Raw genomic sequence first — 88,385 nt, 5'->3', positions numbered from 1 at the left:
AACTTGATAATCACTACACTCATACCGTTGTAAAGGCTGGTAGGAGTGGTCAGAGATTGCTTGCGTCCACTTTGTGGTTCCCAGAAGACGGGCACCCCGCATCCTCCTTCGGGAGGAGCGGAACAATTGAATACACGCACGGCGTGTAACCCAGATTTGACCATGTGCCTTCGGGTGCGTGTGTCGCCAGGGTTACGGCGGCCATAGCGAGAGGGAAACGCCCGGTCACATTCCGAACCCGGAAGCTAAGACTCTCAGCGCCGATGGTACTGCAGGGGGGACCCTGTGGGAGAGTAGGACACCGCCGGACACCATTCACGATGGCCACCCAGAGATGGGTGGCCATCGCTGTTTAACCGGTCGGTCTCTCCTCGAAGAGGACCAGGGTTCGAGAAGGACCAAGGCCGGCCGAAGCGACGATGACCGTCGTCGCCCGACTCCGGAACGAGGAGCAGCGATGCGTCAGGACGACCCGAGGCCGGAGACCCGACCGAGCCGCTCGAGCGGCGATTCCAGCGTTACGGAGGAGACAGGTCTGTCCGACGAGCTTCTCTGGATCGAGCAGACACCGCTGAGCGAGAGGGGAGCCGGGTACCTCCAGCTGCAGGAGCGGTTGCGCATCCGCCTCGAGAACGCGGATCACGACCGATGACCGACGACTCCCGTCTCGACTCGGCTCTGGCCGCGCGGGGAATCGCCCGCTCCCGCACCCATGCGGCTCGGATGATCGCCGACGGGCTGGTGACAGTGGACGGCGCCCCTGCGCTGAAGCCCTCGATCCGAGTGCACGACGATCAGGACATCGCCGTCGCCGGACTCGACCACTACGTCAGCCGGGCGGCCCACAAGCTGCTCGCTGCCCTCGACACCTTCGTGACGGTGCGAGTCGCGGGCCGGAACGCTCTCGACGTCGGTGCGTCGACGGGCGGGTTCTCGCAGGTCCTGCTCGAGCGCGGCGCCGCGTCGGTGATCGCGCTCGACGTCGGGCACGCTCAGCTCGCCCCGAGGATCCGGTCCGACGATCGCGTTCACGTGGTGGAGGGGTTCAACGCGCGGGACCTCACCGCCGCCCGGCTCGCCGAGGCGGCCAAGACGGAGATCGTCCCGGACCTGGTCGTGTCCGACGTCTCCTTCATCTCCCTGCGGATGGTGCTGCCGCCGGTCGCCGCCTCCGTGGATCCGCTCGCCGACTTCGTGGTGCTGGTGAAGCCGCAGTTCGAAGTCGGCCGCCTGGGAGTGCGGGAGGGGATCGTCCGGGATCCGGAGCTGCGTCGCGAGGCGCTCTCGGACGTCCTCTGGTCGGCGTGGGACCTGGGGCTCGGCGTCGTCGGGCTGGCCGAGTCGCCACTCCCGGGTGGCGCTGGGAATCGCGAGTATCTGGCGCACCTCCACCGCGACCACGGAACGATTCCGACAGAATGGAGGGACGCGGTCACCGCGCTCACCACCGGATGACGCGATCGTGTCCGCCGCTGTCGATTGACCAGAAGGACACACCCTCGATGCAGTCCCCTCGAGACGAGCGCAACATCCTCGTCGTCGCCCATACCGGACGGACGGACTCCCTCGATGCGGCGGTCCTCGTCGTCGAGCGCCTCCGGAACTCCGGTGCCCACCCTGTCCTCTGCGCCGACGACAAGGGCGACATCGTCGCGGTCGCTCCTGGTCTGAGCGATGTCGCCGTGCTCGGGTCCGACGTGCCGCTCGAGTCCATCGAGCTGGTGTTCGTGCTCGGCGGGGACGGGACCATCCTCCGGGCGGCGGAGATCGTCCGATCCGGGACGGCCCCGCTGCTCGGCGTGAACCTCGGTCACGTCGGGTTCCTCGCCGAGAGCGAGCGGGACGATCTCGACGACGCCGTCGCGCGTGCGCTCGACGGCGACTACGCGGTCGAGGAGCGGATGACCCTGCAGGTGCGCGTGAAGATCGACGAGGCCGTCGTCTACGAGACCTGGGCCCTCAACGAGGCCACCGTCGAGAAGGGCAGCCGCGAGCGCATGCTCGAGGTCATGGTCGGTGTCGACGGACGTCCGCTGTCGAGCTTCGGCTGCGACGGCATCGTCGTGTCCACTCCGACGGGCTCCACCGCGTACGCCTTCTCCGGGGGCGGCCCCGTCGTGTGGCCGACCGTCGAGGCGATGCTCCTCGTCCCGCTCAGCGCCCACGCGCTCTTCGCGCGGCCCCTCGTCGTGGGCCCTTCGTCGAGCCTCGCCGTCGAGGTCAAGGAGAGGACCGACGGCGTCGGCGTCCTCTGGGCCGACGGCCGGCGCGCCTACGAGCTGCCGCCGGGAGCGCGCGTCGTCTACCGGCGCTCGCCCGTGCCCGTGCGCTTCGCGCGCCTGCACGACGCACCCTTCACCGATCGACTCGTGCACAAGTTCGGTCTCCCCATCCGCGGATGGCGGGGGTCGGCGGAGACGGAGTAAGGCCCGATGCTCGAAGAGCTGCAGATCCGCGACCTCGGAGTGATCGCCGAGGCGACGCTCCCGCTCGGACCGGGCTTCACCGCTGTGACCGGCGAGACCGGCGCCGGCAAGACGATGGTGGTCACGGCGCTCGGCCTCGTGCTGGGTGCGCGCTCGGACGCGTCCGCGGTGCGCTCGGGAGCGAAGCAGGCCTGGGTGTCGGGGCGCTGGCTGGTCCCCGAGGAGGGCCCGGTCGCCGAGCGCGTCCACGACGCAGGCGGAGATCTCGACGGCCCGGAGCTGCTGCTCGCCCGCTCGGTCTCGGCGGAGGGACGCGGCCGCGCCGTCGTCGGCGGCCGGAGCGCACCGGTCAGCGTGCTGAGCGAGCTCGCGGATCAGCTCGTCGTCGTGCACGGGCAGTCCGACCAGATCCGCCTCCGTTCCGCCGCCGCGCAGCGCGAGGCGCTCGACCGTTTCGGTGGCTCCGATCTCGCCGACGCCCTCCGCGACTACGCGAGCGCCTTCGAGCGGTGGCGGGCCAACCGGGAGGAGCTCGACTCCCTCACCGAGGCCCGGGAGACGCGCGCCCGCGAGGCCGAACGGCTCCGCTCCGCTCTCGCCGAGATCGAGGTGGTCGCTCCCCAGCGCGGTGAGGACGTCGAGCTCGCGGCGCAGTCCGCCCGGCTCGGGAGCATCGAGCAGCTGCGGCTCGCCGCCGGCGAGGCCCGTGAGGCGATCTCGTCCGAGGAGCTGGACGGGCGGGACGCGCTCGGGCTCCTCGAGACGGCGCGTCGCGTGCTGGAGCGGGCGGCCGAGCACGACGCCGCGCTGCAGCCGACGGTCCAGACGCTCGGCGAGGCGGCGGTGCTCCTCGTCGACGCCGCCGGCGGGCTCTCCTCGTACCTGGCGGAGCTCGACCTCGACGGCGCGCACGACCTGGAGCTGATCGAGAACCGGCGGGCGGAGCTGTCGCTGCTGGCCCGCACCTACGGACCGACGCTGGACGACGTGCTCGACCTGGTCGACTCCTCCGGACTGCGCCTTCTCGAGCTCGACGGCGACGACGAGCGGATCGCGGCGCTCGAGGCCGACACCGCGGCCGATGCGGACCTCGTCGACCGCCTCGCGACCCGCCTGACCGAGCTGCGGACCGCGGCGGCCGCCGAGCTGGGGGAGCGGGTCAGCGACGAGCTCACCGCGCTGGCCATGGCCGACGCGCGCCTGCACGTGAAGGTGACGGCTGCGGGGGAGCCGAGCGCCCACGGGCGCGACTCCGTCGAGATGCTGCTCCAGCCGCACACCGGGGCCGCACCCCGGCCCCTCGCCCGCGGCGCCTCGGGCGGCGAGCTCTCGCGGGTGATGCTCGCGATCGAGGTCGTGGTCGCCGCCAACGATCCCGTGCCGACGTTCGTCTTCGACGAGGTCGACGCGGGGGTCGGCGGAGCAGCGGCGATCGAGATCGGCCGGCGCCTCGCGCGGCTCGCCGAGACGTCTCAGGTGATCGTCGTGACCCACCTCGCGCAGGTCGCCGCGTTCGCGACGAACCACCTCCGCGTCGAGAAGGGCTCGGACGGCGCGGTGACCTCGAGCGCCGTGACGCAGCTCGACTCCGAGGAGCGGGTGTCCGAGATGGCGCGCCTGCTCTCGGGGCTCACCGACTCCGCCAACGCTCTCGCTCACGCACGGGAGCTCCTCGAATCGAGCCGGCGGGGCTGATCACGAGCGGCCCGGGACGACATCGATCCGTCCCGGGCGGTCCGCCGCCGCCGTTCTGCTGTTACGGTGGAACCCCGTGGTGGACTTTACGAACGCGGGCCTTTCCTCTTCTTCTCCCTCGGATCCCGAGGGCTCCTCCGGGTCCTCGACCCGGAACGCTTCGACGGCCGGGCAGGACGCCCCCTCGAAGATCACGAAGCACATCTTCGTCACCGGCGGTGTCGTCTCCTCGCTCGGCAAGGGCCTCACGGCCGCGAGCCTGGGCAACCTGCTGACCGCGCGCGGGCTGCGCGTCGTCATGCAGAAGCTCGATCCGTACCTCAACGTGGATCCGGGGACGATGAACCCGTTCCAGCACGGCGAGGTCTTCGTGACCGACGACGGGGCCGAGACCGACCTCGACATCGGCCACTACGAGCGCTTCCTCGACATCAACCTCAACCAGGCCGCGAACGTCACGACCGGTCAGATCTACTCGCGGGTCATCGCTCGCGAGCGCGCCGGCGAGTACCTCGGCGACACGGTCCAGGTCATCCCGCACATCACGGACGAGATCAAGCGCCGTATGCGCCTCCAGTCGGAGGACGACCCGCAGCCGGACGTCATCATCACCGAGATCGGCGGCACCGTCGGCGACATCGAGAGCCAGCCGTTCATCGAGTCGGCCCGGCAGGTCCGCCACGAGCTCGGCCGCCGCAACGTCTTCTTCGTGCACGTCTCGCTCGTGCCCTTCATGGGCGCCTCCGGCGAGCAGAAGACCAAGCCCACCCAGCACTCCGTCGCGGCGCTGCGCTCGATCGGCATCCAGCCGGACGCTCTGGTGCTGCGCAGCGACCGGCCCGTGTCGGAGTCGAACAAGCGCAAGATCGCGCTGATGTGCGACGTCGACGAGCAGGCCGTGGTCAACGCCAAGGACGTCGCATCGATCTACGAGATCCCGCAGATGCTCAACGAGCAGGGCCTCGACGCCTACATCATCGACCAGCTGGGGCTTCCGGCCGGCGAGGTCGTCTGGGACGGATGGTCGCGACTGCTCGAGGCCGTTCACGAGCCCAAGCACGAGGTCACCATCGGCCTGGTCGGGAAGTACATCGACCTGCCCGACGCCTACCTCTCGGTGACGGAGGCTCTGCGGGCCGGCGGATTCGCGCAGCAGACGAAGGTCGCGATCCGCTGGATCGCCTCCGACGGCCTCGAGGACCCGGAGGCGGCGGCCAAGGCGCTCTCGGAGCTCGACGGCATCTGCGTCCCCGGCGGCTTCGGGATCCGCGGCATCGAGGGCAAGCTCGGCGCGCTGCGCTTCGCGCGGGAGAACGGGATCCCGACGCTCGGGCTCTGCCTCGGCCTGCAGTGCATGGTCATCGAGTACGCCCGCAACGAGGCCGGCCTCGAGGGGGCCTCGTCGTCGGAGTTCGACCCGGAGACGGAGTTCCCCGTCATCGCGACGATGGCCGAGCAGGTCGAGATCCTCGCGTCCGGGGACATGGGCGGCACGATGCGCCTCGGCCTCTACACGGCCGAGCTCGCCGAGGGCTCGATCGTCGCCGAGGTGTACGGCGCTCCGGAGGCGGCCGAGCGCCACCGCCACCGCTACGAGGTCAACAACCGCTACCGCGACCGGATCGCCGAGGCGGGGCTCTGGTTCTCGGGCCTCTCGCCCGACGGCCACCTCGTGGAGTACGTCGAGCTGCCCCGCGAGAAGCACCCCTACTACGTGGGCACGCAGGCGCACCCGGAGCTCCGCTCGCGCCCGAACGCCGCGCACCCGCTCTTCCGCGGCCTCGTGACCGCCGCCCTCGAGCGCCAGGAGGCGTCGCGCCTCTTCCCGGCGTCGGAGGCGGGCGCCGATGAGTGAGCCGCTGTCCGACGAGCTCGTCGAGCCGGAGGTCCTGACCAGTGAGCGCGTCTTCGACGGGATGGTCTGGGGCGTCCGCGCCGAGACGTTCCGCTACGGAGGCGGCGAGCTGCGCCGGGAGTTCCTCGATCACACGGGAGCCGTCGCGGTGCTGGCGCTCGACGACGAGGACCGCGTCGCCCTGATCAAGCAGTACCGGCACCCGGTCCGCACCCGCGAGTGGGAGATCCCCGCCGGCCTGCTCGACGTGGAGGGCGAGGATCCTCTGGTCGCCGCTCAGCGGGAGCTGGGCGAGGAGACGGACCTGCAGGCCGAGCGCTGGGACCTGCTCTCGGAGTTCGCGACCTCGCCGGGCGGCAGCGACGAGGTCATCCGGATCTACCTGGCCCGCGGGCTCTCGTCCACCGGCTCCGCCTTCGACCGCGAGGCCGAGGAGGCCGACATGGAGCTGCGGTGGGTTCCGCTGGACGAGGCGGTCGAGGCGGTCCTCGCCCGCCGGGTGCAGAACCCCTCGCTGACGATCGCGGTGCTCGCGGCGCACGCGTTCCGCTCGCGCGACTGGGACGGGCTGGGCGACGCGTCCTCGCCGTGGACGCGTCACCCGCGGGTCCGCCACCCCCGGGGGTGAGCCCTCGCGCCTGCGCCGAGGCGTACCTCCGGCAGGCGAGCGTGGAGCGCGGGCTCTCGGCTCACACGCTCGCGGCGTACCGGCGCGACCTGGAGCTCTACCTCGGCTGGCTCGAGGAGCGCGGAAGCGCCGACCTGGCACAGCTCGGGCGAGTCGATGTGGGGGAGTTCTCCTCCTGGCTGGCCGCACGCCCGGAGCGGCCGCTCGCGGCGAGCTCGCGTGCACGGATCCTCTCGAGCGTCCGAGGGCTGCACCGCTTCGCCCTCGAGGAGGGGGTCGTCGCGGACGATGCGGCCCGGGACGTGGTGCCGCCGAAGATCCCGATGACGCTGCCGAAGGCGGTCACGGTGGAGCAGATGGCGGCGCTGCTCGACGCGGCGCGCGGCGAGGAGCTCGCGGACCTGCGGGACCGGGCGCTGCTGGAGCTGCTCTACGCGACGGGCGCGCGCATCTCGGAAGCGGTCGACCTGAACGTCGACGACATGGTCGACGCCGAGGTGGTGCGGCTGACGGGCAAGGGGTCGAAGCAGCGGATGGTGCCGCTCGGCCGCTTCGCCCGCGAGGCGGTGGACGAGTACCTCGTGCGCGCGCGGCCGGAGCTCTCGCGGAGGGGGCGCGCGACTCCGGCGCTCTTCCTGGGGGTCCGCGGGAGCCGACTGTCGCGGCAGAGCGCCTGGCTGGTCATCCGCGCCGTCGCCGAGAAGGCCGGCCTGGACCGGGAGATCTCGCCGCACACCTTCCGGCACTCCTTCGCGACCCACCTGCTCGCGGGCGGCGCCGACGTCCGAGTGGTGCAGGAGCTCCTCGGTCACGCCTCGGTGGCGACGACGCAGATCTACACGCTGGTGACGGCGGACACGCTCCGGGACGTGTACACGTCCGCGCACCCGCGAGCTCGGCGCTAGAGCCGCGGCCCCGTGCGGCGGGGCGCGGCGGCCGGGGAGCGGGGCGCCGGTACACTCGTCGGAGGCCGCGCGGGAGCGCACGCCGCCACGGAAGCGAGGACGACGCAGGTGACACGCAAGACGGACGACAAGGCCGAGCTCACCGGTCTCGAAGCCCCGACGCTCGGCCCGACCGGCCGCCCCCTGCGCGACTTCCCGCTGCCGGTGGAGCTCACCGGCCACGGCCCCGCCCGGATCATCTCCCTCTGCAATCAGAAGGGCGGCGTCGGCAAGACGACGACGACCATCAACCTGGGCGCGACCCTCGCCGAGTACGGCCGCCGCGTGCTGGCCATCGACTTCGACCCGCAGGGCGCCCTCTCGGCCGGCCTCGGCGTCACCACCTACGACGCCATCACGATCTACGACCTGCTCCTGGGCACCGTGAAGGACCCGGCCGAGGCGATCCGGAAGACCCGCGTGCCGGGCCTGGACGTCATCCCGGCCAACATCGACCTCTCCGCCGCCGAGGTCCACCTCGTCAACGAGGTCGCGCGCGAGCAGATCCTCGCCCGTGTGCTCCGCAAGGTGAGCGCGGACTACGACGTCGTCCTGATCGACTGCCAGCCCTCGCTGGGCCTGCTCACGGTCAACGCGCTCACCGCGAGCCACGGCGTGCTCATCCCGCTCGAGTGCGAGTTCTTCGCGCTGCGCGGCGTCGCCCTGCTGATCGAGACGATCGACAAGGTCCGCGACCGGCTCAACCCGGTGATCGAGCTCGACGGCATCCTGCCCACGATGTACGACTCGCGCACCCTGCACTCGCGAGAGGTGCTCGACCGCGTGGTCGACGCCTTCGGCGACAGCGTGCTCGAGACGGTGATCGGCCGGACGGTGAAGTTCCCGGACGCCAGCGTGTCCGGCGTCCCGATCACCCAGTTCGCGCCCGAGCACAACGCCGCGAAGGCGTATCGCAAGCTCGCCAGGGAGCTGATCTCGCGTGGCGCGGTCGCCTGAGGTCCTCCTCGAGGAGCGCTCCGCTCCCACCGGGTTCCACCTCGCGCTGACCAACTTCGAGGGTCCGTTCGACCTCCTGCTGAGCCTCATCGCGAAGCAGCAGGTCGACATCACCGAGATCGCGCTGAGCGCCGTGACGGACGAGTTCCTCTCGTACCTGCACGGGATCGACTCGCTCGAGGGGCTGGACCGCGCGTCGGAGTTCCTCGTCGTCGCCGCGACGCTCCTCGACCTGAAGATCGCCGGACTCCTGCCCCAGGGCGAGCTGGTGGACGCGGAGGACGCGGCGCTGCTGGAGGCGCGCGACCTGCTGTTCGCCCGGCTCCTGCAGTACCGGGCCTTCAAGCAGGTGTCGTCGTGGTTCGCCGAGAGGATCGCGATCGAGACCGTCCGTCACGTGCGCGACGTGCCTCTGGAGGAGGAGTACCGGTCCGCGAAGCCGGAGCTCGTCTGGACCCTGTCGCCCGCCGACTTCGCCGCCCTCGCGACCGTCGCCCTCGCTCCGCGCGAGCTGCCGACGGTGGGCCTGGACCATCTGCACGCCCCGCAGATCAGCATCCGGGAGCAGGCCGCCCACGTCGTGGCGATGCTGCGCGCCCGCGGGAGGGCCGGCTTCGGCGAGCTGATCGCGGACGCCGACGAGAAGGGCGTGATCGTCGCGCGCTTCCTGGCCGTGCTCGAGCTCTACCGGCACGCCGCGATCTCGTTCGACCAGCCGGAGCCGCTCGGCGAGCTCACGCTGCGCTGGGTCGCCGAGCAGTGGAGCGATGCGAGCCTCGCCGCGCTCGGAGCCGACTATGACTCCTGACGCCGGTCCCGGGACCGTCGCGTTCGAGATCGACCGGGCGATCGAGGCGATCCTGATGGTCGCGGACGAGCCGCAGCCGCTCGCCTCCCTCGCGACCGCGCTGTCGAGGCCGATCACCGTGGTCCGCCAGTCGATCGAGCGCCTGGTCGCCGACTACGACGGCGCCGACGGGGCGATCCGCCGGGGCTTCGAGCTGCGCGAGGTCGGTGCCGGCTGGCGGATCTACGTGCGCCGCGAATACGACCCGGTGGTCAAGGACTTCGTCCTGACGCAGAACCCGACGCGGCTCTCGCAGGCGGCGCTCGAGACGCTCGCCGTGATCGCCTACAAGCAGCCGGTCTCGCGCGGTCAAGTCGCGCAGATCCGCGCGGTCAACGTCGACTCCGTCGCGCGCACTCTCCTCGGCCGCGGCCTCATCGCGGAGGTCGGCCACGACCCCGAGACGGGCGCGGTCCTCTACGGCACCACCGAGCAGCTGCTCGTGCACCTCGGCCTCGCCTCGCTCGACGAGCTGCCGAAGATCTCCCCCCTACTGAGCGACGGAAGAGACGGATTCGATGAGCGCGCCTGACACCGGCCCCGACGGCGAACGACTGCAGAAGGTCCTCGCGGCAGCGGGAGTCGCCTCCCGACGAGTGGTCGAGGAGATGATCGTGGCGCGGCGGATCCGCGTCAACGGCGAGGTGGCGGACGAGCTCGGCCGCCGCATCGATCCGGCGACCGACCGGATCGAGGTCGACGGGGTCGCGGTGCAGCTGGACACCTCGCGCCGCTACGTGATGCTCAACAAGCCGATCGGCGTCGTCAGCTCGCTGGCGGACGAGAACGGCCGCACCGACCTCAGCCTCTACACGAAGAACTTCGAGGAGCGGCTGTTCAACGTCGGGCGCCTCGACGCCGAGACCTCGGGGCTGCTGGTGCTGACCAACGACGGCGAGCTCGCGCACGTCCTCGCGCACCCGTCGTTCGGAGTGACGAAGACCTACATCGCGAAGGTGCACGGGCAGGTCCTCCCGCAGACGATCGCGACGCTGACCTCCGGGATCGAGCTCGACGACGGACCGGTGGCCGCCGACAAGGCGCGGCTCCTCGGCCGGCCGGAGGGCCGCTCGAACGCCTCGCTCGTCGAGATCACCCTGCACTCCGGGCGCAACCGGGTCGTCCGCCGGATGATGGCGGCGGTCGGGCACCCGGTGATCGAGCTCGTCCGGCGCCAGTTCGGGCCGCTGCACCTGGGCACCCTGCGCTCGGGCGATCTGCGCGACCTGACCCGCGACGAGCTGGGCGCGCTGCTCACGATCGCACGCCAGGGCGGCGAGGCGGTCGCGGCCGCTCCCGCGGTCCCGTCGAAGAAGGCGAGCGCGGGCGCCCGACGGCCCCGGCCGGACAGCGGCGAGCGCGGCGCCCCTGCGGAGCGCGGCTCGGCCGGGCGCTCCTCGGACCGTGCCGGATCCTCCGGACGGTCCTCCGATCGCGGCGGCTCGGCGGGACGGTCCTCCGATCGCGGCGGCTCCTCCACAGGCGGCGGACGGAGCGAGGCTCCTCCGCGCCGGTCCGGTGCCGACAAGCAGCGCCGGACCGATCGCTAGGCTGTCGGAGTGAACGATCTCCTGCACCCCGCGCCGCCCGCGATGCGGACGACCGGGACGGTGCGGGTGGTCGGCTCCGGACTGCTCGGCGCCTCCATCGGCCTCGGCCTCGCCTCTCGCGGGATCGACGTCGTCCTCGACGACGCATCGCCCGCGAGCCTCTCCCTCGCCATCGACTACGGGGCCGGCCGCGCCGCCTCCGCCGACGACCGGCCCTCCGTCGTCGTCGTCTGCGTCCCGCCGGACGTCACCGCGAGCGTCGTCGAGCGCGAGCTCGCGGCACACCCCGGAGCGGTCGTCACCGATGTGGCGAGCGTCAAGACCCAGCCGCTGCGCGAGCTGCGCTCCCGCGGCGTCGACCTCGCCCGCTACATCGGCTCGCACCCGATGGCCGGCCGCGAGCGCGGCGGACCGGTCGCCGCGCGGGGAGACCTCTTCGTCGGCCGGCCCTGGGTGATCTGCCGCGACGGCGAGACCGCGCCCGACGCGCTCGCGCGGGTGGAGGGCCTCGCCCTCGACCTCGGCGGCACCATCGTCGAGATGGACCCGGAGGAGCACGACCTCTCGGTCGGCCTCGTGTCTCACGCCCCTCAGGTGATCTCGTCACTGCTCGGCCAGCGCCTCCTCGACGCCCCGAACGCGGCGCTCCGCCTCGCGGGCCAGGGCGTCCGCGACGTCTCGCGCCTGGCCGCCTCGGCTCCCGAGCTGTGGATGCAGATCCTCGCCGCGAACCGCGAGCACGTCGTCGCGGTGCTCGACGCCTTCCGCGACGACGTCGCCGCGGTCGCCGATGCGCTCCGCGACCTCGAGGCGCCCGGCTCGCGCCGCGTGCTCGCCGAGCACCTGGCCGCGGGCAACGCCGGAGTGGCGCGCCTGCCCGGCAAGCACGGCCAGGATCAGCGCTTCTCGACCCTGATCGTCCTCGTCGACGACTCGCCCGGAACCCTCGCGCGGCTCCTGGTGGAGATCGGCGAGGCGGGCGTCAACCTCGAGGACGTGCGCCTCGAGCACGCACAGGGACGCCGAGTGGGTCTCGCCGAGATCTCGGTGGTGCCCGAAGCGGTCGCGCCGCTGACCGAAGAACTGACCGCACGCGGCTGGAGGATCGCCGGATGAGCACCGAGCAGAACAGGCAGGAGGGCGGCTTGAACAGGATGACGCCCGCCCGCCGGGCCCAGCAGAGCATCCCGGAGGACGGGGGCGCGGCTCCCGAGCGCGAGGCGCGCTCCGAGGCCGCCGAGCAGGGCGACTTCGGCGAGGCCGTCGTAGTCGCCATCGACGGCCCGGCCGGCAGCGGCAAGTCCAGCGTGTCGAGGGCGGCCGCCCTCCGCCTCGACTTCGAGTTCCTCGACACGGGAGCCGCCTACCGCGCTCTCGCCTGGCACGGGCTCGACCGCGGCCTCGACTTCGAGGACCAGGACGCGATCGTCGACGCGCTCGACGGGTTCGACTACTCCATCGGCACCGATCCCGAGTCGTACTCGGTGTGGGTCGGTCCGACCGAGGTGACCGCCGCCATCCGCGAGCCCCGGGTGACGGCGCGCGTCTCGGCCGTGGCGAAGGTCCCCGAGGTCCGCCGGAGGATCACTCTCCTGTTCCGCAGGATCATCGGCGAGACGCGCCGGGAGGGCATCATCGTCGAGGGCCGGGACATCACGACGGTCGTCGCACCGACCGCTCCCGTTCGGATCCTGCTGACGGCGAGCGAAGAGGCTAGAATGGCGAGGCGTTCGCGCGAGGTCACCACGGAATCCGCCGAGGCGACGGGTCAGGCGCTGCGGTCGAGGGACCGCGCCGACTCGCAGGTGGTCGACTTCATGAACGCCGCAGAAGGAGTCACTCTTCTCGACTCCACTCATCTCGACTTCGAGCAGACCGTCGACGCGGTCGTCGCCGAGGTCCGAACTTCGAGAGCAAGGGCCGATCATGGCACAGGACACGCACGTCGGTGACGACGAGCTGAACTTCGGAGACGACGACCTCGTCGAGCGCCTCGGCGATCTCGACGAGCAGCTCGCCTCCTCACGCGCGCAGGCGCTCCGCAGCGGACTCGAGGACTACGACCTCGACGAGGAGGACCTCGACCTCCTCGAGTTCGCCGGGGAGGACTCGGACGAGGTCCGCTACCTCCCCGCCCTCCCGGTCGTGGCGATCGTGGGCCGCCCCAACGTCGGCAAGTCCGCGTTGGTGAACCGCATCCTCGGCCGCCGCGAGGCGGTCGTCGAGGACATCCCGGGCGTCACCCGCGACCGCGTGTCGTACAAGGCGGAGTGGATCGACCGGGCGTTCACCATCGTCGACACCGGCGGCTGGGAGCCCGACGCCCGCGGCATCGACGCCTCCGTCGCCATGCAGGCCGAGATCGCCATCGACCTCGCCGACGCCGTCATCTTCGTCGTCGACGCGAACGTCGGCGCGACCGCGACCGACGAGCACGTCGTGAAGCTGCTGCGCAAGACGAAGAAGCCGGTCTTCCTCGCCGCCAACAAGGTGGACGACGCCCGCCAGGAGCCGAACGCGGCCTCGCTCTGGTCGCTCGGCCTCGGCGAGCCCCGCCCCGTCTCGGCCGTCCACGGCCGCGGCGTCGCCGACCTGCTCGACGCGGTGCTCGAGAAGCTCCCGCTGGAGTCGGCCGTCGCCAAGCGCGAGGTCGGCGGACCGCGCCGCGTCGCGATCCTCGGCCGCCCGAACGTCGGCAAGTCCAGCCTGCTCAACAAGGCCGCGGGGGAGGAGCGGGTCGTCGTCAACGAGCTCGCCGGCACCACGCGCGACCCGGTCGACGAGCAGGTCGAGATCGCCGGCAAGGTGTGGCGCTTCGTCGACACCGCGGGCATCCGCCGCCGCGTGCACCTCCAGCAGGGCGCCGACTTCTACGCGTCGCTGCGCACCTCGACCGCGCTCGAGAAGGCCGAGGTCGCCGTCGTCGTCCTCGACGTCTCGCAGCCGATCTCGGAGCAGGACGTCCGCATCATCGACCTGGTGCTGGAGTCGGGCCGTGCGCTCGTGCTCGCGTTCAACAAGTGGGACCTCCTCGACGACGAGCGCCGCCGCTACCTCGAGCGCGAGATCGAGACCGACCTCGCCCACGTGGCCTGGGCGCCCCGCGTCAACATCTCGGCCCGCACCGGCCGCCACCTCGAGAAGCTCGTGCCGGCGCTCGAGCTCGCCCTCGAGTCGTGGGACACGCGCATCCCGACGGGCAAGTTCAACGCCTTCCTCGCCGAGCTCACCGCGGCGCACCCGCACCCCCTCCGCGGAGGGAAGCAGCCCCGCGTGCTCTTCGGCACGCAGGCCTCGTCGCGCCCGCCGACATTCGTGCTCTTCACGACCGGATTCCTCGACCCGGGCTACCGTCGCTACATCGCGCGCCGCCTGCGCGAGATCTACGGCTTCCAGGGGTCGCCGGTGAACGTCAACATGCGCGTCCGCGAGAAGCGCGCGCGCTGAGCGCAGCCGCACCCTGTCCGGCCCGTGGGAGATCCTCCTGCGGGCCGTTCGCGTTCCCGCGGTCCGGAAGCGGTCGGCCGGTCAGGAGTGGCCGCTCACTCCGGCGGGTCCCGGTCGTCAGCGACCACGGGATCCTGAGCCGTCGACGGCACGGGGACGTCGACCGCGGGACTTGACCCGTGGCGGGCCGCCGCGCCGGTGCACGCGCAGCCCTGAGGCGGAGCTCCGGTCAGTCGCCGGTGGCGAACGGCCACCACGGCGGCAGGAGCCGACGGTAGGCCGCGAGGTAGCTGTCGGGGTCGCGCGGCTCCGGGAGGCGGAGCCACTGCTCCATCAGACCGACGGAGCCCGCCGCGAGGTACGAGGCCGTCGCGTCCTCGAGGAAGCCGAGCGGTGCGTCCGCGGCCGGGACGTCGAGGATCCCCGTGTCGAGCGTCGCGGAGACGGCGGTGCGGAAGTGCCCTGCCAGCATCGCGCGGAGGCCCGAGTCCCCGCCGGGGGCGTCGAAGGCGCGGAGGTAGAGGTCGCGGTGGCCGTCCAGGTGGCCGAGGACGCGGGAGGTGCCCTCGCGGATGCTCGCGTCGGTCGCGGCACCGCTCTGGAGCTGCTGGAGGTAGCCCTCCCGGATCGCGTCGAGCTCGTCCTGCAGGGCGGCGCAGAGCAGCTCCGCGGCGGACGAGGCGTGGGCGTAGAAGGTGGAGCGGTTCACGCCCGCCAGATCGGTGATCTCGGAGACGGTGAGAGTGGCGACGTCGCGGCCGGTCGCGAGTTCGATGATCGCCCGGTGCAGGGCCACCTGTGATCGCTTCTGCCGCGCATCCACTGCTGACGCCTCCCGAGCTGCCGGCGGCGCGTCGACCCGTGCCGACGCGTTCCGCCCAACGAGTCTACGGGGCCCGCTCGTTTTCACTTCCGGCGTCGGCATCCGCTAAGGTAGTCGAGTTGCCCGGGCCTCGGCCCGGTCTGCCACGGGCTGTGGCGCAGCTTGGTAGCGCACTTGACTGGGGGTCAAGGGGTCGCAGGTTCAAATCCTGTCAGCCCGACGGAACGCCCAGGTGAGAGTACGTTTCTCACCTGGGTTTCGTCGTCTCCGTTGACCTTTTCGGGGAGCTTGATGGAATCGTCCGACCGCAGGTCTTGATGTCGGCCGACATGCTCCCCCTCGCCGCCGGTGCGACGAGCCGATGCCTGGCCGGGACCTGGAGCCCGCCGCGGCCGCGATCGCCGGCCTTCACCGAGGCCGCGGTGGCGTCGTTCGGGTGGACGGTTCGGGGCTCTGACGTTCGCGGTTCTCGTCTCCGACGAGGAACGCGTCGGCGCAAGCGGCAGCGTCGGTGAGGTGCCTGGTGTCGGCGTGGAGACAGCGGTGGGTGGTCTCGATCGATGTGCGGCCGAGGATGTCCTGGAGGACGTGGAGGGGGATGCCGGCCACGGCGAGCCAGGTTGCTCCGGTGTGCCGGAGGCCATGCCGGGTGAGGCTCGTCAGGCCGAGATCGGTGACGAGCTGATCCCCTGTCGTCGCGTCCCGCACGGAGGCGGTGGTCAGCACGCGATCGCGGGTCCGGTCAGTGATCGGTCCTCTGGCTCAGGGCCCGCGGTGAGGCGCTCGAGCGCAGGGGTGAGCGCTTGCAGGATCGGGACGTGCCGGATGTCTCGCCCCTGGGTCTGCTTGGTGACGAGGCCGCCTGCGCCAGGAGAGGTCTGGCGGCGGATCGTGACGAACCGTTGATCGCAGTGATGTCGCCGACGTGAAGCCCTGCGATCTCGGAGCCGCGTGCGGTGAGGAGCGCGCAGAGCATCGCGAGATCGGAACAGCTCTGATGTACCTCCCCACACCTCTCCGCCAGCGCCGTGAGCGTCGCGAGATCCTTGAGCGCGTGCACGCGCGGTGACCTGTGAACCCTGCCTTGAGCAGGAGGGCGACGTCGACGACCGGGAGCGTTTCCCCTGTCGAGGTGCTGGCGAGGAGCGCGGTCTCGGCAGCTGGGGGGGAAACGGGTCGCACGGGAGCCGATCGGGCGGTCGCCTTCATCCACGGACTCGGAGACGACCGTGATGCCGGGGCGCACCGGATCAGCAGGCTTCCGAGGCGCGGCGGTCGGCGTACCCGACCTCACCGCACTCGGCCCGGCCGCGGGGGAGTTCACTCTCGCGGACGCCCCCGCCGACGTCGTCGCGGCGTCCGCCTCGGCATCGAACGAGCGGACCTCTGCGGGGGGACTGCTCGGAGGTCTTCGGCTAGCGGTGGACCAGTTCCGAATCATGCGTGTGCAGACCGTGATGAGTGCCCTGAGGCCTTGCAGTGACGAAAACCGCAATGGCCATGCCAGCGTAAAGCAGGGTACTGACCAGCACCGTTCCGGTCGTGGTGAGCCAGAGCCGGAGCGCCAGATGGTCGTCACCATACGCCGCCACCGCGGAAACCGCCGTCAGCAGAGGGATTGCCCCAAGAAGGAGAGACACGAATGCGCGCCCCAGCGTCGCGTCTGAGAGCGCACGCGCTCCCACGCCGCCGAAGGAAGAACTGAGCAGGTAGACAGCCAGGGGAACGAGGAAAGCCAAACCCCAAAGAGGACTGCCCAAGACCATGGATATGCCGATGACCATTGCGGGTGCGCACACCAAGAGGTCGAGCAGAGCGTTGAGGCAGACTCCGACGATTCCAGCTTTGATGAGAGACAGGTCCGCCAGAAGAAGGTGTTGGTGATCGAGTTCTGTTGCGGCAGGTTGAGAAGGACCCGATACGGTGAGGACGAGGAGCGCGAGGAGAAGGCCGGTGCCTGCGGGAACGACGTCGCGCAGCAGAATCGGCACAAGGACGATGACGTTCATCACGAGGACCGTTCCGATGTACTGTGTCCGGCGGCGGCGTGCCTGGGCGAGGTGGCTGCAGAGGAGAGCTTGCAGGGGGGCATCAGGCCAGCGGGTCCAGGAGCTGAGCCCGGTTTTGTAACCGCGTCCCTGGAGGGAGGACGCCTGTCCGCCAGAGAGAACCTTCTGCAACTGGTTCGCCAGGATGCTCTCGTGAACTGCAGGCTCTACGAAGGCGTTCGCTCGTCCGATGACGATCGTCAGCACCGCGGCGGCAAGCACGAGAATGGCGCCGCTGACGCCGAGGCCGCTGTGTTCCGGCTCAAGGACTGCGCGGAACGGTGACGCCCCTGTTTCGGTCACGACGTCGACGAGCCACAGGTTTTCGCCGACTCCGACGAAGCGTGCCACGAAGGAACCGACCCAGACCAACGCCGCTGCAGCGAGTGTCGAGATGCCCGCCAGCCGCGCCCCCTTGAACCGGGACTGACCCAGGAGGTGAGAACCCAATGAGGCGGCACGGATCGCAAGGAGAACACTGAGTACGGCGAACCCGGAGATGGGGCTGAGTGCTGGCGGTTCGCCTCGGAGCGCCAAGGCGACTGCTGCTGATACCGTCGCGCCGATGAAGGCGCTCAGTGAGGCGCCGACGCCATGTACGAGAAGCACGACCCGAGGCCCGTGCCGGCTCTGCAATGCCCAGGAGACGTCCCCAGGCTGAAGCCGGAGGGGCGACCCTCGTCGAGCTGTCAAGGAAACAATGATCAAGCACAACCCGAAGACGAATCCTGCGACGTAGGGCTGGGCAGTGGATGGGTCGCTGGCGAGGTGATCGCCCTGCGTCACAAGGACCCAGATGTATCCGCCGGTTGCGACGACCACAAAGACGAGTGCCAGGGGGTTGAAGAGAAGAATTCGGAGCTCTCGTAGGCGCATGAGCACTTGCGCGAGCGCGAGCGCCGCGGCTGACGACTGGACTTCGACTCTCGGGCTATGCGGATTCATTGCGGATAGCTCCGACGATGGTGAGGTATGAGTCTTCGAGGGAGTCCCGTGAGGCGGAGTCATCGCTGAGGTCGGCGACATGGGCGATTTCTCCGCCATAGAGAATCAGAACTCGATCTGCGATCCGCGCGAGTTCCCCCAGCCCGTGCATGGAGATCAGGATGCCATGGCCGTCTTCGGACAAGTGCCGGATCTCCTCCCTCAGCTCCCTCGCCGAGACCGGGTCCAGTCCGTTGAACGGCTCATCGAGGAGAAGTACACGAGATCCCTTGCGGAGGGCGAGCACAAGGGCAAGCTTGCGACGCATGCCCTGGGAAAGCTCGTGCGGCAGCGCATCGTGCTTATCTCGCAGTCCGTAGCGTTCGAGCAGATCCAACGCGACCTCGGCACTACTGCGCGTACCGTTGAGGCGTTCGATGAGTCGGACGTGTTCGACGACGCTGAGGCCGGGGTAGAGATCCGGATCTTCGGGCATGAGGCTGAGGGCTCGGCGCGCCCCAGGGGAACCGATGGGGTGCCCAAGGACGGACGCGGTGCCTCTCGTCGGCGAGTAGAGGCCGGCGAGAGTGCGCATGAGCGTCGTCTTTCCAGCCCCGTTCGGCCCGATGAGGCCGACGACTTCTCCTTCGCCGATCTCGAAGGTCATGCTGTTCAAGATCTGCAGACGATCGACGTCCTTGCCCAGCCCGCGAACCTCCATCACGGGGGCACTGTTGTTCGTCTCAACCATCACCATGACCCAGCCATTCATGGAGTGTTTGGCCGGCTGATTCGACCATCTCGCCAACGGAGGCGAGTTCGCCACTGTCTACGAAGCTCCGGAGCACAGTCCGCACGTCGGGCGAACCGCCGGCTGCTGCGCGCTCGATCTCGCGCTGGAGCCGTGGTTCGACGTCCGGGCGGCGGGCGGGCAGAAGACGCTGCCGCAAAGAGGGCGGCTCAGGTTGCACCTGCCATCCTCGCCGCGCTCCGTACTCGATGACTGCACTACTGGCCGGAGTTCTTGCTGGTTCTGTTGCTGCGAGCGCGAAGGCTACGTGCTCCGGTGAGACAGCAACCCCGTGGCGCCGAGCAACGTGACCTGCGAACGCCATGACCCGGCGAAATTCCTTGATTCCGTTCATGATCAACCTCCTTTGCTTTCCGTGTGGGGCCTCGTGCGGCCGCCGAGAAGTCCGGCGACGGCTCGTACGAGTACTTCTAGGGGCCCGCGTATCCCGCAATGGTGCAGGACAGCACAGAGGCCACTCAATATCGCGAAAAGGACGCCAGCGATTCCCATGGCGGCACTCATCGAAAGTTGTCCGTATGCCCCGAAACCATACGCGACGAGCGTGCACAGGATGCTTGACCCGAGATAGATGGTCAGGGTGTATCGTCCCACTATTGCGAGGAACTGTGCACTCCGAAAACCGTTGAGGCGGGACTCGTTTCGTAACACCGCCACGTAGAGCGAAATCGCGAGCAGAGGTGGTGCAGAAACTTGGCAGCATGCAGCAACGGCGCTGGCTATGCCAGCCGCCTGAGGGCGAGCCACCTGGACGAAGACCTGGAACGCGTACGCCAACGTGGCGGCCACGAGGATCAGTCGGAGTGCGACGCCGACTCTGCGGCTGTGCAGCAGGTCGGCGGAACCTGAACGGAGGCGAGCGAGCCCGATACCGACGAGCAACAGACCCACCAACTGCGGGATGCCCACGAGTGCGAAGTCTTGGAAGTAGGACAGCCAATCGTCGAGTCGTTGCTCCTGGATCGCAAGCCAGTCCCGCGACGAATACGCGTATTCTGCCCTGATCGACAATGCGCGGTATCCCTTCTCGGTGAGATCTGCGGCCTCGTCGGGGCCTGATTGTGAGACTGCGATTCTGGCCAGCAGGTCGGCCATCGTGAGGATCAGGGGTAGGAACATGATGCTGAGGCCGACTGTGATCTGGGCCAGTGGCGGTCGTGCACGGAAGTAGAGTGCGATCATCCCAGCGGCGAGGTAGTAGAAGAGTATGTCGCCCCACCAGATGAGCAGTCCATGAATGAGTCCGATCGCGCCGATGATCAAGAGGCGACGTAGCGCGGTGTGGAACTGGGAAGGACTCTCGCCGGCGTGTGATAGACCGAGACCCATCGTGAGCACGAACATGCCCATTCCGCTCATCGGTGGGATAGCGAGAAACAATGCGGTGGCCAGATCGTTGAGGAAGACTCCGTGCATCAGATTTTCGCCGATGGCCATTTCGTACCTGATGGGCGTCAGAATGAGTGCCACATTGGTGAGCAGGAGGAGCAGAACTCCCAGCCCGCGAACACAATCGGGGCCGGGTAGCCGAGTGTCATTCGTGGAGGGCGTGCGTGCGGCCTGTCCGGTCATGCTCCCTCGCCTGACTCGCGCTGCTGTGCCAACTGGACGACGAGCTTGCGGATGGCGTGCTTGCTCACGCCCCGCTGCGCTGAGCCGCTCAGGTCGGTAGCGGCCCCGTGATGTTCTTCGGCGATCAGGTAGCCATCTGCGTGAAGCTGGTCCAACACTCTCTTCGCCGCCGGCTTTGCGGCCATTTCGCGGTTCAGCGTCGGGACGACACCGACGGGCCCTGAAAAGTTTGCAATGGCGAGGGTCAGGAGGTTGCCAGTGGCGCCAACTGCCAGCCCGCTGAGGGTGTTCAGTGTGGCTGGAGCGACGAGCGCCGCATCGCAGGCGGCCGGGATCGCTCGGTGCACAGGAAGCGTGTTCTCGATCGCCATGCTGTCGATGTAGACATCGCTTGCAAGAGCGGAGCTGACCAGCGTCGGCGCGATCATGCGAACCGCGGCGGGTGTCATGATCACGACGTACTCCTGAACGAGCGCACCTCTCATCTGGACGAACTCAGGCAGTACTGAAAGCAACGCTGAGGACCCGGTCAGCCCGAGGAGAAGTCGCCGAATGCTAGTTTCCACCGGAGTCCTCCGCCGGGAGGAGACGATACGGACGCTCGGGGACGAAGCCACCCGACCTGAACTCGTGAGCGACGACTCTCATGAGAATGTCGCGGTCCCACCCCGGTTGCGTTCGAAGAGCCCGCGCTACGCAGTGGGCACGTTCTTCGCCAGCACTGGTCCGAGCACGCCCTTCCATCCACGAAATCCCCGGCTGTTCTGCTCTGGCGAAAAGGGACGTCTCCACGTTCGGGTCGAGCCCGTTTCGGATCTCATCGGTGTTGACGGCTTCGAGAACGGCGTCACGTGCCTCATTGCCGACGTAGATGGTGAACGAATCGGGTCGAACGAGTTCCTTCCGATCTGTGAGCGCTTTTACAACGAAGCGGTCAGTGAGGCGCGGCAGCGCCTTGGACAGGTATCTGCCGACACGATTTGCGTGCTCATGGTGCACAGCGAGGTAGATTCGCGTACCAGTTTCTGCGGGCTCGTCCGCAGAAAGGAGCGCGCAGAACCCGGGAGTGAAACGGTCTCGAATAGCCGGCAGCCGTAGGCATCCGTCGGCCGTGATCTCCTCTTTCGCGACCAAGATGTGGAGGCCGCCGCGCTCGAACACGAGTGCATCAGGTCTCGGAGAAGGCGCCCGGCGCCACCCGTCCTCGACACGAAGCTGGTGGCCGAATATGTCCTTTGCTCGAAGGATACGACCGGCAGGGATCATCGGACCGGGTGCTTGATTGCGTCGCAGATGGAGCAGGTCGTACAAGTCGCTTGTGAGCCTGCTCTCATCTTCGCGATCGAGCCCGTTTTTCACCTGGGTCAGAACGTCGATGATTTTTCGATTCATCGAGGGACCCGCCAGTTGCTCCGGAGCCAGTTGTAGGACGCGTCCAGGTTGAGCGGCCTCAACATATGTGACGGGTTTCTGACGAATGTGCAGCCAGTGATGGTGAGGAGCCGTGCCAGGCGCGTTTCGGCGTAGAACTGGTGCGCCAGTGCTCCTGCCCGATGGAGAAGGTAGACGCCCGCGAACCCTGTGAGGCGGGCGAGGAATTCTTCATGCTCGATGAGCTCTAGCGATTCTGCGCGCGCGCCGGCCCGGTATCCCGCGATGATCGAGCGCGATTGAATGAAGGATTCCCGGAGTACGCGGTCGATGAATTGGCTTGCGCTCTCCTCGTCTTCCAGAGCCGTGGACACGGCTACGTGTTCGAGAACTGATCCGACAAGCGTTCCCAGATCGAAGAGCGGGTCGCCGATCCTGGACAGCTCGAAGTCGATGAGGTGGATCTCACCTTCGTCTCCCACCAGGATGTTGTCCAGGCGTGCGTCCCCGTGAATCAAGGTCGGCGTCGTTGGTGAGGCCAGTTCCGCGAGCCGAGATCCGATCAGGGGCTCGGACTGGAGAGCGCGGACGACCTGAAGTTGCCCGGACGATGCTTCGATGAGATCCACGGGCTGAAGAGGTTCGGCGCTGGGGACGAGCTCCTCGAAATCGCCGAGAAGTCGTTGGACCCATTCGGGCGCCTGCACACCTTTGGCGTGAATCCGAGCGAGCACCATGCCAAGCGACGCCCACGCCTGTTCATCTGTTCCGAGACGACCCCAGTTCTCTCTGGCAGACCCTCCTTGCAGGTAGTCCAGCAGCAGAACGTCGCCGTTCCGGTCGTGGAGGATGCAACGCGGTGCCAGGTCCGCAATCTCCAGCTCGTCGAGCAGGTGGTAGACGAGGCCTTCGTTCAAGAGTGCACCGTCCCCGGAGAGCGATCGTCTCGTGCCACGCTTGAGAAGTAGTTCGCGCCCGCTATCGGTTCGGACGCGAACTACTTCGTTGCGCTGGTCATGCAGAACCTCGACCGACAAACACGTGACCCCCTTGGAAGACAAATATGCGTTCCACTCGAATCGGGTGTTCTCGGTCAATTCTGCTCCTCGTTTCGCGGCGGGTCCGCCGTTGAGTGACTCAGCTGGGGGCGTGCGTGCTGGGGTACGTCAGCACTTCAGCAGCCACGTGGCGCACTTGAGGACCACCGTGGTGCGGATGACGATGCCGCCCATCTCGGGAGCGATGTAGTCGTCACCCAGCATCGCGCTGATGTGCGCCTCGAACGCGTCGACGTCTTCGATCAGCTCCTTGCCGTGCTCGGCGACAGCGACGTCGGCGGCGCGGCGGATGAAGTCGAGGTAGTCGCGCTGCTCCGGCGAGAGCGAGTCGCGGAACTCGTGGAACTTCACCGTGAACTCGGCGAGTCGGCTGCTCTCCGGGTCGCAGAGGACCTGGAGTTCGGCGTCGAGGTCGATGGTGCCCACAACTGCAGACATGAGTTCTCCTTCGCTGAGGTTCCGTGACACTACGTCACGGAACCCCAGGTTAGGTCCTCACTCGTCGGGCCGCAAGAGGTTCGCTCAGGAGCGTCGAAAAGGCTCGCGGTCAGTGGTGTGGCCAATCGAAGGGCTGATTGGTGCACCGCTGCATGGCGGAAGGCTGGTTCGCGGGCGCGTGTCATGTCGCGTTGGAAGATCCGCGTTCACGTCAAGGCGATGCAGGACGCGGCGAGGCCAGAGCTCGGGTGCTAGGCCTCGACGCGCTCGCCGGAGTCTCACTCACGGGGGCAACAGCCGTTGCGCAGTGACCGCACTCCCGCGTGCCGTCGTTCGCGCTCCTTGACCCTCGTGTGCCAAAGGCGGGATCGATGCGGGGGACGCGGCGCGGGTGTCTCCGACACGATGCGGCGGCGCGGTTGCGGCGCACAGGTGCGAGGTTCAGGCCACAAGGGGGCGTTCGCGTGGTCAACGCGTTCCGCGATAAGTGTCGGCAGCGAATTGGCGACCTTCTCATCTCCGAACCGTGACGATCAGAGGTTCCGCGGCCGGCTTACCGTACGTTTCGGCGGTTCGTTCGAGGATCGCCTTACTTGATGCCGAGGTAGCGGCACGCTGCTTGCACGGTTTCTTCCACCAGTTCTTCAGTGAGGTCGGAAGAGCTTGGAACGAGTGACCGGCTCATGAGGGGACCGAGGAGAAGGTCTGCAACTGTTTCGGGCTTCCACCCCACGGCTGCGATCTCTCCGCGGTCGACTGCGGCGTTCAGTACGCGCGTGACATTCTCGCGGCGAGGCTTCACAAATTCGTCACTCAGGTGCTTCCGAATATCGGGATAAGCCCGCGCGGCTTCCAAAATCCCCAGAAGGGCGTGCTTCATGAATGGCGAAGAGAACATCTCGTAATCGGCCCGTTGCAGAAGGTGCAGGTCGCTTTCAAGTGCCCCAGTATCTACACGGGCCCCGGTGCCGTACTTTTCGGCCATTATCTCAACGACCAGGTGCGGCAGGGAAGAGTATCTTCGGTAGAAGGCCGGCCGTGTGGTTCCCGCTCGGCTCGCGATAGCCTCCACGGTAAGGGCCGTGTATCCCTTCTCGGTAACTATGTGCTCGGCAGATTCTCGAAGGGCTGCCGTGATGTCAGTCGCGCGGGGACGGCCACCTTGGTTCTTCACGGGTACGAAGCTACCCTTTTCACCCACGCGATATGGCGTGTTCGGAGCAGTAGAGGGTATCTCAGTTCGAGAGGGTCTCAGCTTCGATCTCGTAGGACACGCACTGATACACGAGGAATCGTCGCGGCAATGATCGTCGGCGGCGTTCGTGAAGTGAGCGTTGTCTCCGTCGCGTTGAGAAACGGGGTTCGCGCACCACTGGAAGAACGCTTGCTGCTGGAGCCCGGCACCCGGCATGTCACCCCACCGGAATTCGGTCAGCGCCAGTTCGCGGACCAGCGGGAACATCATGGGGGAAGTGAGGTCTGCGGCAGATCGGCGGACGCTCGGCGGAGGCTCTTGTTCTCTTGCTCGAGCAACCGGATGCGGATGCGGGCTTCGCGCAGCTCGGTCGCGTCGGCCTGGGTCACACCGGGCTTGATACCGTTTTCGACGTCCGCGATCGTGAGTCACCGATGCAGACATGACGTCGAGACACCGAAGTCTGTCGCGATCCAGCTGATCGGGGCGCCGCCCCGACGTGCGACCGTGACGACGTCTCTACGATTCCAGAGAGTCAGATCCGCAGCTCCACACGCATGTCGTCGTCGCGGATCGGGTGCAGACCGTCCATGACGGGAAGTGGCGGACCCTTGATTCCCGGGCGATCTCTGCCGCGGTGACGGGGCTGTCGGAGCACTGAAGCGTGGTCCTTTCCGACGACGTCACCCGGGTTCTCGGGGTGAGGTGGGAGGTGGGGGGGAGTGGCGCGGGCAGGTCGACGGCGTGGGAGATCGCCGGCGTGCCGCAGGAACGGAGGGATGCCCGCACTCGCGATATCGAGCGGCTCGAGAATCGCCTGGTCGCCGGCTGCGTAGCCAAGCATGGGTGGCAGTCGGCACCGAGTCTGTTGTGGCAGTTCAGGCAACAAGCCCCCTTGGAGACTCGACCCCTGAAGAGCAGCACTCGCTGGTCAACCTCACCACCCAGTAGCGAGTTCGTGCGACCGAGCTCCTCGGGGAGAATGCTCCGAGGTGGGCCACAACGCTGCTCGAACGTCTTGCGGAGAGTGACTTCTGCGCGCGCGACTACTTGTTCGACGCGGACGCCAACATGTCTGCCGCGCAGTTCCGCGAAGCGTGGTCGACTGGCGAAGCACTAGGTAAGCTCGCCGCCGCCCTGTCGTTCGTGGACGTTCCCGCCCACGCGCACGATGGCGTCGTGTGTGGTCCGCTGGTGCTGAGGAACTGGTTGCGGACTGCTCCGCACGGATTGCGCTACCGGCAGACGCCACGCAGGTCCATGCCTACGCGGCTCACCCCAACGCTGCGTCAGGAATCGAGCTCCAAGGGATCAGCGGAGCCTACGCTGTTTCGAAGGCGGCCACCGTCAGCGACGCCCTCACGGCATTGTCACCTGCCGGGCGCTCGGCCAGCTCGTGGATCACTCGTCCGAGTTCACGAGCGAGTTCTTGAACATTGGGCCACTCCTCAGCGGGAATCGAGACGTGCGCATCAGTGAAAGCGAAGGTCGTTCTCTCACGGTAGAGGGGTGCTCGCGTCGTGAGTTGATGAGCAAGTGCCTGCATCAGGCCGAGGAAGCTCTCGTGGTCTGAGTCAGTGAGAGCCTCGCCGCTGTCGATCGACGAGACACGAAGCTCTCCTAGTCGCTCGCGCTCAAGCGGCGAGGCTACGCGCTCCGTTGCGAGCATTGACAGGATCACTGCGTCGACGGAACTCAGGTGCGCGACATTTGCGATGCCGTGACCATCGTCGGACCAGTGCGGCGGATACTTCACGTGCGCCACGGCCTCGTTGCCTGAGGGAGGATTCGAACGGACCGAGTGCAGCGAGTAGCGGACCGCGCGGTACCCGGCCCCGAAGTAGCGATTCGCAGCTGCGACCAGCATCGCCTCTAGCGTCGTCGGTTTAACGACGGGATCTGCGCACCCTTCGTTCCAGGCGTTATTTCTATACGTTACAGAGCAAACCGTATTTAGATGCGCGGGAGTCGCTACAACGCGACATGCGCTTGGTAGGATTCGCGAATGCCAACCAATAAGTCGGGACGTCCGTACACCCAGGGGGTCACAGAGGCGCTACTCCAGGCGGCGGAGCGCGTTATGGTCAACGATGGCTACTCAGCGTTGACAATCGACGCACTCGCCGCTGAAGTCGGCACAACGAGGCCCACCTTCTACCGCCGCTTTCCTAGCATCGCGCACCTGGCGCTCGCTGTCATCAAAAGCCGCTTCGGAACCGGTGCGCCGGTCGACACGGGCTCCCTCTACGATGACCTCCTTATCGTCCAGCGTGAAGAGATCGCGATGCTCGCAGCGCCCCTGCTTCGCAAGAACCTTGCGGGATTGCTCGACGCCACACGCGCCGACGAGGACTTGAGTGCGGCTTATGAAGCGGAATTTGTGCGACCACGCCGAGCGAACGTCGCGCGGATTATCGACGCAGCCGGCCGTCGAAACGAGATCGGCGTCGAGACGGTGGACATCGAGTATCTGTGCGACCTTCTGCTTGGACCGATTCTCTCCAGGGCGCTCTTGCCCGTGGGGGCGCCCCTCGACGATCGGCTTGCGCGTCAGACGGTGGAGACCGCGATCTTGACCCTCGCCGCGCGCGCTCCTGCTGGAGGCTGATTCCTCCGACGGGTCTTGAGTGGCGGGGAACCCTTCCCTGAGAGGGTCCAGCACGGCGCGCCATACGCCGAGCTGCATTACACGCTAGTGTGTAACCATGTTCACTGAAACCACCAGTTGTTCTGACGCAACCCGAGCAAAAGCTGAGGGAATGTCGGCGATCGACGACACCAGCCACCCCGTCGTACGTCGGGTAGCCGATGTGATGCGTAGCACTGCACCTCGCCCTCGAACTTTGATCGTGGATGATGAGGAGAATATTAGGCAAGCGATTGCTGCAGGCGTTCAGATCGACTCTCTGTATGCCACTCCTGGCGTCGAGCTAGGGGCGGAGTTCCAGACCGACGTGACGGCTGCGCCCCTCCACCTCGTCGAGGAGAACGTCATGAAGGGACTATTTAAGGCGGAGAAGCGCTCACGAGTGTTTGCTCTCGCGCGGGCGCCGAAGCCCGCGACATGGGATGATGTAGCCGCCCGAGGCGGAGACCTTATCGTTCTTGACGGTGTGCGTATCGCAGGTAATATCGGGGCGATTATTCGCTCAGCTTGCGCCTTTGACGCTGCTGGAATCATCCTCCTTGGCAGTGGACTATCAAACGTCTTCGATCGCCGCCTCATTCGCGCGAGTCGAGGTCTCGCTTTCTCAATCCCAATGATTATCGCCGACGGTTCGGAGCTTGCCGAGTTCCTCCGTGCCGAACACATACCGCTTGCGAGCCTCGCTGCAGACGGAGACGCGCCTCTCTGGAGCATCGGTGCGGCCGCCGAGCGAATCGCGCTCCTGATGGGATCCGAGCGTAGCGGCGCTTCGGCTGAGTTGGAGAATCTCGCTGATTGGCGCTGTTCAGTCCCGATGAGTCCCGGCATTGAATCTCTGAATGTATCGGTGGCGACGGGCATTGCGCTATATGAGCGGCGGCGGCTCGCCGCGTAATGGGGGCGTCCGTGCGTTGGCGCTTCACTCGCGGTGCCGAACGCCATTCTGGTACTCATTCACAATTCAAAGTGCTTTCATGACCATCGAAATCATGCTGACCGTCCAATGCAGCTTCCCGGGCAAAGTTGCCCGGCCCGAGATTAGCATCGAAGCCGGCTTCGACACTGCGGTTCTCTAGGGGAATTCCCGTGTTACTTCAGATCGGAGCCCGGCTGGATGGACGGCGAGCTCACTGTTGGCACAGCAGCCCCGTCTCGGTTCGTCTGATACCGTTCGTCGCCGTCCCATGGCTCGATCGAATGGCGGACAAGCCCGCAGAACTCCTCGGGCTTGTTACACCGCTGTTGACAGGCGACCGTGGCGGAGCCGCCGCAGCTTGGGATCTAGCGATGGCCGACTGGGCGCGCGGACACACCCCTCCTGTCGATGGTGAACCCGTGCCGCTGGAGGGGATCGAAGCGCTCGCCGAATTGATTCGAGGTCTCTCGCCTGCGTTTGGTAGTGCGCGAGCCTCCGATGTTGTCGAGTTGCTTCGCGCTCTTCGCGCCCTGTCAGCAGCGAACACGCTGTATCATGCTGCGATTCGAGGAAAGAATCGCAGCGCGGAGCGGAAGAAATGGATCAGCGCAGTGGCCGAGGAGCACGACGCGATCGGTCGAGTCGTTCCCCGACTAGTGGGAGTCCAGGGTCAGTAGTAATGGTTTCAACCGTGTACAGATCGTCGGAGCGACTACGCGGGCGAGTTCCGTAGCTCGCGAATGCCTCGCCCCGTCGAGGGCCAGTCCTGCCCCCAACGGTCGGGGGAAGGCGCGCATGCGCCTATGGCCGCCACGTGCTCGTCCGAGAAGTCTCGGCGACACGCAGGACGTTCAACTAGCCGGGACAAACCGAGACCAGAACCATGCGATGTATACAAGCCATGTCTTGGAATGACACAGTCCGAGGGGCGGAGATACCCGGAAAGTCAGGGATTCCGTCTGAACGGGATACCTAAGGGTCAAGGGGTCGCAGGTTCACATCCTGTCAGCCCGACGGAAAGCCCCGATGAGGTCACCGGTCGCCGTCAGGGCTTCCGTCGTTTCCGGGGGCGGCGAGGACCGTGGCGGCACGTTTCCTGGCCGTCGGCCGTGCCGGCGGCGTCCGGACTGAGAAGCCCGAGCGGCATGCACGGCGTCTCCCCGACCGCCCGCAAGGGCCGCGGCAGGCCGGCTCCCTAGGGTCGGTGGACGTGACCGACTTCGCTCCACTCGCCCGCTGGTGGCGCGAACCCTGGTGGGCGCGGCTCACCCTCCTGGCGATCCTGTGCGGATCGACGGTCCTCACAGGCTGGAACCTCGCCCGCGGCGGAGACGCCGTCTTCTACGAGGCGGCAGCGCGGTCGATGTCGGAGTCGTGGCACGCGCTGGCGTTCGGAGCCTTCGATCCCGCCGCGTCGGTGACGCTGGACAAGCTCGCGGGATTCGCGGTGCCGCAGGCGCTGAGCATCCGCCTGTTCGGGATGTCGACGTCGTCGATCGCGCTGCCGCAGCTGCTCGAGGGGCTCGTCACGGTCACGGCCTGCTCGGTCCTCGGACTGCGCTGGGGAGGGCGCGGGCTCGGGCTGGTCGCGGCGGCCGCGGCGGCGAGCACCCCGATCTTCGTGTCGATGTTCGGGCACCCGATGGAGGACGGGCTGCTGACGGCAGCGCTCGCCGTCGCGCTGGTGTGGTGGCAGCGCGCGGTGCTGACGGAGCGGTGGTGGCCGCTCGTGCTGGCCGGGGTGTTCATCGGAATCGGCTTCCAGGCGAAGATGATGCAGGCCTGGTTCGTCCTGCCCGCCCTCGTAGTGGCGACTCTCGGCGGGGTGCGCGGGTGGCGCCGAGCGCTCGCCTGGGCGGGCGGGCTCCTGGCCGTCGCGGTGGGCACCTCGGTGGCGTGGATGGTCGCGATCCAGGCGGTGCCGGCAGGAGACCGGCCCTACATCGACGGGTCGACGGGGAACGACGTCTTCGCGATGGTGTTCGGGTTCAACGGGCTCGACCGGCTGATCTCGGGAGCGGTGCCCGGCGCCGTCGTCGCTTCCGCCCACGGGGCGACGATGGGCGGAGCAGCGGGGTCTTCGCCGGCCAAGCTGCTGCTGGCACAGTACGCGACGCAGGTCGGCTGGCTGTATCCCGCGGCGCTCGCCGGGCTGGTGCTCGGCGCCGTGCGCTGGTGGCCGCGGCGGGGGAGGCGGGGAGGTGCCCGCGGTGCCTTCGCCCTCCTGGTCTGCCTCGCGGTGTGGCTGGTGACGGCGGCGGGCGTGCTCTCGGTGGCGACGGTGCCGCACACGGCGTACGTCGCGGCGATCGGCGTGCAGCTGGCGCTCCTCTCCGCGCTGGGCTGGGCGGAGGGGGTGCGGCTGCTCGGGTCGCCGCGGGTCGGCGCACGGCTGGTGCTGCCGCTCCTCCTGGTCGGGCAGACGGCGTGGAGCGCGGCGCTCGCCGTCGGCGGGCAGCTGCCGGCGGTACTGGGCCTGCCGTTCGCGGCGCTCGCCGGAGCAGGGCTGGTGGTGGTCGTGGTGGCGGCCGGGCGGAGGCGGCGGGGTGCGTCCGAGCGCGGCGTCGGGCGTCGCGGGATGTCGTCCGGTCGACGTCCCGTCGCCCTCGTCGCGGCCGTCGTGATCCTGGCCGGGCCGATCGCATTCAGTCTCCAGGTGCTCGACGCCTCCCTCGACGGTTCCGGCGGGGACGCACTCGTCGGCCTGCGCTTCCCGCAGCGGGCCGAGACCTCGGCGCCGTTCGCCGTCTCACCTCCGGACGCAGTCGGCGGCCACGACTCGATGACCGCCGACGAGGCCGCCCTGGTGGCCGCGGCCCGAGCCGCCGGGGGCGGCGTGGACGGAGCGCCGCTGTTCCTCACCGACTCCTGGGCCATCGCGGCGCCGATCATCACGACGACCGGCGCGAGCGTGCTCACCGACGGCGGCTACTCCGGCCAGGCGCGCGTCTTCACCGAGCAGGACATCACCCGGATGATCGCGGCGGGGCGCACGCACCTGGTGGTGCTGAAGAACTCGGCACCGCCGACGGAGTCGGTGCGGAAGGCCGTGGTGGCGGACGGGTGCACGCAGCTGCAGGAGTGGGGGCCGGCGGCGACGGAGTCGGGAGAGCACGCGTCCGCGGTGACGGGCTTCTCCCTGTGGCGGTGCGGGTGACGAAAGCGTCGTTCCCGCAGCATCCGGGGAAGGAGGACGAGCGGGAATCGCTGTCGGCGCATCGTTCCAGGGGTCATGCCAGGCCGAGAAGGTCGAGAGTCCAGGCGTGAGCGAGGATGTTCTCCTCCTCTGCCTCGTCGGGCGCAGTCCCGCTGAGGTGGCCTCCCGAGGTCGTGCGCAGCACCACGTGAGCGGGGTCCGGGCACCGTGATACCGCTCGGTAGCGGCGCGCGAACTCCGTGATCGCCGACGCGTCGACCCGGGCGTCGCGTCGGCCGGCTCGGATCCACGCCGGCGGGAGCGGTCGGCTCCCGGCCGCCATCGATGCGATCGTCGCGAGAGGCGACAGTCCCGCGGAGAGGATCTCGGCGGGTTCGCCGAATTCCGCCCGGTCGGTCGACGCGAGGGCCGCAGATCGATCATCGAGCGCAGTGACGGGATCGAGGAACGGGTGGACGAGGTGCAGCCCTCGGAGTGCTGCGGGCCGACGGAGGCAGACCGTCGCAGCGACCAGTGCTCCGGCGCTCGCCGCCGTGAGAAGGAGCCGGAGAGGGTCGATGCCGGGCAGATCCTGAAGCAGCGCCAGAGAGGCGAGGAGGTCCTCGATCGGAAGGTCGCGTCCGAGACCGGTCGCCTGCCGATGCCACTCCGGGCCGTTCTCCCCGCCCCCACGTACATGGCAGTAGGCGATCGCGGCTCCACGCGCGAGAAGGTCGTCCGTGAAGGGATCGAACGGTCCCTCGAGACTGATGCCGTAAGCGCCGTACACATGGACGACGACAGGACAGGCGTCCGCGCTCTCCGGCAGAACCAGGGTCAGCGGGATCCGTGTGCCGTCCCGGCTCGTCGCGGTGAGCGACAGGACTTCCGCCCGCCTCGCCGGTTCGGCGGACAACGCCTCGCCCGGCACCGGGTCGACGCGCTGGGGCCGATGGACGGGGGAGGAGACGAGCAGGACCGGGAGGCGGGTGATCGGATCGACGGCGGGGAGCAGAACACCTGCCGGTGGCGCCGTCCAGAGGGCGTCAGCTCCACCGGCGGGCGACCAGACCGCCATCCGGCCGGCCGACCGGCCGAGGACGAAGAGATCCTCCCTTGCCTCCTGCAGATGGCCGGCATGGAGAGCAGGAGGAACGGGAACGTTCAGCGGAGGAGTCGAACCGGTCAGTTGGAGGAGGCCGTGACGTCGATCCAGAAGGGCGAGCCCGCCCGTGAAGGTGGAGACGTCCGCGTCCTCCGTGTCGAGGTCGAGGCGGTCGCACGACGGCGGGCCGTCCGATTCAGCGGTCAGCACCCAGTACCTGGAGCCCAGCGGGCCTCGGGAGCCGAGGACGGCGGTCGTGTGGGCGACGCTGCGCAGATGGAGCCGCCTCGTCCGGTCGGGCTCCTCGAGGAGGACGTGCGTCGTCCGGCTGCTGTGCCACCAGACCGCCTGCCACGGCCGACCTGCCGCGTCTCGGCGGATCCAGAGGAATCCGTCCGAGAACGATCGGATGCGCGGCGAGACGGGACGCTCGTCATGGGCGACCTCGATCACTCCGCCACCGGCAGCGACGGCGATGCGGATCCGATGCTGCTCATCGCCTCCCCGATCACCCACGATCGCGAAGGCGGTGCCATCCGGTGCGAGGACCATCGACTCCCGTGGCGCGACATCGAGGGTGTGCCGGAAGGGGCGTCCGTCCGGGTCGCGGAGGAGCACGGACCGGGAGCGCGCCTGCTCTTCCGGCGCACTCGACGGCTGCATCGCAGCGAGACCCCTCAGAGATCCGGAGAGCGCAGGAACCCGAGGCGGCAGCGCGCCGTCCCCGGTGATCCCCTCAGGCGCCTTGCTCACGCAACCGCGCTCCAGGCGTCTGTCGCAGCCGTGCCCGCACGGGAACAACGAGGATCAGCGAGAGCGCCGCCCAGGAGCCGACGAGCCCGAGAACGGCGCTCTGGACGGGCCAGACCACCAGACCCTCGCCGAGGGCCGCGCGACTGACCAGCCAGCAGACCGCACCGGTCGCCGCGACCGGTGCGGCCGCTGCCGTCGACGCAGCGAGGGCCAGTGCGAAGCTCTCGGAGAGGAGGAGCCCGACGATCTGGTGGCGCCGCATCCCCGCCGCCTGGAGAAGGGCGATCTCGCGGTCGCGGTCCTGCGCGGAGAGCGCGATGACCGCGGCGCTGGTGGCGAGCATCGATACCGCCACGATCGCGACGATCGTCAGAACATCGGTGAGGTCGGCGCGGGTCCCGGGCTGGACCGCCGTCGTCATGGCTACGACCGACTCCACCGCGCACAGGAGGACTCCTATTCCTCCGAGACCCGCCGCGAGCGGCGCGATCGTGGCGGCGCTGACCCGCACCCGGGCCGTGGCTGCCCGGACGCCGAGCGCGGGGACGACGAGACCCGATCGAGCCAGGAGAGCGTGCAGTGCACGGAGGACGAGCCCGACCGCCTCCGGACAGAGGAGGTACACGGCCAGGAGGAGGCTTCCTCCTGCGTCGACGGCCAGGTTGAACATCGGAGCGGGTCCGGTCGCTCCGAGCTCTCGGGCGGAGCCGGACGCGGCGACGAGGCCGCAGGAGAGGAAGAGGAATACGAGGCCGCTGACGAGGCGCGCTGCGGTCGCACCGGTGTGGAGACGGCCGTCCTCGGACGCTCGGAGCGCAGCACTCGGCGGCGTCCGGGCGGCGCGGCGCGCGGGCAGTACTCCGCCGGCGAGCGTGGTGAGCGCTCCGAGCCCCACGGTGGCCACGGGGGCCCAGGGTGACAGCGTGAAGGCCGGAAGATCGACGACGGACGAGACCGCGCCGTTGAAGGCGGGAACAGCCCAGAACGCCAGCAGCGTCGAGAGCAGCGCCCCGAGGAGGGCACCGGTGAGACTCACGATGCCGATCACGAGCAGGGTCGCACCGAACACCTGCATCGGCGAGGCACCCAGAAGGAGCCAGAGCGCGTGCGTGCGACTCGTGGCCGTGACGCTCGCGCGGCCGACGACCGTCAGGGCGACGCACGCGACGAGTGCCACCACGGCGTAGATCGTGATCGAGAGGATCCGGAACTCCTGGAGACCGACGCCGGCGTCCGAGGCTGCGGCGGCGAACGAAGGGTCCCCGGTCCACGCGAACTGGTGGACGCACAACCCGACCAGGGTGGCGACCAGGGCGACCACGGCTGTCGCAGGTGACCACAGGCGCCAGTCGGCGGCGAACATGCGAACGACGTAGCGGGACACGACTCAGGACCTGGCCTCTTCGAGGATGCTCAGCAGCTCGTGGCTCGTCCGGCGGCCGGTCGTCCTCACTGTTCCCCCGTCGTGCATCACCACGACGGTGTCCGCCAGTGCCGCGGCTTCGAGATCATGCGTGACCATCACGACCATCCGGCCCTCGTCCGCCATGCTTCTCAGCGTCGACAGGACGATCTGCGAGCTGTGCGAGTCCAGGGCCCCGGTCGGCTCGTCTGCGAAGACGATGCTGGGCCGCCGTGCGAGGGCACGGCAGAGAGCGGTCCGCTGCTGCTCTCCGCCGGAGAGCGTCCGTGCAGGTGCATGACGCCGATCCCCCAGACCGAACGCCTCGACGAGCCCACGGATCCGGTCGTGCGGCACGGGTGACCGGTCGAGCCGGAAGGGGAGCGCGATGTTCTCCTCGACGTCGAGGAAGGGCACGAGGTTGTACTGCTGGAAGACGAAGCCGATCTCGGTGCGGAGCATGCGGGAGCGCTCGGCCGCCGACAGGCGGTACACGTCCCGGCCGTTCACTTCGACGGTGCCCGTCGTCGGTCGATCCAGTCCGCTGAGGCACATCAGGAGCGAGGTCTTGCCGGAGCCGGAGCTGCCGACGACAGCAGCGAGTCCGCCTCCTTCCAGATGGATGTCGCAGCCGCGCAGGACGGTCGTCGTCCGCCGACCCGCGGCGACGGTCTGCCCGACGGCACGCGCCTGGAGCATGGGGATCATGAGAGCGCCTCCTCAGGCGTGGTGAATGGCCTTCCCCCTCTCGGGACGCCCGCGATCCCCGATGGTGCGGGATCGCGGGCGTTCGCGGGCGACGGTCAGCAGTTGCCCCACGTGATCGAGCTGGGCCAGCCCGGGCACGGCGAGACGATGCTGAAGGTGCTGACGCGCGCAGCATCGTGTGCGTCGGTCTCGCCTTCGAGCGTCTGGAACTCAAGAATCCGGTTCATGGTGTTCACCTCCTCTCTTCCTGTCGGGCGGACTCGGTCAGAGTCCGAAGGGCAGGGCGGATCTCCCCGTCTCGAGCTCGTCGAGCGCCGCGATCACTCCGAGCGATCCGGTCAGATAGTCGGACGAGAGCCGGAGGTTCTGATTGCCTCGGAAGAAGACGCCGCTGTCATCGAGCACGGCATGGAGGCGCAGCGAACGGATGTGCGAACGGAGGACCTCGTCGAGTTCTGCGCTGGGCCGATGGCGTGTGCGGCGGTTCAAGTAGATGAGGAACCCGGACAGACCGTGGGCGAGCGAGGCTTGCGCGCACTGCTGATAGGTCGCGGCGGCATCGATGGCGGCGAGGGACTCCGCGAAGAGCTCGGCGCCTGTCACCCGCTGCAGCTCGAGGATCGCCAGACCCGGACCGGTCGACCCGATCCCGAGATAGGGGAGCGTTCTCCACCCCTCGTCGAACTCGAGGGTCCCGTTGCGGGTGATCGTGCATCGTGAGAGATCGGCGTCGATGGCTCGTGCAGCGAGCGAGACGGAGAAGTCGTCTCCGGTGGCTTCATGGAGCCGAGCGAACAGGATCGCGGCGGCGCACCATCCGTGGAGGAGGCCGACGGAAGCTCCCCGCGCATCCTCGTCGAGGAGTGCGGCGAGATGGTGGGCCGCCTCGGACGGATCTTCTCCTTCTGCGAGATCGGCGAGCCCTGCGCCGGCCCACCCCGACCAGAGGGTCGGACCAGAGGGGGTAGCCGCACGCGTGGACTGCAGGGCATCGAGTGTGCGCGTGAGTCCTGCCTCGCGTGCAGCGAACCGGATTCCCTCCCGCCCGCAGAGCCCGCGCGAGCGCACTCCGGCGACGCGACCGGCGAGCCAGCGATCAGCAGCCTCGAGATCCGCGTCTCCCGACCGCCCCAGAAAAGTGATGGCTCCCGCCGCGCCGTAGGGAAACCCCGCACGATGATCGGCGCTGTCGCGGGCGAGAAGAGGGATGTCTCCGGGAACGACAGGAGCGTCCTCCGCCCACTCGAGAACCGACGTGACACCTCGGACGATCAGATTCCGCAGCTGGTGGTCGGAGCAGGCGGCAAGACGATCGACGCGCTCGTCCACCGATCTCCGGCTCGAGGCGGGAAGAGCGTCGAGGGTGTGCGCCCTCACAGACCGCAGCACGGCGGACGGGACGGCGAGGTCGTCTGCGGCTGCTCGCAAGAGCTGCTCGATCTTCGCGACGTTGCCCTGGTCGGCGATCGTCGCCTGAGGGAAGAGGAGATCGAGTTCGAGGATCCCCAGCGACCACTCGTCGGCTCGCGTCCCCCTCAAGCCTTCCCGGGGCTCGTATCCGGGAGCTCCCTGGCCGGACCGCCACTCGGGATCCATCCTGTGCGCGAACTCGAAGTCGAGCAGGCACGGATGCGTTCCGTTCCGCATGATGACGTTCTTCGGGTGGATGTCCCCGAGAAGCCATCCGGCGCGGTGCACGGAGGAGAGCGCAGCGTCGAGGCGTGCGACGGTCGCGCTCAGCCACGAGGTGTACCCGTCGTCGACGAGAAGCCAGGGGGCCGGACGGAGCAGCGGAGTCCGAGTCATCCACTCGCGCTTCAGATCGTTCCCCTCCACGTGCTCCATGACCAGGTATCGGTGCTCCCAGGCGGTGAAGGAACCGTAGAAGACCGGTACGCAGCCCAGGTACTGCAGATCCACCAGCACCTCCTCCTCGTGGGCCAGACGTGTCACCGCGTCGACGCCGTCGCCGTCGAGCCCGGCATGTGGACGCGCCTCCTTGAGGACCACCACCGTCCCGATCGGGACGAACTCATCCGTCGTCGCTTCGGCGAGATAGACTCCGCCGCCGTTCGAGAAATGCAGGGCTGAGAGCATGTCGAAACCGAAGGCGACCTCTCCTTCTTCCTCTCCCTCGACCTCGACGGAGTCTGGAAGCGACGCCCAGGGAGGGGGCGTGTAGGCCGGTCGCCGGACGTCCTCGATCTCGTTCCCGTCCGGATCGATGAGTGTCGAGACGAAGCCCGTGTCGGTCTCGGACGGGAGGAAGGCCCCGTATCGGAAGTGGACCGGGCCGGACCGCCAGCGCCGATCGGAGAGTATGTAGGGACCTCTGCAGCCGGCCAGAAGGGCGTCGAGATCCTCCAATGCGCGGGCGAACTCGTCGTCCGAACCGGGGTACACCGTGATGAACTTCCCGGCTCCAGCCCGATCGGCGTACTTGCCGTTCTGCATCAGGAGGAGATCGGCGCTCGCGAGGTGCTTGAACGGCAAGCGGGAGCCGAAGCAGTGGCGAGAGGTCGCGTCGAGGATCGTCCGAGCATCGCCGAGAGTGGTCGAGAGGTGGATCTTCCACCCCTGCCTCGGCAAGGACGATCCGTCGGGTATCCAGTTCCGCCACGGGCGGGACTCCCTCGTCTGCCAGCCCTCGGGTGCGCGATGCGCGACATCGAAAACATCGCCCTCGACGGGGTCCTCGTCGCCGGCGAGGGCGTAGAACGGCATCCCCGGGCGGCAGTACTGGAGGTACTCGAGGTCGAGCGGCATCGCTTCCCCTTCCTCGGCGGCGTGACCCACCGAGCAGACGGCGCGGTGCTGACTCCGAGGCTACGAAGGGCTCCGGCCGAGCGCTTCCCACCGGGGTCATGGATGACAATGACCGGGGTCACAGCAGGGACATGACCGTGGTCACGGGTCTCGCTCTCGGTGCCCGGGCTACCATTGTCGACATGGGCTCATCTCCGGGGACGGACGCGGCTTCTTCCGTTCCGTCGGCGGGGGAGCCCGCGCGTGCCGGGCTCGGGTCCTCCTCCTCGTCGAGCGCAGTGGACAGGACGGTCGTCGCGCTCCAGGTGATCGCACTCTGCTGCCTCGTCATGGCGGGGAGCCTGGGAGTCGTCGACTCCGCTCAGAGGGGCGCCGGTCCACCGGTCGCGGCAGTCGCGTGGCTCGCGCTGGCACCCGTGGTCGCCGGGATCTGGGTCGTTCGGCCGCGCATGATGAGAGCGGGGCACGGGGCCGCCGTGACGGCGGTGTCCGTCGTCGCCGCGACGCCGGTCGTCGTCTTCGGCCGGCTCGATTTCACGATCCCGGTCCTCCTCCTCGTCGTGGCGTTCGCGGTGGTCGACGTCTCGCTCCGCGCAGGGGCGCACGCGATGATCTGGATCGCCTCCGTCGGACTGGCCCTCCACGTCGGGGGTGCCGTCGGCTCGGGGAGGACGCTCCTCTCCGGGGCTCTCGACGGTGTGCTCAACGTGGTGCCGGTGGCCGTGCTGATGTGCTTCGGGATCGCCCTGGGTCTCTCTCTTCGGGGATTCGAGAGCGAGCGATCCGCTGATCAGCGGGTGATCCGGCGCTTGCATCGCGCGTCCGCGACGGAGAGGGAGCTGCTGCTGTCGGACGAGCGTGCCCGGAGCGCTCGTGAGCTGCACGACGGCCTCGGGTACAAGCTGACCCTCGTCTCGATGAGTCTCGAGCTCGCCGATCGCCTGCGCCCCGCCGATGCCGAGCAGGCGTGGGCAGAGGTCCGCACGGCTCGATCCGCGTCGAGCGAGGCGCTCGCGGACATGCGGATGTGGGTGAGAGCGCTCAGCCCCGTCCGGAACCAGGGCGCCCGCGGGCTGGCCGCGCTGGAGCTGATCGCGGAATCCTTCCGCGGCACAGGGGTCACCGTCGATGTGGTCGGCGACACGGCCTCGGATCGTGTCCTCACGAGCGACGACGAGATCGCGCTCGTCGTCTATCGGGGCGTTCAGGAAGGGCTGACGAACGCCTTGCGGCACGGCGCTGCCCGCAGTGTCCGCATCGATCTCGAGACCGAGGACAGCCGGCTCGAGCTCTCGATGCTCAGTGACATCGACGCAGGCAGACGGTCCGGTATCCGCGACGGCGAGCCCGAGCTGGGCTTCGGGCTGCGCGGCCTCGACGATCGCGCGACGGCTCGCGGGGGGCGGCTGACGGCGCGGCGCATCGACGACCGGTTCCTCCTGCGTCTCGCGATCCCTCTCGGACGCGGCGGCGGGGAACACGAGGGGCGCGCTTCGTGACGGAGACGACGCCGAGGCGAGTGCTGCTGGTGGAGGACCAGCAGATGATCCGCCGCGGGCTGGTCATGCTCCTCTCGACGGTCGAGGGGGTCGAGATCTCGGCCCAGGCCGAGAACGGACAGGTCGCTCTGCAGATTCTGCACACGACGGAGGTGGACGTCGTCGTCACCGACGCGCGGATGCCGGTCATGGACGGCGTGGAGCTCGCTGCCGAGTGCGCGCGGCGGCACCCGCATCTGCCCGTCCTCCTCCTGACCACCTTCGACGACCACGCGCTCGTCCAGGAGGCCCTGGCCGCAGGAGCGGCCGGATTCCTCCTCAAGGACACCTCGGTGGAGGGCCTCGTCCTGGCGCTCGACGCCGTGATCGTCGGCGGGATGGTGATCGATCCGCGCGTAGCCCGACCGGCCGTCCAGCCGGGCCGCACCGGCGAGAGCCCGTTGGCGCTGCTCACGCGGAGTGAGCGGGTGGTCGCCGAGCTGGTAGCGGAAGGGAGCACGAACCGGGAGATCGCCGCCGCGCTCGTGCTCGCGGAGGGCACCGTCAAGAACCACGTGTCCTCGCTCCTGCGCAAGCTCGGCGCCCGCGATCGCACCGCCCTCGCGCTCGCGCTCCACAGAGCACTCCATCCGGACGGCGTCTGACCACCGGCCCGGTGCAGGCCTGGCGCCCCGTCCGCGCGATGCCGGCCCGCCGCCTATCCTTGAGGGCGATGTCGAACTCCCGCGCCGAGGCCGCCTACCTGCGCTCCCTCGGCGCCTTCCGGACACCGACCCTCGATCTCCTGCACGGCCGCTACGCCCCGTTCGTCGTCGCCGCCCTGTCGCTCGTGTTCACGGTCGACCGGCAGGCGGTGGCCGTGGCCGACGCGCACGCCGAGGTGGGGGAGCTGCTCGAGGAGCTGCGCTCGGCCGGGTACGACGAGGGCGAGCGCGCGCTGCCGAGCGGCACGGCGCGCGAGGTGTGCCGCTACTGGGTCCGCGTCGGCTGGCTCGTGCCGCAGATCGAGGGCGAGGCCGAGGTCTACCGGATGAGCGCCCACGCCGTGAGCGCCCTCGAGATCACCGGGCGCACCGGAGGCGGACGCACGCGCGTCTCGAACTCGCGGGTGCGCACCCTGCTGGAGGCGGTCGAGCGGCTGGCAGCGGACGTCGAGCCCGACCCGGAGGCGCGGCTCTCACGGCTCCGCGAGGAGCGGGCCCGCCTGGACGCGGAGATCGCCGCGCTCGAGGAGGGCGCCGGTCTCGAGCCGGCCGACGACGAGCAGCTCCTCGAGGAGGCGGAGAACGTGGTGCATCTGGCCCGCGAGCTGCCGGCCGACTTCGCGCGGGTGGCGGAGTCGATCAAGGCGATGCAGCGCGACGTGGTCGCGGACCTGCGCCGCGACGTCCGCCCGACCGGCGAGGTGCTGCGGGAGTACTTGGAGCGCGGGCAGCACGTGATGCAGGCCACCAGCGAGGGCCGTGCGTTCGCCGGGGCGCTGCGCCTCCTGGGCGACCCCGAGCGGATCGACGCGCTCGCCGACCAGCTCCACACCGTGCTCGTGCAGCCCTTCTCGCGCCTGATGGACCCGGCGCAGCGCGCCGAGCTCAGCGCGATCGGACGCCGGGTGGAGCTGGGGGTGCAGGAGGTGCTGACCGCGCAGCGCCGCGCCTCCCACGTCATCACGGGTCAGGTCCGCACCCACGATCCGGCTCGCGACCGCCAGGTGGACGAGCTGCTGCGCGAGGTGATGGCGGGGCTCCAGGAGTGGACGGGCGGGATCTCGCCGGATGCGCCGGTCGCGCCGCTGCGGCACCTGCCCGTCGCCGGGATCGGCCACCTGCGGCAGACGCTCGGCGATGTGCGCCCTGCCGGAGGGCCGGCGCCGCTGGCCGGAGACGACGGCGACGCGGAGTTCGTCGGCGACGACAGCCGGGCCTGGGGCGGTCCCCGCTATGCGGAGCTGGAGGCGTACGTCGCGCGGCTCGGCGACGAGTTCGATCTGGCGGACGCCTTCAGCGCGGCTCCGGAGGACACACGACGGCCCGTCGACCTGCTCGGGCTGCTGGAGATCGCGCACCGGACGGGCCTCGTCGACCGCGAGGGCTACTCCGTCGTCAGCGCCCGCCGACCCGACGGGACCGTGCGCCGCTTCGCCTTCGGATCCGTGACCGCCCGCACCCAGGAGGAGACCGACGATGAGTGACACCCCGGCGACCGACGAGCCCGCCGTCGATCCGTTCATCGCGCCCGTGTCGATGGAGGAGGACCCCGACGAGCTCTTCCCCGGCGACCGCGGCGTCCTCGACACCGAGGTGCGCCGCGTGCTCGTGCACGTGCTGCAGCGCCGCTTCCTCCTCGCCGACCGCCATCGCGAGCAGTGGGCCGTGCTCCAGGAGCACCGGCAGCTGATCGAGTCGCGGCTCAACGACCTGTTCGTGCGGCTCGTCGTCGACCACGAGCGCGGAGTCGCGTACAAGCAGCAGGTGCGCTCCGACGAGGTCGAGATGCCGGTGCTGCTGCGCGACCTCCCCTACACCCGCGCCGAGACGCTGGTGCTGGTGCACCTGCGCACGGTTCATCAGCGGGAGTCGGCGGCCGGCGAGCCGTCGGCGCGGGTGGACGTCGAGGAGGTCGAGCAGACGGTGCTCAGCTACTTCGCCGACGCCGAGCGCGACACCGCGCGCCGGCAGCGCATGGTCCGCAAGGCGCTGGAGCGGCTCGGCCGCGACGGCATCGTCGACGAGGAGTCCGCAGGGCGGTACCGGATCAGCCCGATCGTGGAGATCGTGCTGAGCGCGCCGAAGCTGCGGGAGCTGAGCGACTGGCTGCACGGGCGCAGAAGCGAGGAGGCGTCTCCGGCCGGGGGAGCGGCGCTCGCCGAGGAGCCCGGCTCCGTGGATCCGGAGGCGGCGGACGAGGACCTCCCCGACGACGACGTCCTCCCCGACGACGACACCCCCGACCCGGAGGACGACCCCCGATGACGATGCTCGACACCCTCTTCGGCCTGATCCCCGCCGCCTCGCGCGGTCAGCAGTGGCTCGCCGAGGACCTGCAGCTGGTCAACTGGGGCGGCTACGACGGCGCGCACCGGGTCCGCTTCTCGCCCGGCGCCACGCTGCTCTGCGGCGGCTCCGGGTCCGGCAAGTCGACCCTGATGGACGCCTACATCGCCCTGATGATGCCGCACACCACGCCGTTCAACGGCGCTTCCAACGGCGGAGTGACCGGTCGGCCCCGCGGCGAGGATCAGCGCAACATCCTCTCCTACGCCCGCGGGAAGCTCGACGAGTCGCGGACGGAGGAGGGCACGACCATGCGCGTCCTGCGCGGCGACGGAGTCGACACCTGGACCGCCGTCGCGATGACCTGGGTCGACCACGACGGCTCGCGGTTCAGCGCGGTCCGCGCCTGGTACGTCCCGGCCGGTTCCCGCGTGCTCGAGGAGACGGTGCGCGTCCGCGCGAGCGCCGAGGGCCCGATCGACCTGACCGCGCTCGACCGCGCAGCGGCGCACCGCTTCTCCGATGCCTCGCTCCGGGCGGCGGGCCTGGACCCGCTCGCGACGGATCGCGAGTTCTCGGCGCGCCTGCACGCGGTGCTCGGCATCGGAGCGGCGGGAGCCGGATCGAAGGCGATGAGCCTGCTCGCCCGCATCCAGGCGGGTCAGCAGATCACCACCGTCGACGACCTCTACAAGCGGCTCGTGCTCGAGGAGCCCGAGACCCTCGCCTCCGCCGACGCGGTCGTCGCCCACTTCGACGAACTCGAGAGCACCCGGCAGCGGATGCTCACCGCCCGTCAGCAGGTCGCGGCACTCGAGCCGCTGCGGGGCCTGCGCCTGCGCATCGCCGCGTCCGCGGAGCGCGTGCGCCTCATCGACGCGCTCGGGGAGTTCGACGCCCCGGTGTCGCCGGCGGCCCTGTGGCGGGCGGAGCAGCGCCTCGGCCTGCTGCGCGACGTCGAGGCGGAGCTGCGCGAGCGCACCCGCGCCGTCGACGCCGTGCTCCGAGAGAAGCGGGCGCTCGCCGAGGCGGCGGAGTCGGAGCGGGACGGCCTCGCCGAGGTGCTGCGGGCCTCCGGCGGCGACCGCCTCGAGACGGCCCAGCGAGAGCTCCGCGAGGTGGAGCGGCGGCTCGAGACGGTGCGCGACAGCAGGATGCGGCTCGACGAGGATCTGCGGGCCCTGGGTGAGGAGGAGACCACCCGCGAGGGCTTCGAGAGGGCTCTCGCACGCGCTTCCGACGTCACGAGCGCCGCCGCGACGAAGCGCGACGCCCGAGCGGCCTACGCGGAGGCGACGACGGAGCACACGGCGGCGGTCCGCGCTCTCGTCGACCTCGACGCGGAGCACCGCGCGGCCTCCCAGCATCAGGACAGCATCCCGAGGCCGCTGCACGAGGCGCGGGAGATCATCGCCCGTGCGGCGGACCTCCCGGTCGACGACCTGCCCTTCGTGGGAGAGCTCGTCGAGGTGCGGAGCGAGTTCGAGCCGTGGCGGGACGCGTTCGGCCTCGCTCTCGGCGGCTTCGCGACGACGCTCCTGCTCGATGTCGCCCATCTCGACCGCTTCCGCTCCGCCGTCGATGCGGTGCGCCTTCCGATCCGCCTCCGCTACGAGGGCGTGCAGACAGGTCTCGAGGAGGTGCGCGGCCTCGATCCGTCGACACTGCCCGGCCGTCTGGACTACCGCTCCACGCCCTTCACCGGGTGGCTGCAGGACCGCCTCGAAGACCGTTTCGGCTTCGTCTGCGTCGACAGCGCCGGCGACCTCGGCCGGCACCGGCTGGCACTCGCTCTCTCAGGGCAGCTCTCTCAGGGCCAGCGCGGAGCGCACGGCGGCCACGGCGCGGCGAACGTCCTGGGCTTCTCGAACTCGCGCAGGCTGCGCGAGCTGAGTGCCCTCGTCGAGACGGCTCGCGCACGCAGCGCGGCGGCGACAGAGGCGTCCCGAGTCGCGGAGGAGGCACTCGACGCTGTCGAAGACCGCCTCGTCCGCTTCGCCCGCATCGCCGGACTGTCCTGGGACCAGGTCGACGTCGATTCCCTTGTCGCCGAGCAGGAGCGCTGGACCTCGGTGCTCGAGGAGGTGGCGGAGGTGAATCCCGAGTTGGCGCGGCTGCAGGAGCAGATGGACGGGCTGCGCGGCCGCCTCGAGCGCCTCCGCCAGGAGATCGCCCGCGCCGGGGTGGAGCGCGAGCGGATCGAGGCGGAGTGGGCCGTCGTGGTCGACGACGTCGACGCGAGCCAGGGGGTTCTCGATGCGGCGGAGCGCGCCGGACGGGAGCTCGACGACGACCAGCGCGCCTTCCTCGACGCCCGGTTCACGCTGACCGAGGCCGCGGCGTCCGGCAGCGCCTCGGACGTCCTGGTCCGCTTCGACGCCGCGCTGGCCACGGCGGCGCAGCGTCTCGCGGAGGACCGCCGCTCCGCAGCCGAGGCGCACGAGCAGCAGCGGGAGAGCGCCGGCCGGATCATGGCAGGCTTCCTCGACCGCTGGCCGAACCCCAATCTCCTCGTCGACCCGGAGGCGTCCGCGGGCGACTTCGAGCGCCTGCTCGACGCTCTCGAGACCAGCGGCCTGCACCGGCTCGAGACCGAGTGGCGCGACAGCCTGCTCGCTCTCTCCGGCAACGACCTCACGAGCTTCGACTCCACGCTCGGCCGCTCGCTGCGGGAGATCCGCGAGCGGATCGAGCCGATCAACGTGATCATGCAGGATCTGCCGTTCTACGACGACGGTCACCGCCTGCAGATCACCACGCGCGAGAACCAGTCGGAGGTGCGCCGCCGGTTCCGCCGCGAGCTCCGGGACGTGCGCGCCCAGATCCAGGCGGTGTCCACGGAGGAGGAGCGCGAGCAGGTCTACCGGCGGATGTCCCGACTCATCCAGCGGCTGCGGCGCACCGCGCCCGATTTCGGCGACCTCGTCGACGTCCGCAACCACGTCCGTGTCAGCGCCGAGCGCGTGGACGCCGTCACCCGAGCGCACGTGGCGCTGTACGACCACATCGGCGAGAAGTCCGGCGGGGAGTCGCAGGAGCTGATCGCCTTCATCGTCGGAGCTGCGCTGCGCTACCAGCTCGGCGACGCGGGAGCCGATCGCCCGCGGTACGCCCCGGTCTTCATGGACGAAGCGCTGATCAAGGCCGACGCCCACTTCACCAAGCGGGCGATCGGCGCGTGGCGCGGTCTCGGCTTCCAGCTCGTGATCGGTGCCCCGAACGACAAGTACAGCGCGATCGAGCCGCACGTCGAGGTGGAGTACGACATCCTCAAAGACACGCGCGGACGCTCCTGGGCCAGGCCGAAGGTGGGCCTGGGAGAGAGGTGACCGATGCCGAGTCTGACCACTCCTGACGGTGCGATGAAGAGCGTGGCCGCCGCGCTTCGGAAGACCTGGGCTGACAGAGTACTCGCCGATCTCGACGGCGCGGAACCCGATCCGATCTCCGTGGGCCTTCGTCCGGGAGTGACGTCGCCGTCGCACGTCGCCGAGGTGGGCTTCGGACCCTGGAGTTCATGGTTGCGGCTGTGGGACGGCTTCAACCTGGGCGACGTCAGCGGCATCAGCTGTATCCGGTCCTCCATCAACGTCCAAGGCGTCGCGGTCGATGCTCCTCTCCAGTTGATCGTCGACTCGCTCGAGACCGCCTTCGCGGTTCTGCAGCAGGAGAAGGCGGGCGGACCGCTCGCGTTCGTGGAGAGGGGTCGTCTGGCCGCGATCTCGTTGCGCACGTCAGGAGCGATCCTCACGCCGAGGGTCCTGGAGCGCATTGCAATGTTCGCTGATCCTGACATCGATGTCCTCGTGGAAGCCGTCGCCTGGCTTCGCGGTCACTCGGACCTGAGCGGGTGGACGAGTCGTCAGCTTCCTCTGCCCGGGGCGCACTCGAAGTGGCTCGTCAAGCATCTTCGCCTTCTGGACGTGCTGACAGGACGCGACCTCGGAACCGAACTGCGACCGCGTCTCGCCGTCCTCCATCTGACTTACGTGGACCCGCAGTATCTCGAGAGCGGCCGACGTCGACACGATTCGTGGACGACGGGCGATCTGCACTCCCTTCCGTACGAACCGCGCGTCGTCGTCGTGGTGGAGAATCGAGACTGCAGGCTGTGGTTCCCGGATCTGCCCGGCGCGCTCGTCATCGAGGGGGGTGGGAGCGCCGCCGCCTCCCTTCTGGCCGACGTCGACTGGCTCAGGGACGTCGAGCACGTTGTCTACTGGGGCGACATCGACAGTCGCGGGTTCTCCATCCTCGCCGACCTCCGCTCGGCTCTCGCCGAGCACGGTGTCCCGGTCCGGTCGATCCTCATGGACGGCGACGCCGCCCGACGGTTCGCATCTCGTGGAGTGAAGCACGACCCTCACGGAACACCGCTCCGTGCGTCGCGCACTCGGCCGAGAGGCTTGACCGAGCACGAGAGAGAGGCCTATTCGGTGGTCGCGACCTCAGGACCGGCGCCCTTCAGACGGATCGAGCAGGAGAGGATCCCGCTCGAGGACGCCTGCCGAGAAGTCCTTCGCGCTATCGGGGAGTCGAACTGACAGGGCCTGCACGCTCGGCGCCTGTCCCTACTTCCCGATCTTCGCGTGGCTGCGCGAGTAGGCGAAGTAGATCACGAAGCCCACGGCCAGCCAGATCAGGAAGCGCAGCCAGGTCTCGATCGAGAGGTTGAGCATCAGGTAGGTGCAGATCAGGGCCGAGAGCAGCGGGAGCCACGGGTTCAGCGGGACCCGGAAGCCGCGCTTCAGGTCGGGCCGCTTGCGGCGCAGCACCACGACGCCGACCGAGACCAGGACGAACGCCGAGAGCGTGCCGATGTTGACCATCTCCTCGAGCACGCCGATCGGGGTGAGCCCGGCGAGCAGGGCGACGACGATCGTCACCACCACGGAGGTGAACCACGGCGTCCGCAGGCGCGGGTGGACGGTGGCCAGGCGCCGCGGGAGGAGTCCGTCGCGCGCCATCGCGAAGATGATGCGCGTCGCTCCGATCAGCAGCGTCAGCACGACGGTGGTCAGACCGGCGACGGCGCCGGCCGAGATGACCGTCGCCATCCAGGTCTGCCCGTGGTACGCGAACGCGTTGGCGAGCGCGGCGGACGGGTCGAGCTCGCGGTAGGGGACCATGCCGGTCACGACGAGGGCGACGGCGCAGTAGAGGACCGTGCAGATGATCAGCGAGGCGATGATGCCGATGGGCAGGTCGCGCTGGGGCCGGCGGGTCTCTTCCGCGGTCGTCGCCACGACGTCGAACCCGATGTAGGCGAAGAACACCAGGGAGGCGCCGGCGATGATGCCGCCGACCCCGAACGTGGCCGGCTCGATGCCCGAGAGGAACTGGAGCAGCGGCTGGGTCAGCCCGGATGCGGACTGCGAGGGCTCGGCGGCGGGGACGAACGGCGTGTAGTTGGCGGTGTTCACGAACTGCAGGCCCGCGATGATGACGAACAGGACGATGAACAGCTTGATCGCGACGAGCACCAGGTTCACGCGCAGCGACTCCTTGATGCCGAAGGTCATCAGCGCGCCGAGCACGAGGACGAGCAGGATCGCCGGCACGTCGACCACGCCGCCGTAGGTGAGCGCCGGTGGGAGCGTCACTCCCAGCTGCTGCAGCAGCGACCCGAGGTAGGCGCTCCACCCCTGCGCGACCACGCTCGCTCCGAGGAACAGCTCGAGGATCAGGTCCCAGCCGATGATCCAGGCGAAGAGCTCGCCGAGGGAGGCGTAGGAGAAGGTGTAGGCGGAGCCCGACACCGGGACCGTGGAGGCGAACTCGGCGTAGCACATGGCCGCGAGGGCGCAGGCGAAGGCGGCCACGACGAAGCTCAGGACGATCGCCGGCCCGGCGATGTCGTGGGCGGCGCGGCCGGTGAGGGTGAAGATGCCGGCGCCGATGACGACTCCGACGCCGAAGACCGTGAGATCGAGCGCGGTCAGCGACTTCTTGAGCTTGTACTCGGGCTCATCGGTGTCGGCGATCGACTGCTCGACGGACTTGGTGCGGAGGAGGCTCACGGTGGTTCTCTCTGTGGGCTGCGGGTGGAGGCGCGAGGGCCACTGGGGAGGATAGCGGGGCGGGCGCCTCTGCCGCGCCCGCCGATCCGGGAGTACGCTTCCGCGCCATGAGCAGGATCTTCTCCATGGCGTTCGCCGACGTGCATCCCCTCCACGTGGCGAAGGCGGAGCGCAAGGGCCGGACGAGGGAGGAGGTCGACGAGGCGGTGCGCTGGCTCACCGGCTTCTCGGACGAGGAGCTGACCCGGCACCTCGACAGCAGGACGACCTTCGAGGAGTTCTTCGCGGCGGCGCGCCTGCCTCCGGAGGCCTCAGCCATCACGGGGGTGATCTGCGGTGTGCGGGTCGAGACGATCGAGGATCCGCTGATGCAGCGCGTCCGGTACCTCGACAAGCTGATCGACGAGATCGCGAAGGGGCGGCCGATGGCGAAGGTGCTGCGAGCGCCCGCGACCGGCTGAGCCGACAGCCCCGGGCGCTCCTCCACAGGTGCCGATCCGCTCCGGTCATCCCCGGTCCGGGCCTGCGGGATCCTGCTGTGCCCGCCACGCGAGCAGGGTGTCGGACATGACATCCACACAGCGAACCCCTGCTCCTCCCTCCCGCCGCCGCGATCCCGAAGTCCTGCGGGCGAGCGCGATCCAGGACCTCCTGGCGGCTGTCCCCTCCATCATCGGCATCCGGCCGGAGGAGTCCGTCGTGGTGGTGCCGTTCCTCGGCACGCGCGCCGGGGGAGGCTTCCGGATCCCGCTCCCGGAGGCACTGCGCGGGAGGGAGGCCGAGGCGCTGGCGGGCGGCTGCGCGGCCGTGATGGAGACGATGCCGCGGGCCACCGGTGTGCTGGTGGTGGTCTGCACCCGTGCGGGCTACGCGGAAGAGCGGGGGATCCCGCATCTCGACCTCGGTCGCGCGGTGCTCCGGTGCCTGGAGCGCACGCGCCTGGACATCGTCGCCGTGGCCTGCATCGCCGCCGACGGATGGGGGCGCTACACGGACGCCGAGGAGTGCCGCAGGCCACGTCCGCTCCTCGAGATCGAGCGGAGCGAGACCGGCGTCCTCGCCCGAGCGGTGGCCGACGAGCCTCTGGACATCGACGCGCTCTCGGTGCTGCCGCCGGTCGCCGAGGCCGATCGCACGCTCGTCGCGGAGGTGCTCCGCCGGCCGCCCCTGGTCGACGACACGGAGCGGCTCGTCGAGCGCTGGCTCAGCGGGCCGCGGGACGTCCGCCGCGAAGGACTGATCGTGCGTACCCTGCAGTCGCCGCCCCTCCGCGACCGGGTGACCGTGCAGATCGCGCGGAACGCGCAGGCGGGGGTCGGTGTGCCACCCGTCGCGGTCGGCGAGGCCCGCGCCGGAACGGACGACGACCACGACCTCGAGCTGTCGGCCCTGCTGCTCGGCAGCGGGCGCGCTCCCGAGCGCGCCCGTCTGGCGCGGGCGACCGGACTCCTCGCCCGTGCTGCCGCGCTGGCGCCGGAGGAGGCGCGCTCCTCCGTGCTCACCGTGCTCGCCTGGTGCTGGTGGGCGAGGGGAGTCTCGAGCCTCGCCGGGCTCCATCTCGACGAGGCGCTGCGGCTCGACCCCGACGACTCGATGGCTCGGCTCTACGCCTCGCTGTTCGCGGCCCGTCCCCTGCCGGACTGGGTGCTCGCCGCCGCTGCGGAGGCCCTCGACGCCGCCGGCGCCTGAGGTCGGGCGCCGGGGCGACGCGCTCGCCCGCAGACCTGTCGCCCTTGCGCCGGGGGAGGGTCGGCCCTAATGTGCAACCACATGGTTGTACGAACGGACGCCGACATCGACCTGCTCTTCCGGGCGCTGGCCGACAGCACCCGACGCGACATCGTCGCCCGGGTGCTGGTCGGCGAGCAGTCCGTCTCCGCACTCGCGGCGCGCTACGAGATGTCGTTCGCGGCGGTGCAGAAGCACGTGGCCGTCCTCGAGCGGGCGGCACTCGTCCGCAAGCGGAGGAGGGGGCGGGAGCAGCTGGTGCAGGGCGAGGTCGCCGCAGTGCGGCGGGCGTCGCGCCTGCTCGACACGTACGAGCAGCTGTGGGCGGGGAGGATCGACCGCATGTCGGACCTCCTCGACGAGGAGTGACACCCGCGAGCCGGCCGGCGCGCGGGACCTGCTGGAGGGAGAGGCGCGATGAGCGTGCTGCAGTCCGTGAAGGACATCGAGGAACTGACCCTGACCGTGACCGCCGAGTTCGACGCCGGGATCGAGCGCGTCTGGCTCCTCTGGACGGACCCCCGCCGCCTCGAGCGCTGGTGGGGGCCGCCGACCTGGCCGGCGACCTTCGAGCGGCACGAGCCGGTCGAGGGCGGGCGGAGCGCCTACGTCATGACCGGACCGGACGGCGAGCAGGCACGCGGTTGGTGGCGCGTGACCCGGGTGGAGGAGCCGACGCGGTTCGAGTTCGAGGACGGCTTCGCCGACGAGCGGGGCGACCCGGTCGACGCGCTGGGCGTCACCCGAGCCGCGGTCACCCTCGACGAGATCGAGCAGGGGCGCACGCGGATGGTCCTCAGCAGCCGATTCGAGTCGGTCGAGCAGCTCGAGCAGATGGTCCAGATGGGCATGGAGGAGGGGCTCCGCCAGGCGATGGGCCAGATCGACGCGATCCTGCTCGAGGGCTGAGACGGCGCCGTCGCGCCGGAGGCATCGGCGCTCGCCGCGCCGAGCCTCTGGGCGGAGGTGCCGCCCGCGCTACTGCTCGGGATCGGTGAGGGCGGCGGCGTAGGCGCGGACGGAGCGCTGGTAGCGGGGGAGTCCCGGGGCCAGCGCCTCCAGCGTGATCCGCAGGGCCTCGTCGACGCGCCCGGCGCTGTGCAGAGCGAGCGCGAGGAACACCTCCCGCGCGGAGCCGACCGCGGGGTGCGCAGCGGCGCCGGCGAGGAGATCGATCGCCTCGTCGGTGCGGCCGAGGTTCCGGAGCGTCGAGGCGTACTGGATCGTCACCCGTGCCCGCCGCTCGTCGTCGAGGCCGGCGGCGAGGGCGCGCTCGTACTCGACCGCCGCCTCCGCCTCGTGTCCCGCGCTGTCGAGGGCACCGCCCAGCTCGAAAGCGGCGACTCCGTCGTGTCCCGGGTAGCGGGCTGCGAGGACGCGCATCCGCTCGACGACACCGTCCGGGTCGTCCTGGGCGTCGAGGCGTTCGACCGCCGCGAGCCAGAGGGCGAGCGCGTCGGTCTCGGGACGGTCGGGGTCGGAGGCGCGTGTCTCGGTCACGCCTCCGACGCTACCGCGCCCGCGCAGTGCGGCGGAGCGGGGCTACGAGGCGGTCGAGTCGGAGCCGTCGTCGTCCGCCCCGTCCTGGTCGGAGCCGGAGGGGCCCGCTCCGACCGGAGCGGCGCGGCGCCCGGCCTCGATCAGGCCGGTCGACGCAGCCGCTCCGCCGATCAGGGCGAACAGCGCCCATCCGGCTCCCCACTTGCGCTTGCCGATCAGGGCGTCGAACGAGAGCGCGCCGGGGCCGTCGGCGACGATCGCGGCCGTCGCCGCGACGAGGACGCCGTTGTACTCCCACCCGCCACCCGCGTTCCACAGGCCGTTGCTCCAGTGCACCTTCCGCACGGCGGTGACCATCGTGGCGATGAGTCCGGCGGCGGCGAGCGGAGTCGCGGCGCCCAGCGCGAGAGCGGCGCCTCCGGCCGTCTCGGTCACGGCGGCGGCGACGGCGTTGCGCCGAGCCGGGTGCATCTCCAGGCTCGACATCATCTGCTCGGTGCCGTCGAGGCCGGGGCCGTCGAACGAGCCCCGCAGCTTCTGCAGACCGTGTCCGACGAAGAGCCCGCCGACGGCGAGACGGAGAACGAGTGAGCCGACCTTCATGGTGACCTCCGGGGTGGGGTGGGGACGTGTAGTGCGAGGGTCCCGGCTGCGCCGCGCCCGGTCAAGGGGTCGCGCCCGGTGAGCGGGCCGCTCGGGAGGGGTGCGCGCTCGGGGAGAGCTCAGAGCAGCGTGTAGGCGGAGGCGTCCATCATCACGGTGCCGTCGGTGCAGACCTGCAGCTCGGCGGGAGCGCGGACCGCGCCGTCCTCCGCGTCGAGGACCTCGGCGACGAGGTACGCGGAGGTCCCGACCGTGCAGCCGTAGGCGCCGGGGGAGTGCCAGGCGACCCGGACGTCCGCCTGGGCGCCCGGTACGAGGATCACGGGAGCGTCGGGGTTCGGGCCGGAGGCGTCGGCGACCGCGCTGATGCGGTTCCCACCGGCGTCGGTCGCGTAGACGCCGGGGATGCCCGCGAGAGCGCAGTCCGAGGAGGAGGTGCTGGTGAGCACGAGGTCGAAGGCGCTGTTCCCGGCACCCGACGCGTCGGGGTCGGGCCGGTACTCCATCGTCAGGTCGGAGCCGGTGCAGCGCGCTGCCGTCGGATCCACGGAGGGAGAGCCGGTCGAGGAGGGCTCGGGAGTCGCCGTGACCGTCACCGTCACGGTCGGGATCGGAGTAGGCGTAGGAGCAGCGGTCGCGGTCGCGGTGCTGGTCGGTGAAGGGAGCGGCGTCCGCGCCGACGGGGCTCCGCCGCTGCCCGCGCAGCCGGAGAGGACGAGGACGAGTGCTGCTGCTGCCAGCGCGGAGGCGCCGGTCCGGCGCGAGAACGTGCTCATGTCCGCAGTCTGCCACCGCCCGGACCGATCGGCCCCATGGATCCGCGCGCCTGCTCCGAGATCCCGGACAGGGAGACGGTCGCGAACGGGGAGGTGTCCCCGGGTGCGGAGGCCGCCTCGCGCGGCGGGCGTGCGGAGGTGCCCCTCCTCGCGCCCGCCGCACCGGTGTCGGCGCTAGACGCGGACGACCATCTTGCCGGTGTTGCCGCCCCGCATCATCGACAGGAACGCGTCCACGGCGTGGTCGATGCCGTCGACGACGGTCTCGTCGTAGGCGATCTCGCCGTCGGCGAACCAGCCGGCCATCAGCCGGTTGAACTCCGGCGCGTGGTCGAGGTAGCCGGACAGCGTGAAGCCGCGCAGAGTGAGACCGCGGGTGATGATGTTCGCCATGTTGTCGGGGCCCGGCGTCTTCTCGGTGCTGTTGTAGCCGGCGATCGCGCCGCAGAGAGCCGCGCGGCCGCCGTCGCGGAAGGCGTCGAGCGCCGCCTCGAGGTGGTCGCCGCCGACGTTGTCGAAGTACACGTCGATCCCGTCGGGCGCGGCCTCGGCCAGCTGCTCGCGGACCGGGCCGGAGTGGTAGTCGAAGGCGGCGTCGTAGCCGTACTTCTCCGTCAGCAGGGCGACCTTCTCGGCCGAGCCCGCGGATCCGACGACCCGCTCGGCTCCGAGGAGGCGCGCGATCTGGCCGGCGGCCGAGCCGACGGCTCCCGCGGCGCCCGAGACGAAGACGGTGTCGCCCTCCTTCATGCCCGCGATGGCGGTGAGCCCGACGTACGCGGTGAGACCGGTCATCCCGAGGATGCCGAGGCGGAGCGAGAGCGGCACTCCGGGGATCTCGGGGACGACGCGGAACTGCGACGACTCGGCCTGCACGACGTCTCGCCAGCCGAGCTGGTGCAGGACCGCGCTGCCGACGGGGAACGCGGGATCGTCGGAGACGGTCACCCGGCCGACGGCGCCGCCGGTCATGGTCTCGCCGAGGGCGAAGGGCGGGGTGTAGCTCTTCACGTCGTTCATGCGGCCGCGCATGTAGGGGTCGACCGAGAGGAAGGCGTTCTCGACGCGGATCTCGCCCGCGGCCGGGTCGCCGTACTCGACGGTCGCGGTCCGGAAGTCCTCGGCGACGGGCCAGCCGTCGGGGCGGCGGACGAGCTGGATCTGGGTGCTGGTGACGGTGCTCATGGGGCCTTTCGTGGTGGTGGAGCGGAAGGGATCAGAGTGCGAGGCCGACGGCGAGCGCGATCACCGCGAGCAGACCCGGAGTCATCTGGGTCAGCGCGGCGCGGCGCTTGGTCGGAGCGGAGAGGAGCAGGACGAGCGCTGCGGCGACCATCGATCCGGCGCCGGCGAACACGAGGGCCGCGCCGACGGCGGTGGCCCCGGTCACGACGGCGACGATGCCGGCCACGGTGACGACGGCGAGGAAGAGGTTGTAGAAGCCCTGGTTGTAGGCCATCTCCTTCGTCGCCTCCGCCTCGCCGGCGGTCGTGCCGAACGTCGAGCGGGCACGCGGGGTCGTCCAGAGGACCGACTCGAGCACGAAGATGTAGACGTGCAGCGCCGCGGCGAGAGCGGCGAGCACCAGTCCGAGAACGATCACGGCGGGCCTCCAGGCGGTTGTCGTGGTGCGGAGGGCTCCGCACCGATTGTGTAACGACCAGTCCACAATATACTGGGACGAGCGGTCCGCGCCAGTGCGGCGCCGCAGCTGTCACCCGTCAGGAGGGGCGCCGTGGGTCGCACGCAGGGCTTCGACACCGAGGAGGTCGTCCGCGCCGCCCGCGCCGTCTTCTGGGAGAGCGGCTTCGAGGAGGCGTCGCTCCCGGACCTGGAGTCCGCGACGGGACTGCGCCGCTCCAGCCTCTACCACGCCTTCGGCAGCAAGCGCGGGCTCTTCGACGCGGCCGTGCAGAGCTACCTCGACGAAGTGGTGCGGCCCCGGCTCGCCCCTCTCGTCGATCCGGGCGGGGCGTCGCCGACGGCGCTCGAGGAGTACTTCACCGGGCTGCGGGCGGCGCTCGCCGACTCCCGCACGCTCTCCGCCCGGAGCGGCTGCCTGCTGCTCAACGCGGCGGGAGCGCCGATCGCGCGCGACGACGCGGTGCGCGAGGTGATCGCCGACTACCGGGCCGAGCTGCTGGGCGCACTGCGCGCCGGAGCTCTGGCCCGCTGGCCCGACGCGCAGTCGTGGGCGTCGGCTCAGGCGGACGTCCTCGTGTCGCTGCTGGTGGCCGCGCTCGTGCTGGCTCGGGTCGATCCGGAGCAGTCGCTCGCCACCGTGGACGCGGCGCTCGCACTGGTTCGGTCCTCCGCGCCCTGACGGCGGCGCCGCGAACGCCGGAGCACCGCCCGCGGGCCGTGCCCGCTGCTCGCACTCGGTGCGCCGGGACGACGGGCACAGCACGACGCCCCCGTGCGCCTCGCGTCCCGGTGGGACGGAGGCGCGCGGGGGCGTCGGGCAGGCGGGGTCAGTCGGTGCCGGCGTCGAACGCCGCACCCTCCGAGGCCAGGTCGGTGGCGCGTCCGAGCGCGTCGGCCGCTGCGGATCCGCCGCCCTCGGTGATCGCGTCGGCCTCGCCGATCTCGAGCTCGCCGACGAGCTCGGCGGTCGGACCGCCGACGAGGCCGGCGGCCGCGTACTGCTCGAGACGCGAGCGGGAGTCGGCGATGTCGAGGTTGCGCATGGTGAGCTGCCCGATGCGGTCCTCGGGGCCGAAGGCGGCGTCGCCGACGCGCTCCATCGAGAGCTTGTCGGGGTGGTAGCTCAGCGCGGGGCCGGTGGTGTCGAGGATCGTGTAGTCGTCGCCGCGGCGCAGGCGCAGGGTGACCTCGCCGGACACGGCCGAGCCGACCCAGCGCTGGATGGACTCCCGCAGCATCAGCGACTGGGGGTCAAGCCAGCGGCCCTCGTACATCAGGCGGCCGAGACGGCGGCCCTCCGAGTGGTACTGGGCGACGGTGTCCTCGTTGTGGATGGCGTTCAGCAGGCGCTCGTAGGCGATGTGCAGCAGCGCCATTCCGGGGGCCTCGTAGATGCCGCGGCTCTTGGCCTCGATGATCCGGTTCTCGATCTGGTCCGAGACGCCGAGCCCGTGGCGTCCGCCGATGGCGTTCGCCTCGAGCACGAGCGCGACGGCGTCCGAGAACTCGACGCCGTTCAGCGCGACGGGGCGGCCGGCCTCGAACCGCACCGAGACGACCTCGGAGGCGATCTCGACCTCGTCGCGCCACGACGCGACTCCCATGATGGGCTCGACGAGCTCGAGTCCGCTGGAGAGCTCCTCGAGGCGCTTGGCCTCGTGGGTGGCGCCCCAGATGTTGGCGTCGGTCGAGTAGGCCTTCTCGGTGGCGTCGCGGTAGGGGAAGCCGCGGGCGACCAGCCACTCCGACATCTCGGTGCGGCCGCCGAGCTCGTTGACGAACTGCACGTCGAGCCAGGGCTTGTAGATGCGCAGGCGGGGGTTGGCGAGCAGGCCGTAGCGGTAGAACCGCTCGATGTCGTTGCCCTTGTAGGTCGAGCCGTCGCCCCAGATGTCGACGCCGTCCTCGCGCATGGCGCGGACGAGGAGGGTGCCGGTCACGGCCCGGCCGAGGGGAGTGGTGTTGAAGTAGGTCTTGCCGCCGGAGCGGATGTGGAAGGCGCCGCACTGCAGGGCGACGAGCCCCTCCTCGACCAGCGCGCTCTTCGCGTCGACGAGGCGCGAGATCTCGGCGCCGTACTGGGCCGCGCGGGAGGGGACGCTCTCGATGTCGGGCTCGTCGTACTGGCCGATGTCGGCGGTGTAGGTGCAGGGCACCGCGCCCTTCTCGCGCATCCAGGCGACGGCGACGGATGTGTCGAGGCCTCCCGAGAATGCGATTCCGACACGCTCGCCCACGGGCAGACTGCTCAACACTTTCGACATGACTCCGATTTTAGGAGGCTCGCGGGGTGTGCTCGCGCCGCGGGCGTCCGCTCACCCTGCTTCCGGGGCCGCGAGGGGGTCCGTTCAGACCCGCGGGACGTCGTCGGAGCCCGCGCGCACGCCGGCCGCGGGCAGGAGCACCGTGTCGATCAGGGAGACCAGGTAGTCGCGGTCCACCGGCTCGCGCAGCAGCAGCACCCGGTAGGCGACCATCGAGGGCGTGATCAGCGCCAGCTGCTCCACGTCGATGCCGGCCGCGACCTCGCCCCGCGCCACGGCGCGGTTCAGCAGGAGGCGGTTGGCGCGCGCCCGCGGCTCCACGATCGCGCTGCGCACGGCGTCCGCGAGCTCGGGGGCCTTGGAGATCATCGCGACGACGCCGGACATGATGTGCAGCTTCCGCTCGGCCTCCTCGATCGAGTGCGGCTTGATGAGCGCGATCAGGTCGCCGCGGAGCGAGCCGGTGTCGGGCGGCGACTCCTCCGCGAGGTCGGCTCCCTTGAGGCAGGAGAGGGCGTCGAGGACGAGCTCGGACTTGGAGTCCCACCGGCGGTAGACGGTCGCCTTCCCCGCTCGGGCGCGGGTGGCGACCATGTCGATGGTCATGCCCTCGTAGCCGGTCTCCGCGAGCACGTCGAGGGCGGCGGTCAGGATCTCGCCGTCGCGGCTCGGGTCGCGACGGCGTCCGGGACGCGCGGTCTCGCACGCAGCGGTGGGGGGAGTGGGCGGCGTCATCGCGGCTGCTCCTGTCGGTCTCGGCGGGACCGGCGTGGTCCCGCGTGAGGTCCATGCTAAATGAAGAACTCCGCAGTTCCGGAACTGCTCGGTCTCGTATATGGTCGAGCCCATGACCCAGACCTCCTCGCAGCCGCAGAGCGCCGCCCCCGCGGCCCCGGCTCGCCCGAACCGCCGCTGGTGGACCCTCGTGGCCGTCGGCCTCGCCCAGCTGATGGTCGTCCTCGACTCGACGGTGGTGAACATCGCCCTCCCGGCTGCGCAGGCCGACCTCGGCTTCTCGGACGGCGACCGCCAGTGGGTCGTCACCGCCTACTCCCTCGCCTTCGCCAGCCTGCTCCTGCTCGGCGGGCGCCTCTCCGACCTGCTCGGCCGCAAGCGCACCTTCATCATCGGCCTCGTCGGCTTCGCCCTCGCCTCCGCCCTGGGAGGAGCCGCCCCGAACTTCGAGCTGCTCATCGCCGCCCGGGCGCTGCAGGGGGTGTTCGGAGCGCTCCTCGCTCCGACGGCGCTCGCCGTGCTGACCACGACGTTCACGATCCCGAAGGAGCGGGCGCGCGCGTTCGGCGTCTTCGGCGCGATCGCGGGTGCCGGCGGTGCCGTGGGCCTCCTCCTCGGCGGAGTGCTCACCGAGAGCTTCGACTGGCGGTGGAACCTCTACATCAACGTGGTGATCGCGGTCGTCGCGGTGATCGGCGCGATCGTCTTCGTTCCGGCCATCGACCGCACCGGGCCGCGCCCGAAGCTCGACGCGCCCGGCACGATCCTCGTCTCCGCCGCACTGTTCGGGCTGGTGTTCGGCTTCGCCAACGCCGAGACCGACGGCTGGGACTCGCCGATGACCTGGGTGCCGCTCGCCGCCGCCGTCGTGCTGCTGGTCGGCTTCGTGCTGCGCCAGCGCACCACGGAGCACCCGCTGCTGCCGCTGCAGATCGTGCTCGACCGCGACCGCGGAGCCGCCTACTTGTCGGTGCTGATCGCGGGAGCCGGCATGTTCGGCATCTTCCTGTTCGTCACCTACTTCCTCCAGGTGTCGCTGGGCTACTCGCCGATCCAGACCGGCCTCTCCTTCCTGCCGATGATCGGGATGCTCGTCCTCGCCGCGCAGCTCGGCACCAATCTGCTGCTGCCCCGCCTCGGCCCGAAGATCATGGTCCCGTCCGGAATGGTCCTCGGCGTGATCGGCATGCTGCTGCTCACCCGCCTCGACCTCGACAGCGCGTACGCCGCCGACGTGCTCCCCGCCCTGATGGTGCTCGGCTTCGCGGTGGGCTCGATCATGCCCGGCTCGATGCAGACGGCGACCCGCGGAGTGGACATGCGCTTCGCCGGGGTCGCCTCGGCGATGGTCAACACGAGCCAGCAGGTCGGCGGCTCGATCGGCACAGCGCTGCTGAACACGCTCGCGGCGACCGCGGTGACCGACTACCTCGCCTCGCACGCTCCGGCGACGGCGACCACGGTGGCGGAGGCCGCGGTGCAGAGCTACGCGGTGGCGTACGGCTGGGGCGCGGGATTCTTCGCCCTCGGCGCGGTGCTGTCGGTGCTGCTGTTCCGCCGCAGGTCGGACGCGATCGCGACGACTCCCGGGGCGGAGCCGGTGATCGCGCACTGAGTCCGATCCTCCGGAGCGGACGGGTCCTTCCGAGGTCTCGTCCGCTCCGTCGTCTCCTGGACATGTCGGCGTGTTGCGGTCGCGATCCCGGCAGGCGCGGGCCGTCAGTAGCGTCGGGGGATGCCCGAGACCCTCGACATCGGCCACCTGCGCACGCTCGTGGCGATCGCCGACTGCGGCGGCTTCGGGCGCGCGGCCGTCGCGCTGCACATCAGCCAGCCGACGGTGTCACAGCACGTCCGCACCCTCGAGCGCCGGCTCGAGCGCACCTTCATCGAGAAGGTGGGGCGCAAGGCCCGCTTCACCCCCGCCGGTGAGCGCCTCCTCGTGCAGGCCCGCCGCATCCTCGCCGTCCACGACGACGCGCTCGAGACCCTCGATGCGGCGAGCGAGAACCCGCTCGCCCTCGGTCTCACCGAGCCCGCCGCCGAGCAGCTGCTGCCCCGGCTGCTCGAGACGCTGCGCCGCGCCTTCGACGACCGTCCGCTCACCTTCTCGCTCGAGCGCTCCACCCGTCTCGCGGAGGCGGTGGCCCGCGGGGTCGTCGACCTCGCGGTCATCCTCGGGGTCGGCGGTGACCTGCCGGGCCGCCAGATCGCGACGCTGCCGCTCGACTGGTACGCGGCGCCGGGCTGGCAGCCCGCCGAGGGCGCCCCGATCCCGCTCGTCGCCTACTCCGAGCCGTGCGGGATGCGCCAGCGCGCCCTGCAGCAGCTCGGAGCGTTCGGGCACGAGGTGCGGGTGGTCGCCGAGTCCGCGGGGCTCGAGGGCGTGATCGCTGCGGCGAGAGCGGGCATCGGAGTCGCGGTGCTGCCGACCTCGCACCAGGGCGCCGTCGCCGACGGACTCGAGGCGCGGCGCGACCTGCCCACTCTGGGCTCGGTGAACCTCCGGCTGGTCTCGCGCCGCGGACTCGCGCCCGATGTCGAGGACACGGCGCTCGCCGCGCTCGTCGAGCTGTTCGGCCCGTCCCCCATCAGGACGCCGCTGCGCGAGGTCCGCTCGTGAGCACGCTCGAACATGACGAATTCTTACCAACGATCGGGTTCGCCGATCGGAACGCATCCGGAATCATCGTTGGACGCCGCGGGCTCGCCGCCCGTAGCGTCGACGACATGTCCTCCCCGCGTGCCCTCGTCTCGACTGCGCCCTCCGGCGCGGTCCGAGCGGCGCGCGTCGACGCAGCGGCCGGCCGGATGCGCCCGGGCCGAATGCCGGTGGGCGGGAACCCCTTCGCGTCGGTGCGCGGATGTTCCTGTCCAGCCTCTCGCTGACCGCCCGGTGCTGACGTCTCCGCGTCGCCCGCACTGACGCTCCCGCGTCGCGCTCTCCGACCGACGCGGCGGACTCCGCCGCACGCGACCCGCGCTCCTCGAGCAGCGCCGTCGACCTCCCTCCTCCGGGCTGCTCCGCCGTGCCCGCGAGCTCTTCTCCGCGCCCTCGCGCACCTCCTGTCGAAAGGACACCACCATGGCCGTCGAGTTCATCTCCGCGATCAACGTCAACAGCTCCAACGAGGTCAACGGGCTCACCCAGCCCGGCATCGACGTTGCCTACCTCCGCCGCTACTCGCGGATCCTCGAGGACGGCGGCTTCGACTACACGCTCGTGCCCTACGGTTCGGCCGGGCACGACCCGTTCACCATCGCCGCCGCGGTCACGCAGTACACCGAGCACCTGAAGCCGATCGTCGCGCTCCGCCCGAACACGATCTACCCGACGGTCGCCGCCAAGGCGCTCGCGACGCTCGATCAGCTCTCGATCGGCCGCGCAGTCGTGCACTTCATCGCCGGAGGCAACGACCACGAGCAGGCCCGCGAGGGCGACCGCCTGACCAAGGTCGAGCGCTACGCCCGCCAGGAGGAGTACATCCGGATCCTCCGGCAGGTCTGGTCGGCCACGGAGCCGTTCGACCACGAGGGCACCTACTACCGCTTCGAGGACTTCGTCTCGCGGGTGCGGCCGGTGCGGGGGAGCATCCCCGTCTCGGTCGGGGGCTCGAGTGACGAGGCCTACCGTCAGGGCGGCGCGCTCGCCGACATCTTCGGGCTCTGGGGCGAGCCGCTCGCCGACACCCAGCAGCAGATCGACCGGATCGCCGACGCCGCACTCGCGGCCGGCCGCCCCGACACCCCGCGCACCTGGGTCACCTTCCGGCCGATCATCGCGCCGACCGAGGAGCTCGCGTGGGAGAAGGCGCACCGGATCCTCGGGATCCTGCAGGGGCGCTCGGCCGCGACCGCCGACCCGAGGAAGGGCCTGTGGGTGCAGACGCCCGATGCGAACGGTCCGGCTAACGTCGGCTCGCAGCGCCTGCTCGACATCGCGCGCCGCAAGGATCTGCACGACCGCGCCCTCTGGACGCCGACCGCGACCGCGACCGGAGCGCAGGGCGCCTCCACCGCTCTCGTCGGCACGCCCGAGACCGTCGCCGCCGCGATCCTCGACTACGTCGACCTCGGCGCCGATCTGATCTCGATCCGCGGCTACGACAACCTGAACGACGCGGTCGACTACGGGCGCCACATCATCCCGCTCGTCCGCGAGGAGCTCGCGCACCGCGAGGTCACCGGCCGCCGCGGCGAGATCGTCGCGCAGCCTCCGCTCGAGAGCACCGAGCTGATCGGAGCGAGCGCGTGACGCTGCTCGACACGCCCGCCCGCGTCACCCCCGACCTCTCGGACCGGGCGCTCGCCCGGCTCACCGCCCGCCTCGCCGAGACCGCCGAGCGCTACGACCGCACCGCCCAGTTCCCGTGGGAGGGGATCCGTGCCGTCCACGACGCGGGACTGCTCACCGTCGCGGTCGGCACTCGCTACGGCGGCACCCCGCCCTCTACTCTCGACCTCGTCCGGATCTTCGGCGCGCTCGGTCAGGGCGACCCGGCGGTCGCGCTGATCTCGGCGATGACCGTGCTGCAGCACGCTGCGCAGGACCGCGGCGCGACCTGGCCCGACGGGCTGTACCGCCGCGTCCTCGCCGACTCCGCCGAGCGCCCGGTGCTGCTGAACGCGGTGCGGGCCGAGCCCGAGTGGGGTGCCCCCGCCCGCGGCGGTCTGCCCGCGACGACGATCCGTCGCGACGGCGACGAGTGGGTGCTGGAGGGACGCAAGGGCTTCGCCACCGGCTCCGAGGGGCTCGCCTACCACCTGGTCTGGGCGGTCGACCTGCAGGGCGCCTCGGGTGAGCCCGAGCTCGCGCACGCGATCGTCCCGGGAGATGCTCCGGGCGTCCGGATCGAGAAGACGTGGGACCACCTCGGCCAGCGCGCCTCGAGCACGCACGACGTGGTCTACGAGCAGGTCCGCCTGCCGTTCGAGCACTTCCGCGGCACCCCGCGCTCGCAGCTCGCTCCGGAGGCGGGAGCGGGCGGAGGCTTCGGCCTCGCGGTCGCGGCGCTCTACGTGGGCGTCGGGCGGGCGGCGCAGAGCTTCTTCGTGCGGTTCGCGAACGAGCGGATCCCGACCTCGCTCGGGCGTCCGATCGCGACGACGGAGCGCATCCGCTTGGTCGCCGGCGAGATCGAGGCGCAGCTCGTGCAGGCCGAGGAGGTGCTGCTCTCGCTCGCCGCCCGCGTCGACGCGGGCGATCCGACGGCCGCCGAGCGCCTCGTCGTCGGCAAGCTGCTCGCCACCCGCTCGGCGATCACGGCGGTCGAGACCGCCGTCGCCGCCCTCGGCAACCCCGGACTCACGCGGCACAACCCGCTCGAACGCCACCTGCGCGACGTCCTCGCCTCGCGCGTGCACCCGCCGCAGGACGACGCCGCCCTCCTGATCGCCGGCACGCGCACCCTCGCCGCCGCCGCCCACTGACTCCTCCCACTGACATCCCCTGCTCTGGAGACACAGCCATGACTCACCGACGATCCCGCTGGGCGGGCGCGACCGCGCTCACCCTCGCCGCCGCCCTCGCCCTGACCGCCTGCTCCGGATCCTCCGAAGCGGGCACCGCCACCGACGACGCGACCCCGGTCTCGGGCGGCCGGCTCTCGCTCGCCTTCTTCCCCGACAACGCCGCGTTCTCGTGCGTCGATCCGTTCCAGACCTACTGGATCGAGCACCGCACGGTGATCCGCAACGTCGCCGACTCCCTGACCGACCAGGACCCTGAGACGGGCGAGATCGAGCCGTGGCTCGCGACCGCCTGGAGCGTCGACGACGCGGGAACCGAGTACACCTTCGATCTGCGCACCGACGTGACGTTCTCGGACGGCACGGCGTTCACCGCCGACAGCGTCAAGACCGCCTTCGACAACGACCAGGCGACCCTCGCGCAGCTGCCCGCTGCCTACGGCGGCGTCTACCTGGCCGGCTACTCGGGCACGGAGGTGGTCGACGCCGACACCGTGAAGGTCACGTTCTCGACCCCCAACGCCGCGTTCCTCCAGGGCACCTCGACCACCAACCTCGCGATCCTCGCCGCCTCCTCTTACGAGAAGACGCCCGAGGAGCGCTGCCTCGGTGCCGTGGTCGGCTCCGGGCCCTTCACCCTCACCGACTACACCCCGGGCACCGGGATCACGCTCGACAAGCGCGCCGGCTACGCCTGGGGCTCTCCGCTCCGCGACAACACGGGGGAGGCGTACCTCGACGGCATCGACGTCAGCTACGTCGCCGAGGACAGCGTTCGCGTCGGCCAGCTCACGAGCGACGAGATCGACATCGCCTGGGGCCGGAACCCGATCTCCGAGAACGACCAGGCGGTGATCACCGGCAACGGCGACACCGTCGAGAGCCGGTCGCTGCCGGGCCCCGCGAGCAACTACTACCCGAACGTGTCGGAGGGGAAGATCCTCTCGGATCAGACGGTGCGCGAGGCGGTGCAGAAGGCGATCGATCGCGAGACCTACGCATCGACGATCTTCGGCGCCGGCTATCCGGCGGTGACGAGCGTCTACAACACGACCACGCCCTTCTCCAAGGACGAGTCCTCGCCACTGGCCTTCGACGCCGACGGCGCCGGCGAGCTGCTCGACGAGGCGGGCTGGGCACTCGGTGACGACGGCTACCGCCACAAGGACGGGCAGAAGCTCACCCTCTCGGTGCCGATCGTGGCGCAGTTCGGCGCGGGTGACCAGCTGATCCAGGACCAGCTCAAGCAGGTCGGCATCGACCTCGAGCTGAACGTGATCACCAACGCGCAGCGCGCGGACGTGCTCAACAGCGGCGACTACGACCTGATCTCGACCTACTACACCCGGGCCGACCCGGGAGTGATCCAGTGGATCATCGACTCCCGGTACGCAGGATCGAAGGCGCAGGCCGTGAACAACTTCACCCCCGAGCAGGCGAGCGAGGTGCAGGCCCTGCTCGACGAGGGCGTCCAGACCGTCGACACGACGGCCAGGGCGGCGGTCTACGGCCGGCTGCAGGACTACCTGCTCGACAACGCGCTCGTCTTCCCCTTCGCCGAGCGGGTGCAGCTGGCCGGCGTCTCGTCGGCGGTGCACGGCTTCCGCTTCACCTCGGAGGCGTTCGGCGACTTCGCCGGGACCTGGATCCAGCCGTGACGACCCTCGCGACACCCGCGGCACCGGGGAGGCCGGGCCTCCGCTCGGCCCCCTCGGGCCTCGGCCGCTACCTCGTCGGGCGGCTGGGCCAGGCGGTCCTCGTGCTGTGGGCCGCCTACACGGTGACCTTCGCCGTGCTGTGGCTGCTGCCGAGCGACCCGCTCGCGCTGCTGCTCTCGGCCAACAACGTCGAGGTCGACTCTCTGACTCCGCAGCAGCTCGCTGATGCGCAGGCGCGCTACGGCCTCGACCAGCCCGTCTGGCAGCAGTACCTGCACATGCTCGGCAACGCGCTCCGGGGCGACTTCGGCACCTCCATCACGAAGGGGATCCCGGTGACCCAGCTGATCGTCGAGAAGCTGCCGGGAACCCTCCAGCTCAGCGCCCTCGCGATCGGGCTCGCACTCGTCGGCGGCACGGCGCTCGCCTACCTGGCGGCGTACGTGCAGTGGCGACCGCTCAAGGTGCTGCTGAGCCGGCTGCCCTCCGCGGGAGTCGCGTTCCCCGGTTTCTGGATCGGCCTGCTGCTCATCCAGTTCTTCGCCTTCACGCTGCACCTGCTGCCCTCCACGGGCAGTGCGACGCCGGCGAGCCTGATCCTGCCGGCGGTGACGATGGCGATCCCCACCTCGGCGATGCTCGCGCAGGTGCTGACCCGCAGCTTCGCCGACGTCGAGCGGGAGGCGTACATCACCACCGCCCGCGCGGCGGGGCTCTCCCGCGCTGCGGTGCAGTGGCGGCACGCGTTCCGCAACGCCTCGCTGCCGACTCTGACGATCCTCGGCATCCTCGCCGGCAACACCGTCACCGGTGCGATCGTCGCCGAGACGATCTTCGGCCGGCAGGGCATCGGCACGCTCGCTCAGGAGTCGGTGCTCACCCAGGACGTACCGGTGGTGCAGGCCGTCGTCGTGCTGGCCGCAGCCGTCTTCGTCGGGATCAACCTCCTCGTCGACCTGCTCTACCCCCTCCTCGATCCGCGCATAACCACGACAGCGAAGGCGAGCCGGCCATGACGCTCGAACTCACCAGAACCGAGACCGCCGCGACGGTCGCGCCCGAGCCCCGCGAGCGCGCCCCGCACGGAAGGAGCGCGCGGCGCCTCCGCACCGCACGGCTCCTCCTGCGCCGCCCCGGGTTCGTGATCGCGCTCGCCTTCGCCGTCTTCGTGCTGGTCTCGGCGATCGCCCCGGCCCTGTTCACCGGCTACGACCCGACTGCGACGGCGCCCGTCGACAAGCTGCAGGCGCCGAGCGCCGCGCACCTCTTCGGCACCGACGAGCTCGGCCGCGACCTGTTCGCGCGCGTTCTGCACGGCGGGGCGCTGACCATCCAGGCCACCGTGATCGCGATCGCGATCGCCCTCATCGGCGGCCTCGCGCTCGGCGTCGTCTCGGGCTACGCGGGCGGAGTCGTCGACGCCGTCATCATGCGGATCGTCGACGTGCTCCTCGCGATCCCGGGGCTGCTGCTGGCGCTCGCCATCGTCACCGCGATCGGCTTCGGCACACTGCCGGTGGCGCTGGCCGTCGGGATCGGGATCCTGCCGGGCTTCGCACGCACCACGCGCGCCGAGGTCCTGCGGGTGAAGACGCTGCCCTACGTCGAGGCCGCCCGCACCGGAGGCGCCACTCGGCTGCGCATCCTCGTGCGGCACGTGCTCCCCAACTCGTGGGGCCCGGTCGCCGTGCTGGCGGTGCTCGATCTCGGGACCGCGATCATCGCGGTCGCCGCGTTGAGCTTCCTCGGCTTCGGTGCCGCTCCTCCCGCGGCGGAGTGGGGCACGCTCATCTCGAGCGGTCGCAACTACCTGGTGACCAGCCCCTGGCTCTCGCTGCTGCCCGGCCTGTTCGTCGGACTCCTGGTCTTCTCGCTGAACCACGTGGCGAAGACCGTCGAGGAGGTGCAGCGATGAGCGCGCTCGTAAGGCTGGATCGCCTGTCGGTCGCCTACGGCGAGCAGACCGTCGTGCACGAGGTCTCGCTCGAGATCGCCCCGGGCGAGATCGTCGCCGTGGTCGGCGAGTCGGGGTCGGGCAAGTCGACGACCGCGAACGCCGTGCTCGGGCTGCTGCCCGCGTCCGGGCGGATCCTCGGCGGCTCGATCGAGATCGCCGGCGGCGATGTCACCCGCGCCTCCGAGAAGGAGCTGCGACGCCTCCGGGGACGCGTCGTCGGGCTCGTGCCGCAGGACCCGATGGTCGGCCTCGACCCCACCCTGCGGATCGGTGCCCAGGTCGCCGAGGCGGTGCGCCTGCGGGGGGTCGACCGCCGCGCGGTCGACGCCGAGGTGCTCGAGGCGCTCGGGCAGGCGGGGATCGATGATCCGCAGTTGCGCGCCCGGCAGTACCCGCACGAGCTCTCGGGGGGCCTGCGCCAGCGCGCGCTGATCGCGATCGCGCTGGCGGGGAAGCCGCGGCTGATCATCGCCGACGAGCCCACCTCGGCGCTCGACGTGACGGTGCAGAAGCGGATCCTCGACCACCTGCAGTCGCTCGTCCGCGAGCAGGGGATCGCGCTGCTGATCATCACGCACGACCTCGCGGTCGCCGCCGACCGGGCCGACCGCGTCCTCGTGATGCGGGGCGGCCGGGTGATCGAGCAGGGTCCGCCGGCCGAGATCCTCGTGGCGCCGCGGGAGGAGTACACCCGCGCTCTGATCGACGCGGCACCCGGGCTCGGGCACGGCGGGGCGATCGTGCCGCGCTTCGATCAGGTGGAACCGGCTCCCGAGATCCTGCGGATCGAGAAGGTCGTCAAGGACTTCGCGCTCCCCGGGCGGAGCGCCGACTTCCGTGCGCTCGACGACGTCTCGTTCTCGGTGCGCGCCGGGCAGACGCTCGCGCTGGTGGGGGAGTCGGGCTCGGGCAAGACGACCGCGCTGCGGATCGCCCTCGGCCTCGAGCGCGCGTCGGGCGGCCGCGTGCTCGTCGAGGGGGCCGACCTGACCCACGCCGGCGAGAAGCAGTGGCGGCCGCTGCGTCGGCGCATCCAGCTCGTGCACCAGAACCCGTTCGCGGCGCTCGACCCGCGCTTCACCGTGCTCGAGTCGGTCGTCGAGCCGCTGGTGTCGTTCGGAGTCGGCGATCGCCTCACCCGCCTCGCCCGCGCCCACGAGCTGCTCGACCGGGTCGGGCTGCCCGACTCCTTCCTCTCCCGTCTGCCCGCCGAGCTCTCGGGCGGCCAGCGCCAGCGGGTCGCGATCGCCCGGGCGCTCGCACTCGGGCCGGATCTCGTGCTGCTCGACGAGCCGGTCTCGGCGCTCGACGTGTCGGTGCAGGCGCAGATCCTCGAGCTGCTGGTCGAGCTGCAGCGAGACCTCGGAGTCGCCTACCTCTTCATCTCGCACGACCTCGCGGTCGTCGCCGACGTCTCGCACGACATCGTGGTGCTGAACCGCGGCCGGGTCGAGGAGGCGGGGACCACCTCCCGCGTCTTCCGCTCGCCCGAGTCGGAGTACACCCGGACGCTCCTCGCGGCGATCCCCGGAGTGTCGGCGGTGACCTCGTGAGCCGGCGCTTCCTCGTCATCGGCGGCGGGGCCGTGGGCTCGGTGGTCGCGGCGCAGCTGCATCTCGCGGGGGAGGACGTCGTGCTGATCGCGCGCGGCGAGCACCTCCGCCTGGTCCGCGAGCGCGGGCTGCGCCTCCGACGGCCGGCCGGCGACGAGACGGTGCGGGTGCCGGTGGCGAGCGGACCGCTCGAGGCGGCACCGCGCCGAGGCGACGTGCTCGTGCTGACCGTGAAGGCGCAGGACGCCGAGGCGGCGCTCGCCGAGTGGGCGTGGACGCCGCTGGTCGGCGGGCGAGCGGGCAGCGAGCTGCCGGTGCTCACCTTCCAGAACGGACTTGCCGCCGAGGACGCGGCGCTGCGCCGCTTCGCCGACGTGTTCAGCGTCTCGATCGGCATCGCGGCCAGCTTCCTCACCCCCGGCGAGATCGTGTCGCCGTCGTTCCCGACGGTCGGAGCGCTCTGGATCGGCCGACACCCCGACGCCGACGACCCCCGGGCCGAGGCGCTCGCCGCGACGTTCCGCGATGCGGGCTTCGCGGCGCGGGCCGTGCCCGACATCGGCGCGTGGAAGGCGCGGAAGCTGCTCGCGAACGCCGTCAACGGCCTCGACCTCTTCACCGGCTCCGACGACGAGCGCAGCGCGCTTCGCGACACGCTCGTGGCGGAGGCGCGCCTCGCGCTCACCGCGAACGGCCGCACGATCGCCGCCGACGACGGCACTCGCCTCCGGGTCGACCCCGTCACCGGCCACACCGCCGGTCGTCTCTCGACCTGGCAGAGCTTCGCCCGCGGCGCCGGAAGCGAGGTCGACCACCTCACCGGCGAAGTCGTGCTGCTCGCCCGCCGAGCGGGCGTCGCCGTTCCCGTGAGCGAGCGCCTGCAGCTCCTCCTCGGGCTCCGCGGTCGGGAGGCGGCCGTCGCGCCGCTCCCGCTCGCCGAGCTCTCCGTCCCCTCTCCCGAAGGAGTCCCCGCATGACCCTGACCATCCCCGCCCCCCTCGTCCAGCGCTTCGACGAGCCCGAGGGCATCGGACCCCGAGGCACACTGATCGTCCTCGGCGGCCGAGGCGAGACGCCGGCCGTCTACGAGCGCCTCGGCACCCGGCTCGCTCGCGACGCCTACCGCGTTCGCGCGCTGGGCGACGCGACCGTCGAGGGGATCCGGGAGGCGGCGCTCGAGCTCCTCCACGACCCCGCCGCCGTCTCACCCCTGGTGCTGGTCGGCTCCGACGCGGGCGCGGCGGTCGCCCTCGAGCTCGCCGCGACCCACCCCGAGGCGGTCGACGCGGTGATCGTCGCCGGTCTGCCCGTCCGCGCCGAGGGAGGCGAGGGCGTCGCCGAGCGGACCGCCTGCCCGACCCACGCCGGGGTGCTCGCGCGCGAGGCCGATGCGGTCGCGCGCGACGCGGTGCTTCCTCCGGAGCTGCTCTCGGTCGTGGCGAGCGCCGTGCGCGCCCCGCTGCTCGCGCTGCACGGCGAGGCCGACGCGATCAGCCCCGTGGCGGAGGCGGTGGCCGTCTACCGCACGGCCCCGCGCGCCGAGATCCACCTCCTCGCCGACGGGCGACACGACGCGCTGAACGACGCGACTCACCGCTCGGCCGCGGCGACCGTGGTCCTGTTCCTCGAGCGGGTGAAGGCGTCGGCGGCGACCGCTGCGATCATCACGCGGGTGGAGGCGTGAGCGCCATCGCCTCCGCCCCCGACATCGCGCCCGCCCCCGACATCGTGCCGATCCCCGAGATCGCGCCCGCCGTCGTCCACGCCGACCGCTCGGGCTGGTCGCCCGCGGGCGATCCGGTCGGAGTGGTGCGCGCCCGCGATGTCGCTGAGGTCCGCGCGACGCTCGCGTACGCCTCCGCCCACGGGATCCCCGTGGTGACCCGAGGGGCCGCCTCCGGCCTCGCGGGCGCCGCGAGCGCGGGGGAGGGCGTGATCGTGCTCGACGTCTCCGGGCTCGACCGCATCCTCTCGATCGACCCGGTCGACGGCGTCGCACGGGTCGAGCCCGGGGTGATCACCGCCGACCTCGACCGCGCCGCCGCCCGCCACGGCCTGCTCTACGCGCCCGACCCCGGCAGCGTCGAGATCTCGACCATCGGCGGCAACATCGCCACGAACGCGGGCGGGCTGCGCGGCGCGAAGTACGGAGTGACGCGCGACGCGGTGCTCGCCCTCGACGTGGTCCTGGCCGACGGCTCGCTCGTCCACCTCGGCCGCGACACCGTGAAGGGCGTCGTCGGCCTCGACCTGACCTCCCTCGTGGTCGGGTCGGAGGGGAGCCTCGGCGTGGTCGTCGGCGCGACCCTCCGCCTCCTGCCGCGGCCCCGCGTCACCGCGACCGCCGCGGCGTTCTTCGCCGATGTCGCCGCGGGAGCCGAGGCCGCCGTCGCGCTCGCGCTCGCGGGCCTGCGCCCGAGCGTGCTCGAGCTCGTCGACGACCGCACCCTCGAGGCGATCGACGCGCTGCGCGGCTCCGATCTGGCGGCCCGCGGAGGCGCGTTCCTCCTCGTGCAGACCGACGGCTTCGGCGCGGCCGACGAGATCGAGGCGGTCCGCACCGTCCTCGCGGCGACCGCGGCGAGCGTCGAGACGACCCTCGACGCCGCCGAGGGGCTCGCCCTGGCGGCCGCGCGCCGCGACGCACTGCCCGCTGTCGAGGCGCGCGGCCGGGTCCTCATCGAGGACATCGCCGTGCCCCGGTCGCGTCTCGCCGAGGCGATCCGGCGGATCCACGCGATCGCCGCCGACACCGGCGCCGACGTGTACGTGTTCGCGCACGCCGGCGACGGCAACCTGCACCCGATCATCCGCCTCCGCGACGAGACCGACGCGGCTCGCGCGCAGGCCGACGCCGCGGCCGAGGCGGTGTTCGCCCTCGCTCTCGAGCTCGGCGGCACCGTCAGCGGCGAGCACGGCGTCGGTGGCCTGAAGCGCGAGTGGGCCAGGCGCGAGCTCGGCCCCGATGTCGTCTCCCTGCAGCGCGCGGTGCGGCGGCTGTTCGATCCTCAGGGCATCCTGAATCCCGCAACCGCGCTGTGAGCGCACTCGAAAGGACCGTCATGACCGACACTGCTCTGCCCGATACTGCGCTTTCCGACCCTGCACTTTCCGACACTGCGCTCTCAGGCTCCGACCGCTCCGGCTCCGCTCTCCCCGATCGGCGCGACGTGCTCGTGACGCCCGAGGAGCTCGAGGAGGCGCTCGCGTCGCCCGAGCCGCCGCTCGTGCTCGACGTGCGCTGGCGCCTCGATCGCCCCGACGGCCGGCCCGCGTACCTCGACGGGCACGTGCCCGGAGCCGTCTACGTCGACCTCGATCACGAGCTGGCCGAGCACGGCGACCCGGCTGACGGGCGGCACCCGCTGCCTCCGATCGACGCGCTGCAGGAGGCGGCCCGCGGCTGGGGCCTGCGCCAGGGCCAGGCGGTCGTGGTCTACGACGACCTGAAGAACCTGTCGTCGGCCCGCGCGTGGTGGCTGCTGCGGGCGGCCGGAGTCGCCGAGGTGCGCCTGCTCGACGGGTCGCTCCGCGCCTGGACCGGGTCGGGGCGCGCGCTCGAGACCGGTCCCGTGACTCCGGTGCGCGGCGACGTGGAGCTCGCCTACGGTGCCCTGCCGGTGCTCGACATCGACGCGGCGGCCGCGTTCCCCTCTCACGGCGTGCTGCTCGACGCCCGCGCGCCCGAGCGGTACCGCGGCGACGTCGAGCCGATCGACCCGCGCGCCGGGCACATCCCGGGGGCGCTGAACGCGCCGGCGACCGACAACGTCGACTCCGAGGGCCGCTTCCTCCCGTCCTCCGAGCTGCGCGCGCGCTTCGAGGCGGTCGGCGTGCGGGCCGATGCTCCGGTCGGCGTCTACTGCGGCTCCGGAGTGACGGCCGCCGCCGACGCCGTCGCGCTGACGCTCGCGGGCTTCGCGCCGCGCCTCTACCCCGGCTCGTGGTCGCAGTGGTCGAACACCCCCGGTCGCCCGGTCGCGACGGGCCCGTCCGCGTAGCACGCACTCTCCTCGTTCTCGATTCGCCGGCGCACCCACTCCTCAGAAGTCGCGGTAGTCGCGTCCCACTCCCGCGACTTCTGGAGTGTGGGCGGCCCGTCGGCGCGAGGACGTCCTCCGGCCGTCGAGAACGCAGGAGTTGTCGTCCTCGACGTCCGACTGCGACAACTCCTGCGTTCTCGGGCGCAGGTCAGCGCCTTCCCGCCGACGAGCCCGCGAGTACGCGAAAGTCGCGTGCCACTACCGCACCGTGTGGAGAGTCGGCGGTCTGCCCGTGGGCAGACGGGTTCGCGCCCGTCGAGAACGCGAGAGTTGTCGTACTCGACGACGACTTCTGCGTTCTCGCGCAGCCGGGACGGTGCCTCTGGGAGGCGTGCCCGCGAGTTAGCGAATGTTGCGGTTGTCGAGCGCGCCTACCGCGACTTCTGAGGAGTGGCGCGCCTCAGCCCAGGCGGGAGTGCTCGCCGAGGTGGTGCCAGGTGCGGTTGTGGTAGACGAGGGGAGCAGTTGACTGGGAGCCCTCGGGCACATGGGCCTCGAGGGCGTGCACGGCGACGATCGTCGACGATCCCGCTTCCATCCGGTTGATCACCGTGCCGCGGATCCAGGCGGCCGCGCCCGGGAAGAACGGCTCGCCCGTGGGCAGCCGCGACCAGAGCGAGGTGTCGGCGAATCGGTCGATGCCGCTGGTCGACCCCAGGCGCGCCAGGTCGAGCTGCTCCGCCCCGAGCAGGTGCACCACCAGTGTCTCGGACGCCTGGATGGCGGGAGAGCTGGACGAGGCGGAGGAGAGCGAGAAGACTAACAGCGGCGGCTCGGCGCTCACCGAGAAGACGGAGGTCGCGGTCAGGGCGACCGGGCCGGTGCCCGGGTCGGCGGTGATCAGCGCGACTCCGGCGGCGTGGTTGCGGAACGCGAGCTTGAAGTCCTCCGGAGACAGTCCGGCGAAGGCGCGGTGCTCCGGCTCGCGGTCCGGCGTGGTGGCGAGGTTCTCGCGGCTCATCGGAGGCTCCTGATCGATCGAGGGTGCGGCACGGGGTGGTGGCCCGCCGTCGCGCCGCAGCACGGCCCCTCCAGACTGGCGCACCGGCTGGGGGAGGGCCGCCCCATTGCGGAGTATGACGCCGCGACCTCCGTGAACGCCGACCCCGGGCCGCGGGTGCCGGTCCGCCACCGGCTGCTCGCCCGTGCGATCTGCAGGGCCCTGTGCGATCTGCCGGTCCCCGTGCCATTTGCAGGTCCCCGTGCCATCTGCAGGTCCCCGTGCCATCTGCAGGACCCGGTGCGATCTGCAGGCGATGGTGCGCAGAGAGCGATCTCTGCCGCATGATCCTGTCTGCCGCAGGCCGGTTCGCCTGCAGATCTTCCCTGCAGACGGCACGGAGTCCTGCGGATCGTACAGAATCCTGCAGATCGTACGGGGCCCGCGGATCGTTCCTGCAGATGGCACGGGGTCCTGCAGATCGTTCCTGCAGATCGCACGGGGTCCTGCAGATCGTCCCTCCAGATCGCACGGGGTCCTGCAGATCGTCCCTCCAGACCGCGCGGAGTCCTGCAGATCGTTCCTGCAGACGGCACGGAGTCCTGCTGACGGCACGGAGTCCTGCTGACGGCACGGAGTCCTGCTGACGGCACGGAGTCCTGCTGACGGCACGGAGTCCTGCTGACGGCACGGAGTCCTGCAGACGGCACGGAGTCCTGCAGATGGAACCGAGTCTTGCAGATCGCACACCCGCTGCTCGCCCTGAGCGCAACCCGTCGCCGTCGCCCCTCCGGGCCCGCAGACTCGAGGGCATGGCCCACCGTCAGCGCACGTCCACCGCGCACCCCGAGAGCAAGACCTGCGCCTCGTGCGGTCGCGAGATCGAGTGGCGGGCGAAGTGGGCGCGCGACTGGGAGGACGTCCGCTACTGCTCGGACGCCTGCCGCCGTCGCGGAGTCGGTCCGGAGGAGGCGCGCCTCGAGGAGGAGATCCGCACCGTCCTGCTCGCGCGAGCGGCGTCGTCGACGGCGTGCCCGTCCGAGGTCGCGCGCCGGGTCGGCGGCGAGGAGTGGCGGCCGCTGATGGAGCCGGTGCGCCGGGCCGCTCGTCGCCTGGTCGACCGGGGCGAGATCGACATCGTGCAGGGCGGACAGGTCGTCGACCCCTCTCGCGCGAAGGGCCCGATCCGGCTGCGGAGGCGCCCCGGAGGACCCCTGTCGCCGGGCGGCGCCGCGGGCTAGCCTCAGCAGATGCCCAGCAGCGACGCCGTCGTCCTCACCGTCCCCGGACCGCACGGCGAGCGGGAGGTGCGGATCTCGAGCCCTGAGCGCGTGCTCTTCCCCGAGCCGGGCATCACCAAGCGCGAGGTCGCGGAGTACCTGATCGCCGTCGGCGAGGCCTTCGTCGCGGCGAACGGCGGCCGCCCCGTCTCGCTGCAGCGCTTCTCCTCCGGGATCGAGGGCGAGCAGTTCTTCTCGAAGAACCCGCCCAAGGGCGCACCCGAGTACGTCCGGTCCGTCCCGGTGACGTACCCGAGCGGGCGGGTGCATCCGCAGCTCGTGATCGACGAGCCCGCGGCCGCCGTCTGGGCGGCGCAGATGAACACCGTCGTCTTCCACCCGTGGGCGTCCCGCGCCGACGCGCCGGACCTGCCCGACCAGCTGCGGATCGACCTCGACCCCCAGCCCGGCACCGACGTCGCCGACGCGGTCGTCGCCGCGCACGCGCTGCGCGAGGTCCTGCGGGAGGCCGGCCTCGAACCGTTCGTGAAGACGTCCGGCAACCGCGGCCTGCACGTCTTCGCGCCGATCCTCGCCGAGCACGAGTTCCTCGACGTGCGCCACGCGGTGATCGCCGCGGCGCGCGAGCTGGAGCGGCGGATGCCCGAGCAGGTCACGACGGCGTGGTGGAAGGAGGAGCGCGGCGAGCGGATCTTCGTCGACTTCAACCAGGCGAACCGCGACCGGACGATCGCCGGCGCCTACAGCCCGCGGCCGCTCGCGCACGCTCCCGTCTCCACGCCGCTGGACTGGGACGAGCTCGACGGCGTCGACCCGCGGGCCTTCACGATCCGCACGGTCCCGGCGCGCCTCGCCGAGCGCGGCGACCCGTGGGCCCGGATGCACGACGCTTCCGGCCGCCTCGACGCCCTGCTCGGCTGGTGGGAGCGCGATGTCGCCGCGGGCCTGGGCGAGCTGCCGTTCCCGCCCGACTTCCCGAAGATGCCGGGCGAGCCGCCGCGCGTGCAGCCCAGCCGCGCGAAGAAGGTCTAGCCGAGGACGTCGCCGAGGTCGTACGCGGTCGGCTGCTCCAGCTGCTCCAGGGTGCAGGAGGCGGCGTCGCGGTCCGGTCGCCAGCGCTCGAACTGCACGGTGTGCCGGAAGCGGTCGCCCTCGCGCTGGTCGTAGCGGACCTCGAGCACGAGCTCGGGACGCAGGCGCACGAAGGAGGTGTCGCGGCCGCTCGAGAACCGGCTCCGCTCGCCCTCGCCGCGCACCGGCACTCCCTCCGCGTCGCGCTCCACCGCGGGTGCGAGCTCCTCCAGCAGCTGCACGCGACGCTCGTCGCTGAAGGCTGACGTCCCGCCGACCTGGCGGACCTCTCCGTCGTCGCCGTGCAGGCCGAGCAGGATCGAGCCCACGCCCGGCTTGGAGGCGTGCTCGCGGTACCCGATCGCGATCACGTCTGCCGTGCGGTGGTGCTTCACCTTGAGCACGGCGCGCTTCCCAGGAGAATAGGGCGCGGCCAGGGGCTTCGCCACGACGCCGTCCAGTCCTGCGCCCTCGAAGCGCTCCAGCCAGTCGCGTGCCAGGGCCTCGTCGTCCGTGGTGCGGCCGAGGTGCAGCGGATGCGTGACGCCGGCCATCACCGCGGCGAGCGCCTCCCGCCGTGCCGAGTACGGCTCCTCGAGCAGGCTGCGCCCGTCCACGGCGAGCAGGTCGAAGGCGACGAGCATCGCCGGGGTGGTCTCCGCCAGCACGGTCACGCGGCTCGCGGCCGGATGGATGCGCTGCGAGAGCAGGTCCCAGTCGAGCCGCTGCGCTCCCGGCTCACCGGTCGCCAGGACGATCTCGCCGTCGAGCACGCAGCCGTCGGGGAGCAGCCGGAGGAAGGCCTCGACGAGCTCGGGGAAGTACCGCGTCAGCGGCTTGGAGCCGCGGCTCCCGATCTCGCACTCCCCGCCGGCGACCGAGACGATCGCGCGGAACCCGTCCCACTTCGGCTCGTAGGAGTATCCGCCCGCGACGGCGGTCTGCTCCGGCACCGCCGGGACGGCCTTGGCGAGCATCGGGGCGAGGGGGAGCGCGAACGGGAGGTCCATGCCCTGATCATCCCGGCCGCGGTGTCCGGCCGCACCCCCTTCCGGAAGGCTGTGGACCGGGATGTTCCGGGCCCGCCGCGGAGATTCGAGGCGTAGCGTTCCCGGCATGAGCATTGACTGGAAGCGCTGGACGCCCGTCGCCGTCGTCCCCGCGGTCGTCGTCGCCGCGGCCGTCGCCCTCCCCCTCTCGGCGAGCGCCGCAGGGGACCTCCCCGAGAAGTCCGCAGCCGACCTCCTCGCCTTCGTCGCCGAGAGCGGCACCACGGCGTTCTCCGGCGAGATCCAGCAGACCTCCGACCTCGGCCTGCCCGACCTCTCGGCGCTCGGCGGCTCTGCGGGCTCGGCGTCCGACGACCCCGCCGACTCCCTCGTCGAGCTCGCCACCGGCTCGCACCAGGCGCGCGTGTACGTCGACGCCGAGAAGGGTGCGCGCCTCCAGGTGCTCGACCGGCTGGCCGAGCGCGACGTCGTCGCCTCGACGACCGACGGAGTCTGGATCTACGACTCGAGCGCGAACACCGCCACCCACCTCGCGCCTCCCGCGGGCGGCGCCCCCGACGCCTCCCCGCGCGACCAGGTCGTCACGCCCTCGTCCGCCGCCGAGCAGCTGCTCGCCGCGATCGACCCGACGACCACGGTCGCGGTCGGCTCGGACGTCAGCGTCGCCGGGCGCGACGCGTACGAGCTCGTGCTCACGCCCCGCGACAGCGGCACCCTGGTGGGCTCCGTGACCGTCTCGGTCGACGGCGAGACGGGCCTCCCGCTCGGAGTGGCCGTGACCGCTCGCGGGGGCACCGCTCCCGCGTTCAGCGTCGCGTACACGAGCATCGACTTCTCGACGCCCGACTCGTCCCTCTTCTCCTTCACGCCCCCGGTCGGAGCCGAGGTGACGGAGCAGGCCGCTCCGGTCGACGACGCGACGGACGCCCCGGACGTCTCCGCCCCGGACACCGCCGGGCACTCCGACGTCATCACCTCGGGCTCCGGCTGGACGAGCGTCGTCGAGCTGCCCGCGGGCGACACCGACGCGCTCTCCTCGCTCGACGCGGTCACCACGCCGGTCGACGGCGGCCGCCTCCTCTCCTCCGCCCTGCTGACCGTCCTCGTCACCGACGACGGACGCGTCCTCGCCGGTGCGGTCCCGGCCGAGACGCTCCGCGACGCGGCCTCCGCTCGGTGACGGCGGGCGAGCTCGCGGTCGAGACGCGGGGCCTCACCAAGCGCTTCGGGCGCCAGGAGGCGGTCTCCGGTCTCGACCTCGCCGTCCCTCGCGGTGCCGTCTTCGGCTTCCTCGGCCCGAACGGCTCGGGCAAGACCACGACGATCCGGATGCTGCTCGCCCTGGCTGCGCCGACCGCGGGCAGCATCACCGTCCTCGGGCAGGCCATGCCCCGCCGCGCGGCCGAGGTCCTGCCCCGGGTGGGCGCGCTGGTCGAGGGGCCGGGCTTCTACCCGTTCCTCTCCGGAGCGGCGAATCTCCGGCGCTTCGACGCCGCGGAGGCGGGCACCTCGTCCCGCACCCGCGACACCCGCGCGAAGGAGGCCCTCGCCCGCGTCGGTCTCTCGGCCGCGGCCCGCAAGAAGGTCGGCTCCTACTCGCTGGGCATGAAGCAGCGGCTCGGCATCGCGGTCGCCCTGCTCTCGCCGCGCGACCTGATCGTGCTAGACGAGCCCACGAACGGCCTCGACCCGCAGGGCACCCGCGAGGTCCGAGCTCTCGTGCGCGGGCTGAATCAGGACGGCACGACCGTCCTCGTCTCCAGCCACCTCCTCGCCGAGATCGAGCAGCTCTGTACCCACGCCGCCGTCATGCGCACCGGGCGCCTCGTCGCCCAGGGCGGGCTCGACGAGCTGCGCGGGGACGCCGCATCGGTCGAGCTGCTGACGCCCGACCGCGAGCGCGCGATCGTGGCCCTGCACACCCGGGGTCTGGAGCCGCGCATCGCGCCGGGCCCGCATCCCGCCGATCCGCCGCTGGTCGTCGCCGCTCTGTCGCCCGGGCTCGCGGCCGAGACGCTGGTCGCCGACCTCGTGCAGGCCGACGTCCGCGTCCGCGGCTTCGCCGTCCGCCGCCCCTCACTCGAGGAGCGCTTCGTCGAGCTGACCGGGGAGGGCTTCGATGTCGAGCGCTGACGCGACCGCCCGCCGCTCAGGGATCGGGTCGCTGCTCGCCTCCGAGCTCGCCCTGCTCTTCCTCCGGCGCCGCACCTGGGCGCTGCTCGCGGCCCTGGCCGCCATCCCGATCCTGCTCGCCGTCGCGGTGCGGCTCTCGGGCGGCGACGGAGGCGGACCGTCCTTCGTGGGAGCGATCGCCGGCAACGGCCTCTTCACCGGCTTCGCCGCGATCACGGTCGCCGTGCCGCTGTTCCTCCCGCTCACGGTCGGGGTCGTCGCCGGCGACGCGATCGCGGGCGAGGCCTCGCTCGGGACGCTGCGCTACCTGCTGGTCAGCCCCGTCGGCCGGGTGCGGCTGCTCGCGGTGAAGTTCGCCGCCTCCCTCGCCTTCTGCCTCGCCGCAGCGCTCACCGTCATGGTGGTCGGGATCCTGATCGGGCTGGCGCTCTTCCCGGCGGGACCGGTGACGCTGCTCTCCGGCAGCACCGTCCCGCTCGGCGACGCGATCGGCCGGGCCCTGGCGATCGCCGTGTACGCGGCGCTCTCGCTGGTCGGGCTCTCGGCGATCGGCCTCTTCATCTCGACGCTGACGGATGTGCCGGTCGGCGCCATGGCGGCCACCGTCGTCGTCTCCATCGCGGCGCAGATCGTCGGCTCGCTCTCGCAGCTGGACGCCCTCCACCCGTTCCTGCTGACGGACCGGTGGTTCGACTTCGCGGATCTCCTGCGCGACCCGATCGCGTGGAGCTCGTTCGGCGAGAGCGCCCTGCTCCAGCTCGCCTACGTCGCCGTGTTCGGGTCGCTCGCGATCGGCCGCTTCACCACCCGCGACGTCCTCTCCTGATCCCGGGGACGACGGAGGCCGCCCTCCCGCAGTGCGGTGGGGGCGGCCTCCCGGTCGTCGGGGTCAGTCCTGCGGAGCGATCCCGAAGCTGACCGAGCCGCCCTCGTCCACCTGCGCGTCGAGGACCTTGTCGCCGAGAGCGACGGAGGCGGCGACGTCGAGGAACACGCGCGCTCCGTCCTGCTCCACGACGGCGTCCGTCGACTCGGGGGCCGCGGCGACCGCGACAGCGAAGTTGCGGGCGTCGAGATCGGTGCCGCTGATGCGCAGGCCTCCCTCGACGGGGGTCTCGGTCTGCCCGGTGATGGTCTTGACGACGGTGCTGGCGTTGTCGGTGAGCGTGAGCATCGGGTCGTTCCTTCCGTCCGTGGTCGATGAGGGGGCCACGTTGCCGCGATCCGGCGGGACCCTCAAGGCAACGGAGCGGATGTGGAGGGGATGCACACCTGGCGGGCGCGGGGAGTCCGGGCGCTCGCCGGAGCCGGCCGAGCCGGGGGCGCCGCGCCGCCTGTCACACTGGCCGGATGCACCCCGCCGACTCCTGCCCCTGCGGAAGCCGCCGCCACTACGCCGACTGCTGCCGCCCCGCCCACCTCGGCGAGGAGCCCTCGCCGACGGCGGAGCGCCTGATGCGCAGCCGCTACAGCGCGAACGTCCTCGGCAGCGCCCCCTACCTGCTCGCGAGCTGGCATCCCTCGACCCGGCCGCGCCGGATCGACCTCGACCCCGACGTCCAGTGGCGCCGGCTCCAGATCGTCGACACCTCGTTCGGCGGGGAGGGCGACGAGGAGGGACTGGTCGAGTTCCGCGCCTCCTACCGCTCGGCCGCGGGCCCCGGCCTCGTGCACGAGCGGAGCCGCTTCCTGCGCGAGGACGGCCGTTGGCTCTACGTCGACGGCGAGATGCTCGGCGACGAGGCCTGATCCGCCCGGGCCGTCCTACTCTGGAGGCATGGCCAAGGACTTCCGCCGGGCGGACGACGCGTCGCGCTACGAGCTCCACCTCGACGGCGCCCTGGTGGGCGTCCTCGACTTCCGCGAGGCGCCCGGCAGCGTCTCCCTCGTCCGCTCCTTCACGACCCCGCCCTTCCGCGGCCGCGGCCTCGCGGGCGAGCTGGTCGCGTTCGCGGTCGACGACATCGAGGCGTCCGGCGGCCGGAGCGTGGTCCCGATGTGCTGGTACGTCGGCCAGTGGTTCGAGCAGCACCCGGAGAAGGCGCACCTGCTCGCTCCGTCCTGAGCCCACCGCTCACTCGCGGACAGCGGGCTCCACTCCGATCAGGTCCGGGCCGAGGCCGATGTCGACCAGGCGCAGGCGGCCCGCGTAGGAGTCGCCCGGGGGCAGCAGCAGACCGGCCTTGATCGCGCCGAAGGTCACCGTCACGTCGGCGCGCAGCACGGTCGGATCGGGGACCGACCCGTCGTCGGGATGGATGCCGCTCGGCAGGTCGACCGCGACGACCACCGGGCGCTCGGGCCGCCGCTCCAGCGCGTCGAGCACCGCCCCGACGACCACGCGCGGCCGGCCCCGCAGCGCCGGCTCCGTCGCTCCGATGCCGAGGATCCCGTCGACCAGGACGTCCGCACGCGCCACCGCCGCCGCGAGGCCGCGCGCGTCGTCGGCGGACACCTGCCCGCAGCCCTCGTCGAGCGCCACAGCGAGGCCCCGGCGGTGCACCCGCTCGGCCGTGAGGACGAGGACGACGTCGGTCCCGGAGGCGGACAGCTCGGCCGCCGCGTAGAGCGCGTCTCCGCCGTTGTCGCCCGGACCGACCAGGACGAGCACGGAGCCCGGACGGGAGCGGTCGGTGCGCCCGGCGAGCACGAGCCGCAGCTCGCGGGCGAGGCCGTCGGCGGCGCGCTGCATCAGCGGCTCCCGCCGGGCCAGGTGCGGAGCCTCGGCGGCCCGCACCTGCGCGGACGTGTATCCCTCGACCATGCGCTCCACTGTGCGCGCGGCGCAGCGGGGGTGCAACCCCGTCAGCTCTCCTGAACCGCCTGGTCCGACTCCTCGACGATCGCGCGCATCGCGGCCTCCGCAGCGTCCGCGTCCCCCGAGGCGACGGCGGCGGCCACCGCCCGGTGCAGCCGCACCGCCGTGGAGTCGGCCTCGCGCGGCATGAGCGCGTTGCGGGTGCGGCCGGCGAGGACCTCGGCGACCAGATCACCCAGCTGCGCGAGCATCCGGTTGCCGGACGCCGCCAGGAGGGAGCGGTGGAAGGCGGTGTCGGCGGCGAGGTAGGCGGACTGGTCGGCTGCGCGGGAGTGCGTCGAGAGGGCGTCGCCCGCCTCCGTGAGCGCCCGACGCTGCTCCTCGGTCGCGTTCGCCGCGGCGAGCCGGGCTGCCAGCGGCTCCACCCCGAGCCGGAGCTCGCTGAGCTGGTGCAGCTGGCGCCGCCGGTCCGGGCCGTCGAGGCCCCACGCGACGACCCGCGTGTCCAGGGCGTTCCAGCACTCCGGAGGCTGTACCCGCGTCCCCGCGCGGCGGCGGGAGGTCACGAGCCCGAGCGTCTCGAGCACACGCACGGCCTCCCGCATCACCGAGCGGGAGACCCCGCGCCGCTCCGCCCGCTCGTCGGCGCTGAAGGTGGTGCCCGGCGCGAGCTCGCCGCGCACGATCTGCGAGCCGAGCTCGTCCAGCACCGAGTGGTGCAGCGAGGGCGTCGGCGCGGGCATGCGGTCATCCTGCCACCGCCGGAGTCGCGCCCCGCCCGATCTTCGGGCATGATCGGGACACACGCAGGTTATGTCGGACAAAAGCCGACCGCTGGCCCTCGGCTCGACCAAGGACGCTCATGACACCGACCCTCCTCCCCGCCCTCCACGCCGCCGCCGGGGACGCACCCGCCACCACCGCCGGGCAGGGGCAGCTGATCCTCGCCGCCGTCGTCGGCATCGCCGTGATCGTGGTGCTGATCACCTGGCTGAAGCTGCACCCCTTCGTCTCCCTGCTGATCGGAGCGCTGACCACGGGCCTGATCGCGGGCCTGGCGGCGGCGGACGCGGTCGCCAGCTTCGCGCTGGGCTTCGGCACCACCATGGGCGGCGTCGGCATCCTCATCGGCCTCGGCGCGATGTACGGCAAGCTGCTCGCCGACTCCGGCGGGGCGGACCGCATCGTGGACACCCTGATCGCCCGCTCGAGCACCCGGGCGCTGCCCTGGATGATGGGCTTCGTCGGCGCGCTGATCGGGCTGCCGATGTTCTTCGAGGTCGGACTCGTGCTCCTGATCCCGGTCGTGATCCTGGTCGCCCGCCGGAGCGGCCTGCCGCTGATGAAGGTGGCGATCCCGACCCTCGCCGGCCTCTCGGTCATGCACGGGCTCGTCCCGCCGCACCCCGGCCCCCTGGTCGCGATCGACGCGCTCGGTGCGAATCTCGGCGTGACCCTCGCGTTCGGCGTCCTGGTCGCGATCCCCACCGTCGTCGTCGCCGGCCCGCTCTTCGGCCGGGTCGCCGCCCGCTGGGCGCCGGTGGAGACGCCGCCGCTCTTCGGCGAGGGAGCGGGCGAGACGCGCGAGCACCGCCCGGGCTTCGCCGCCGCCGTCGCGAGCATCCTGCTGCCGGTCGTGCTGATGCTGGGCAAGGCGATCGCCGACATCGCGGCTCCCGACTCCTCCGACGCCTGGAAGGGCGCCCTCGACTTCCTCGGCACGCCGACCATCGCGCTGGGGATCGCGCTCCTGGCCGGTCTGGTCCTGCTCGGCCGCGGCGGCCGGATGAACCGCACCGAGCTGCAGGCCTCGCTCTCGAGCTCGCTGCCGCCGATCGCGGGCATCCTGCTCATCGTCGGCGCGGGCGGCGGCTTCAAGCAGGTCCTCGTCGACACCGGGATCGGCGGAGTGGTCGCCCAGCTCGCGGAGGGGAGCGGCGCCTCGGCGCTCCTGCTCGCCTGGCTCGTGGCCGTCGTGATCCGCGTCGCCACCGGTTCCGCGACCGTCGCCACCGTGACCGCCGCAGGGATCCTCCAGCCGCTGACCGAGACCATGGACGGGCCGATGGTCGCCCTCATGGTGCTCGCGATCGGCGCCGGCTCGGTGTTCCTGTCGCACGTGAACGACGCCGGCTTCTGGCTGGTGAAGGAGTACCTCGGGCTCAGCATCGGCCAGACCCTCAAGACCTGGACCGTGATGGAGTGCCTGGTCTCGGTGACCGGGCTCGCCGGGGTCCTCCTGATCGGTCTCTTCGTAGGAGGTATCTGATGACCGCTCTTCCCACCGTCCCCGTCCGCGCCGTCGTCGTCATGGGCGTCTCCGGCAGCGGCAAGTCGACCGTCGCGTCGCTCCTGGCGCGCCGACTCGGCTGGGAGTTCCTCGAGGGGGACGACCTGCACCCGCAGGCCAACGTCGACAAGATGCACGCAGGCATCCCGCTGACCGACGAGGACCGCGCGCCCTGGCTGGCCGAGATCGCCCGCGTCGTCGACCAGCGGATCACCGCGGGCGCCTCGGTCGTGGTGACCTGCTCCGCCCTGCGCCGCCGCTACCGCGACGTCCTGCGCCGCGACGACCTCGTCTTCGCGCACCTCGCGGGATCGAGGGACCGGATCGCCGGGCGGCTCGCCTCGCGGGTCGGTCACTTCATGCCGACCACGCTGCTCGACTCGCAGTTCGAGGCGCTCGAGCCCCTCGGCGACGACGAGCTCCACGTCACGGTCGACGTGGGCGGCGCTCCGGACGAGGAGATCGCCGAGATCCTCGGGGGGCTCGGCCTCGCGCCCGCAGGCGCCTAGCCCAGCAGCGACTCCACCGGCACGGCCGGGAGGTCGAAGGCCGCGGCGACGGCGGCGTTCGCGACCCGGCCGTCGTGGGTGCTCAGGCCGCGGGCGAGGGCCGGGTCGGCGGCCAGGGCGGCCCGCCACCCGCGGTCGGCCAGCGCGACCGCGTAGGGGAGCGTCGCGTTGGTGAGCGCGCGGGTCGAGGTCTCAGGGACGGCGCCGGGCATGTTGGCGACGCAGTAGTAGACGCTCTGGTGCACGGGGAACACCGGGTCGTCGTGCGTGGTCGGACGCGAGCCCTCGAAGCAGCCGCCCTGGTCGATCGCGATGTCGACCAGTACCGAGCCCGGCTTCATCGTGGCGACCATCTCGTCGGTCACCAGCTTGGGCGCCTTGGCGCCCGGGATGAGGACGGAGCCGATCACGAGGTCGGCGTCCGCCAGCTGCGCGGCGATCTCGTAGACCGAGGAGGCGCGCGTCTGGATCGCGCCCTGGAAGCGGTTCTCGAGCTGCGCGAGGCGGGGGAGCGAGAGGTCGACGATCGTGACGTCGGCCCCCATGCCGAGGGCGTTGGCCGCGGCGTGCTCGCCGGCCGTGCCGCCGCCGATCACGACGACCTTCGCCTTCGGAGTGCCGGGGACCCCGCCGAGCAGCGTGCCCCGGCCGCCGACGGCGCTCATGAGGTGGTACGCGCCGACCGTGATCGACAGGCGCCCGGCGACCTCGCTCATCGGCGAGAGCAGCGGCAGCCGCCGGTCGTCGAGCTGGACCGTCTCGTAGGCGATGGAGGTCGTCCCCGCGGCGAGCAGCGCATCGGTGCACGGGCGGGAGGCGGCGAGGTGGAGGTAGGTGAAGAGCACCTGGTCGCGGCGCATCCGCGGGTACTCGGCCTCGATCGGCTCCTTGACCTTGAGGACCAGCTCGGACTCGCCCCAGACCTCGTCGGGTCCGTCGACGACGCGGGCGCCGGCGCTGCGGAAGTCCTCGTCCGACACGCGGGAGCCGAGGCCCGCGCCGGCCTCCACCAGGACCTCGTGGCCGCGGCGCACCAGCTCGTGGACGCCGGCCGGAGTGGCGGCGACCCGGTTCTCGTTGTTCTTGATCTCGGTGGGGATCCCGACGCGCACGGCGGCTCCTTCGCTGCGGCCCGCGGGGCGGGCGGTGGGCGCCGATCCTGCACCGGCTCTGCCCCCATCGTGCGAAGATCGTGCCTGGAGCGGAGGGATTCCGCAGGATCGGTCAGAAGTCGGCGCACGAGCCGAAGGTTCGTCGGCGGAGAGGGGGAACGGGCGCATGCCACCGAAGGATCTGCACGACCTCGACGACCTGGATCCGGTCGACCGGACCCTGGTGCGCCTCCTGCGCGCCGACGCGCGCACGCCCAACAGCCGGCTCGCCGAGCGCGCCGGCATCGCCCCGTCGACCTGCGTCGCACGCGTCCGGGGCCTCGTCGAGCGCGGCGTGATCACCGGCTTCACCGCCGAGCTCGATCCGGCGGCGCTCGGCCTGACCCTGCAGGCGCTGATCAGTGTCAACATCCGCGTCGGCCAGCGCCAGGCGATCACCCGCTTCGCGGAGGAGATCAGCGCGCTGCCCGAGGTGGTGCAGCTGTTCTTCCTCGGCGGCTCCGAGGACTTCATCATCCACGTCGCCGTCCGCGACTCCGACGACGTGCGGGACTTCGTGGTCTCGAACCTGTCGGCGCACCCGGCGGTGGCCTCGACGCGCACGAGCCTGGTGTTCGACCACCACCGCAAGGGCCCGGCGGTCCCCGAGTAGCGCGGGCCGACGCGGGGCCGAGCGGCCGCCCGGCGCGCACCCGTCCCTCCGGGCTAGCGGGCCCCGGGGTTCACGTCGCCGCCCCCGCGCTGCATGAGGCCGGGGATGCGCTTCGCGAGCCCGGGGATCGCCTCGTCCGAGATCGAGATCCGCGTGTCGCGCAGGCGCTGGCGCAGCAGGGTCTCGACGTCCTCCTCCGGTCGCAGCTCGGCGTCGCCGGCGACCTGCAGCAGCACGCCGCGCAGCTTCTCGTCGAGCTGGGCGTCGTCGCTGCCGTGCTGGATCGGGTGGTCCTGGGATGCGTTCGTCATGCTTCCATGCTGGCACCGGCGACCTCGTGCCGAGAGGACTTGCGCCGCGGGAGGATGGTCGCATGCCGTTCACCCGCGCCGAGCTCGCAGAGTTCCAGGACCGCACGGTCGAGGACCTGCTGGGCGACGACGTCCGCCTCCTGTTCGTCGGCATCAACCCGGGACTGTGGACCGCCGCCACCGGCGCGCACTTCGCCCATCCCGGCAACCGCTTCTATCCAGCGCTCGTCGCGGCCGGGATCCTCGAGCGCGCGCCGCGGGTCTCCGAGGGGATGAGCGCCGCCGACCGCGCAGAGCTCGTCTCCCGCGGCGTCGGGATCACCAACCTCGCCGCCCGGGCGACCGCCCGCGCCGACGAACTGAGCGCGGAGGAGCTGCGCGAGGGCGCTCAGCGGCTCGTCGCCACAGTGGGGCGGGTGCGGCCCCGTGCCGTCGCGGTGGTCGGCATCACCGCCTATCGGATCGCGTTCGGACGCCGCAGGGCGGTGCAGGGCAGGCAGGAGGAGGACGTCGCGGGCTCCCCGCTCTGGGTGCTGCCGAACCCGAGCGGCCTGAACGCGCACGACACCGTCGCCTCGCTCGGGCGCGCCTACCGCGAGCCGGCGCTCGCGGCGGGGATCGTCTCGTCCGACGAGCTCCTGCACGGGGACGTCGGACCTCGCCCGCAGGAATAGCCGTCGACCTCCGGAGGTTGCAGAAGTCCATGAGTATGCATGAAGTGAAGTTCGGCGTCGACACGTTCGGCGACGTCACCGCCGGCCCCGACGGCGCCCCGCTGCCGCACGGCCAGGTCCTCCGCGACGTGGTCGAGGAGGGGGTGCTCGCCGACCGGGTCGGCATCGACTTCTTCGGGATCGGCGAGCACCACCGCGCCGATTTCGCCGTGAGCGCCCCGGACGTCGTGCTCGCCGCGATCGCGGCCCGCACCGAGCGCATCCACCTCGGCTCCGCCGTGACGGTCCTCTCCTCGGACGACCCCGTCCGGGTCTACCAGCGCTTCGCGACCCTCGACGGGCTCTCCGGCGGGCGGGCCGAGGTCATCCTCGGCCGCGGCTCCTTCACCGAGTCCTTCCCCCTCTTCGGCTACGACCTCGCGCAGTACGAGGTCCTCTTCGAGGAGAAGGTCGACCTCTTCCACGCCCTGATCCAGGGCGGCCCGGTCACCTGGCACGGCACGACCCGCCCCGCGCTCACCGAGCAGAGCGTCTACCCGACCCTCGACAACGGCACCCTCCGCACCTGGATCGGCGTCGGCGGCAGCCCCGAGTCGGTCGTCCGCGCCGCCCGCTACGGCTTCCCGCTCGTCCTGGCGATCATCGGCGGCTCGCCGGCCCGCTTCCGCCCCTACGTCGATCTCTTCGGCCGCGCGCTCGACCAGCTCGAGCAGCCCCGCCTCCCGGTCGCCGTGCACTCGCCCGGCTTCGTCGCCGACACCGACGAGGAGGCGCGCGAGCTGTACTTCCCGCACCACAAGGCGATGATGGACGCCATCGGCCGCGAGCGCGGCTGGTCCCCGATGACCCGTGAGCGCTTCGAGGAGGAGGCGGGCCCCGACGGCGCCATCCACCTCGGCTCGCCCGAGACGGTCGCTCGGAAGATCGCGCGCACGGTCGAGGCTCTGGGCATCGACCGCTTCGACCTGAAGTACAGCGCCGGCACGCTGCCGCACCCGGCGATCATGCGCAACATCGAGCTCTACGGCACGCAGGTCATCCCGCGGGTGCGCGAGCTGCTCGCGCGCTGACCCCCGCCGGACGCCCGCTCCCCGGCGGGCGTTCGGCGCGTTCCGAGCCGACGCGGTGCGCGCTCCCACCGGGCGCCCGTCTCGGGCGAGCCGAGGTGGATGGCGCCGTCGGGGCCCGCCTCCTCCTCGCAGCGCTCACGCGTCATCGGGGAC

General features: G+C 71.0%; 83 protein-coding genes, 1 tRNA gene, 1 rRNA gene and 1 pseudogene. 54 read left to right on the top strand and 32 right to left on the bottom strand.

Features of this window, described 5'->3' with window-relative positions; genetic code table 11:
* Positions 1-193: 193 nt before the first annotated feature.
* From rrf to der, 14 genes and pseudogenes are all read left to right on the top strand, one after another.
* Positions 194-310: ribosomal RNA gene (gene rrf, locus C5C24_RS04800) — 5S ribosomal RNA — on the top strand.
* A 338-nt stretch (positions 311-648) separates the two neighbouring features.
* Positions 649-1,455, top strand: a complete 807-nt coding sequence (locus tag C5C24_RS04790; protein WP_104304430.1) for a TlyA family RNA methyltransferase — start codon at positions 649-651, stop codon at positions 1,453-1,455.
* A 47-nt stretch (positions 1,456-1,502) separates the two neighbouring features.
* Positions 1,503-2,426 (top strand): NAD kinase, encoded by a 924-nt coding sequence (locus C5C24_RS04785; protein WP_104225425.1) that lies wholly within the window; start codon positions 1,503-1,505, stop codon positions 2,424-2,426.
* Between the two features lie 6 nt (positions 2,427-2,432).
* Positions 2,433-4,121, top strand: coding sequence for a DNA repair protein RecN (gene recN / locus C5C24_RS04780; RefSeq protein ID WP_104277616.1), 1,689 nt, complete (start codon positions 2,433-2,435; stop codon positions 4,119-4,121).
* A gap of 190 nt (positions 4,122-4,311) precedes the next feature.
* A complete protein-coding gene (locus C5C24_RS04775; protein WP_104222604.1) occupies positions 4,312-5,976 on the top strand; it encodes a CTP synthase in 1,665 nt (554 codons plus the stop codon).
* Positions 5,969-6,604 (top strand): NUDIX hydrolase, encoded by a 636-nt coding sequence (locus C5C24_RS04770; RefSeq protein WP_104233392.1) that lies wholly within the window; start codon positions 5,969-5,971, stop codon positions 6,602-6,604. The genes C5C24_RS04775 and C5C24_RS04770 overlap by 8 nt, the downstream gene beginning before the upstream one ends.
* Positions 6,601-7,509 carry a site-specific tyrosine recombinase XerD gene (xerD, locus tag C5C24_RS04765; protein WP_104304429.1) on the top strand — a complete coding sequence of 303 codons (909 nt, stop codon included), beginning with the start codon at positions 6,601-6,603 and terminating at the stop codon, positions 7,507-7,509. The genes C5C24_RS04770 and xerD overlap by 4 nt, the downstream gene beginning before the upstream one ends.
* A gap of 108 nt (positions 7,510-7,617) precedes the next feature.
* Positions 7,618-8,505 (top strand): ParA family protein, encoded by an 888-nt coding sequence (locus C5C24_RS04760; protein WP_104277614.1) that lies wholly within the window; start codon positions 7,618-7,620, stop codon positions 8,503-8,505.
* Positions 8,489-9,313: a ScpA family protein gene (locus tag C5C24_RS04755; RefSeq protein ID WP_104277613.1), complete on the top strand. Its 825-nt coding sequence runs from the start codon at positions 8,489-8,491 to the stop codon at positions 9,311-9,313. Before C5C24_RS04760 ends, C5C24_RS04755 begins: the two co-directional genes overlap by 17 nt.
* A complete protein-coding gene (gene scpB, locus C5C24_RS04750) occupies positions 9,303-9,884 on the top strand; it encodes an SMC-Scp complex subunit ScpB (protein WP_104304428.1) in 582 nt (193 codons plus the stop codon). Before C5C24_RS04755 ends, scpB begins: the two co-directional genes overlap by 11 nt.
* Positions 9,871-10,641: pseudogene (locus C5C24_RS04745) on the top strand (pseudouridine synthase); the annotation flags it as partial. The gene scpB and the pseudogene C5C24_RS04745, both read left to right, overlap by 14 nt.
* Before the next feature lie 303 nt (positions 10,642-10,944).
* Entirely contained in the window at positions 10,945-12,018 is a 1,074-nt protein-coding gene (locus C5C24_RS04740; RefSeq protein ID WP_104277625.1) for a prephenate dehydrogenase, read from the top strand.
* On the top strand, positions 12,015-12,854 hold the full coding sequence (gene cmk, locus C5C24_RS04735) for a (d)CMP kinase (RefSeq protein ID WP_258065050.1): 840 nt from the start codon (positions 12,015-12,017) through the stop codon (positions 12,852-12,854). Before C5C24_RS04740 ends, cmk begins: the two co-directional genes overlap by 4 nt.
* Positions 12,829-14,349 (top strand): ribosome biogenesis GTPase Der, encoded by a 1,521-nt coding sequence (gene der / locus C5C24_RS04730; protein WP_104304427.1) that lies wholly within the window; start codon positions 12,829-12,831, stop codon positions 14,347-14,349. The genes cmk and der overlap by 26 nt, the downstream gene beginning before the upstream one ends.
* 229 nt (positions 14,350-14,578) lie before the next feature.
* Here the strand turns inward: der and C5C24_RS04725 are convergent, their stop codons facing one another.
* Positions 14,579-15,172: a TetR/AcrR family transcriptional regulator gene (locus C5C24_RS04725; RefSeq protein WP_181109991.1), complete on the bottom strand. Its 594-nt coding sequence runs from the start codon at positions 15,170-15,172 to the stop codon at positions 14,579-14,581.
* A gap of 146 nt (positions 15,173-15,318) precedes the next feature.
* On the opposite strand from C5C24_RS04725, the gene C5C24_RS04720 reads away from it, so the two are divergent.
* Positions 15,319-15,392: transfer RNA gene (locus tag C5C24_RS04720), tRNA-Pro, on the top strand.
* A gap of 188 nt (positions 15,393-15,580) precedes the next feature.
* Here the strand turns inward: C5C24_RS04720 and C5C24_RS18325 are convergent.
* From C5C24_RS18325 to C5C24_RS18320, 10 genes are all read right to left on the bottom strand, one after another.
* On the bottom strand, positions 15,581-15,898 hold the full coding sequence (locus C5C24_RS18325) for a site-specific integrase (protein WP_258065049.1): 318 nt from the start codon (positions 15,896-15,898) through the stop codon (positions 15,581-15,583).
* Between the two features lie 689 nt (positions 15,899-16,587).
* Positions 16,588-17,829 (bottom strand): hypothetical protein, encoded by a 1,242-nt coding sequence (locus C5C24_RS04710; RefSeq protein WP_146082523.1) that lies wholly within the window; start codon positions 17,827-17,829, stop codon positions 16,588-16,590.
* 322 nt (positions 17,830-18,151) lie between these two features.
* Complete coding sequence (locus tag C5C24_RS04705) at positions 18,152-18,916, bottom strand: ABC transporter ATP-binding protein (protein WP_104304426.1); 765 nt, start codon at positions 18,914-18,916, stop codon at positions 18,152-18,154.
* A 375-nt stretch (positions 18,917-19,291) separates the two neighbouring features.
* Positions 19,292-20,425: a DUF418 domain-containing protein gene (locus C5C24_RS04700; protein WP_181135481.1), complete on the bottom strand. Its 1,134-nt coding sequence runs from the start codon at positions 20,423-20,425 to the stop codon at positions 19,292-19,294.
* Between the two features lie 98 nt (positions 20,426-20,523).
* Entirely contained in the window at positions 20,524-21,093 is a 570-nt protein-coding gene (locus C5C24_RS04695; protein ID WP_181135480.1) for a phosphopantothenate--cysteine ligase family flavoprotein, read from the bottom strand.
* A complete protein-coding gene (locus C5C24_RS17560) occupies positions 21,083-21,919 on the bottom strand; it encodes a T3SS effector HopA1 family protein (protein ID WP_146082522.1) in 837 nt (278 codons plus the stop codon). The genes C5C24_RS04695 and C5C24_RS17560 overlap by 11 nt, the downstream gene beginning before the upstream one ends.
* Positions 21,916-22,995 carry an aminoglycoside phosphotransferase family protein gene (locus C5C24_RS04690; RefSeq protein WP_104304423.1) on the bottom strand — a complete coding sequence of 360 codons (1,080 nt, stop codon included), beginning with the start codon at positions 22,993-22,995 and terminating at the stop codon, positions 21,916-21,918. Before C5C24_RS04690 ends, C5C24_RS17560 begins: the two co-directional genes overlap by 4 nt.
* 69 nt (positions 22,996-23,064) lie before the next feature.
* Positions 23,065-23,394, bottom strand: a complete 330-nt coding sequence (locus tag C5C24_RS04685) for a hypothetical protein (RefSeq protein ID WP_146082521.1) — start codon at positions 23,392-23,394, stop codon at positions 23,065-23,067.
* A gap of 589 nt (positions 23,395-23,983) precedes the next feature.
* Positions 23,984-24,859, bottom strand: coding sequence for a TetR/AcrR family transcriptional regulator (locus C5C24_RS04680; RefSeq protein WP_181135479.1), 876 nt, complete (start codon positions 24,857-24,859; stop codon positions 23,984-23,986).
* The gene (locus C5C24_RS18320) at positions 24,856-24,978 is read right to left on the bottom strand and encodes a hypothetical protein (RefSeq protein ID WP_258065048.1); all 123 of its coding nucleotides are present in this window, start codon (positions 24,976-24,978) and stop codon (positions 24,856-24,858) included. Before C5C24_RS18320 ends, C5C24_RS04680 begins: the two co-directional genes overlap by 4 nt.
* A gap of 188 nt (positions 24,979-25,166) precedes the next feature.
* Here C5C24_RS18320 and C5C24_RS18315 point away from each other — a divergent pair, with 188 nt between their 5' ends.
* The gene (locus tag C5C24_RS18315; protein WP_258065052.1) at positions 25,167-25,250 is read left to right on the top strand and encodes a hypothetical protein; all 84 of its coding nucleotides are present in this window, start codon (positions 25,167-25,169) and stop codon (positions 25,248-25,250) included.
* Between the two features lie 660 nt (positions 25,251-25,910).
* Here the strand turns inward: C5C24_RS18315 and C5C24_RS18310 are convergent.
* Entirely contained in the window at positions 25,911-26,456 is a 546-nt protein-coding gene (locus tag C5C24_RS18310; protein ID WP_146082520.1) for an AvrD family protein, read from the bottom strand.
* 138 nt (positions 26,457-26,594) lie between these two features.
* On the opposite strand from C5C24_RS18310, the gene C5C24_RS04665 reads away from it, so the two are divergent.
* The 3 genes from C5C24_RS04665 (at position 26,595) to C5C24_RS04655 (ending at position 31,309) form a co-directional block, all read left to right on the top strand.
* Positions 26,595-27,197 carry a TetR/AcrR family transcriptional regulator gene (locus tag C5C24_RS04665; protein WP_104304420.1) on the top strand — a complete coding sequence of 201 codons (603 nt, stop codon included), beginning with the start codon at positions 26,595-26,597 and terminating at the stop codon, positions 27,195-27,197.
* A 97-nt stretch (positions 27,198-27,294) separates the two neighbouring features.
* On the top strand, positions 27,295-28,131 hold the full coding sequence (locus C5C24_RS04660; RefSeq protein ID WP_104304419.1) for a TrmH family RNA methyltransferase: 837 nt from the start codon (positions 27,295-27,297) through the stop codon (positions 28,129-28,131).
* A 1,231-nt stretch (positions 28,132-29,362) separates the two neighbouring features.
* Positions 29,363-31,309, top strand: a complete 1,947-nt coding sequence (locus C5C24_RS04655) for a glycosyltransferase family 39 protein (RefSeq protein ID WP_104304418.1) — start codon at positions 29,363-29,365, stop codon at positions 31,307-31,309.
* A gap of 73 nt (positions 31,310-31,382) precedes the next feature.
* Here the strand turns inward: C5C24_RS04655 and C5C24_RS04650 are convergent, their stop codons facing one another.
* From C5C24_RS04650 to lanKC, 5 genes are all read right to left on the bottom strand, one after another.
* On the bottom strand, positions 31,383-33,056 hold the full coding sequence (locus tag C5C24_RS04650) for a prolyl oligopeptidase family serine peptidase (protein WP_146082518.1): 1,674 nt from the start codon (positions 33,054-33,056) through the stop codon (positions 31,383-31,385).
* A 73-nt stretch (positions 33,057-33,129) separates the two neighbouring features.
* Positions 33,130-34,509 (bottom strand): FtsX-like permease family protein, encoded by a 1,380-nt coding sequence (locus tag C5C24_RS04645; RefSeq protein ID WP_219812829.1) that lies wholly within the window; start codon positions 34,507-34,509, stop codon positions 33,130-33,132.
* A gap of 24 nt (positions 34,510-34,533) precedes the next feature.
* The gene (locus C5C24_RS04640; RefSeq protein ID WP_104281189.1) at positions 34,534-35,256 is read right to left on the bottom strand and encodes an ABC transporter ATP-binding protein; all 723 of its coding nucleotides are present in this window, start codon (positions 35,254-35,256) and stop codon (positions 34,534-34,536) included.
* A 95-nt stretch (positions 35,257-35,351) separates the two neighbouring features.
* A complete protein-coding gene (locus C5C24_RS17865; RefSeq protein WP_181109985.1) occupies positions 35,352-35,492 on the bottom strand; it encodes a hypothetical protein in 141 nt (46 codons plus the stop codon).
* 28 nt (positions 35,493-35,520) lie between these two features.
* The gene (gene lanKC, locus C5C24_RS04635; protein ID WP_104304416.1) at positions 35,521-38,022 is read right to left on the bottom strand and encodes a class III lanthionine synthetase LanKC; all 2,502 of its coding nucleotides are present in this window, start codon (positions 38,020-38,022) and stop codon (positions 35,521-35,523) included.
* Positions 38,023-38,738: 716 nt separating this feature from the next.
* On the opposite strand from lanKC, the gene C5C24_RS17860 reads away from it, so the two are divergent.
* The 6 genes from C5C24_RS17860 to C5C24_RS04605 all read left to right on the top strand — a co-directional run bounded on the left by C5C24_RS17860 (position 38,739) and on the right by C5C24_RS04605 (position 47,055).
* The gene (locus C5C24_RS17860) at positions 38,739-39,521 is read left to right on the top strand and encodes a sensor histidine kinase (RefSeq protein ID WP_181109983.1); all 783 of its coding nucleotides are present in this window, start codon (positions 38,739-38,741) and stop codon (positions 39,519-39,521) included.
* Positions 39,518-40,165, top strand: coding sequence for a response regulator transcription factor (locus C5C24_RS04625; RefSeq protein ID WP_258065047.1), 648 nt, complete (start codon positions 39,518-39,520; stop codon positions 40,163-40,165). Before C5C24_RS17860 ends, C5C24_RS04625 begins: the two co-directional genes overlap by 4 nt.
* Before the next feature lie 68 nt (positions 40,166-40,233).
* Positions 40,234-41,709 (top strand): DUF3375 domain-containing protein, encoded by a 1,476-nt coding sequence (locus tag C5C24_RS04620; protein ID WP_104277600.1) that lies wholly within the window; start codon positions 40,234-40,236, stop codon positions 41,707-41,709.
* Complete coding sequence (locus tag C5C24_RS04615; protein WP_104304414.1) at positions 41,702-42,490, top strand: DUF4194 domain-containing protein; 789 nt, start codon at positions 41,702-41,704, stop codon at positions 42,488-42,490. The genes C5C24_RS04620 and C5C24_RS04615 overlap by 8 nt, the downstream gene beginning before the upstream one ends.
* Positions 42,487-45,840, top strand: a complete 3,354-nt coding sequence (locus tag C5C24_RS04610) for an ATP-binding protein (protein ID WP_104304413.1) — start codon at positions 42,487-42,489, stop codon at positions 45,838-45,840. The genes C5C24_RS04615 and C5C24_RS04610 overlap by 4 nt, the downstream gene beginning before the upstream one ends.
* Before the next feature lie 3 nt (positions 45,841-45,843).
* Complete coding sequence (locus tag C5C24_RS04605; protein WP_104304412.1) at positions 45,844-47,055, top strand: DUF3322 and DUF2220 domain-containing protein; 1,212 nt, start codon at positions 45,844-45,846, stop codon at positions 47,053-47,055.
* A gap of 27 nt (positions 47,056-47,082) precedes the next feature.
* On the opposite strand, the gene C5C24_RS04600 is transcribed toward C5C24_RS04605, so the two are convergent.
* Complete coding sequence (locus C5C24_RS04600; protein ID WP_104277596.1) at positions 47,083-48,531, bottom strand: amino acid permease; 1,449 nt, start codon at positions 48,529-48,531, stop codon at positions 47,083-47,085.
* 107 nt (positions 48,532-48,638) lie between these two features.
* Here C5C24_RS04600 and C5C24_RS04595 point away from each other — a divergent pair, with 107 nt between their 5' ends.
* The 4 genes from C5C24_RS04595 (at position 48,639) to C5C24_RS04580 (ending at position 51,168) form a co-directional block, all read left to right on the top strand.
* Positions 48,639-48,992, top strand: a complete 354-nt coding sequence (locus C5C24_RS04595; protein ID WP_104304411.1) for a DUF2200 domain-containing protein — start codon at positions 48,639-48,641, stop codon at positions 48,990-48,992.
* Between the two features lie 106 nt (positions 48,993-49,098).
* The gene (locus C5C24_RS04590; protein ID WP_146082516.1) at positions 49,099-50,220 is read left to right on the top strand and encodes a DUF4192 family protein; all 1,122 of its coding nucleotides are present in this window, start codon (positions 49,099-49,101) and stop codon (positions 50,218-50,220) included.
* Between the two features lie 81 nt (positions 50,221-50,301).
* Complete coding sequence (locus C5C24_RS04585; RefSeq protein ID WP_104281246.1) at positions 50,302-50,628, top strand: metalloregulator ArsR/SmtB family transcription factor; 327 nt, start codon at positions 50,302-50,304, stop codon at positions 50,626-50,628.
* Between the two features lie 48 nt (positions 50,629-50,676).
* Entirely contained in the window at positions 50,677-51,168 is a 492-nt protein-coding gene (locus C5C24_RS04580; protein ID WP_104277593.1) for an SRPBCC domain-containing protein, read from the top strand.
* 69 nt (positions 51,169-51,237) lie between these two features.
* On the opposite strand, the gene C5C24_RS04575 is transcribed toward C5C24_RS04580, so the two are convergent.
* From C5C24_RS04575 to C5C24_RS04555, 5 genes are all read right to left on the bottom strand, one after another.
* Positions 51,238-51,759 carry a tetratricopeptide repeat protein gene (locus C5C24_RS04575; RefSeq protein WP_258065046.1) on the bottom strand — a complete coding sequence of 174 codons (522 nt, stop codon included), beginning with the start codon at positions 51,757-51,759 and terminating at the stop codon, positions 51,238-51,240.
* 42 nt (positions 51,760-51,801) lie between these two features.
* Positions 51,802-52,362, bottom strand: coding sequence for a DoxX family protein (locus tag C5C24_RS04570; RefSeq protein WP_104304409.1), 561 nt, complete (start codon positions 52,360-52,362; stop codon positions 51,802-51,804).
* Positions 52,363-52,481: 119 nt separating this feature from the next.
* Positions 52,482-53,138, bottom strand: coding sequence for a DUF4232 domain-containing protein (locus C5C24_RS04565; RefSeq protein WP_104304408.1), 657 nt, complete (start codon positions 53,136-53,138; stop codon positions 52,482-52,484).
* Between the two features lie 174 nt (positions 53,139-53,312).
* The gene (locus tag C5C24_RS04560) at positions 53,313-54,323 is read right to left on the bottom strand and encodes an NADP-dependent oxidoreductase (RefSeq protein WP_104222542.1); all 1,011 of its coding nucleotides are present in this window, start codon (positions 54,321-54,323) and stop codon (positions 53,313-53,315) included.
* Positions 54,324-54,354: 31 nt separating this feature from the next.
* Positions 54,355-54,741, bottom strand: coding sequence for a DUF1304 domain-containing protein (locus C5C24_RS04555; protein WP_104277589.1), 387 nt, complete (start codon positions 54,739-54,741; stop codon positions 54,355-54,357).
* A 132-nt stretch (positions 54,742-54,873) separates the two neighbouring features.
* Here C5C24_RS04555 and C5C24_RS04550 point away from each other — a divergent pair, with 132 nt between their 5' ends.
* Entirely contained in the window at positions 54,874-55,461 is a 588-nt protein-coding gene (locus tag C5C24_RS04550; RefSeq protein WP_104304407.1) for a TetR/AcrR family transcriptional regulator, read from the top strand.
* A gap of 148 nt (positions 55,462-55,609) precedes the next feature.
* On the opposite strand, the gene argG is transcribed toward C5C24_RS04550, so the two are convergent.
* Together argG and C5C24_RS04540 are read right to left on the bottom strand one after the other, a co-directional pair.
* A complete protein-coding gene (argG, locus tag C5C24_RS04545; protein WP_104222545.1) occupies positions 55,610-57,046 on the bottom strand; it encodes an argininosuccinate synthase in 1,437 nt (478 codons plus the stop codon).
* A gap of 84 nt (positions 57,047-57,130) precedes the next feature.
* Complete coding sequence (locus tag C5C24_RS04540; protein WP_104304406.1) at positions 57,131-57,781, bottom strand: TetR/AcrR family transcriptional regulator; 651 nt, start codon at positions 57,779-57,781, stop codon at positions 57,131-57,133.
* Between the two features lie 112 nt (positions 57,782-57,893).
* On the opposite strand from C5C24_RS04540, the gene C5C24_RS04535 reads away from it, so the two are divergent.
* The 12 genes from C5C24_RS04535 (at position 57,894) to C5C24_RS04480 (ending at position 72,419) form a co-directional block, all read left to right on the top strand.
* A complete protein-coding gene (locus C5C24_RS04535; protein ID WP_104304433.1) occupies positions 57,894-59,396 on the top strand; it encodes an MFS transporter in 1,503 nt (500 codons plus the stop codon).
* A gap of 120 nt (positions 59,397-59,516) precedes the next feature.
* Complete coding sequence (locus tag C5C24_RS04530; RefSeq protein ID WP_104276490.1) at positions 59,517-60,404, top strand: LysR family transcriptional regulator; 888 nt, start codon at positions 59,517-59,519, stop codon at positions 60,402-60,404.
* A 462-nt stretch (positions 60,405-60,866) separates the two neighbouring features.
* Positions 60,867-62,036, top strand: a complete 1,170-nt coding sequence (locus C5C24_RS04525) for an LLM class flavin-dependent oxidoreductase (protein ID WP_104304405.1) — start codon at positions 60,867-60,869, stop codon at positions 62,034-62,036.
* On the top strand, positions 62,033-63,211 hold the full coding sequence (locus C5C24_RS04520) for an acyl-CoA dehydrogenase family protein (RefSeq protein ID WP_258065045.1): 1,179 nt from the start codon (positions 62,033-62,035) through the stop codon (positions 63,209-63,211). The genes C5C24_RS04525 and C5C24_RS04520 overlap by 4 nt, the downstream gene beginning before the upstream one ends.
* Before the next feature lie 38 nt (positions 63,212-63,249).
* A complete protein-coding gene (locus C5C24_RS04515; RefSeq protein WP_104304404.1) occupies positions 63,250-64,908 on the top strand; it encodes an ABC transporter substrate-binding protein in 1,659 nt (552 codons plus the stop codon).
* On the top strand, positions 64,905-65,924 hold the full coding sequence (locus C5C24_RS04510; RefSeq protein ID WP_104281204.1) for an ABC transporter permease: 1,020 nt from the start codon (positions 64,905-64,907) through the stop codon (positions 65,922-65,924). The genes C5C24_RS04515 and C5C24_RS04510 overlap by 4 nt, the downstream gene beginning before the upstream one ends.
* On the top strand, positions 65,921-66,823 hold the full coding sequence (locus tag C5C24_RS04505; RefSeq protein ID WP_104276486.1) for an ABC transporter permease: 903 nt from the start codon (positions 65,921-65,923) through the stop codon (positions 66,821-66,823). The genes C5C24_RS04510 and C5C24_RS04505 overlap by 4 nt, the downstream gene beginning before the upstream one ends.
* Positions 66,820-68,418: an ABC transporter ATP-binding protein gene (locus C5C24_RS04500; RefSeq protein ID WP_104304403.1), complete on the top strand. Its 1,599-nt coding sequence runs from the start codon at positions 66,820-66,822 to the stop codon at positions 68,416-68,418. The genes C5C24_RS04505 and C5C24_RS04500 overlap by 4 nt, the downstream gene beginning before the upstream one ends.
* Positions 68,415-69,395: a ketopantoate reductase family protein gene (locus tag C5C24_RS04495; protein ID WP_104276484.1), complete on the top strand. Its 981-nt coding sequence runs from the start codon at positions 68,415-68,417 to the stop codon at positions 69,393-69,395. The genes C5C24_RS04500 and C5C24_RS04495 overlap by 4 nt, the downstream gene beginning before the upstream one ends.
* The gene (locus tag C5C24_RS04490; RefSeq protein WP_104276501.1) at positions 69,392-70,102 is read left to right on the top strand and encodes an alpha/beta hydrolase; all 711 of its coding nucleotides are present in this window, start codon (positions 69,392-69,394) and stop codon (positions 70,100-70,102) included. Before C5C24_RS04495 ends, C5C24_RS04490 begins: the two co-directional genes overlap by 4 nt.
* Positions 70,099-71,460, top strand: a complete 1,362-nt coding sequence (locus tag C5C24_RS04485) for an FAD-binding oxidoreductase (RefSeq protein WP_258065044.1) — start codon at positions 70,099-70,101, stop codon at positions 71,458-71,460. Before C5C24_RS04490 ends, C5C24_RS04485 begins: the two co-directional genes overlap by 4 nt.
* Before the next feature lie 20 nt (positions 71,461-71,480).
* Positions 71,481-72,419: a sulfurtransferase gene (locus tag C5C24_RS04480; RefSeq protein ID WP_104304402.1), complete on the top strand. Its 939-nt coding sequence runs from the start codon at positions 71,481-71,483 to the stop codon at positions 72,417-72,419.
* Positions 72,420-72,861: 442 nt separating this feature from the next.
* On the opposite strand, the gene C5C24_RS04475 is transcribed toward C5C24_RS04480, so the two are convergent.
* Positions 72,862-73,422: a flavin reductase family protein gene (locus tag C5C24_RS04475; RefSeq protein ID WP_104304401.1), complete on the bottom strand. Its 561-nt coding sequence runs from the start codon at positions 73,420-73,422 to the stop codon at positions 72,862-72,864.
* Positions 73,423-74,213: 791 nt separating this feature from the next.
* Between C5C24_RS04475 and C5C24_RS04470 the strand changes: the two genes are divergently transcribed.
* Together C5C24_RS04470 and ligD are read left to right on the top strand one after the other, a co-directional pair.
* Positions 74,214-74,642 carry a DUF2256 and DUF3253 domain-containing protein gene (locus C5C24_RS04470; RefSeq protein WP_104233370.1) on the top strand — a complete coding sequence of 143 codons (429 nt, stop codon included), beginning with the start codon at positions 74,214-74,216 and terminating at the stop codon, positions 74,640-74,642.
* 9 nt (positions 74,643-74,651) lie between these two features.
* On the top strand, positions 74,652-75,674 hold the full coding sequence (gene ligD / locus C5C24_RS04465; RefSeq protein ID WP_181118463.1) for a non-homologous end-joining DNA ligase: 1,023 nt from the start codon (positions 74,652-74,654) through the stop codon (positions 75,672-75,674).
* On the opposite strand, the gene C5C24_RS04460 is transcribed toward ligD, so the two are convergent.
* The gene (locus C5C24_RS04460) at positions 75,671-76,723 is read right to left on the bottom strand and encodes an ATP-dependent DNA ligase (protein ID WP_104281210.1); all 1,053 of its coding nucleotides are present in this window, start codon (positions 76,721-76,723) and stop codon (positions 75,671-75,673) included. The genes ligD and C5C24_RS04460 overlap by 4 nt on opposite strands.
* A 106-nt stretch (positions 76,724-76,829) precedes the next feature.
* Between C5C24_RS04460 and C5C24_RS04455 the strand changes: the two genes are divergently transcribed.
* Genes C5C24_RS04455 through C5C24_RS04445 form a run of 3 tightly spaced genes read left to right on the top strand, consistent with a single transcriptional unit; the run spans position 76,830 to position 79,682 of the window.
* Positions 76,830-77,903, top strand: coding sequence for a DUF2092 domain-containing protein (locus C5C24_RS04455; RefSeq protein WP_104304400.1), 1,074 nt, complete (start codon positions 76,830-76,832; stop codon positions 77,901-77,903).
* On the top strand, positions 77,900-78,856 hold the full coding sequence (locus C5C24_RS04450; protein ID WP_104304399.1) for an ABC transporter ATP-binding protein: 957 nt from the start codon (positions 77,900-77,902) through the stop codon (positions 78,854-78,856). The genes C5C24_RS04455 and C5C24_RS04450 overlap by 4 nt, the downstream gene beginning before the upstream one ends.
* A complete protein-coding gene (locus tag C5C24_RS04445) occupies positions 78,843-79,682 on the top strand; it encodes an ABC transporter permease (protein WP_104281212.1) in 840 nt (279 codons plus the stop codon). The genes C5C24_RS04450 and C5C24_RS04445 overlap by 14 nt, the downstream gene beginning before the upstream one ends.
* A gap of 63 nt (positions 79,683-79,745) precedes the next feature.
* On the opposite strand, the gene C5C24_RS04440 is transcribed toward C5C24_RS04445, so the two are convergent.
* Positions 79,746-80,030 carry a hypothetical protein gene (locus C5C24_RS04440; RefSeq protein WP_104281213.1) on the bottom strand — a complete coding sequence of 95 codons (285 nt, stop codon included), beginning with the start codon at positions 80,028-80,030 and terminating at the stop codon, positions 79,746-79,748.
* Positions 80,031-80,206: 176 nt separating this feature from the next.
* Between C5C24_RS04440 and C5C24_RS04435 the strand changes: the two genes are divergently transcribed.
* Positions 80,207-80,605, top strand: a complete 399-nt coding sequence (locus tag C5C24_RS04435; protein WP_104281214.1) for a YchJ family protein — start codon at positions 80,207-80,209, stop codon at positions 80,603-80,605.
* Between the two features lie 28 nt (positions 80,606-80,633).
* Positions 80,634-80,921: a GNAT family N-acetyltransferase gene (locus C5C24_RS04430; RefSeq protein WP_104276475.1), complete on the top strand. Its 288-nt coding sequence runs from the start codon at positions 80,634-80,636 to the stop codon at positions 80,919-80,921.
* Between the two features lie 9 nt (positions 80,922-80,930).
* Here C5C24_RS04430 and C5C24_RS04425 read toward each other — a convergent pair whose 3' ends face one another.
* Positions 80,931-81,620, bottom strand: a complete 690-nt coding sequence (locus C5C24_RS04425; protein WP_104304398.1) for an NAD(P)H-hydrate epimerase — start codon at positions 81,618-81,620, stop codon at positions 80,931-80,933.
* A gap of 41 nt (positions 81,621-81,661) precedes the next feature.
* Positions 81,662-82,357 (bottom strand): FadR/GntR family transcriptional regulator, encoded by a 696-nt coding sequence (locus C5C24_RS04420; RefSeq protein ID WP_104304397.1) that lies wholly within the window; start codon positions 82,355-82,357, stop codon positions 81,662-81,664.
* Between the two features lie 119 nt (positions 82,358-82,476).
* Here C5C24_RS04420 and C5C24_RS04415 point away from each other — a divergent pair, with 119 nt between their 5' ends.
* Both C5C24_RS04415 and C5C24_RS04410 read left to right on the top strand, forming a co-directional pair.
* The gene (locus tag C5C24_RS04415) at positions 82,477-83,883 is read left to right on the top strand and encodes a GntP family permease (RefSeq protein WP_104304396.1); all 1,407 of its coding nucleotides are present in this window, start codon (positions 82,477-82,479) and stop codon (positions 83,881-83,883) included.
* The gene (locus tag C5C24_RS04410; protein ID WP_104281217.1) at positions 83,883-84,413 is read left to right on the top strand and encodes a gluconokinase; all 531 of its coding nucleotides are present in this window, start codon (positions 83,883-83,885) and stop codon (positions 84,411-84,413) included. Before C5C24_RS04415 ends, C5C24_RS04410 begins: the two co-directional genes overlap by 1 nt.
* Here the strand turns inward: C5C24_RS04410 and ald are convergent.
* On the bottom strand, positions 84,410-85,525 hold the full coding sequence (gene ald, locus C5C24_RS04405) for an alanine dehydrogenase (protein ID WP_104276470.1): 1,116 nt from the start codon (positions 85,523-85,525) through the stop codon (positions 84,410-84,412). The genes C5C24_RS04410 and ald overlap by 4 nt on opposite strands.
* A gap of 166 nt (positions 85,526-85,691) precedes the next feature.
* On the opposite strand from ald, the gene C5C24_RS04400 reads away from it, so the two are divergent.
* On the top strand, positions 85,692-86,177 hold the full coding sequence (locus C5C24_RS04400; protein WP_104276469.1) for an Lrp/AsnC family transcriptional regulator: 486 nt from the start codon (positions 85,692-85,694) through the stop codon (positions 86,175-86,177).
* Positions 86,178-86,230: 53 nt separating this feature from the next.
* Here C5C24_RS04400 and C5C24_RS04395 read toward each other — a convergent pair whose 3' ends face one another.
* The gene (locus C5C24_RS04395) at positions 86,231-86,488 is read right to left on the bottom strand and encodes a hypothetical protein (protein WP_104304395.1); all 258 of its coding nucleotides are present in this window, start codon (positions 86,486-86,488) and stop codon (positions 86,231-86,233) included.
* A 62-nt stretch (positions 86,489-86,550) separates the two neighbouring features.
* Between C5C24_RS04395 and C5C24_RS04390 the strand changes: the two genes are divergently transcribed.
* Together C5C24_RS04390 and C5C24_RS04385 are read left to right on the top strand one after the other, a co-directional pair.
* Entirely contained in the window at positions 86,551-87,162 is a 612-nt protein-coding gene (locus C5C24_RS04390; RefSeq protein ID WP_104304394.1) for a mismatch-specific DNA-glycosylase, read from the top strand.
* A gap of 35 nt (positions 87,163-87,197) precedes the next feature.
* Complete coding sequence (locus tag C5C24_RS04385) at positions 87,198-88,232, top strand: LLM class flavin-dependent oxidoreductase (RefSeq protein ID WP_104304393.1); 1,035 nt, start codon at positions 87,198-87,200, stop codon at positions 88,230-88,232.
* The last annotated feature ends 153 nt before the right edge of the window (positions 88,233-88,385 follow it).

This window comes from Rathayibacter sp. AY2B3 (assembly GCF_002931755.1).
In the GTDB taxonomy this organism is placed as follows: domain Bacteria; phylum Actinomycetota; class Actinomycetes; order Actinomycetales; family Microbacteriaceae; genus Rathayibacter.
The sequence above is the reverse complement of the archived record's forward strand: the minus strand, read 5'-3'. Positions and strand labels throughout refer to the sequence as shown.

Coding starts and splice junctions, on each gene's coding strand:
- C5C24_RS04645 (WP_219812829.1), bottom strand. CDS start 34,509: ATGTTCGCCGCCGACTGGCGCCTGTGGTCACCTGCGACAGCCGTGGTC.
- C5C24_RS04455 (WP_104304400.1), top strand. CDS start 76,830: ATGAGCATTGACTGGAAGCGCTGGACGCCCGTCGCCGTCGTCCCCGCG.
- C5C24_RS04400 (WP_104276469.1), top strand. CDS start 85,692: ATGCCACCGAAGGATCTGCACGACCTCGACGACCTGGATCCGGTCGAC.
- ligD (WP_181118463.1), top strand. CDS start 74,652: ATGCCCAGCAGCGACGCCGTCGTCCTCACCGTCCCCGGACCGCACGGC.
- C5C24_RS04785 (WP_104225425.1), top strand. CDS start 1,503: ATGCAGTCCCCTCGAGACGAGCGCAACATCCTCGTCGTCGCCCATACC.
- C5C24_RS04790 (WP_104304430.1), top strand. CDS start 649: ATGACCGACGACTCCCGTCTCGACTCGGCTCTGGCCGCGCGGGGAATC.
- cmk (WP_258065050.1), top strand. CDS start 12,015: ATGAGCACCGAGCAGAACAGGCAGGAGGGCGGCTTGAACAGGATGACG.
- C5C24_RS04525 (WP_104304405.1), top strand. CDS start 60,867: ATGGCCGTCGAGTTCATCTCCGCGATCAACGTCAACAGCTCCAACGAG.
- C5C24_RS04425 (WP_104304398.1), bottom strand. CDS start 81,620: ATGGTCGAGGGATACACGTCCGCGCAGGTGCGGGCCGCCGAGGCTCCG.
- C5C24_RS04460 (WP_104281210.1), bottom strand. CDS start 76,723: ATGGACCTCCCGTTCGCGCTCCCCCTCGCCCCGATGCTCGCCAAGGCC.
- C5C24_RS04590 (WP_146082516.1), top strand. CDS start 49,099: ATGACATCCACACAGCGAACCCCTGCTCCTCCCTCCCGCCGCCGCGAT.
- C5C24_RS04660 (WP_104304419.1), top strand. CDS start 27,295: ATGTTCACTGAAACCACCAGTTGTTCTGACGCAACCCGAGCAAAAGCT.
- C5C24_RS04565 (WP_104304408.1), bottom strand. CDS start 53,138: ATGAGCACGTTCTCGCGCCGGACCGGCGCCTCCGCGCTGGCAGCAGCA.
- C5C24_RS04480 (WP_104304402.1), top strand. CDS start 71,481: ATGACCGACACTGCTCTGCCCGATACTGCGCTTTCCGACCCTGCACTT.
- C5C24_RS04560 (WP_104222542.1), bottom strand. CDS start 54,323: ATGAGCACCGTCACCAGCACCCAGATCCAGCTCGTCCGCCGCCCCGAC.
- C5C24_RS04435 (WP_104281214.1), top strand. CDS start 80,207: ATGCACCCCGCCGACTCCTGCCCCTGCGGAAGCCGCCGCCACTACGCC.
- C5C24_RS04535 (WP_104304433.1), top strand. CDS start 57,894: ATGACCCAGACCTCCTCGCAGCCGCAGAGCGCCGCCCCCGCGGCCCCG.
- C5C24_RS04685 (WP_146082521.1), bottom strand. CDS start 23,394: ATGTCTGCAGTTGTGGGCACCATCGACCTCGACGCCGAACTCCAGGTC.
- C5C24_RS04615 (WP_104304414.1), top strand. CDS start 41,702: ATGAGTGACACCCCGGCGACCGACGAGCCCGCCGTCGATCCGTTCATC.
- C5C24_RS04570 (WP_104304409.1), bottom strand. CDS start 52,362: ATGAAGGTCGGCTCACTCGTTCTCCGTCTCGCCGTCGGCGGGCTCTTC.
- C5C24_RS04595 (WP_104304411.1), top strand. CDS start 48,639: ATGAGCAGGATCTTCTCCATGGCGTTCGCCGACGTGCATCCCCTCCAC.
- C5C24_RS04770 (WP_104233392.1), top strand. CDS start 5,969: ATGAGTGAGCCGCTGTCCGACGAGCTCGTCGAGCCGGAGGTCCTGACC.
- argG (WP_104222545.1), bottom strand. CDS start 57,046: ATGTCGAAAGTGTTGAGCAGTCTGCCCGTGGGCGAGCGTGTCGGAATC.
- C5C24_RS04580 (WP_104277593.1), top strand. CDS start 50,677: ATGAGCGTGCTGCAGTCCGTGAAGGACATCGAGGAACTGACCCTGACC.
- C5C24_RS04610 (WP_104304413.1), top strand. CDS start 42,487: ATGACGATGCTCGACACCCTCTTCGGCCTGATCCCCGCCGCCTCGCGC.
- lanKC (WP_104304416.1), bottom strand. CDS start 38,022: ATGCCGCTCGACCTCGAGTACCTCCAGTACTGCCGCCCGGGGATGCCG.
- C5C24_RS04500 (WP_104304403.1), top strand. CDS start 66,820: ATGAGCGCGCTCGTAAGGCTGGATCGCCTGTCGGTCGCCTACGGCGAG.
- C5C24_RS04540 (WP_104304406.1), bottom strand. CDS start 57,781: ATGACGCCGCCCACTCCCCCCACCGCTGCGTGCGAGACCGCGCGTCCC.
- C5C24_RS04395 (WP_104304395.1), bottom strand. CDS start 86,488: ATGACGAACGCATCCCAGGACCACCCGATCCAGCACGGCAGCGACGAC.
- C5C24_RS04515 (WP_104304404.1), top strand. CDS start 63,250: ATGACTCACCGACGATCCCGCTGGGCGGGCGCGACCGCGCTCACCCTC.
- C5C24_RS04415 (WP_104304396.1), top strand. CDS start 82,477: ATGACACCGACCCTCCTCCCCGCCCTCCACGCCGCCGCCGGGGACGCA.
- C5C24_RS04385 (WP_104304393.1), top strand. CDS start 87,198: ATGCATGAAGTGAAGTTCGGCGTCGACACGTTCGGCGACGTCACCGCC.
- C5C24_RS04390 (WP_104304394.1), top strand. CDS start 86,551: ATGCCGTTCACCCGCGCCGAGCTCGCAGAGTTCCAGGACCGCACGGTC.
- C5C24_RS04490 (WP_104276501.1), top strand. CDS start 69,392: ATGACCCTGACCATCCCCGCCCCCCTCGTCCAGCGCTTCGACGAGCCC.
- C5C24_RS18310 (WP_146082520.1), bottom strand. CDS start 26,456: ATGCTGGTCGCAGCTGCGAATCGCTACTTCGGGGCCGGGTACCGCGCG.
- C5C24_RS04445 (WP_104281212.1), top strand. CDS start 78,843: ATGTCGAGCGCTGACGCGACCGCCCGCCGCTCAGGGATCGGGTCGCTG.
- C5C24_RS04430 (WP_104276475.1), top strand. CDS start 80,634: ATGGCCAAGGACTTCCGCCGGGCGGACGACGCGTCGCGCTACGAGCTC.
- C5C24_RS04475 (WP_104304401.1), bottom strand. CDS start 73,422: ATGAGCCGCGAGAACCTCGCCACCACGCCGGACCGCGAGCCGGAGCAC.
- C5C24_RS04410 (WP_104281217.1), top strand. CDS start 83,883: ATGACCGCTCTTCCCACCGTCCCCGTCCGCGCCGTCGTCGTCATGGGC.
- C5C24_RS04665 (WP_104304420.1), top strand. CDS start 26,595: ATGCCAACCAATAAGTCGGGACGTCCGTACACCCAGGGGGTCACAGAG.
- C5C24_RS04705 (WP_104304426.1), bottom strand. CDS start 18,916: ATGAATGGCTGGGTCATGGTGATGGTTGAGACGAACAACAGTGCCCCC.
- C5C24_RS17560 (WP_146082522.1), bottom strand. CDS start 21,919: ATGAATCGAAAAATCATCGACGTTCTGACCCAGGTGAAAAACGGGCTC.
- C5C24_RS04470 (WP_104233370.1), top strand. CDS start 74,214: ATGGCCCACCGTCAGCGCACGTCCACCGCGCACCCCGAGAGCAAGACC.
- scpB (WP_104304428.1), top strand. CDS start 9,303: ATGACTCCTGACGCCGGTCCCGGGACCGTCGCGTTCGAGATCGACCGG.
- recN (WP_104277616.1), top strand. CDS start 2,433: ATGCTCGAAGAGCTGCAGATCCGCGACCTCGGAGTGATCGCCGAGGCG.
- C5C24_RS04650 (WP_146082518.1), bottom strand. CDS start 33,056: ATGCAGCCGTCGAGTGCGCCGGAAGAGCAGGCGCGCTCCCGGTCCGTG.
- C5C24_RS04605 (WP_104304412.1), top strand. CDS start 45,844: ATGCCGAGTCTGACCACTCCTGACGGTGCGATGAAGAGCGTGGCCGCC.
- C5C24_RS04620 (WP_104277600.1), top strand. CDS start 40,234: ATGTCGAACTCCCGCGCCGAGGCCGCCTACCTGCGCTCCCTCGGCGCC.
- C5C24_RS04585 (WP_104281246.1), top strand. CDS start 50,302: ATGGTTGTACGAACGGACGCCGACATCGACCTGCTCTTCCGGGCGCTG.
- C5C24_RS04530 (WP_104276490.1), top strand. CDS start 59,517: ATGCCCGAGACCCTCGACATCGGCCACCTGCGCACGCTCGTGGCGATC.
- C5C24_RS04640 (WP_104281189.1), bottom strand. CDS start 35,256: ATGATCCCCATGCTCCAGGCGCGTGCCGTCGGGCAGACCGTCGCCGCG.
- C5C24_RS04505 (WP_104276486.1), top strand. CDS start 65,921: ATGACGCTCGAACTCACCAGAACCGAGACCGCCGCGACGGTCGCGCCC.
- der (WP_104304427.1), top strand. CDS start 12,829: ATGGCACAGGACACGCACGTCGGTGACGACGAGCTGAACTTCGGAGAC.
- C5C24_RS04740 (WP_104277625.1), top strand. CDS start 10,945: ATGCGGACGACCGGGACGGTGCGGGTGGTCGGCTCCGGACTGCTCGGC.
- C5C24_RS04680 (WP_181135479.1), bottom strand. CDS start 24,859: ATGATGTTCCCGCTGGTCCGCGAACTGGCGCTGACCGAATTCCGGTGG.
- C5C24_RS04440 (WP_104281213.1), bottom strand. CDS start 80,030: ATGCTCACGCTCACCGACAACGCCAGCACCGTCGTCAAGACCATCACC.
- C5C24_RS04420 (WP_104304397.1), bottom strand. CDS start 82,357: ATGCCCGCGCCGACGCCCTCGCTGCACCACTCGGTGCTGGACGAGCTC.